This window comes from Micromonospora coxensis (assembly GCF_900090295.1).
Lineage (GTDB): Bacteria > Actinomycetota > Actinomycetes > Mycobacteriales > Micromonosporaceae > Micromonospora > Micromonospora coxensis.
In genome coordinates, this window is the sequence record NZ_LT607753.1 from 854181 (window position 1) to 969523 (window position 115343).

Annotated in this window: 100 protein-coding genes, 6 tRNA genes, 3 rRNA genes and 1 riboswitch (2 of these 110 cut by a window edge); of the genes, 39 read left to right on the forward strand and 70 right to left on the reverse strand. The window is 73.5% G+C overall.

The genetic code is table 11. The features are described from left to right. The 8 genes in view from GA0070614_RS03770 to GA0070614_RS03805 are tightly spaced (at most 20 nt apart) and all read right to left on the reverse strand, a layout consistent with a single transcriptional unit that may run on beyond the window. Nucleotides 1-234, reverse strand: the 5' portion of a protein-coding gene (locus GA0070614_RS03770) for an MCE family protein (protein WP_088974658.1). Its footprint begins 1143 nt before the window's first position; only the first 234 of its 1377 coding nucleotides appear in the window; it begins with the start codon at nt 232-234; the stop codon falls past the left edge of the window. 20 nt (nt 235-254) lie between these two features. Next, nucleotides 255-1505: an MCE family protein gene (locus tag GA0070614_RS03775; protein ID WP_088974659.1), complete on the reverse strand. Its 1251-nt coding sequence runs from the start codon at nt 1503-1505 to the stop codon at nt 255-257. After that, the gene (locus GA0070614_RS03780; protein WP_231933515.1) at nt 1505-2488 is read right to left on the reverse strand and encodes an MCE family protein; all 984 of its coding nucleotides are present in this window, start codon (nt 2486-2488) and stop codon (nt 1505-1507) included. The genes GA0070614_RS03775 and GA0070614_RS03780 overlap by 1 nt, the downstream gene beginning before the upstream one ends. After that, nucleotides 2485-3519, reverse strand: coding sequence for an MCE family protein (locus GA0070614_RS03785; protein ID WP_088974661.1), 1035 nt, complete (start codon nt 3517-3519; stop codon nt 2485-2487). The genes GA0070614_RS03780 and GA0070614_RS03785 overlap by 4 nt, the downstream gene beginning before the upstream one ends. Then, entirely contained in the window at nt 3516-4799 is a 1284-nt protein-coding gene (locus GA0070614_RS03790; RefSeq protein WP_088974662.1) for an MCE family protein, read from the reverse strand. Before GA0070614_RS03790 ends, GA0070614_RS03785 begins: the two co-directional genes overlap by 4 nt. A 2-nt stretch (nt 4800-4801) precedes the next feature. Then, the gene (locus GA0070614_RS03795) at nt 4802-5605 is read right to left on the reverse strand and encodes an MlaE family ABC transporter permease (RefSeq protein WP_088974663.1); all 804 of its coding nucleotides are present in this window, start codon (nt 5603-5605) and stop codon (nt 4802-4804) included. A 1-nt stretch (nt 5606) separates the two neighbouring features. Then, the gene (locus GA0070614_RS03800) at nt 5607-6377 is read right to left on the reverse strand and encodes an MlaE family ABC transporter permease (RefSeq protein ID WP_088974664.1); all 771 of its coding nucleotides are present in this window, start codon (nt 6375-6377) and stop codon (nt 5607-5609) included. Then, a complete protein-coding gene (locus GA0070614_RS03805) occupies nt 6374-7372 on the reverse strand; it encodes an ABC transporter ATP-binding protein (protein WP_088974665.1) in 999 nt (332 codons plus the stop codon). Before GA0070614_RS03805 ends, GA0070614_RS03800 begins: the two co-directional genes overlap by 4 nt. Nucleotides 7373-7533: 161 nt before the next feature. Between GA0070614_RS03805 and shbA the strand changes: the two genes are divergently transcribed. Together shbA and GA0070614_RS03815 are read left to right on the forward strand one after the other, a co-directional pair. Then, entirely contained in the window at nt 7534-8112 is a 579-nt protein-coding gene (shbA, locus tag GA0070614_RS03810) for an RNA polymerase sigma factor ShbA (protein WP_088974666.1), read from the forward strand. Beyond that, nucleotides 8109-8990: an anti-sigma-D factor RsdA gene (locus GA0070614_RS03815; protein WP_088974667.1), complete on the forward strand. Its 882-nt coding sequence runs from the start codon at nt 8109-8111 to the stop codon at nt 8988-8990. Before shbA ends, GA0070614_RS03815 begins: the two co-directional genes overlap by 4 nt. 339 nt (nt 8991-9329) lie before the next feature. On the opposite strand, the gene rrf is transcribed toward GA0070614_RS03815, so the two are convergent. The 4 genes from rrf to GA0070614_RS03835 all read right to left on the reverse strand — a co-directional run bounded on the left by rrf (nt 9330) and on the right by GA0070614_RS03835 (nt 16231). Next, a 5S ribosomal RNA gene (rrf, locus tag GA0070614_RS03820) occupies nt 9330-9446 on the reverse strand. A gap of 74 nt (nt 9447-9520) precedes the next feature. After that, nucleotides 9521-12632, reverse strand: a 23S ribosomal RNA gene (locus tag GA0070614_RS03825). A 370-nt stretch (nt 12633-13002) separates the two neighbouring features. Continuing rightward, a 16S ribosomal RNA gene (locus tag GA0070614_RS03830) occupies nt 13003-14519 on the reverse strand. Together the 16S, 23S and 5S rRNA genes form the textbook arrangement of a ribosomal RNA operon. Before the next feature lie 701 nt (nt 14520-15220). Further along, the gene (locus GA0070614_RS03835) at nt 15221-16231 is read right to left on the reverse strand and encodes a glycosyltransferase (RefSeq protein ID WP_088974668.1); all 1011 of its coding nucleotides are present in this window, start codon (nt 16229-16231) and stop codon (nt 15221-15223) included. A 304-nt stretch (nt 16232-16535) separates the two neighbouring features. On the opposite strand from GA0070614_RS03835, the gene GA0070614_RS03840 reads away from it, so the two are divergent. Further along, nucleotides 16536-17939, forward strand: a complete 1404-nt coding sequence (locus tag GA0070614_RS03840; RefSeq protein WP_157744933.1) for a coiled-coil domain-containing protein — start codon at nt 16536-16538, stop codon at nt 17937-17939. A gap of 55 nt (nt 17940-17994) precedes the next feature. Here GA0070614_RS03840 and GA0070614_RS03845 read toward each other — a convergent pair whose 3' ends face one another. From GA0070614_RS03845 to GA0070614_RS03875, 7 genes are all read right to left on the reverse strand, one after another. Next, nucleotides 17995-18966, reverse strand: coding sequence for an NAD(P)-dependent alcohol dehydrogenase (locus GA0070614_RS03845; protein ID WP_088974669.1), 972 nt, complete (start codon nt 18964-18966; stop codon nt 17995-17997). Then, nucleotides 18963-19187: a helix-turn-helix transcriptional regulator gene (locus GA0070614_RS03850; protein ID WP_088974670.1), complete on the reverse strand. Its 225-nt coding sequence runs from the start codon at nt 19185-19187 to the stop codon at nt 18963-18965. The genes GA0070614_RS03845 and GA0070614_RS03850 overlap by 4 nt, the downstream gene beginning before the upstream one ends. Next, a complete protein-coding gene (locus GA0070614_RS03855) occupies nt 19181-19609 on the reverse strand; it encodes a hypothetical protein (RefSeq protein WP_088974671.1) in 429 nt (142 codons plus the stop codon). Before GA0070614_RS03855 ends, GA0070614_RS03850 begins: the two co-directional genes overlap by 7 nt. 172 nt (nt 19610-19781) lie before the next feature. Continuing rightward, nucleotides 19782-20720, reverse strand: a complete 939-nt coding sequence (locus GA0070614_RS30970) for a nucleotidyltransferase domain-containing protein (protein WP_231933516.1) — start codon at nt 20718-20720, stop codon at nt 19782-19784. 101 nt (nt 20721-20821) lie between these two features. Further along, nucleotides 20822-21424, reverse strand: a complete 603-nt coding sequence (locus GA0070614_RS03865) for an FIMAH domain-containing protein (protein ID WP_157744934.1) — start codon at nt 21422-21424, stop codon at nt 20822-20824. 119 nt (nt 21425-21543) lie between these two features. Next, nucleotides 21544-22212, reverse strand: coding sequence for a hypothetical protein (locus GA0070614_RS03870; protein WP_231933517.1), 669 nt, complete (start codon nt 22210-22212; stop codon nt 21544-21546). A gap of 26 nt (nt 22213-22238) precedes the next feature. Continuing rightward, nucleotides 22239-23174, reverse strand: coding sequence for a diacylglycerol/lipid kinase family protein (locus tag GA0070614_RS03875; RefSeq protein WP_088974673.1), 936 nt, complete (start codon nt 23172-23174; stop codon nt 22239-22241). A 239-nt stretch (nt 23175-23413) separates the two neighbouring features. Between GA0070614_RS03875 and GA0070614_RS03880 the strand changes: the two genes are divergently transcribed. Next, on the forward strand, nt 23414-24412 hold the full coding sequence (locus GA0070614_RS03880) for a helix-turn-helix domain-containing protein (RefSeq protein WP_172892363.1): 999 nt from the start codon (nt 23414-23416) through the stop codon (nt 24410-24412). Nucleotides 24413-24648: 236 nt separating this feature from the next. Beyond that, entirely contained in the window at nt 24649-25602 is a 954-nt protein-coding gene (locus tag GA0070614_RS03885) for an alpha/beta fold hydrolase (protein ID WP_088974675.1), read from the forward strand. Here the strand turns inward: GA0070614_RS03885 and fxsT are convergent. The 4 genes from fxsT to GA0070614_RS03905 all read right to left on the reverse strand — a co-directional run bounded on the left by fxsT (nt 25596) and on the right by GA0070614_RS03905 (nt 33844). After that, nucleotides 25596-29513, reverse strand: a complete 3918-nt coding sequence (gene fxsT, locus GA0070614_RS03890; RefSeq protein WP_088974676.1) for an FxSxx-COOH system tetratricopeptide repeat protein — start codon at nt 29511-29513, stop codon at nt 25596-25598. The genes GA0070614_RS03885 and fxsT overlap by 7 nt on opposite strands. Beyond that, entirely contained in the window at nt 29510-30676 is a 1167-nt protein-coding gene (locus tag GA0070614_RS03895) for a TIR-like protein FxsC (RefSeq protein ID WP_088974677.1), read from the reverse strand. Before GA0070614_RS03895 ends, fxsT begins: the two co-directional genes overlap by 4 nt. Next, nucleotides 30663-31343, reverse strand: a complete 681-nt coding sequence (locus GA0070614_RS03900) for a TIR-like protein FxsC (RefSeq protein ID WP_088979191.1) — start codon at nt 31341-31343, stop codon at nt 30663-30665. Before GA0070614_RS03900 ends, GA0070614_RS03895 begins: the two co-directional genes overlap by 14 nt. Before the next feature lie 164 nt (nt 31344-31507). Further along, a complete protein-coding gene (locus tag GA0070614_RS03905; RefSeq protein ID WP_088974678.1) occupies nt 31508-33844 on the reverse strand; it encodes an FxsB family cyclophane-forming radical SAM/SPASM peptide maturase in 2337 nt (778 codons plus the stop codon). Between the two features lie 451 nt (nt 33845-34295). Here GA0070614_RS03905 and GA0070614_RS03910 point away from each other — a divergent pair, with 451 nt between their 5' ends. The 5 genes from GA0070614_RS03910 (at nt 34296) to GA0070614_RS03930 (ending at nt 37884) form a co-directional block, all read left to right on the forward strand. Further along, a complete protein-coding gene (locus GA0070614_RS03910) occupies nt 34296-34715 on the forward strand; it encodes a TOBE domain-containing protein (protein ID WP_088974679.1) in 420 nt (139 codons plus the stop codon). Beyond that, nucleotides 34712-35488: a molybdate ABC transporter substrate-binding protein gene (gene modA / locus GA0070614_RS03915; protein ID WP_088974680.1), complete on the forward strand. Its 777-nt coding sequence runs from the start codon at nt 34712-34714 to the stop codon at nt 35486-35488. Before GA0070614_RS03910 ends, modA begins: the two co-directional genes overlap by 4 nt. Before the next feature lie 47 nt (nt 35489-35535). Then, the gene (locus tag GA0070614_RS03920) at nt 35536-36306 is read left to right on the forward strand and encodes an ABC transporter permease (RefSeq protein WP_088974681.1); all 771 of its coding nucleotides are present in this window, start codon (nt 35536-35538) and stop codon (nt 36304-36306) included. Beyond that, entirely contained in the window at nt 36288-37361 is a 1074-nt protein-coding gene (locus tag GA0070614_RS03925) for an ABC transporter ATP-binding protein (protein ID WP_088974682.1), read from the forward strand. Before GA0070614_RS03920 ends, GA0070614_RS03925 begins: the two co-directional genes overlap by 19 nt. A 76-nt stretch (nt 37362-37437) precedes the next feature. Then, the gene (locus GA0070614_RS03930; RefSeq protein ID WP_231933519.1) at nt 37438-37884 is read left to right on the forward strand and encodes an OsmC family protein; all 447 of its coding nucleotides are present in this window, start codon (nt 37438-37440) and stop codon (nt 37882-37884) included. 9 nt (nt 37885-37893) lie between these two features. Here the strand turns inward: GA0070614_RS03930 and GA0070614_RS03935 are convergent, their stop codons facing one another. Beyond that, nucleotides 37894-38352: a GbsR/MarR family transcriptional regulator gene (locus tag GA0070614_RS03935; protein WP_088974683.1), complete on the reverse strand. Its 459-nt coding sequence runs from the start codon at nt 38350-38352 to the stop codon at nt 37894-37896. Nucleotides 38353-38429: 77 nt separating this feature from the next. On the opposite strand from GA0070614_RS03935, the gene GA0070614_RS03940 reads away from it, so the two are divergent. Next, nucleotides 38430-39341, forward strand: a complete 912-nt coding sequence (locus tag GA0070614_RS03940; RefSeq protein ID WP_088974684.1) for an ABC transporter ATP-binding protein — start codon at nt 38430-38432, stop codon at nt 39339-39341. Continuing rightward, on the forward strand, nt 39334-40122 hold the full coding sequence (locus tag GA0070614_RS03945; protein WP_088974685.1) for an ABC transporter permease subunit: 789 nt from the start codon (nt 39334-39336) through the stop codon (nt 40120-40122). The genes GA0070614_RS03940 and GA0070614_RS03945 overlap by 8 nt, the downstream gene beginning before the upstream one ends. 179 nt (nt 40123-40301) lie before the next feature. Here GA0070614_RS03945 and GA0070614_RS03950 read toward each other — a convergent pair whose 3' ends face one another. Further along, a complete protein-coding gene (locus GA0070614_RS03950; RefSeq protein ID WP_408630731.1) occupies nt 40302-41678 on the reverse strand; it encodes a cation:proton antiporter in 1377 nt (458 codons plus the stop codon). 239 nt (nt 41679-41917) lie between these two features. Here GA0070614_RS03950 and GA0070614_RS03955 point away from each other — a divergent pair, with 239 nt between their 5' ends. After that, nucleotides 41918-43285: a TrkH family potassium uptake protein gene (locus GA0070614_RS03955; RefSeq protein ID WP_231933520.1), complete on the forward strand. Its 1368-nt coding sequence runs from the start codon at nt 41918-41920 to the stop codon at nt 43283-43285. After that, entirely contained in the window at nt 43278-43958 is a 681-nt protein-coding gene (locus tag GA0070614_RS03960) for a potassium channel family protein (protein ID WP_088974686.1), read from the forward strand. Before GA0070614_RS03955 ends, GA0070614_RS03960 begins: the two co-directional genes overlap by 8 nt. A gap of 18 nt (nt 43959-43976) precedes the next feature. Here GA0070614_RS03960 and nhaA read toward each other — a convergent pair whose 3' ends face one another. From nhaA to GA0070614_RS03980, 4 genes are all read right to left on the reverse strand, one after another. Continuing rightward, nucleotides 43977-45305, reverse strand: coding sequence for a Na+/H+ antiporter NhaA (gene nhaA, locus GA0070614_RS03965; RefSeq protein ID WP_088974687.1), 1329 nt, complete (start codon nt 45303-45305; stop codon nt 43977-43979). Nucleotides 45306-45426: 121 nt separating this feature from the next. Beyond that, entirely contained in the window at nt 45427-46557 is a 1131-nt protein-coding gene (locus GA0070614_RS03970; RefSeq protein ID WP_088974688.1) for an FUSC family protein, read from the reverse strand. A gap of 27 nt (nt 46558-46584) precedes the next feature. Next, on the reverse strand, nt 46585-46959 hold the full coding sequence (locus GA0070614_RS03975) for a sensory rhodopsin transducer (protein WP_172892364.1): 375 nt from the start codon (nt 46957-46959) through the stop codon (nt 46585-46587). Beyond that, nucleotides 46959-48176 (reverse strand): D-arabinono-1,4-lactone oxidase, encoded by a 1218-nt coding sequence (locus tag GA0070614_RS03980; protein WP_088974690.1) that lies wholly within the window; start codon nt 48174-48176, stop codon nt 46959-46961. Before GA0070614_RS03980 ends, GA0070614_RS03975 begins: the two co-directional genes overlap by 1 nt. A gap of 84 nt (nt 48177-48260) precedes the next feature. Between GA0070614_RS03980 and GA0070614_RS03985 the strand changes: the two genes are divergently transcribed. Continuing rightward, complete coding sequence (locus GA0070614_RS03985) at nt 48261-48884, forward strand: universal stress protein (RefSeq protein ID WP_088974691.1); 624 nt, start codon at nt 48261-48263, stop codon at nt 48882-48884. An 89-nt stretch (nt 48885-48973) separates the two neighbouring features. On the opposite strand, the gene GA0070614_RS03990 is transcribed toward GA0070614_RS03985, so the two are convergent. The 4 genes from GA0070614_RS03990 to GA0070614_RS04005 all read right to left on the reverse strand — a co-directional run bounded on the left by GA0070614_RS03990 (nt 48974) and on the right by GA0070614_RS04005 (nt 53443). Next, nucleotides 48974-49648 (reverse strand): LysM peptidoglycan-binding domain-containing protein, encoded by a 675-nt coding sequence (locus GA0070614_RS03990; protein ID WP_088974692.1) that lies wholly within the window; start codon nt 49646-49648, stop codon nt 48974-48976. Then, nucleotides 49647-49818, reverse strand: a riboswitch (cyclic di-AMP (ydaO/yuaA leader). (Overlaps the previous gene by 2 nt.) 141 nt (nt 49819-49959) lie before the next feature. Beyond that, the gene (locus GA0070614_RS03995; protein WP_088974693.1) at nt 49960-50712 is read right to left on the reverse strand and encodes a hypothetical protein; all 753 of its coding nucleotides are present in this window, start codon (nt 50710-50712) and stop codon (nt 49960-49962) included. A 95-nt stretch (nt 50713-50807) separates the two neighbouring features. Beyond that, nucleotides 50808-52694: a molecular chaperone HtpG gene (gene htpG, locus GA0070614_RS04000; protein ID WP_088974694.1), complete on the reverse strand. Its 1887-nt coding sequence runs from the start codon at nt 52692-52694 to the stop codon at nt 50808-50810. An 89-nt stretch (nt 52695-52783) separates the two neighbouring features. Next, on the reverse strand, nt 52784-53443 hold the full coding sequence (locus tag GA0070614_RS04005; RefSeq protein WP_231933521.1) for a class I SAM-dependent DNA methyltransferase: 660 nt from the start codon (nt 53441-53443) through the stop codon (nt 52784-52786). Nucleotides 53444-53640: 197 nt separating this feature from the next. Here GA0070614_RS04005 and GA0070614_RS04010 point away from each other — a divergent pair, with 197 nt between their 5' ends. The 7 genes from GA0070614_RS04010 to GA0070614_RS04040 all read left to right on the forward strand — a co-directional run bounded on the left by GA0070614_RS04010 (nt 53641) and on the right by GA0070614_RS04040 (nt 60551). Further along, nucleotides 53641-55422, forward strand: coding sequence for a S8 family serine peptidase (locus GA0070614_RS04010; protein WP_157744935.1), 1782 nt, complete (start codon nt 53641-53643; stop codon nt 55420-55422). 131 nt (nt 55423-55553) lie between these two features. Beyond that, nucleotides 55554-56120: a hypothetical protein gene (locus tag GA0070614_RS04015; protein ID WP_088974696.1), complete on the forward strand. Its 567-nt coding sequence runs from the start codon at nt 55554-55556 to the stop codon at nt 56118-56120. A gap of 87 nt (nt 56121-56207) precedes the next feature. After that, the gene (smpB, locus tag GA0070614_RS04020; RefSeq protein ID WP_088974697.1) at nt 56208-56690 is read left to right on the forward strand and encodes an SsrA-binding protein SmpB; all 483 of its coding nucleotides are present in this window, start codon (nt 56208-56210) and stop codon (nt 56688-56690) included. A 76-nt stretch (nt 56691-56766) separates the two neighbouring features. After that, complete coding sequence (locus GA0070614_RS04025) at nt 56767-57342, forward strand: winged helix-turn-helix domain-containing protein (protein WP_088974698.1); 576 nt, start codon at nt 56767-56769, stop codon at nt 57340-57342. Then, nucleotides 57339-58658 (forward strand): MFS transporter, encoded by a 1320-nt coding sequence (locus GA0070614_RS04030; protein WP_231933522.1) that lies wholly within the window; start codon nt 57339-57341, stop codon nt 58656-58658. Before GA0070614_RS04025 ends, GA0070614_RS04030 begins: the two co-directional genes overlap by 4 nt. Before the next feature lie 115 nt (nt 58659-58773). Then, nucleotides 58774-59592, forward strand: a complete 819-nt coding sequence (locus GA0070614_RS30475; RefSeq protein WP_172892365.1) for an MEDS domain-containing protein — start codon at nt 58774-58776, stop codon at nt 59590-59592. Beyond that, complete coding sequence (locus GA0070614_RS04040) at nt 59589-60551, forward strand: anti-sigma factor RsbA family regulatory protein (protein WP_088974700.1); 963 nt, start codon at nt 59589-59591, stop codon at nt 60549-60551. Before GA0070614_RS30475 ends, GA0070614_RS04040 begins: the two co-directional genes overlap by 4 nt. A 35-nt stretch (nt 60552-60586) precedes the next feature. Here GA0070614_RS04040 and GA0070614_RS04045 read toward each other — a convergent pair whose 3' ends face one another. Continuing rightward, nucleotides 60587-61000 carry a hypothetical protein gene (locus GA0070614_RS04045; protein WP_088974701.1) on the reverse strand — a complete coding sequence of 138 codons (414 nt, stop codon included), beginning with the start codon at nt 60998-61000 and terminating at the stop codon, nt 60587-60589. A gap of 107 nt (nt 61001-61107) precedes the next feature. Continuing rightward, nucleotides 61108-62844: a M28 family peptidase gene (locus tag GA0070614_RS04050; protein WP_088974702.1), complete on the reverse strand. Its 1737-nt coding sequence runs from the start codon at nt 62842-62844 to the stop codon at nt 61108-61110. A gap of 279 nt (nt 62845-63123) precedes the next feature. Here GA0070614_RS04050 and GA0070614_RS04055 point away from each other — a divergent pair, with 279 nt between their 5' ends. The 5 genes from GA0070614_RS04055 (at nt 63124) to GA0070614_RS04075 (ending at nt 67854) form a co-directional block, all read left to right on the forward strand. Then, complete coding sequence (locus GA0070614_RS04055) at nt 63124-63705, forward strand: biliverdin-producing heme oxygenase (protein ID WP_088974703.1); 582 nt, start codon at nt 63124-63126, stop codon at nt 63703-63705. Between the two features lie 52 nt (nt 63706-63757). Next, a complete protein-coding gene (locus tag GA0070614_RS04060; RefSeq protein ID WP_088974704.1) occupies nt 63758-64642 on the forward strand; it encodes an ABC transporter substrate-binding protein in 885 nt (294 codons plus the stop codon). A 233-nt stretch (nt 64643-64875) separates the two neighbouring features. Continuing rightward, nucleotides 64876-65556: a response regulator transcription factor gene (locus GA0070614_RS04065; protein ID WP_088974705.1), complete on the forward strand. Its 681-nt coding sequence runs from the start codon at nt 64876-64878 to the stop codon at nt 65554-65556. Nucleotides 65557-65569: 13 nt separating this feature from the next. After that, entirely contained in the window at nt 65570-66952 is a 1383-nt protein-coding gene (locus GA0070614_RS04070; RefSeq protein WP_088974706.1) for a sensor histidine kinase, read from the forward strand. Next, on the forward strand, nt 66949-67854 hold the full coding sequence (locus tag GA0070614_RS04075) for a Gmad2 immunoglobulin-like domain-containing protein (RefSeq protein WP_088974707.1): 906 nt from the start codon (nt 66949-66951) through the stop codon (nt 67852-67854). Before GA0070614_RS04070 ends, GA0070614_RS04075 begins: the two co-directional genes overlap by 4 nt. 185 nt (nt 67855-68039) lie before the next feature. Here GA0070614_RS04075 and GA0070614_RS04080 read toward each other — a convergent pair. The 7 genes from GA0070614_RS04080 to GA0070614_RS04110 all read right to left on the reverse strand — a co-directional run bounded on the left by GA0070614_RS04080 (nt 68040) and on the right by GA0070614_RS04110 (nt 70114). Continuing rightward, nucleotides 68040-68113: transfer RNA gene (locus GA0070614_RS04080), tRNA-Cys, on the reverse strand. A gap of 26 nt (nt 68114-68139) precedes the next feature. Beyond that, nucleotides 68140-68211 (reverse strand) — tRNA-Gln (locus GA0070614_RS04085). 37 nt (nt 68212-68248) lie between these two features. Next, nucleotides 68249-68321, reverse strand: a tRNA-Arg gene (locus GA0070614_RS04090). 40 nt (nt 68322-68361) lie between these two features. Further along, nucleotides 68362-69561, reverse strand: coding sequence for an RtcB family protein (locus tag GA0070614_RS04095; RefSeq protein ID WP_088974708.1), 1200 nt, complete (start codon nt 69559-69561; stop codon nt 68362-68364). 192 nt (nt 69562-69753) lie between these two features. Then, a tRNA-Gly gene (locus GA0070614_RS04100) sits at nt 69754-69826 on the reverse strand. 10 nt (nt 69827-69836) lie between these two features. After that, nucleotides 69837-69910: transfer RNA gene (locus GA0070614_RS04105), tRNA-Glu, on the reverse strand. Between the two features lie 131 nt (nt 69911-70041). Further along, nucleotides 70042-70114: transfer RNA gene (locus GA0070614_RS04110), tRNA-Trp, on the reverse strand. 395 nt (nt 70115-70509) lie between these two features. Between GA0070614_RS04110 and GA0070614_RS04115 the strand changes: the two genes are divergently transcribed. After that, on the forward strand, nt 70510-71694 hold the full coding sequence (locus tag GA0070614_RS04115; protein WP_197701422.1) for a spore photoproduct lyase family protein: 1185 nt from the start codon (nt 70510-70512) through the stop codon (nt 71692-71694). Nucleotide 71695: 1 nt separating this feature from the next. Here the strand turns inward: GA0070614_RS04115 and GA0070614_RS04120 are convergent, their stop codons facing one another. Beyond that, on the reverse strand, nt 71696-72376 hold the full coding sequence (locus tag GA0070614_RS04120; protein ID WP_088974709.1) for an NADPH-dependent F420 reductase: 681 nt from the start codon (nt 72374-72376) through the stop codon (nt 71696-71698). 169 nt (nt 72377-72545) lie between these two features. Between GA0070614_RS04120 and GA0070614_RS04125 the strand changes: the two genes are divergently transcribed. Together GA0070614_RS04125 and GA0070614_RS04130 are read left to right on the forward strand one after the other, a co-directional pair. Further along, nucleotides 72546-73145, forward strand: a complete 600-nt coding sequence (locus GA0070614_RS04125) for a TetR/AcrR family transcriptional regulator (protein ID WP_088974710.1) — start codon at nt 72546-72548, stop codon at nt 73143-73145. Between the two features lie 20 nt (nt 73146-73165). Beyond that, a complete protein-coding gene (locus GA0070614_RS04130; protein WP_088979197.1) occupies nt 73166-73951 on the forward strand; it encodes an alpha/beta hydrolase in 786 nt (261 codons plus the stop codon). A gap of 39 nt (nt 73952-73990) precedes the next feature. On the opposite strand, the gene GA0070614_RS04135 is transcribed toward GA0070614_RS04130, so the two are convergent. The 5 genes from GA0070614_RS04135 to GA0070614_RS04155 all read right to left on the reverse strand — a co-directional run bounded on the left by GA0070614_RS04135 (nt 73991) and on the right by GA0070614_RS04155 (nt 78966). Continuing rightward, nucleotides 73991-74497: a DinB family protein gene (locus GA0070614_RS04135; RefSeq protein WP_088974711.1), complete on the reverse strand. Its 507-nt coding sequence runs from the start codon at nt 74495-74497 to the stop codon at nt 73991-73993. A gap of 105 nt (nt 74498-74602) precedes the next feature. Next, complete coding sequence (locus GA0070614_RS04140; RefSeq protein ID WP_231933523.1) at nt 74603-75448, reverse strand: M15 family metallopeptidase; 846 nt, start codon at nt 75446-75448, stop codon at nt 74603-74605. After that, on the reverse strand, nt 75445-76659 hold the full coding sequence (locus GA0070614_RS04145) for a D-alanyl-D-alanine carboxypeptidase family protein (RefSeq protein WP_088979199.1): 1215 nt from the start codon (nt 76657-76659) through the stop codon (nt 75445-75447). Before GA0070614_RS04145 ends, GA0070614_RS04140 begins: the two co-directional genes overlap by 4 nt. Before the next feature lie 222 nt (nt 76660-76881). Further along, complete coding sequence (locus tag GA0070614_RS04150; RefSeq protein WP_231933524.1) at nt 76882-77664, reverse strand: peptidylprolyl isomerase; 783 nt, start codon at nt 77662-77664, stop codon at nt 76882-76884. Between the two features lie 78 nt (nt 77665-77742). Further along, nucleotides 77743-78966: a D-alanyl-D-alanine carboxypeptidase family protein gene (locus tag GA0070614_RS04155; protein WP_088974713.1), complete on the reverse strand. Its 1224-nt coding sequence runs from the start codon at nt 78964-78966 to the stop codon at nt 77743-77745. Nucleotides 78967-79292: 326 nt separating this feature from the next. Here GA0070614_RS04155 and GA0070614_RS04160 point away from each other — a divergent pair, with 326 nt between their 5' ends. Beyond that, a complete protein-coding gene (locus GA0070614_RS04160; protein ID WP_088974714.1) occupies nt 79293-80153 on the forward strand; it encodes a hypothetical protein in 861 nt (286 codons plus the stop codon). A gap of 220 nt (nt 80154-80373) precedes the next feature. Beyond that, a complete protein-coding gene (locus tag GA0070614_RS04165) occupies nt 80374-82647 on the forward strand; it encodes an ATP-binding cassette domain-containing protein (RefSeq protein ID WP_088974715.1) in 2274 nt (757 codons plus the stop codon). A 108-nt stretch (nt 82648-82755) separates the two neighbouring features. Here the strand turns inward: GA0070614_RS04165 and GA0070614_RS04170 are convergent, their stop codons facing one another. The 3 genes from GA0070614_RS04170 to GA0070614_RS04180 form a co-directional block, all read right to left on the reverse strand. After that, nucleotides 82756-83163, reverse strand: a complete 408-nt coding sequence (locus GA0070614_RS04170; RefSeq protein WP_088974716.1) for a protein-tyrosine phosphatase family protein — start codon at nt 83161-83163, stop codon at nt 82756-82758. Between the two features lie 666 nt (nt 83164-83829). After that, nucleotides 83830-84426, reverse strand: a complete 597-nt coding sequence (locus GA0070614_RS04175) for a hypothetical protein (RefSeq protein ID WP_088974717.1) — start codon at nt 84424-84426, stop codon at nt 83830-83832. 808 nt (nt 84427-85234) lie between these two features. After that, on the reverse strand, nt 85235-85543 hold the full coding sequence (locus tag GA0070614_RS04180) for a MazG-like family protein (RefSeq protein ID WP_088974718.1): 309 nt from the start codon (nt 85541-85543) through the stop codon (nt 85235-85237). A 114-nt stretch (nt 85544-85657) separates the two neighbouring features. Here GA0070614_RS04180 and gdhA point away from each other — a divergent pair, with 114 nt between their 5' ends. Continuing rightward, entirely contained in the window at nt 85658-86995 is a 1338-nt protein-coding gene (gene gdhA, locus GA0070614_RS04185) for an NADP-specific glutamate dehydrogenase (RefSeq protein WP_088979200.1), read from the forward strand. A 148-nt stretch (nt 86996-87143) separates the two neighbouring features. Then, nucleotides 87144-88508 carry a hypothetical protein gene (locus GA0070614_RS04190; protein WP_088974719.1) on the forward strand — a complete coding sequence of 455 codons (1365 nt, stop codon included), beginning with the start codon at nt 87144-87146 and terminating at the stop codon, nt 88506-88508. A 72-nt stretch (nt 88509-88580) separates the two neighbouring features. Here GA0070614_RS04190 and GA0070614_RS04195 read toward each other — a convergent pair whose 3' ends face one another. Beyond that, nucleotides 88581-89174 carry a hypothetical protein gene (locus tag GA0070614_RS04195; protein ID WP_088974720.1) on the reverse strand — a complete coding sequence of 198 codons (594 nt, stop codon included), beginning with the start codon at nt 89172-89174 and terminating at the stop codon, nt 88581-88583. 468 nt (nt 89175-89642) lie between these two features. Here GA0070614_RS04195 and GA0070614_RS04200 point away from each other — a divergent pair, with 468 nt between their 5' ends. After that, entirely contained in the window at nt 89643-90449 is an 807-nt protein-coding gene (locus GA0070614_RS04200) for a GNAT family N-acetyltransferase (protein ID WP_088974721.1), read from the forward strand. Between the two features lie 80 nt (nt 90450-90529). Here the strand turns inward: GA0070614_RS04200 and GA0070614_RS04205 are convergent, their stop codons facing one another. The 3 genes from GA0070614_RS04205 to GA0070614_RS04215 form a co-directional block, all read right to left on the reverse strand. Next, nucleotides 90530-91165: a hypothetical protein gene (locus GA0070614_RS04205; RefSeq protein ID WP_088974722.1), complete on the reverse strand. Its 636-nt coding sequence runs from the start codon at nt 91163-91165 to the stop codon at nt 90530-90532. Nucleotides 91166-91177: 12 nt separating this feature from the next. After that, nucleotides 91178-92872 (reverse strand): DUF4012 domain-containing protein, encoded by a 1695-nt coding sequence (locus GA0070614_RS04210; RefSeq protein ID WP_231933525.1) that lies wholly within the window; start codon nt 92870-92872, stop codon nt 91178-91180. 222 nt (nt 92873-93094) lie between these two features. After that, nucleotides 93095-94309, reverse strand: coding sequence for a glycosyltransferase family 4 protein (locus GA0070614_RS04215; protein ID WP_088974724.1), 1215 nt, complete (start codon nt 94307-94309; stop codon nt 93095-93097). A 156-nt stretch (nt 94310-94465) separates the two neighbouring features. Here GA0070614_RS04215 and GA0070614_RS04220 point away from each other — a divergent pair, with 156 nt between their 5' ends. After that, nucleotides 94466-95020, forward strand: coding sequence for an arsenate reductase/protein-tyrosine-phosphatase family protein (locus GA0070614_RS04220; protein ID WP_088974725.1), 555 nt, complete (start codon nt 94466-94468; stop codon nt 95018-95020). Here the strand turns inward: GA0070614_RS04220 and GA0070614_RS04225 are convergent. Further along, the gene (locus GA0070614_RS04225) at nt 95001-96455 is read right to left on the reverse strand and encodes a polysaccharide biosynthesis tyrosine autokinase (RefSeq protein WP_088974726.1); all 1455 of its coding nucleotides are present in this window, start codon (nt 96453-96455) and stop codon (nt 95001-95003) included. The genes GA0070614_RS04220 and GA0070614_RS04225 overlap by 20 nt on opposite strands. A gap of 178 nt (nt 96456-96633) precedes the next feature. Between GA0070614_RS04225 and GA0070614_RS04230 the strand changes: the two genes are divergently transcribed. Then, the gene (locus GA0070614_RS04230; protein ID WP_088974727.1) at nt 96634-98487 is read left to right on the forward strand and encodes a polysaccharide biosynthesis protein; all 1854 of its coding nucleotides are present in this window, start codon (nt 96634-96636) and stop codon (nt 98485-98487) included. 68 nt (nt 98488-98555) lie between these two features. Here the strand turns inward: GA0070614_RS04230 and GA0070614_RS04235 are convergent, their stop codons facing one another. The 10 genes from GA0070614_RS04235 to GA0070614_RS04280 form a co-directional block, all read right to left on the reverse strand. Further along, entirely contained in the window at nt 98556-98759 is a 204-nt protein-coding gene (locus GA0070614_RS04235; protein ID WP_088974728.1) for a hypothetical protein, read from the reverse strand. Next, nucleotides 98756-99067 carry a hypothetical protein gene (locus GA0070614_RS04240; RefSeq protein ID WP_088974729.1) on the reverse strand — a complete coding sequence of 104 codons (312 nt, stop codon included), beginning with the start codon at nt 99065-99067 and terminating at the stop codon, nt 98756-98758. The genes GA0070614_RS04235 and GA0070614_RS04240 overlap by 4 nt, the downstream gene beginning before the upstream one ends. Then, on the reverse strand, nt 99064-99426 hold the full coding sequence (locus tag GA0070614_RS04245) for a DUF1622 domain-containing protein (protein ID WP_088974730.1): 363 nt from the start codon (nt 99424-99426) through the stop codon (nt 99064-99066). Before GA0070614_RS04245 ends, GA0070614_RS04240 begins: the two co-directional genes overlap by 4 nt. Nucleotides 99427-99620: 194 nt before the next feature. Further along, nucleotides 99621-100205: a TMEM165/GDT1 family protein gene (locus GA0070614_RS04250; RefSeq protein ID WP_088974731.1), complete on the reverse strand. Its 585-nt coding sequence runs from the start codon at nt 100203-100205 to the stop codon at nt 99621-99623. Nucleotides 100206-100626: 421 nt separating this feature from the next. Continuing rightward, entirely contained in the window at nt 100627-101592 is a 966-nt protein-coding gene (egtD, locus tag GA0070614_RS04255; protein WP_088974732.1) for an L-histidine N(alpha)-methyltransferase, read from the reverse strand. Nucleotides 101593-101650: 58 nt separating this feature from the next. Continuing rightward, on the reverse strand, nt 101651-102397 hold the full coding sequence (gene egtC, locus GA0070614_RS04260) for an ergothioneine biosynthesis protein EgtC (protein ID WP_088974733.1): 747 nt from the start codon (nt 102395-102397) through the stop codon (nt 101651-101653). Between the two features lie 16 nt (nt 102398-102413). Continuing rightward, nucleotides 102414-103751: an ergothioneine biosynthesis protein EgtB gene (gene egtB / locus GA0070614_RS04265; protein WP_088974734.1), complete on the reverse strand. Its 1338-nt coding sequence runs from the start codon at nt 103749-103751 to the stop codon at nt 102414-102416. After that, on the reverse strand, nt 103748-104983 hold the full coding sequence (gene egtA / locus GA0070614_RS04270; RefSeq protein WP_088974735.1) for an ergothioneine biosynthesis glutamate--cysteine ligase EgtA: 1236 nt from the start codon (nt 104981-104983) through the stop codon (nt 103748-103750). The genes egtB and egtA overlap by 4 nt, the downstream gene beginning before the upstream one ends. Before the next feature lie 298 nt (nt 104984-105281). Continuing rightward, a complete protein-coding gene (locus tag GA0070614_RS04275; RefSeq protein WP_088974736.1) occupies nt 105282-106058 on the reverse strand; it encodes a hypothetical protein in 777 nt (258 codons plus the stop codon). A gap of 1 nt (nt 106059) precedes the next feature. Beyond that, nucleotides 106060-106695, reverse strand: a complete 636-nt coding sequence (locus GA0070614_RS04280) for an RNA polymerase sigma factor (RefSeq protein WP_088979201.1) — start codon at nt 106693-106695, stop codon at nt 106060-106062. 552 nt (nt 106696-107247) lie between these two features. On the opposite strand from GA0070614_RS04280, the gene GA0070614_RS04285 reads away from it, so the two are divergent. Continuing rightward, nucleotides 107248-108627, forward strand: a complete 1380-nt coding sequence (locus GA0070614_RS04285) for a serine/threonine-protein kinase (protein WP_088974737.1) — start codon at nt 107248-107250, stop codon at nt 108625-108627. Between the two features lie 101 nt (nt 108628-108728). Beyond that, entirely contained in the window at nt 108729-109991 is a 1263-nt protein-coding gene (locus GA0070614_RS04290) for a nucleotide sugar dehydrogenase (RefSeq protein WP_088974738.1), read from the forward strand. A 79-nt stretch (nt 109992-110070) separates the two neighbouring features. On the opposite strand, the gene GA0070614_RS04295 is transcribed toward GA0070614_RS04290, so the two are convergent. From GA0070614_RS04295 to GA0070614_RS04310, 4 genes are all read right to left on the reverse strand, one after another. Beyond that, complete coding sequence (locus GA0070614_RS04295; RefSeq protein ID WP_088974739.1) at nt 110071-112551, reverse strand: ABC transporter permease; 2481 nt, start codon at nt 112549-112551, stop codon at nt 110071-110073. Continuing rightward, a complete protein-coding gene (locus tag GA0070614_RS04300; RefSeq protein WP_088974740.1) occupies nt 112548-113342 on the reverse strand; it encodes an ABC transporter ATP-binding protein in 795 nt (264 codons plus the stop codon). Before GA0070614_RS04300 ends, GA0070614_RS04295 begins: the two co-directional genes overlap by 4 nt. 147 nt (nt 113343-113489) lie before the next feature. Beyond that, complete coding sequence (locus tag GA0070614_RS04305) at nt 113490-114152, reverse strand: response regulator (RefSeq protein WP_088974741.1); 663 nt, start codon at nt 114150-114152, stop codon at nt 113490-113492. Next, a protein-coding gene (locus GA0070614_RS04310; RefSeq protein WP_088974742.1) for a sensor histidine kinase crosses the window boundary here: on the reverse strand, nt 114149-115343 show its 3' portion. Its footprint extends 44 nt past the window's final position; 1195 of the gene's 1239 nt are visible here — the last part of the coding sequence; its start codon lies beyond the right edge, outside the window; its stop codon occupies nt 114149-114151. The genes GA0070614_RS04305 and GA0070614_RS04310 overlap by 4 nt, the downstream gene beginning before the upstream one ends.

The following is a 115343-nucleotide window of genomic DNA, read 5'->3' on the forward strand; positions in this document are numbered from 1 at the left end:
GAGGCGCAGGGTGGCCCGCGCGGTCCAGCCGGCCAGCGAGATCCTCTCCACGCTGCCGACGGTCACGTCGTCGACCTTGACGGCGGCCTGCGGCACCAGGTCGAGCACGTCGCTGAACTCGGCGGTGACCGTGTAACCCGCGCCCTGCGGGGCGCCGCCCGGCAGCGGCAGGTCGGCCAGGTCCGGCAGGCCGCACCCGGCCGGGACCAGCGCCACCAGGACGGCGCAGGCCATCACCCGCGATGCCCGCCGCCTCACCGCGTGCCCCGCAGGATGCCGCCGAGAGTGGGGTCGCTGGTGATGCCGGAGCCGCCCGGCGCCGGGTCGGGGATCGACGCACCGGGGGAGCTGATCGAGGGATCATCCGGTGGGGACCCGCCGGTCGCCGGGGCGCCGGGCGGCAGCTTGAGCAGCTTGCGCAGCTGATCGGTCAGGGGCAGCCCGCGCGCGTGCAGGGTCTGCGCCAGCGCGGTGCACTTCGCCGGCACCTGGGCTGCGGGGACCTGGTCCACCAGCAGCGAGCAGGCGAAAGCGGCCGGGTCGTACGGGCCCATCAGGTTGTCACGGGTGTCCAGGGTGCCCGAGCGCGGGTTGTAGGCCAGGTTGAGGTTGCTCAGGGCCAGCGGCGCGACGTCGAGGATGTCGATGACCGCACGCTGCTGGCGGACCAGCACGCCGGTGATCTCCCTGAGCGCGGCGACGTTGGAGGTCAGCGTGGACCGGTTCTGCCGGACGAACACGGTGACCTTGTCCAGCGCGGTGGCGAGGTTGCGCAGCGCGGCGGCCAGTTCGTCGCGTTGCCCGGCCAACTGCTCCGCGACGTCGGCCAACTGCCGGTTGAAGGCGCGCACCTGGGTGTCGCTGCGGGCCAGCGCGGTGGTGAAGCGTTGCAGGTTGACCACCGTGCCGAAGACGTCCTGACGGCCCTCCGAGAGCACGGTCAGCGACCGGGACAGCCCGTCGAGGGTGTCGTGCAGGTTCTGCCCGTTGCCCTCCAGGTTGGCCCGGCCCGTGGACACCAGGTCGGACAGGGCCCCGTCACGGTTGGCGCCCTGCGGGCCGAGCAGCCGGTTGAACTCGTCGAGCGCCTGGTAGATGTCGTCGATCTCCATCGGCACGGCGGTGCGCGCCAGCGGGATCTCCGCATCGTCGTCCAGCGTGGCGCCACCGGCGTAGGCGGGGGTGAGCTGCACGTACCGGTCGCTGACCACGCTGGGCGGGACGATGAGCGCCTGCGCGTCGGCGGGGATCTCGATCCCCGGGTCGTAGCGCATCGCCACCTCGACGGTGCGGCCCCGTGGGGTCACCGCGACGACCTCGCCGACCCGGACGCCCAGCACCCGCACGTCGGAGCCGGGGTACACCCCGACCGCGCGGGTGAAGTGGGCGACCACCCGCCGTGGGGGCGGGTCGTCACCGACGACGACCACGCCGGCGGCGACGGCGACCAGCAGGGCGGTGGCGACGGCGACCGGTCGTCGCCAGCGCCGGATGGGACCGGACATCAACGGCCTCCCGTCGTGGGCTGGTACGGCTGCAGCAGCCCGGACACGTAGGAGTCGAACCAGCGGCCGTTGCCGACCACGTTGGCGAACGTGGTGACGAACGGGCCCATCCGCTGGATCGTCTTCTCCAGGTCGTCGCGGTTGCGTTGCAGCACGGCGACCACCTCGCGCAGCTTGCGCAGCGCGGGCGTGAGCGTGGCGCGGTTGTCGTCGACCAGTCCGGACAGCTCGGTGGCGAGCTTGTCGGTGCCGACGAGCAGTTTGTGGATGGCGTCACGGCGTCGCTTCACCTCGGCCAGCAGCGCCTCACCGTCGCGGACCAGCTTGCGGAACTCCTGGTCGCGGCTGGCGAGCACACCGGTGACGGTGCGGGCGCGGGCGAGCAGCGCGCGCAGCTCGGCATCGCGTCCGGACACGCTGCGCGACAGCCGGGAGAGCCCGACCAGGGAGGCGTTGACGCTGGAGGGGGTGTCGGCGAACGTCTCCGACAGGGTGGTGAACGCCTTGGCGAGCTGCTCGGTGTCGACCTTGTCGAGGGTCTCGGCGAGACCGGTGACCGCCTGCACCACGTCGAACGGCGCGGCGGTGCGCTCCAGCGGGATCAGCCCGCCCTCGCGCAGCCGTCCCGGCCCCGCCGGCGTGAGGGCCAGGTACTTCTGCCCGAGCACCGTCTTGATCCGGATCGTGGCGCCGGTGTCGGCGCCGAGGCGGACGCTGTCGTCGTCCACCCGGAACCGGACCCGGACGTGCGGCGCGCCGTCGCCGGCGAGCTGCACGGCGGTCACCTTGCCGACCCGCACTCCGGCGACCCTGACCTCGTTGCCGGTGGTGAGGCCGCTGGCGTCGCGGAAGGCGGCCTGGTAGGCGCGGCCGGTGAGGTCGGCCAGCCGGTCGAGCTGGAAGGCGCCGAGCAGCGCCGCGACGACCAGGCTCAGCCCGATCGCGCCGACGACGACGGGGTTGCGTTCCCGGAACGGTGTCACTGGCTGCCTCCGCCGGCGCATCGGGCGGCCGGGGCGCTGAAGGTGGGCAGGTCGAGCGGCGCCCGGCCGGACACCGCCACGTTGCCGTCGAAGTCGCAGAGGTAGAAGTTGAACCACGAGCCGTGCGACGCGACGCGGGTCAGCGACTCGTACCGGTCGGGCAGCCGGCCGAGGGTGCCGTCGATGACGGCCGCGTTGCGTTCGAGGGTGCCGGCGAGCTTGTCCAGGGCACGGACGTCGGCGGCCAGCGGTGGGCGTGCCTCGTCGAGCAACGCGGACGTGGCGCTGGTGAGTTCACCGAGGCTGACCAGCGACTCGCCGATGGCCTTGCGGTCGGCGGAGAGCCCGGAGACGAACTGTTGCAGTTGGCTGATGCTCTGGTCGAGGTTGCGGTCCCGTTCGGCCAGGGTGGCCAGCACGCCGTTCAGGTTCGTGATGACCCGCCCGATGACGGCGTCCCGGTCGGCGAGGGTGTTGGTCAGCGACGCGGTGCGGCGCAGCAGGCTGCCGACCGTGCCACCTTCGCCCTGCAGCACCTGGATGATCTCGTAGGCGAGCTTGTTGACGTCGTCCGGGTCCAGTGCGGTGAACAGCGGCCGGAACCCGTTGAACAGCACGGTCAGGTCCAGCGCCGGCGTGGTCTGCGCCAGCGGGATGAGGCCGTCCGGCCGCAACGGCCGCCCCTCCCCCGGCCCCTCGCTCAGCGCCACGTACCGCTGGCCGACCAGGTTCCGGTAACGGATCTTGGCGCGGACGCTGGTGGCCACCGGCACGTCGTCGGTGACGGTGAACGCCACCTCGGCGACGGTGTCGTCGACCACCCTGATGTCGCGCACCCGGCCCACCTTCACCCCGGCGATCCGTACGTCGTCACCGGCGAGCAGGCCGGTGACGTCGGTGAACCGGGCCCGGTAGGTGACGCCGCCCGGCGGGAACGCGCCGAGGGTCTGCGCCAGCATCGCGGTCAACAGCAGCGTCACCGCGGCGAAGAGCACCAGCTTCAGCAGCGGCGTCGTCGTCCTCGTGCTCATCGGGCGTTCACCACCCCACCGCGCAGCAGCGGCCCCCACAGCAGCACCGCGATGTCCGGGACCTCGGCCGGCGGGGTGCCGGTGACAGCGCCCACGAGGGGCTTGACCAGGGCCCGTTCCTCCACCGTGCCGGCCCGGCCCATGTCGACGGACCCGCCACCGGGCGCGGGCGCGCTCACACCGACGGGCAACGGGGTACGGGGACGGTCCCCGCCGTAGTCGTACCCGTCGTCGACCGGCACCTGCGGCGCGGGCCGGCCCGGGTCGGGCAGGCCCCGGCAGTGCGGGCCGTCGTCCGCGCCGTAGACCGGCTCGTCGCGTCCCTTCTCGTACTTGCCGCCGTCGCGGGTGACCTCGAGGGTGATGTGCATCCGCCCGCCGGCGAAGACCTCCTCGACGCGCGGTTGCAGGGCGACCAGCCCGCTGACCAGACACGGATACTCGGGGGCGTACGCGGCCAGCAGTTCCAGCACCGGCCGGCTCACCCGGCCCAGCGTGATGAGCTGCTCGCCGTGCCGGTCCAGGAACCCCCGGGTGACGTCGGCGGTGTCGGTGGCCCCGGCGAGGAACGCCGCCAACTGTCCACGCTGGTCGGTGACCGTGCGGGCGGTGACGGTCACGTCCCGCAGCAGGGCGAGCAGGTCGGGCAACGCGACGTCGTAGCTGTCCAGCACGACGGCGAGCTTGCGGACGTCCTCGGCGATCTCCGGCATCGCCGGGTTGAGCTTCCTCAGGTACGCCTCGAGTCGCACGATGTTCGCGCCGAGCTGCTCGCCACGTCCCTCCAACGCGGTGGCGATGGCGCCCAGCGTCGCGGCGAGCTGATCGGGTCGGATCGCCTGCAACAGCGGCAGCGCCTGGTCGAGCACCCGCTCCAGCTCCACCGCCGTACGGCTGCGGTCCTGGGTGATGACCGCCCCGTCCCGCAGCGGCGCGCCGCTACCGCCGCCCCGCGGCACCAGTTCCACGTACCGCTCCCCGAACAGCGTCTTGGGCAGCAGCCGGGCGTCCACGTCGGCGGGGATCCGCGCCGTCGTGCCGGGGTCCAGGGCCAGCCGGACGACCGCGCCGGCGCCCCGGCTGCCGACCGAGCGCACCTCGCCGACCACGACGCCGCGGACCTTGACGTCGGCGCCCGGACTGAGCTGCAACCCGGTCCGGTCGACGTGCACGGTGACCCGGGCGACCGGGGTGAACGCCTTGCGGTACTGCAACACGGAGGCGGTCAGCGCCGTGGCCAGCACGGCGATGAAGACGACGCCCAGCAGTCGATGTCTCATGCTCACCCCGCGATCCGGACCGTGGTGGTCGCGCCCCAGATGGCCAGCGACAGGAAGAAGTCGACGATGTTGACCGCGACGATGGCGAGCCGGACGGCCCGGCCCACCGCGACGCCGACAGCGGCCGGCCCACCCTTGGCGGTGTAGCCGTAGTAGCAGTGCACCAGCACCACGATCACGCTGAACACCAGCACCTTGCCGAAGGACCAGAGCACGTCGCCGGGCGGCAGGAACAGGTGGAAGTAGTAGTCGTAGGTGCCGGCGGACTGTCCGAAGTAGTGGACGGCGATGGTGCGGGTGGCCAGGTAGCTGGAGAGCAGACCGACCACGTAGAGCGGGATCACCGCGACGAAGCCGGCGATCATGCGGGTGGTCACCAGGAACGGCAGCGACGGCACGCCCATCACCTCCAGGGCGTCGACCTCCTCGGAGATCCGCATCGCGCCGAGCTGGGCGGTGAAGCCGCAGCCGACGGTCGCCGACAGCGCCAGCGCCGCCACCAGCGGGGAGATTTCCCGGGTGTTGAAGTACGCCGACACGAAACCGGTGAACGCGCTGCTGCCGATCTGGTTGAGCGCCTGGTAGCCCTGCAACCCGACCTCGGTGCCGGTGAAGAAGGTGAGGAAGCAGATGACGCCGACGGTGCCGCCGAGCACGGCCAGCGCGCCGGAGCCGAAGCTCACCTCGGCCAGCAGCCGCACCACCTCACGCTTGTAGCGGCGTACGGTGCGCGGCGTCCACGCGAACGCGCGCAGGTAGAAGGCGAGCTGCCCGCCCAGGTCGTCGAGATGCCGCAACACCGCCACGTCAGCTTCCCTTCTGCGGTACGACCTGGAAGTACACGGCCGTGACGAGGAAGTTCAGCGCGAACAGCAGCATGAAGGTGATCACGACGCTCTGGTTGACCGCGTCACCGACCCCCTTCGGGCCACCTCGCGCGGTCATCCCCTTGTACGAGGCGACCAGCGCGGCCGCGGCCCCGAACAGCAGCGCCTTCACCTCCCCCACCAGCAGGTCGGGCAACTGGCCCAGGGCCTGGAAGCTGGCCAGGTACGCACCGGGCGTGCCGCCCTGCATGACCACGTTGAACAGGTAGCCGCCACTCACCCCGACCACGCTGACCAGCCCGTTGAGCAGGACGGCGACCAGCATCGAGGCGAGCACCCGGGGCACCACGAGACGGTGGATCGGATCGATGCCCAGCACCTGCATCGCGTCGAGCTCCTCGCGGATCTTGCGGGAGCCGAGGTCCGCGCAGATCGCCGACCCGCCCGCGCCCGCGATGACCAGGGCGGTGACGATCGGTCCGGCCTCCCGCACCACCGCGAGCACCGAGGCGGCACCGGTGAACGACTGCGCGCCGAGCTGGCGGACCAGCGAGCCGAGCTGCAACGCGATGACCGCGCCGAACGGGATGGACACGAGCGCGGCGGGCAGGATCGACACCGAGCTGATGAACCACGCCTGCTGGACGAACTCCCGGACCTGCACCGGCCGACGGCCCAGGCCACGCAGGGTGTCCAGGCAGAACGCGAAGAACTCGCCGGTGCCGCGGAGGACCGCGACGGGGGCGCTCATCCGGCGTCCTCACGGTGCTCGGCGTGGCGGCCCGACCCGCCCGACCAGGCTGCGTCGGGCCGGCCGACGAAGGAGCCGGGCGGCGGGGTCACCCCGTGCTCCCGGCACCACTGCCCCGGTGGCCGCTCCGCCGCCCGGGGTCGACCGTCCGACGGCGGCAGCTGCGGCGGGATCGGCGGCAGCGGCGGCAACTGCGCGCCCGCGTCCGCCTCGGCCTGCAACTCCTCGGCGTCCTTCTCCTCGGCCATCCCGATCGGGCCGACCCGCTGGGCGTTGAGGAACTGCCGCACCACCGGCTCGGTGCTCGACAGCAACATCTCCCGGGGCCCGAACATCGCCAGGTGCCCGTGGTAGATCAGCCCGATGTTGTCCGGCACCGTACGCGCGGTGTTGATGTCGTGGGTGACGATCAGGAACGTCGCGCCGGTGCGCTGGTTCAGGTCGATGATCAGCTGGTTCAGGTACGCGGTGCGCACCGGGTCCAGCCCGGAGTCCGGCTCGTCGAACAGCACGATGCGGGGATCGAGCACCAACGCCCGGGCCAGTCCCGCCCGCTTGCGCATCCCACCCGAGATCTCCCCCGGCAGCTTCTTCTCGGCGCCGACCAGCCCGACCATGTCGAGCTTCTCGGTGACCACGTCCCGGATCTGCGACTCCGACTTGCGGGTGTGCTCGCGCAGCGGAAACGCCACGTTGTCGTAGATGTTCATCGAGCCGAACAGCGCGCCGTCCTGGAACAGCACGCCGAACAGCTTGCGCACCTCGTACAGGGCGCGCTCGGAGAGCCGGGGCAGGTCCTTGCCCTCGATCACGATGGAGCCGGAGTCGGGCCGCAGCAGCCCGACGAGCGTCTTGAGGAACACCGACTTGCCGGTGCCGGACGGGCCCAGCAGCACGGAGATCTCACCGGCCGGCAGGGTCAGGCTGATGTCGGACCAGACCGGCTGACCCCCGAAGGACTTGGTCAGCCCTCGTACGTCCACCTCGACGCCCATGCACCCTCCCCTCGCCGCTACCTGAGACATCGCGGGAGCCCGCCGGAACGCAACACACTTCTTTCCGACGCCGGGTGACCACCCAGGGTGACCTATGCAAATGGCCGGCCTATCGATAACGTGCCGTTGACCTGCCGGTAACGAAGGTGCCTCGGATCCCCATGACCACAGCGATCGAGCCAGAGCTCGTCCGTCGCGCCGCCGACGGCGACCGCGCGGCGATGGCTGCCCTGCTCACCGACGTACGGCCACGGTTGGTGCGCTACTGCCGGGCCCGGCTGGGTCGGGTGGGCGGCGCGTACACCACCGCCGACGACGTCGCCCAGGAGGTCTGCCTGGCGGTGCTGAAGGCGCTGCCCCGCTACCGCGAACAGGGCAAGCCGTTCACCGCGTTCGTCTTCGCCGTCGCGGCGAACAAGGTCGCCGACGCGCAGCGGGCCGCCGTACGCGACGCCGCCGTCGACGTCACCGACACCCCGCTGGACCGCCCGGACGGCGCTCCCGGACCCGAGCAGCAGGCCGTCGCGACGGACCTCGCCCGACGGCTCTCGGCGCTGCTGCACCGTCTCCCCGACGTGCAGCGGGAGATCATCACGCTGCGGGTGGCGGTCGGCCTCACCGCCGAGGAGGTGGGCACGATCCTCGGCATGTCGGCCGCGGCCGTACGGGTGGCCCAGTCCCGCGCCCTGGCCCGGCTCCGTACCCTTGCCGGCAGCGGACTGGATGAGGTGGCGGCATGAGCGAGCGCTGGCGCGGCGACGGCGAGGAGTTGGACCTCGCCACCGTCACCCACGACGATCTGCTGCTCGACGCGCTCGGGCAGGGCACGGACCAGCCCGACGGCGACGACCTCGGCGTGATGCTGGCCGCCTGGCGTGACGACCTCGGCGCGGGTGTCGACGAGGACGCTGCCCGCACGCCGGACGGCGACCCTCTCCTGGACCGGCTCGGCGCCGGCGTCCTTCCGCCGGCGGCCCCGGGCGTCCCCCCGGCGCCCGCACCGGTCCGGCAGCGAGCGGTACGGCGGCGTGTCCTGCGGCTGGCCGCCGCCGCGGTCGCCGCCGTGGTGCTGACGACGGGGCTGGGGATCGGCAGCCGCGAGGCGGGACCGTCCCACCCGCTCTGGTCGCTGACGAAGGTCCTCCACCCCGAGCGGGCGCAGGTACGCGTCGTCGAGGACACCATCGACCGCGCGCGGGAGGCGATCGCGGCGGGACGGTTCGACGATGCCGCGCAGTTGCTCGACCGGGCCCGCCGGGACCTGGTCCGGGTCGGGGATCCCGCCGAGGCCGACCGGCTGCGGGCCGAGATCGACGCCGTGCAGCGGGAACTGTCCGCCCCGGGGTGCCCGGGGTGGCCGCAGTGCGCGCCCTCGGTGCCGTCGTCCCCACCGCAGGCCCCGTCCGCCGGCGTCCCCGGCGGTGGCGCGTCCCCGGCGCCCCGTGCCACTGCCGGGAAGCCACCGGCAGCGTCCTCACCCTCGCCGGCGCCGTCGCCGTCCTCCGGGGGTGGCATCGTCCCGCCGTTGCCCGGGCTTCCCCTGCCGACGGCATCCGGCCCGTCGGCGCTGCCGTCGCTGCCCGGTCTGCCACTGCCCACCGTGGACCTGCCCGGCTGACCGGCGCCCGCCGCCATGGCGTACGCCTCCGCCGCGCCGGCCTGCTCCGCACGCCGTCCGGTCCCCGGCTCCGCACGCCGCCGTACCGCACCGCAGTCGCACACCCGCCGGTCGGGCTGCCGACCGCAGCACCCGGTCTCGGGCTGCCAAGGGATGCGCTGAGCCCCCGTTCGCCCGCGATACCTCGGCCAGGGTCGGAGCCGCCATCACCTCGGATCGACCTCGGCTCACCGCCGAGCCTTCGATCCGAACGAGACCTGACCCGCCGATTCCGGCTGCCGAAAGATCTGGGAATGCAGTTAGGGCCACCCCGTGTGGGGTGGCCCTAACTGAATGGATGTCCGGCGGTGTCCTACTCTCCCACACCCTCCCGAGTGCAGTACCATCGGCGCTGGAGGGCTTAGCTTCCGGGTTCGGAATGTTACCGGGCGTTTCCCCTCCGCCATGACCGCCGTAACTCTATGAACATGTCAAAACAACCCGTGGGTGTTTGCGTGTTCAGAGTTGCACAGTGGACGCGTAGCAGCTTCGTAGTCAAGTCCTCGGCCTATTAGTACCGGTCAACTGAACCCGTTACCGGGCTTACATTTCCGGCCTATCAACCCAGTCGTCTAGCTGGGGGCCTTACCCACTCAAAGAGTGGTGGGATACCTCATCTTGAAGCGAGCTTCCCGCTTAGATGCTTTCAGCGGTTATCCCTTCCGAACGTAGCTAACCAGCCGTGCCCCTGGCGGGACAACTGGCACACCAGAGGTTCGTCCGTCCCGGTCCTCTCGTACTAGGGACAGCCCTTCTCAAGTATCCTACGCGCACGGCGGATAGGGACCGAACTGTCTCACGACGTTCTAAACCCAGCTCGCGTACCGCTTTAATGGGCGAACAGCCCAACCCTTGGGACCTGCTACAGCCCCAGGATGCGACGAGCCGACATCGAGGTGCCAAACCATCCCGTCGATATGGACTCTTGGGGAAGATCAGCCTGTTATCCCCGGGGTACCTTTTATCCGTTGAGCGACACCGCTTCCACTCGCAAGTGCCGGATCACTAGTCCCGACTTTCGTCCCTGCTCGACCTGTCAGTCTCACAGTCAAGCTCCCTTGTGTACTTGCACTCAACACCTGATTGCCAACCAGGCTGAGGGAACCTTTGGGCGCCTCCGTTACCCTTTAGGAGGCAACCGCCCCAGTTAAACTACCCACCAGACACTGTCCCTGAACCGGATAACGGTCCGAAGTTAGATACCCAAATCAACCAGAGTGGTATTTCAAGATTGCCTCCACCCATACTGGCGTATGGACTTCACCGGCTCCCACCTATCCTACACAAGCTAATTCGGATACCAATGTCAAGCTATAGTAAAGGTCCCGGGGTCTTTCCGTCCTGCCGCGCGTAACGAGCATCTTTACTCGTACTGCAATTTCGCCGGGCCTGTGGTTGAGACAGTGGGGAAGTCGTTACGCCATTCGTGCAGGTCGGAACTTACCCGACAAGGAATTTCGCTACCTTAGGATGGTTATAGTTACCACCGCCGTTTACTGGCGCTTAAGTTCTCCGCTTCGCCCCGAAGAGCTAACAGGTCCCCTTAACGTTCCAGCACCGGGCAGGCGTCAGTCCATATACATCGAATTACTTCTTCGCATGGACCTGTGTTTTTAGTAAACAGTCGCTTCCCCCTGCTCTCTGCGGCCATACAACGCTCCACCCGCGCGGGGCTTCACGTCTCCGGCCCCCCTTCTCCCTAAGTTACGGGGGCAATTTGCCGAGTTCCTTAACCACAGTTCGCCCGATCGCCTCGGTATTCTCTACCTGACCACCTGTGTCGGTTTGGGGTACGGGCCGCTCAGAACTCGCTAGAGGCTTTTCTCGGCAGCATAGGATCACTGACTTCACCTGAATCGGCTCGGCATCACGTCTCAGCCTCCATGCACCACGGATTTGCCTATGGTGCGGCCTACACGCTTACCCCGGCACAACCACCGGCCGGGATCAGCTACCTTCCTGCGTCACCCCATCGCTTGACTACTACCCGCCAGGTTCCCACGCTCCCCAACCTCGACCCGAAGGTCTCGGCTGGTTCGGGTGGTTAGCACAACGAGGTTCATCAGGGTCGCTCTTTCGCGGGTACGGGAATATCAACCCGTTGTCCATCGACTACGCCTCTCGGCCTCGCCTTAGGTCCCGACTCACCCAGGGCGGATTAGCCTGGCCCTGGAACCCTTGGTCATCCGGCGGAAGGGTTTCTCACCCTTCTTTCGCTACTCATGCCTGCATTCTCACTCGTGCCGCGTCCACAACTAGGTCACCCCGTTGCTTCACCCCCGGCACGACGCTCCCCTACCCATCCACACACCTGCACAAGGAATCAAGTCCAAGCGAGGTTGAAATGTGAATGCCACAGCTTCGGCGGTGTGCTTGAGCCCCGCTACATTGTCGGCGCGGAACCACTTGACCAGTGAGCTATTACGCACTCTTTAAAGGGTGGCTGCTTCTAAGCCAACCTCCTGGTTGTCTATGCGACCCCACATCCTTTTCCACTTAGCACACGCTTAGGGGCCTTAGCTGGTGATCTGGGCTGTTTCCCTCTCGACTACGAAGCTTATCCCCCGCAGTCTCACTGCCGCGCTCTCACTTACCGGCATTCGGAGTTTGGCTGATTTCGGTAAGCTTGTGGGCCCCCTAGACCATCCAGTGCTCTACCTCCGGCAAGAAACACGCGACGCTGCACCTAAATGCATTTCGGGGAGAACCAGCTATCACGGAGTTTGATTGGCCTTTCACCCCTAACCACAGGTCATCCCCCAACTTTTCAACGTTGGTGGGTTCGGCCCTCCACGCGGTCTTACCCGCGCTTCAGCCTGCCCATGGCTAGATCACTCCGCTTCGGGTCTAGGACATGCGACTCGATCGCCCTATTCAGACTCGCTTTCGCTACGGCTCCCCCACACGGGTTAACCTCGCCACATGCCACTAACTCGCAGGCTCATTCTTCAAAAGGCACGCCGTCACCCCGCAAGGCTCCGACGGATTGTAGGCGAACGGTTTCAGGTACTATTTCACTCCCCTCCCGGGGTACTTTTCACCATTCCCTCACGGTACTCGTCCGCTATCGGTCACCAGGAAGTATTTAGGCTTACCAGGTGGTCCTGGCAGATTCACGGCAGATTTCAGGGGTCCGCCGCTACTCGGGAACACCCACAGAAGGTCAGCAACTTTCACCTACCGGACTCTCACCGCCTACGGTCAGCCATTCCAGACTGTTCGGCTAGCCACTGACTTTATAACTCCTCGAACAAGTGTCAGCTTGTTCAGCGGGGTCCCACAACCCCGACCACGCAACCCCTGACAGGTATCACACGCAGCCGGTTTAGCCTCAATCCGCTTTCGCTCGCCACTACTCACGGAATCACTAAATTTGTTTTCTCTTCCTACGGGTACTGAGATGTTTCACTTCCCCGCGTTCCCCCCACACACCCTATGTGTTCAGGTGCGGGTGACACCACATGACTGGTGCCGGGTTTCCCCATTCGGACACCCTGGGATCACAGCTTGGTTGACAGCTCCCCCAGGCCTATCGCGGCCTCCCACGTCCTTCATCGGCTCCTGGTGCCAAGGCATCCACCGTTCGCCCTTGACAACTTGACCACAAAGATGCTCGCGTCCACTGTGCAATTCTCAACAAACAACCAACCCACAACCCACAGCGCGACACCAAACCCGACCACCGCCGGCGGTATGCCACACCAGGTCATGCCTGGCAACCGTCCCCCACCACAGTGGGGTCATGGTTCTGAAAGACAACCCTCGGGTTGTTCCTTCAGGACCCAACAGGGTGCTTAGCGCCTCTTCCCAGCCGCATCAGGAGCCAACCGTTCCCACCACCGAAGTGGCTGTACTAGGCGCCCCCGACCGTTGCCGAGGAAAAACTGGCCAGTGTCTCCGCCATTGAGCACCCCACCATCACGTTCGGATGGCGTGGGCTCCATACCGTCTTTCGACGGATGGTGCTCCTTAGAAAGGAGGTGATCCAGCCGCACCTTCCGGTACGGCTACCTTGTTACGACTTCGTCCCAATCGCCAGCCCCACCTTCGACGGCTCCCTCCCACAAGGGGTTGGGCCACCGGCTTCGGGTGTTGCCGACTTTCGTGACGTGACGGGCGGTGTGTACAAGGCCCGGGAACGTATTCACCGCAGCGTTGCTGATCTGCGATTACTAGCGACTCCGACTTCACGGGGTCGAGTTGCAGACCCCGATCCGAACTGAGACCGGCTTTTTGGGATTCGCTCCACCTCACGGTATCGCAGCCCATTGTACCGGCCATTGTAGCATGCGTGAAGCCCTGGACATAAGGGGCATGATGACTTGACGTCATCCCCACCTTCCTCCGAGTTGACCCCGGCAGTCTTCGATGAGTCCCCGCCATAACGCGCTGGCAACATCGAACGAGGGTTGCGCTCGTTGCGGGACTTAACCCAACATCTCACGACACGAGCTGACGACAGCCATGCACCACCTGTGACCGCCCCCGAAGGACCTCACATCTCTGCGAGTTTTGCGGCCATGTCAAACCCAGGTAAGGTTCTTCGCGTTGCATCGAATTAATCCGCATGCTCCGCCGCTTGTGCGGGCCCCCGTCAATTCCTTTGAGTTTTAGCCTTGCGGCCGTACTCCCCAGGCGGGGCGCTTAATGCGTTAGCTGCGGCACAGGGAACCGGAGAGGCCCCCCACACCTAGCGCCCAACGTTTACAGCGTGGACTACCAGGGTATCTAATCCTGTTCGCTCCCCACGCTTTCGCTCCTCAGCGTCAGTATCGGCCCAGAGACCCGCCTTCGCCACCGGTGTTCCTCCTGATATCTGCGCATTTCACCGCTACACCAGGAATTCCAGTCTCCCCTACCGAACTCTAGCCTGCCCGTATCGACCGCAGGCTTGGGGTTGAGCCCCAAGTTTTCACGGTCGACGCGACAAGCCGCCTACGAGCTCTTTACGCCCAATAAATCCGGACAACGCTCGCGCCCTACGTCTTACCGCGGCTGCTGGCACGTAGTTGGCCGGCGCTTCTTCTGCAGGTACCGTCACTTACGCTTCGTCCCTGCTGAAAGAGGTTTACAACCCGAAGGCCGTCATCCCTCACGCGGCGTCGCTGCATCAGGCTTCCGCCCATTGTGCAATATTCCCCACTGCTGCCTCCCGTAGGAGTCTGGGCCGTGTCTCAGTCCCAGTGTGGCCGGTCGCCCTCTCAGGCCGGCTACCCGTCGTCGCCTTGGTAGGCCATCACCCCACCAACAAGCTGATAGGCCGCGAGCCCATCCCAGGCCGAAAAACTTTCCACCACCAACCATGCGATCGGAGGTCATATTCGGTATTAGCCCCGGTTTCCCGGGGTTATCCCAAAGCCTAGGGCAGGTTGCTCACGTGTTACTCACCCGTTCGCCGCTCGAGTACCCCGAAGGGCCTTTCCGCTCGACTTGCATGTGTTAAGCACGCCGCCAGCGTTCGTCCTGAGCCAGGATCAAACTCTCCAACAAAAACTTGTCGAACAGCAAACCCTGACAACAAAAGTGTTGCCAAAGGAATCCCCACCAGCCAGACCACAGCCTGACCAGCACGGGGTATAAATCAAATTGGCACTGGCTTATCAAGCACCCTGTTGAGTTCTCAAAGAACAACCACACACCGCCCAGAACCCCACAACCGTGGAGCCCCGACCCGGGGCATTCCGTTCACCATGCCCGCCGCTCTCGCGCCGGGCACTTTTACTACGTTACCCGGTGATATCCGCCGTGTCAAACCGCTCTGTCGCGATCCACACCACTTCCACCACAATTCCGGGCACCACAAAACAACCGGCTCTCACCGCTCGTCTCGTGGATTCTCGGCAGGCCGGCCGCTCGCGGTCACCCACGAACCCGTCCGTTTCCCTGCCGACGTGGAACCTTACCCGGTCGGCTCCGCCTCACCAAATCGACCCCCTGGCCGATCCGGGGCACCGCCCGAATGTCAGCTCCGCGCTCCGGCCTTCCCAGGTCTTACGCCCTGTTTCGTCCGTTCCGCGCTGGCAGAGAGAAAGTTACGCGGCAGGCGAGTTGATCGTCAAATCCACCGGACGCGGCGCCGGTCACATCCCTCGCGGCGACCTGCCGACGTCGCTTCGCCCCCCCGTGGCAGGGCTGGAGCTCGTGACAGGGCGAGCGGACGGTGCCGTGGTGGCGGACGACGGCGGGCCGGCTCACGGCCGGTCGAGGTGGTCCGGAAGCCGGCGGGCCACCTCCTCCGGGGAGGGCATCCGGGCGATCTCCTCGGCGAGCGCGCGGGCGGCGTCCCGATGGCCCCCGTCCGGGTGCCGCGGCAGCAGCCGCGCGACGTGGTCGGCGACGAGGTCCGCGCTCACCTGTTCGGGCAGGAGCCGCAGTCCGGCCCCGGCGGCGCTGACCGCCTCGGCGTTGGCGAACTGGTCGGCGCCCTGGGGCAGGACCAACTGCGGCGCCCCGACGACGAGCGCGCCGAGGGTGGTGCCGCTGCCACCGTGGTGCACGACCACGTCGACGGACGGCAACAGCTCCGCCTGTGGCACCCAGTCGTGGACGGAGACGTCGTCCGGCACGTCGCCGAGCTGCTCGGGGGGTACCCGGCCGGCGGCGACCACCACGTCCGCGTCCAGCCTCGCCAGGCCCTCGACGATCGTGCGGAGCAACTCCGGGGTCCCGAAGACCGTACCGAGGGTCAGGTAGACCAACGGCCTGCCGCCTCGCGCCCTGGTCGGGCGGGCGCCCGGCGCGGAGTACGGGACCGGACGCAGCCCGATGCGGTCCTCGGTGGCGAGGAAGTGCCGGTCCTGCAGGGAGGGCGGGCAGATGTCGAGGTGCGGGAGTCGTGGCACCTCGCCGGCGGCCACGGGTGGTTCCAGACCGATGCCCGCCGGGAACATCCGCCCGAATCCGTGCCAGATGCTCGGGATCCCGGCCCGGTGCGCGGCGACGGCCGCCCCCGGCAGTCCCCACTCGTGCACCACGAGGTCGGGCCGTAACCGGGCCAGTTCCGGCTCCAGGTCCTCGGCGTAGATGTCGTAGAACGCGTCCGCCGGCCGGAAGGGCCGCAGCCCGTTCGCGGCCAGCGGGGCGTGCACCGCCTCACCGGCGGCGAAGTGCACCTCGTGCCCGGCATCGCGCGCCGCGGTCGCGAGGGGGATCAGCGGGTACGTGTGCCCGACCGACGCGAGGCTGGCGAACAGCAGACGCATGCCGGGGAATCTACGCCCCGCCCCGCCCCCGCGAGGCCCGCACGTATCCGACCGGGGCAGGCCGGCGCCGCCGCGTCGCACCGGTCGCGCGTCGTACCCCTGGGGTCGGCCCGGGGCCGTGACCGACGTGGACGGTCGGCGGAGCCGATGTCCTCCGACGGGGGGTGCGACGACGCACCCGCCGGGCGTCCCGATCAGCGGGGCGGCCCTATGACCGGGGCCCGGACGACGGTAGCGTTGCGCCACATCACTGGCCCGTGGGCGAACATCCGCGTGGCGCTCGGGAAGGTACGGAGGGTGCTGCATGTCCAACGGCGACGAGCCGTTCGCGCTGCGTGACGACGTGGCCGGGCGGCCGCATTTCGAGACGGCCCTGCGCGGCTACGACAAGCGGCAGGTGGACCGGTACGTCGAGCAGACGGACGGCCAGCTGGCGGCGGTGACGGCGGAGCGCGACCAGGCCGCCGGTCAGCTGCACGGCCTGACCACGCACATCCAGCGTCTGCAGGCGGAGGTGACCGAGCTGCGCCAGCGGCCGGCGCAGGTCGACCGGGCCTCCTTCCGGGATTTGGGGCCGATGGTCGACCAGATCCTGGCGCTGGCCGAGAAGCAGGCCGGGGTGATCACCGAGTCGGCGACGCAGCGGGCGAACACCCTGCAGGCGGAGGCGGAGAAGGTGCTGGCCGAGGCGCGCGAGCGGACCGCCCAGGCGCTGCGTGACCTGGACGAGGAACTGGCCGCGCGCCGGGCCGAGCAGGACAAGGCGTACGAGGAGCGCCGGTCGGTGGCCGAGTCGGAGCTGGCCGAGATCCACGAACGCGCGGAGCGGCTGCGGGCCGAGGGCGAGGCCGCGCACGAGCGCGCCCAGCAGGAGGCGAAGCGGATCAGCGAGCAGACCGCGAAGCAGATCACCCAGACCCGGGCCGCCGCGGAGGCGCTGACCAAGGCGGCGCGTACCCAGATCCAGCAGGAGATCCAGGCGGCGCGTACGCAGAGCCAGCAGGAGCTGGCCCAGTTGCACGCCAACGCGGAGAAGGAGATCGCCGAGCTGCGGGCGGCGGCCGAGCAGGAGCTGGCCGAGCACCGGGCGGCGGCCGAGCAGGAGCTGACCAACCAGCACAGCGCCGCCGAGCAGCAGATCCAGTCGCTGATCGCGGAGGCGCAGCAGTACGCGACGGAGGTGCGTCAGCGCGCCGACGAGCAGGTGGCCGGACACCAGGAGCAGCTGACCGCGGTGCAGCAGGAGATCGCGGAACGGCAGCAGACGCTCGGCCAGGTCCGGGAGGAGCTGGAGACCGCCCGGCAGCAGCTCGCCGAGATCCAGCAGGAGGGCGACACCGCCGAGCGGGACCTGATGCAGGCCCAGCGACGCCTGGAGGAGGTCCGCCGGAACCTGGCGACGGAGACCAAGCGGCTGGAGGAGGCGCGGCAGGCGGCCGACTCGGTGGAGCGGCACGCCAAGGACGTGCGGGCGCGGGTGCAGCGCGAGGCGAAGCGGGTGGCCGACCTGGCCGCCGCCGCGGTGATGGCCGCCGCCGCGGGCGGCTCGGAGACCGCGGAGTTCCCGGTCGTCACGGCCCGCCCGCCCGTGGAGCCGCCGGTGGAGGAGAACCGGGAGGAGCGTCGCGGGCAGCTCACCGCCGACCGGCCGGCGCCCGAGCCGTACGTGCCGGCGGCGGCGCACCGGCCGGAGGTGGTGGGTAGCTGACCGCCGTCGTGGGCGGGCTCGACCGTCGGTGGGCCGGCCCGCCCGCCGGACGGGGTCAGGGCAGGACGACGTTCTTGCCCCGGGCGTGCCCGCCCTCGACGTGCCGGATGGCCTCGGCCGTCTCGATGAGCGGCCAGGTCCGGTCGACGACCGGGCGGAGCTGACCGTTGTCGATCAGCGCGGTCAGCGCGTCGAGGTTGTCGGTGCTCTCCTTGGCGACCAGCGGGACGAGGCGCTGACGTACCAGTGGGGACAGCAGCAGGGCGCGCAGCTGCCGGTCGAAGCCGCGGAACAGGCGTCCGCCGACCGACTCGCCGCCGACGAGGACCAGCGTGCCGGTGGGGGTGAGGGCCCGGCGCAGCCGGGCCAGCGGGCGGTTGCCGGCGGTGTCGACGACGACGTCGTAACGCAGGCCCCGGTCGGTGATCTCCTCCCAGGTGTGGTCGACGACCTCGACCGCGCCGAGGGAGCGTACGAGGTCGGTCTTGGCGGGGCCGCAGACGCCGGTCACGTGCGCCCCGGCGGCCACGGCGAGTTGGACGGCGAAGTGGCCCACGCCGCCGGCCGCGCCGATGACGAGCACGCGCTGGCCGGAGCCGACCCGGGCGGCGTCGCGGACGGCGGTGAGCGCGGTCTGGCCGGAGGCCGGCACGGCGGCGGCCTCGGCGAAGCTGAGGCCGGCCGGTTTGCGGGCGAGCCGGTGCGCGGGTGCGAGGGCGTACTCGGCGAAGCTGCCGGTGCCGGTGCCGTAGACCTCGTCGCCGGGGGCGAGCCGGGTGACCCGGGCGCCGACGGCCTCGACGACGCCGGCCAGGTCCATGCCGGGGACGCGGTGGCGGGGGCGGCGCAGCCCGGAGGCGAGGCGCACCGGGTACGGCAGACCGGTCATCAGGTGCCACACGCCGGGGTCGACGCCGGCGGCGTGCACCCGGACCAGCACCTGGTCCTCGGCGGGCCGGGGCCGCTCGACGTCGCGGAGCCGGAGCACGTCGGCGCTGCCGTAGCGGTCCTGGACCAGGGCCTTCACGATTCCTCCTGCGGGTAGTGGAACACGTCGGTGAGCGGTACGCCGAAGACGCCGGCGATCTGGAAGGCCATCTCCAGCGAGGGCGAGTAGCGGCCCTGCTCGATGGCGATGACGGTCTGTCGGGTGACGCCGATGCGGCGGGCCAGCTCGGCCTGGGTCAGGTCGCCGTGCGCGGCGCGCAGGGCGCGGATGGAGTTGGTGATCCGGGTCGGCTTCACCACGTCTGGAAGCCCCGTCGGTAGGCGACGATCCGGGCGGCGGAGCCGACCACGGCGGAGAGCACGAAGCCGAGGTAGACGACGTTGGCGATCCAGAAGTGGTCCCAGCGGGCCAGGGCCATGCCGAGGGCGGCGACAGCGCCGACGACGACGAAGGACTGGCCGATGTGCTCGCCGACGCGGTGGATCTCACGGTCCCGCTGGTCGGCCTGGTTGGCGCCCTCGGGGGAGACGATCGAGACGACGATGTGCAGCACGATCGCCGCGACGATCGCGCCGCCGACGGTCCAGAGCAGGGCGGCGGCGTACGGGACGTCGGCGAGCGGGATCCCGTCGGCGCGGCCGAGGACGACGGCGACGTAGCTGGCGTACGCGACGACGGCGACGGCCGCCATGATCCAGGCGCGTTTCTCCTCGAAGGCCACGGGGCCCCTCCCGATGTGTAAAGAATTCTTGACACGTCGACGGTAGGGCCGCCCGCGCCGCCATGTCAAGAATTCTTTACACGCCCCGCTCCGGCGGACCCGGTCCTCCACCGGCGGCGCCGAGCACGCGGAGGTCCGCTCCCGGGCCCGGTGCTCCACCGCCCGCGCCCGCTCAGCTCAGGTCGAGCACCTGACGCAGCACCCACCGCTGGAAGTCGCGGGCCTGCGCGCCACCCGGTGGGGTGCCGCCGCTGCGGGCCGCCACGCAGCGGGCGATCAGCTCCGGGTACGCCCCGGTCGCCGCGATCCGCCGCCCGGCGGCGACCTTCGACAGCCAGACGCCGTCGCGCAGCCGGACCAGGGACCGGCAGGCGCCGAGCACCGCGTCCTCCGCCCCCGGCAGCGGTGGGTCCCCGGCCGGCCGGTCCGCCTCGGACCCGTTCCCGGCCGGCCCGGGCGCGGCCGGTCCCGGCTCGGCCGGTCCGGACGCGACGGATCGGGGCAGGGACCGCCCGGGCGCGGAAGGTTCTGGCGCGGCCGGACCGGGCACGGCCTGCACGGACGCGGTGGGTTCTGGCGCGCCGGGTGCGGGTAGGGCGAGCCACCAGCGCAACGCCTCGACGAGCAGCCGGCGCAGGTCGTCCGGGCCCAGGTCGGCGAAGACCTCGACGGCGGGTGGGCCGAGCAGGGCGTACCCGGTCTGGTGCAGGATGCTGCGGTCCAGGCCGTACCAGAAACGGCCGTCGGCGGCGGGCCGGTCGGCGGGGTCGAGGGTGGCGCGGAACGGCATCCGCGCCCCGGAGTTCAGCTCGACCTCGAACCCCGGCTCCGCGGTGCCCGACCGGGCCACCGCACGGGTGTAGACGACCAGCTCCAGACCGCGCGCCGGGCACGGCAGGGCCTCGTGCCGCAGCCGGGCCACCAACTCCCGCCGACGGGCGACGTCGAGCCGGTCGGCGACCACGAGCGCCACGTCGACGTCGCTGCGGCCCGGCTGGTACGCGTCGAGCGCGACCGACCCGGCCGCGTACGCGCCGACCAGGTCGTCGCCGAGGACGTCACGGGCGGCGTCCACCAGGTCGTCGAGGTACCGCCGGACGGTCGGGTGCACGTCCCCCATCCTGCCCGGTGCGGCGGACGGGTGAGCGACCACCGGGCGCGTCACGGGGATCGGCCCGGGTGGCGGATCGGCCGCCCTGTGGGGGCGGCAGGTCAGCGGGGCAGCGCCTGGGCCAGTTGCGCCGTCCCGACGGCGAGGAGGTCGTACCCACCCGCGCTGATCCTGCCCGCCGCGCGGAGGTCGACCAGCTTCTCGGCGAACTCGCGCAGCTTCTCCCGCGCCTTGGCCGGCTGGCCCAGCCTCCGGCGGATGTCGCGCAGCCGCTTGTCCAGCTCGTCGGCGGCGCCGTCGCGCAGTTCGCCCTGCCGGCGCAGCCGATCGAGCGCCGCCTGGAGTCCGGCCACCAGGTCGGCGGGGCGGGCCGACGGCGGGGACGGGCGCGGTGTCGGGGACGCGGTGGGCGACGGGGTCACCTCCTCGATCGGCGACGGCTCGTCGCCGACGACGAGGGGGTCGGCGCCGACGACGGCGGTGGGCGCCGGCCGGGCCTGGCCGGGGGCCGGATCGTCACCGCTGAAGGCCACCGTCAGCGCGGCGACCAGCACCACGACGAGCGCCCCCGCCACGGCCAGCCACATGAGCCGCTGTCCGTCCCCGGCGACCCGGTGCCGTCGCGGGCCGTCGCCGGGCACGACCGGCAGGACGGAGGTGGGCGCCTCGGCATCGAGGCGGCGAGGACCGGGGGCGGCGGACACGGCGGCCATCATGCCAGCCGGCGCCGCCGCGCTCCAGGCCGAGTTCGCAGGCGGTGGACCGCGGTGACCGGGGGTCGTGCACGGCCGGGGCGACGGGCCACGGTGTCGGGCGGCACGCGTCAGGCGGGGGCTGCCGACCTGCCGGGATCCCCCGCCCCGCCCGCCCCGTCCCGGATGATCGCCTCGCCCTTGACCAGCCACGCCGCACCGAACGCCAGCACCGCCACGGTCTCGCACCAGAAGACCGGCTTGACCGCGTCCCGGACGGCGTCGGGCAGGAACGTGCTGGCCACGGCGACCACGATCGCGGCGACGATGAGCCAGCCGCAGACCCGGTACACCCGGTTGCGGATCAGCTTCTCGGGGGTCGGCGCGCCCGTCGGGTCGGTGCGGGTGAACAGCAGCAGGCAGAAGCCGGCCAGGATCAGGAACAGGGCGGCGGCGCAGACCTGGTGCAGCCGCCCCACCAGCGTCTGCGCGTCGGTCGGCGAGCCGGGCGCGGTGGGCAGCAGGGCCACCGCGATCGACAGCGCCCCGGCGACGCTGCTGAGCAGGTCGTCGAGACGGCGGTAGCGATAGCAGATCAGGAAGACGCCGATCGCGCACATGCTGCCGACGAAGACGTCGCGCATCGCCGTGTGGTACGCCCCGCTGACCGAGTCCAGCAGGATCGGCCGGCCGACGACGAGCGCGTGGCCGCCGGTCAGCACGAACGGCAGGGCGATACCGACCACGCCGACGCCCAGGCGCAGCCGGCGGACCGTCAGCATGTCCTGCGACACCACCATCGCCCCTCCCCCGGGACGCACCTGGCTCAACTGTCCGCCTCGGGGCAGCAGACCGTCAACGCCGCCGGCACCACCTTCACCTTCAGACGTTTCGTGCGCGCCCGCGCGCCGCCGTCCAACTCGTACGTCTTCGGCGCGGCGAAGCGGACCTTCACCTTGCGCCCCCGGGTGATCCGGACGAACGGCGAGTCCGCCGAGTGGCCGGTCGCCATCCGGCCCAGGGTGCGGGCCCAGTCGATCGCGCCGTCGGCGGTGGAGACGCCGATCTCCAGGGCGCCGTCGTCGGGCCGGGCGTCGTCGAAGGCCGGCACGCCCCCGGTGATGGTGCCGACGTTGCCGAAGAGCACGCAGCTCGCCTCGCCGTCGAACCAGTCGGCGCCGTCGACCCGGATCCGGGTCCGGACCAGCTCACCGCGCACGTGGCGCAGGCCGGTCCAGACGTACGCGACCCGGCCGAGCCTGCCCTTGAGCTTGCGGTCGGCCTCCCGGATCAGGTCGCCGTCGAAACCGGCGCCGGCCATCACCGCGAAGTGCTCGCCGTTGAGCCGACCCAGGTCGAGCCGGCGTCGGCGGCCGTGCAGCCCGATCCGGACCGCCTCGGTCAGATCACCGGGGATGCCCAGGTTGGCGGCGAACAGGTTGGCGGTGCCGGCGGGCAGGATCGCCATCACGGCGTCCGAGCCGGCGAGGGTGTCCGCGCAGCGCTGGACCATGCCGTCACCGCCCCACACGAAGATCAGCTCGGCGCCCTTCTCCAGCGCCCGGCGAACCTTCTTCGGGGCCTTGCGGCTCTTCGGCACCTCGTACCAGAGCAGGCGGGCGACGCCGGCGGACACCAGCGTGGCGCGCAGTTCGTCGAGGCCGCCGCCGAGGGTCTTCCTGCGGTGGGCGACGACCGCGACGGTGCCGGTGGTCGCGGCGGTCCCGGCGCGGGTGCCCGGGCGCGTGGTGGTGCTGCTCATGACCGGAAGTGATACCCCGTCGCCGCCGCTCCCACGCGTCCCACGGGATCGACGCCGACCGCGCCGGCACAGGGTCCGGGGACGGGCGCGCCGGCGGTGGGTCGCTGTTGGCCGGGCCGTAACAGGCCGTTCACACCCTGGTCGCCTGCCGGCCGGCCACGCTGCACCGCGGAGAGATCATGGCTGGCGCGACCGCAACACCTGGGACACACTTGAGGCCCGACGACGAGGACGGGGGCATGGGTAGCTCCACAGAGGACGACACGGCTGCGGCTTTCGTACGGGAGCTCACGCACTGGCGCCACCAACGCCGGCTGTCCAAGAAGGAACTGGCGGAGCGGACCGGCTTCGACCCGTCGTACGTCAGCCACATCGAGAACGGACGGCACCAGCCCACCGAGGAGTTCGCCCGCCGGGTCGAACTGGCCCTGGACAGCGGCAACCGGATCTGGCAGCGCTACGTCGCGTTCGCCGGCACCCGAGGGCCGGCCGGCCGGGCCTCCGGGCTCGGCCCCACCGCCGTACCCCCGCCGGCCGGGCCACACCTGGTCATCGACGACGAGCGGGCCGACCTGTCCCTGGTCGACGGCGGGTACGAGTGCCGCTTCCGACGGGTGCTGCACAGCGTCGGCACCGAGCCGATCACCCGGCACACCGTGCAGATCGACATCGACCGGTTCCCCGACGACCCGGCCCGCTCAACCGCCTTCCACAGCCGGCACCCGCTCACCCTGGACGAGGTGGCCTTCCAGGCGTCCCTCGGCGCCGAGCGGCCCGAGCCGATGCGCTGGCGGGTGACCCGCAGCCGGGACGCCTTCATGAAGATCGCCCTGCTGTTCGAGAGCGGCGGCGCCCCGGCGCCCCTCTACCCCGGGCAACGCACCGTGATCCACTACGCCTACCGGGTGCCGGTGTGGAAGTTCGGCGACTGGCTGCAACGCGACATCCGGCTGCCCACCCGCCGGCTCACCGTACGGCTGGACTTCCCCGCCGTCACCCGACCGACGGTCTGGGCCAGCGAGACCTCCTTCACCTCGGAGAGCACCACGGACGTCACCCCCTTCCGGCAGGAACGCGAGGGCGTGGTGGCGTACGAGTGGGAGGTCCCCCGCCCCCGGCTGCGCGCCCAGTACCGGGTGCACTGGCGCTACGGCGACCCGGCGGCGGCCCTGGCCGGGGCCGACGTGCCGGCGGAGCTGCGCGGCCCGGACCCGGAGGCCCGGGCGAGGGCCTGCTGACACCGCCCGCCCCGACGCCGGACGGTCCGGCAGCCGGCGCCGGCCGGCCGTGGAAGTTCCCGCCGGACGCGGCGGAAGCTGTCCTTTCCGACAGATCGGGCCGCTTGTCGACGCAGTCCATAGCGTCGCGACCGGCCCGACCGTTAGGCTCGATTGCCGGGTGGAGCCGGAGCGGCTCACCACTCGGCACCGGGTTACGGACGTGAGCTGAACGCAGCACCGGAAGGCAGGCTGGAGTGACCCGAGATGGCGAGCCTGGGGCCGAATTCGCCCACCGCGCCGACAACCGGCGGGTGGCGTACGAGGTCACCGGCGCGCCCGACGGGCACCCTGTCATCCTCATGCACGGCACCCCCGGCAGCCGGCGCGGACCCAAGCCCCGGCACATCGTGCTCTACCGCCTCGGTGTGCGCCTCATCGCCTACGACCGCCCCGGCTACGGCGACTCGGAGCGGCGCGAGGGGCGTGACGTGGCGGACGCCGCACGCGACGTGGAGGCGATCGCCGACCATCTCGGACTGGAGCGCTTCGCCATCGCCGGGCGCTCCGGCGGCGGTCCGCACGCCCTCGCCTGCGCGGCCGACGGCGCGCTGCGCGACCGGGTGACCCGGGTCGCGGTGCTGGTCAGCTTCGCCCCCGCCGACGCGCCTCAGCTCGACTGGTTCGCCGGGATGAACAGCGACAACGTGCGCGGGTTCGGCGGCCGGGAACACCTCGACACGGCGGCGATGATCGCACAGATCCGGCGCCGCGCCGAGCGGGCCGCCGAGGACCCGAGGTTCCTGCTGGAGGAGCTGATGGTGCAGATGAGCGCGGCGGACCGGCGGGCGGTCAACGACGCCGCGCTGCGGCGGCTCATCGCCGACAACTACGAGGAGGCGCTGCGCGCCGGCCCGTACGGGTGGATCGACGACGTGCTGGCGTTGCGCCGCAGCTGGAAGTTCGACCTCGCCGCGATCGACACCACCGCCACCCCGGTACGGCTGTGGCACGGCGCGGAGGACACCTTCGCCCCGGTCGGGCACGCCCGCTGGCTCGCCGGGCAGATCCCGGGCGCGCAGATCGAGGTGCAGCCCGGCGCGGCGCACTTCAACGCCGTGGAGGAGCTGCCCCGCGTGCTGCGCTGGCTCACCGACGTGGACTCCCCGACCTGCCACGAGCTGCTGATCGGCACCCGGCGCGCTCAGTAGTGGTGCGGGTCGAGGACCCGACGGACCAGCCGCCCGTCGCGCAGCACGATCACACTCGGGTGGTGCTGGCCGATCCGGTCGGCGAGGCGGTCGGCGATCCGGGTCCGCCCGATGCTGACCCGGCCGCCCGAGGCCATCTGGTGCACCGTCTCCAGGTTACCCATGCTGCGCAGGGTGTCGGGGTGCTCGGGCCCGAGCACCTGGGTCATCCGGGCGACCACGTCCCGCAGCTGCGCGCGTCCGCCCTCCAGGTCGCCGGAGTTGACGGCGAAGACCGCGACGTTGTTCTCCGCCGCCATCACGAACGGGTGCTCGCCGCCGAGCGCCGCGCGCAGCGCCTCGGCCGCCGAACCGGCCAGCGGCGTGGCGTTCTCCGGGTCCCCCGAGTCCCAGGTCGCCACGGCGAGGTTGTTGCGGCAGACCAGCACGTACGGGTGCTCGGCGCCGAAGATCTGGGCGAAGACCTGCCCTGCCTCGACCAGTTCCGCGCGGGCCCGCTCGGCCTCGCCCTGCAACATCAGGTTGGCCGTCCAGCTCAGCCAGGCGAAGAGGGTGTCCGGGCTGGTCGGACCGAAACCGGCGCGCAGCCGCTCGTAGGCGATTTCCAGCAGTTCCGCCGCCGCGGCGATCTCACCGGTGCTGCGCAGTGAGGCGGCGAGGCTGGCCTGGGTGACCAGCACGTCGCGGGACTGCTCGCCGAAGAGGCCCCGGTAGCCCTCCACGACGCCGCGCAGCAGCGCCACGGAGCGCTCGTACTCGCCGACCTCGCGCAGGTCACGGGCGAGGTTGCTGGCCGAGAGCAGGGTACGCGGATGGTCGGCGCCGAGGACCAGGCGCAGTCGCCGGTGGGTGCTCTCGTTGAGTTCCAGGGACTTCGCGAAGTGCCCCATCATCTGGTACGACGCGGCCAGGTTGTTCGCCGAGATCAGGGTACGGCGGTGGTCCTCGCCGAACACGTCCACCGACGCCGCGTACGTGCGCAGGTCCCGCTCCAGCGCCTCCCGGTAGCGGCCGAGCGCCCGCAGGTCACCGGCGTAGCCGCCGGCCGTCATCAGGGTGTACGGGTGGCCGGGGCCGATCAGCTCCTCCTGCTGGCGCAGGGTGTCCTCGTCCAGCCGGCAGGACTCCTCGAAGCGGCCCAGGCTGCGCAGCAGGTTCGCCCAGTTGAACCGCAGGTGCAGCAGCTGCACCCGCAGCGCCCGGTGCGCGGCGGAGTCCGGGGACAGCTCACCCAGCCGGGTGGACCAGATCTTGTCGGCCTGCCGGGCGTACTGCTCGCCCTGCTCGAAGCCGCCGTTGAGGTAGATGTAGCGGATCCGGTCGATGACCAGCTGCCGGACGTCGTCGTCGTGGCAGGAGACCGCGTCGGAGCCGTCCAGGTGGGGCCAGAGGATGCGGAAGCGCTCCTGCAGGGCCGGGTCCTCCACCTCACCGGACGGGCGGGACCCGGCCAGGATGCGGTGCACGTCGTGCTTGACCTCGTCCAGCTCGCGGTCGGACATCCGGACCCGCAGCGCCGCCTGGAGCAGCCGGTGCACCTGCACCCGCTGGGCGTGCAGGTCCACCTTGATCAACGCGAGCCGGTTGATCCGCTGCACCAGCGCCGCCGCGATGTCCCGCTCGGAGACCCGGTCGGCGACGCGCGCCGCGACGACCGGGTCGTGCGGGGCGATCACCCGCGCCACCTGATCGCCGTAGAGCAGGTCGAGGGAGATCTCCGGGGCGAGCACCGAGGCGAGCTGGAGCAACCGGTACGCCCCGGCGGACTGCTCCTTCAGCCGCTGCAGCGACCGGCCCCACACGTCGGTCTCCGGGCCGGTGCGCTCCAGCCCGGCCAGGTACTCCCCGACCGGCGTGCCGGTGTCGGCGAGCCAGGCGCCGGCCATCGCGACGAGGATCGGGATGTTCTCCACCGCGTCGGCGACCCGCTCGGCCTCGGTCACGCTCATCGACTCCGCGCCGATGCGCGAGCGCAGGTGCGTCACGCTCTCGGCGCGCTGGAACGCCTCGACGTCGACCGCCCGGGCCAGGTCGCCCCAGTCCGGGTTGCGGGTGGTGACCAGCACGTGCCCGTTGCCCTGCGGCAGGTACTCCTTGACGTGCTCGTACTGGTCGGCGTTGTCGAACACGAGCAGCCAGCGCAGCGGCTGGCCGGCGCCGTCGCGCCGCTCACCCCGGCTGAGCCACTGCCGTACGGCCCGGGTCTTCTCCGGGATGGTCGGCAGCTCCGGCAGGCCGAGTTCCCGACCGAGGTCCGCGACCTGGACGTCGACGAACTGCGGCGGGTCCGCGTCGACCCACCAGACGATGTCGTACGCGCCACGGAAGCGGTGGGCGTACTCGATGGCGAGCTGGGTCTTGCCGATGCCCGCGCCACCGCGCAACGCCACCGGGACGGCGTCGGCGCCGCCGGCCTTGAGCTCCTCGCGCAACCGGCGCAGCAGCAGCTCGCGGCCGGTGAAGCGGACGTTGCGGCCCGGCGGGTTGAACACCTCCGCCCCGACGGCCGGGAACCGGGCGCCCACGACGGCGTGCCCGCGCTCGCCCGGGGCCCGGCCGACGAGCTTGAGCAGCTGCTCGGCGGCGGCCTCGGCGCTGCGGTCGTGCACCGAGGCCCAACTGCCCACCGGCACGTCGGCGGCGGGTGCGGTGTCGTCCAGGTGCAGGGCCAGGACGGGCACGCCGGGCGGCACCAGCTCCGCCGCGGCGCGGCCCCGGCCGGCGCGGTACGCGCGCGACACCAGCCGCAGCTCGCGATGGGTGACCCCGGCGCGGGCCGGCGCCGGCTCGTGGGGCGCGACGGGCTGCACCCGCAGGTCCGCCGCGGTGAGCACGGCCTGCACCCACTCCGCCCAGGCCTGGTCCTCGGCGACGTGCCGGAGCACGATCAGCTCGTCGGCGGCGGCCGGCTTGCGCTCGAAACGCTGCACGGTCTGCCGGCGCAGCGCCTCGTCGATGCGGGGCAGCGCGGTGATCCGGCCGTTGGTGATGTGACTGGTCAACGTCTCGTACGCCGACAGCAGGGTGGTCCGGCCGCCCGGCTCGTCGCCGAAGGTCGCCAGGGTCTCCTCGTAGGCGTAGTACGCCCGGTAGGGCACCTCGACGGTCAGCCAGTACTCCTGCCGCTCGGCGTCGGTCATGCCGCTGGGCAGGCCGGCGAAGCGCTGCATGGCCAGCGCCCGGCCGGCGTCGCGCTTGCCCTTCTCGCCGTCGTCGACCCGCATCGGCACCGGCAGCACCCGTCGGGCGCGCCGGCCCTCGTAGCCCCGGACCCGGGCGGCGACCTCAGCCGCGCCGTCGATGCCCTGGCCGCTGAGGGTGAAGCAGTCCACCAGCACGTCCGGCAGGTGGATGGTGCAGATCTCGGCGACGTCGCTGATGCCGGTGCGGCTGTCGATCAGCGTCCAGTCGTAGTGCCGTTTCATGTCCTCGCGCAGCGCGTCGAAGAACTGCGCGCCGCCGAGCCGGTTGTAGAAGTTGTCCCAGTTCAGCCCGGTGACGCTGGTGGCGTAGTCGGGGTTGTGCCGGCCCGCGAGCAACAGGTCGAGGCTGCCGCCGCCGGGGAAGTCCCAGCTCACCGAGAAGGCGTAGTTGTGCACCCGGGCGTACTGGCGGTGCCAGTCGCCGGGGCGGGCGGCGGCGTCGCCGGGCGCCCTGCGCCGCCGGGCGTTCTCCCACTCGTACTCCAGGATCAGGTCCATCACCCCGCCGGTGGAGGCGACCTGCTCCGGGTCGAGGAACGGGGCGAAGAACCGGTGCAGGCCCGGCGACTCCAGGTCCCAGTCGGCGACCAGCACACGCTGGCCGTTGGCGGCCAGGATCCAGGCGGTGTTGGCCAACGCCATGGTGCGGCCGGTGCCGCCCTTGTAGGAGTAGAAGGTGACGACCTGGCCCTCACGTGGTGGCGTCATCGCTCTTCCTTCCCTCGCGGTACGTCTGATGGGCCCTCCGGTCGCAGCCGGGGCCGGGGCACGGCCGGGCCGTCGGGCGGGTCGACCGGGCCGTGCCGCAGGAACAGCTTGCGGGCCTCGATCACGAGCTGCGGGGCGCTGCGCTCGAACTCGACGATCTCCCGCACCGGCAGCACCTGCGGGAACCGCGCGTCCTGCAAGCTACCGGCGATCGTCTCGGGCGTGTCGTCGCCACGCGCGCCGTCGGCGGCGATGACCAGCGGGACGGCCCAGCGCGGCAGCCCGTCCACCGCCGCGCGCGCGTCGCCGGGGTCGACGGAGGCGTCGACCAGCACGACGGTGGGGCTCTCCGGCGCCCGGGTGCGGGCCTCGGCGATCTCGACCACCCGGGTGGGCAGGCCCAGCCGCTCGGCGGTGGCCGCCACGTAGTCGGCGACGGCGAGGGCGTGCTGGTCGCCGTACGGTCGCCAGCGGGACCCGTGCGGGGTCACCGTGGTGATCACCAGTGGCGTGTCCCCGCTGTCGACCACCGTGCTGCTGGCCGGCGTGGCCGCCCGGGACGGGGCGAGCGGGTCGGACTCGGTGACCGTGACGACCCGCTCGGCGAGCGCGGTGAGCAGGCTCTCGTACTGCCGGCGGTAGGCGCTGAGCTTGCACAGCGCCCGCAGCCCGTTCTCGGCGTAGTCGGCGCGGTCGACCGGGTCCCGGGCCAGCTCCAGCGCCTGCGCCGTCTCGGGTCGTTCCTCCCACGGCGACAGCGGCAGCCAGAGCACCGGCAGGACGTGCCGGGCGGCCCGCCCGGCTGGCAGCCCGCGCAGTCGGCTGTGGAAGGAGTCGCGCTCGCCGAGGGCCCACGGGTTGCTGAAGTACTTCGGCGAGTAGAGCGGGACGAAGACGTGGGTGACGCTGAGCGCGTCGGTGAGCGCCCGCTTCAGGTCGGCGCCGGGGTCGACCAGGCCGTCGAAGAAGCCCACGTCCAGCTCGCCGGTACGCCGCGCGGTGCGCCGTACGGCGGCGCCGAGGTCCTGGAAGAACCGGTTGACCCAGAAGTCGGTGTCGGGCCGGGCCGCGGCCGACAACGGCACCGAGTGGGCGTAGCTGAGGAAGAAGTACGTCTGCCGGCCGGCGGGCGTCACGGTGGAGGACGTGTCAGACCAGGTCATGCCCGACCTCCTCGAACGTGGCGCGGAGCCGGCCCATGTCGGCCGGGACCTCGGCCCGTACCCAGTGCGTGTGGTACGCCCGGGCGACGCGCTGGGCCAGCCGCCAGACCACCGCGTCGTAGGCGTCCTTGCCGTTCTTGCCCAGGCTGAGCAGGCCGTAGATGCCCTCTTCCTGGTACTGCGGGGCGATGTCCGAGGGTAGCCGGGTCGGGCTGAACATCTGCCGCTGCGACACGACCGGCGGCATCGACCGGCGCTCCACCACCGACCAGTTGACCGGGATGATCGGGGTCTCCCCCGGGGTCGTCACCGCGCCGGGGCGCAGGGTGACCCGGCGGCGGGCGAAGGCGTCCCACTCCCGGGCGCACCAGGCGCTGTTGAGGTACTGCGGTGAGATCAGCGGGATGAAGACCTGGCAGTGCCCGGCGGCGAAGGCCAGGTCGTCGGTCCACACCTGCCCGCCGTCGAGCATCCGGTCCATGAACCCGGCCGGCCGCCCGGCCGGCAGCCCGAGCAGCTCGACCACGTGGTCGGAGAGGTCGACGAAGAGCTGGAAGACCTTCTGGTTGGTGTCCCTCGGCGGCGCGGCGACCCGGTTGCGGGTGCGGGCGTAGCTGAGGAAGAAGACGGGCGCTCCCGGGTCGACCCGGAAGTCTTCCTCCGTCACGCGCCGCTCCCGCCCGGTGTGGACATCCTCGACCGCCCACAGTATCGACAGCCGCACAATCCGCGCTGTCCCGCAGGGCGACCGGCACCGCCTCGCCCGCCGGAACCCGAGCCGGTCCCGGGCCCGCGAGCGGTGCGCGGGCCGTCCGGACCGGACCGTGGCGGTCACGGCCAACTGTCCAGAGTGTCGCGCATCCGACGGACGAACCGGTCCCCGGCGGTGGTCAGCGCGCCGAGGCCGAGCAGCGCGTCCAGGGCCCCGTCGGTCCAGTCGCGGTAGCGGCGGAACTCGGCGGCCGCGACCGGGCCGGAGCGGTGCCGCCACACGTCGGCGACCGCCAGGTGGGCGTAGGTGCCGTGCAGGACCCCCTCGACCGGACGCGGGTCGGCGCGCCAGGGCACCGTCAGCCGGCGCTCGTCGTGGGGGTCGAACAGGTCGCAGACGTCGAGCACCGCGTTCAGCTTGAGGTGCTGCACCTCGTGGACCAGCAGCACCGCCAGCGCCGCGTCGTCGGGCGCGGGCGCCAGCGCCACCGCGCCGAAGGCCGCCCCGGCGGCAGCGCTGCGCTGCGCCCCGCCGGCGTCGGGCCGCAGCGGCACGACCGCGCGCAGCAGGGTCCGCACGCCGGGGGCGTAGCCGGCGGTCTCGGTGTCGACGCGGCGCAGCGCCCGGTCGAGCTGCCCGGTCCACCGCGCCGCGTCGGCGGCGCCGAGGCGGGCGGCGACCGGCAGCTGGTAGCAGTCGCGGTACGGGTCGGTGTCCTCGATCAGCAGGTCGCGCCCGCCGACCCGGACGTGTCGGGTCGGCAGCCAGTGCGCCGGCCCGTCGGCGCCGATCCGCACCCGGTGGCGCCGCCCGGCGACGTGCACGTCGAAACCGTCGTCGCGGACGGCGAGGCGGGCCGCGCGCGCGTCGGCGGCGACGGTGAGCGCGCCGAGCGTGGGCAGGGGCAGCACTCCGTCGGCCAGCGGCACGTCGAGGTCGGCGGGGACCGCGGCGCGGATCGCGGCGGCGGCCGCCACGCAGGCCAGGTACGACACGTCCCCGGTCGCCGTGTCCCGGCAGCGTTGCGCCCAGCGCCGGACGAAGGGGTGCTCCAGCACGGCCTGCACGGCGTCGGGGGCGGCGACGTCGAGGTCGACCAGGAGCTGCCAGCCGGCCGCCGCCACCGGGTCGTCGGCCGCGCGGGGGCTGAGCGCGACGAGCAGCGCGCGGACCATGGCGAGGTGCACCGAGGCGAGCTGGTGGGCGCTCTCCTCGCCGCCCGGGCCGGCGGCGAGGTCGTCGAGCACGTCGCGGCCGAGCGAGTCGGCGTCCGGCCGGGCGACCGGCACGTACGCGGGGGTGCCCGCCATCGCGCTGATCAACTCCTTGAGGTCGGCACAGTAGACGGACGGGTTGTCGAAGCCGGCGCCGGCCCGGTAGCGGTGGGCGAAGAGCCCGCCGCCGCACTGGCGGACCACCGGGCAGTCGCGGCAGGTGGCGCAGAGCCCGGCCAGGCCGCTCTGTCGGATGGCGATCATCGGGTGGGCGGCGGCGACGTCGACGTCGTGCCGGAAGACGTCCAGCCCGGTGGCCGCCGCCCCGTCGTAGGCCGACTTGAGGGAGTCGACCTGCTCGAAGGTGCCGTCGGTCTCGATCACCACCAGGTCGGCGAAGCCGAGCCCCACCGCCTCGGTACGGCTGGTGCCGCCGGTGGCGGTGGACAGCAGCGACTCCAGCAGCCGGATCGGCACCGGCCGCCCGTCGGCCAGCCAGCGCCGGTGGATCGCCAGCAGCCAGTCCGCGTACGGGGTGGCGACGCCGTCGGGGCGCGGCGGTGGGCGTTCCCAGTTGGCGTGCGGGAGCAGGAAGTCGATGTGCGGCGGCTGCTCGGCCAGCAGCGCCTCGTAGACGCGCACCGGATCGTTGTCCAGGTCGATCGTGCACAGGATGCCGGCATAGCTGGCCCGGTACTCGGGGCGGCGCAGCAGCGCCAGCGCGCGCCGCACGGCGGCGTGACTGCTCGCGCCGTTGGCGTGGCGCCGGTGCCGGTCGTTGGCGGCCAGGTCGCCGTCGAGGGAGACGCCGACCTTGACGTCGTGGGCCACCAGCACGTCGCAGACCTGCGGGGTGAGCAGCACCCCGTTGGTCTGCATCCGCAGGTCGAGCCGGGTCACCGGGTCGATCTGCCGGCGCAGTTCGGCGGCGGCGGCGTCGAGGCCGGCCGCGCCGGCCAGCAGCGGCTCGCCGCCGTGCAGGACGACCCGCACGGTGTCGAGCCGGTGCGCGGCGGCGTGCTCGGCGATCCGCCGGGCGGCGGCCCGCAGGGTGGACGCCGTCATCACCTTGGGCTGGCGCCGCCACGACTGGTCCGGGTGCTGGTAGACGTAGCAGTGGTCGCAGGCGAGGTCGCAGCGGCTGGTCAGCTTCAGCACGTACTGGCTCAGCGGGCTGACCCCGGCGGTGGGCTCCCTGCGCGGCTCGGCAGGGTCAGATCGCAGAACCGAAGCCCTGGACATCGACGCCGGTCGGGCGGTTGACCCTGCGGTCGTGGGCGTGGGCGACGTCTGACGCGCGGGGGACCGGGATCTGCCCGAGCGGGGTGCGCAGGAGGTCGGCCAGCGGCGGTGGGGTCGGGGCCTGGTCGGGACGGACAGCGGTGCGCTCCACGGCGTTCCCCCATGTGAGTCGGAGGTCGGCGGGCCTCGGCCCGGGACGACGGTCGACGCCGACCATCGACGATAATATATGGCACACGCGGTGATGTCACGGCCGCTCTGCGTTCAACTCGCCCACCGTCACGCCTTCGGCCCGCCGCGCCCGCCCGGCCGCGCCCGCGCACCCCGCCCACCGGCCCGGACGACGACCGGACCGGGAGCGCATCTGCGGCCCGATCCGCGCCATGACCCTCCGGTACGCGAGGGCAACACCGCCTGTCGCCACGCGTTCGCGGCCGACTAGGGTGACCGGGTGACCGTGTTCCGGATCAGCGAGGCCGCCGAACTGCTCGGCGTCAGCACCGACACGGTGCGGCGCTGGATCGACGCCGGGCGGCTGGCCGCCAGCCGCGACGAGCACGGCCACCGGCTGGTCGACGGCGTCGACCTGGCCGGTTTCGTCCGCGCCCAGGGCGCCGGACCCGACGGCGGGGCCGAGTTCTCCTCGGCGCGCAACCGACTGCGCGGGATCGTCACCGCCGTCGTCAAGGACACCGTGATGGCGCAGGTCGACATCCAGGCCGGGCCGTTCCGGGTGGTGTCGCTGATGAGCCGGGAGGCGGTCGACGAGCTGGGCCTGACCGTCGGGTCGGTCGCCGTCGCCGTGATCAAGTCGACCACCGTGGTGGTGGAGCGGGCCGGCACCGGCGCCCGGGCGAGGGGCGGCGCGTGAGGATCCGTCCGGCCCTCGCCGCCCTCGTCACGGCGAGCCTGCTCGCCACCACCGCCGGCTGCGGCGCCGACGACCGGCCGGCCGACGGCACCGGCACGCTCACCGTCTTCGCCGCGGCCTCGCTCACCGAGTCGTTCACCACGCTGGGTCGGGAGTTCGAGGCCGCCCACCCCGGTGTGCGGGTCACCTTCAACTTCGCCGGCAGCTCTGCGCTGGCCACCCAGATCGTCCAGGGCGCGCCGGCGGACGTGTTCGCCTCGGCCGCCCCGAAGAACATGGCCACGGTCACGGAGGCCGGAGCCGCCGACGGCGCTCCCACCGTCTTCGCCCGCAACCAGCTGGTCATCGCCGTGCCGAAGGGCAATCCCGACCGGATCACCGGCCTGGCCGACCTCGTCCGGCCCGGCGTCACGGTGGCGCTCTGCGCCGCGCAGGTGCCGTGCGGGGCCGCCGCCCGCAGCGCGCTCGACACCGCGACCGTGCGACTCACCCCGGTCACCCTGGAGCAGGACGTCCGGGGCGCGCTGGCCAAGGTGACGCTCGGCGAGGTCGACGCGGCGCTGGTCTACCGCACCGACGCACGGGCCGCTGCCGCCGAGGTCGACGGCGTCGAGTTCCCCGAGTCGGCCGTGGCGGTCAACGACTATCCGATCGTCGTGCTCACCGACGCGCCGAACCCGGTCGCCGCCCGCGCGTTCGTCGAGCTGGTCCGCGGCGCGCGGGGCCGGGCCGTGCTCGCCGCCGCCGGCTTCGCACCGCCGGGGTCCGCGTGAGCGTCCCGGTGGACGCCCCGCCCCGCCGGCGGCGGCCCGTCCGGCGGATGCCGGTGGCGCTGGTCGTCCCGGCCGCCCTCGGGTTGCTCTTCCTGGTGCTGCCGCTCGTCGGGCTGCTGGTCCGGACCCCGTGGGACAGCCTGCCGCAGCGGCTGGCCGCCCCGGGCGTGCTCACCGCGCTGCGGTTGTCGGTGCAGTCGGCCACCCTGGCCACCCTGCTCTGCCTGGCGCTCGGCGTACCCCTGGCCTGGCTGCTGGCCCGGGCCCGGTTTCCCGGCCGGCGGGTCGTACGGGCGCTGGTGACCGTGCCGCTGGTGCTGCCGCCGGTGGTCGGCGGGGTGGCGCTGCTGCTGGTCTTCGGCCGTCGGGGCCTGCTCGGGCAGTGGCTGGACAGCACCTTCGGGGTGACCCTGCCCTTCACCACCACCGGCGTGGTGCTCGCCGAGGCGTTCGTCGCGATGCCGTTCCTCGTCATCGCCGTGGAAGGGGCGCTGCGCGGCGCCGACAGCCGCTACGAGGAGGCCGCCGCCACCCTCGGCGCCGGCCGCTGGACCACCTTCACCCAGGTGACGCTGCCGCTGATCGCCCCCGGCGTGGCCGCCGGCACGGTGCTCTGCTGGGCCCGCGCGCTCGGTGAGTTCGGCGCCACCATCACCTTCGCCGGCAACTATCCCGGCCGCACCCAGACCATGCCGCTCGCGGTCTACCTGGCGTTGGAGACCGATCTGGAGGCGGCGATCGTGCTCAGCCTCGTCCTGCTCACCGTCTCGGTGGCGATCCTCGCCGGGCTGCGCGACCGCTGGATCGGCAGCCCGTGACCGCGCCACTCGACGCCCACCTGGTCGTGGAGCGTGGCGACTTCCGCCTCGACGTGCCGCTGCGGGTCGCCGCCGGCGAGGTGGTGGCGCTGCTCGGCCCGAACGGGGCCGGCAAGACCACCGCGCTGCGCGCCCTCGCCGGGCTGCAACCGCTCACCGCCGGGCACGTCACCGTCGACGGCGTCGACCTGGACCGGCCCGCACGCGACCGGTGGGTGCCGCCGGAGCGCCGCCGCCTCGGCGTGGTGTTCCAGGACTACCTGCTCTTCCCGCACCTCAGCGCGCTGGACAACGTCGCGTTCGGGCCCCGCCGGCAAGGGCTGGACCGACGCGCGGCACGGGAGCGGGCCGCCGGCTGGCTGGAGCGCGTCGGCCTCGGCGGGTACGCCCGACGCCGGCCCCGGGAACTCTCCGGCGGCCAGGCGCAGCGGGTCGCCCTGGCCCGCGCGCTCGCCGTACGGCCTCGGGTGCTGCTGCTCGACGAGCCGCTCGCGGCGCTGGACGCCCGCACCCGGCTGGAGACCCGGGCCGAGTTGCACCGGCACCTGGCCGACCACGACGGCGCGGCGCTGCTGGTCACCCACGATCCGCTGGACGCGCTCGCCCTGGCCGACCGGCTGGTGATCATCGAGGAGGGCCGAGTGGTGCAGGAGGGGGACGCGGCGGCGGTGACCGCCCGGCCGCGCACCGACTACGTCGCCCGGCTGGTCGGGCTCAACCTCTACCGTGGCCGGGCCGACGGCGACCGGGTGCGCCTCGCCGACGGCTTCACCCTGGCCAGCACCGACCGGGTCGACGGAGACACGTTCGTGGTGTTCCCGCCGGCCGCCGTGGCGCTGCACCCGCGCCGCCCCGAGGGCAGTCCCCGCAACACCTGGCCGGCCACCGTCGCCGGGGTGCAGCGGCACGGCGACAACCTGCGGGTGCAGTTGACCGGGGCGCTCGACGCGGCCGCCGACGTGACCCCGGCCGCCGTCGCCCAGTTGCGACTGGTCCCGGGGCAGCAGGTGTGGGCGGCGGTCAAGGCCAGCGAGACCCGCGCCTACCCGGCCTGACCGGCGGCCGGGCCGAAGGTCCCGCCGGGACGGGTCGACCGACGCCTGCCGCTGATACCCCCAGGGGTGTTGACTGGTGGCGACGGACGAGCAGGAGGACGACATGCGACAGCAGGCCGAGGTGGGCACCCGCCGGATCGACGCCCGGTTCCTCGACGGCGAGGCGTACGAGTTCACGGCGCGCGGGCACCGCGTCCGGGTGGACCAGCCGGTGACCGACGGCGGCGACGACACCGCCCCCACCCCGGTGGAGCTGTTCGTCGGGTCGCTCGCCACCTGCGTGGCCTTCTACGCCGGGCGCTACCTGACCCGGCACGGGCTCGACCGCGACGGCCTGCGGGTCGGCGCCGACTACGAGATGGCCGCCGACCGGCCGGCCCGGGTGGCCGCGATCCGGTTGACCGTGCACGTCCCGCCGGGACTGCCCGCCGACCGGCGGGCCGCGCTGCTGGCCGTGGCCTCGCACTGCACGGTGGGCAACACCCTGGCCGCCGCCCCGGACGTCAGCGTCGACCTGGCCTGAGCCGCGACGTCACCGGGCGCCGGCCCGGTCGGCGCGCCACCGGTCGATGAGGGCCGGCATTTCCCGCCAGAGGTAGTCGTAGAAGTCCCGCATCTCGGCGAGACGACGACCGGCGGGCGAGTCCGGCCCGGTCGCCGCGATGCCCTGCTCGGCGGCGTCGCGCATGACGGTGACGACGGCGTTCTGGTTGGACATCAGCGTGGCCCAGGCGCCCTCGCGGATGCGGAAGTGCTCGCGGCGGCTGCCCGGCGCGGGGACCCGTTCGATCAGCCCGATGCCGGTCAGGGACCTCAGCGCCGTGGAGACGCTGCCCGAGCTGATGGTGAGCGCGTCGGCGATCTCGCCGGCCGTCATCGTCTCCTGCTCGGTGAAGAGCAGGGCCGCGAGCACCCGCGCGGTCATCCGTTGCAGGCCCCCCTCGGTGAGGACCAGGGCGAGCCGTTCCGCCGGATCGCTCGTCGCCGTCATGCCGTCACCCTTCTCTCGGCTCCGGCTCGGACCTTAACATCTTCAGAAATCTCTGAAGATTCGATAATGTCGAAGGCATGAGTGAGGTCATCCGACTCGAGAAACTGACCAAGACGTACGGCCGCCGCCGCGGCCTGGCCGGCCTGGACCTGACGGTGGCCGAGGGCGAGGTCTTCGGGTACCTGGGGCCCAACGGCGCGGGCAAGTCGACCACCATCCGCCTGCTGCTGGACCTGATCCGTCCCACCGACGGGCGCGCCCTGCTGTTCGGCACGGACAGCCGGCGGGCCGAGGCCCGGCTGCGCCGACGGATCGGCTACCTGCCCGGTGACTTCACCGTCGCGCCCCGGCAGCGGGTCGAGCAGTGCCTCGCCCACCTCGCCGCGCTGCGCGGCGGGGTGCCCCGGGCCCGCATCGACGCGCTGGCCGCCCGGCTGGACCTCGACCTGGGCGCCCGCGTCGGCGCGCTGTCCAAGGGCAACCGGCAGAAGGTCGGCCTGGTGCAGGCCCTCATGCACCGACCGGACCTGCTGATCCTCGACGAACCCACCTCCGGCCTGGACCCGCTGGTGCAGCAGACCTTCCTCGACCTGATCCGCGAGGCGAAGCTCGCCGGCCAGACGGTCTTCATGTCGTCGCACGTGCTGACCGAGGTGGAGGCGGTGGCCGACCGGGTCGGCATGATCCGCGAGGGCAGGCTGGTCGCCCTGGACACCGTCGCCCGACTGCGCGGCCGGGCCGCCCACGACGTCGAGATCACCTTCGTCGGCCCCGCCGACCAGGCCGGGCTCGCCGCCCTGCCGGAGGTCTCGGACCTGGTGGTCGACGGCCGGACCGCCCGCCTGCGCCTGTCCGGCAGCCCGGACACGCTGATCCGCCTGCTCGCCGGGCACCGCCTGGCCCGGCTGCGGGTGACCGAACCCGACCTGGAACACCTCTTCCTCGCCCACTACCGCACCGACGACACCGTGGAGGCCAGCCGTGCCTGAGGTCATGACCCGTACCCTCTGGGAGGGCCGCCGGGCGCTCGCCGGATTCGCCGCCGGGACGGCGCTGGTCGGCGCCATGTACGCCGGCTTCTACCCCCAGGTCGCCGACGGTGCGATGGGCCAGGCGGTGCAGGGCTTCTCCCCCGCCATGCGCGAGGCGCTGCGGATGGAGGACCTCGGCTCCGCCGCCGGCTACCTGGGCTCCAGCGTGTTCGGCATCATCGTCCCACTGGTCGCCGTGATCTGGGGCGTCGGCACCGGCGCCCGGGCGATCGCCGGCGAGGAGGAGAGCGGGCACCTCGACCTGCTGCTGGCCCACCCGGTGTCCCGGACCAGGGTGGTGCTCGACCGATTCGCGGCGCTGGTCACCGGCGCCGCGCTGATCGCCGCCGCCGTCTGGGTGGCCATGCTGGCCGTACGCCCCGGCGCCGGCCTCGACGACGTCGGCGTCGCCGAGTTCGCCGCCCAGTGCCTGGCCCTCGCGCTGCTCGTCGTCGTCTTCGGCACCCTCACCCTGGCCGTCGGCGCGGCCACCGGCAGCCGTGGCGCGGCGCTCGGCGGCGGCGCGGCCGCGGTGGTCCTCGCCTACGTCACCCAGGCGCTGGCCGGGCAGCTCGGCGCGGGCGCGCTGCGTCACCTCTCACCCTTCCACCACTACATCGGCGGGGAGCCGCTGCGGAACGGCTTCCAGTGGGACGGCCTCGCCACAATGACGGCAACCGCGCTGGTCCTGCTGGCCGTGGCGGTGGTGACCTTCGACCGCCGCGACCTGGCCACCTGAGCCTCCCCGGCAGCCGGCGGGCGGGACGTGGGTCTGCTCGGTGCACCGCACCGTGCGCCTGCTGCGACCCGCCTCCGGGCGGGCCGGAGCCGGGCGGCGCCGGCCCGCCCGGTCAGCGGGTGCGGTGGCACTCGCGCACGTCGGGCCGGAGCGCGCCGGCCCGCCCGGCAGCAGGGACGCTACGTCGTGCCGGGCCGCCCGTGCGGTGCGGCGTCACCGGCCGGCGCACCGTCGGCGGGAGCGGCGTCACCGGCCGACGCGGGACCGGCAGGCGTGGCGTCACCGGCCGGCGCACCGCCGGTGGGGGCGACGCCCGCCGTCCGGTCGGCACGCCCCGCCGGCCCGTTCGCCGCACGCCGCGAGCGGAGCCGGTGCAGCACCCCGTGCCAGTGCGGGGTGTCGCGGGTGTCGTCGAACGCCCGGGCCACCACCACGTCGGTCGACGAGTGCGCCAGGATCGAGATCACGATGGTCAACGCCACCAGGTGGAACACCTCGTCCGCGGCCGCGATGCCGGACTCCAGCACCAGCAGGCCGTACACGACCGAGGCGAATCCCTTCGGTCCGAACCACATGGCGGCGGCCTGCTCCCGCAGGCTCAGCCCGGAGCGGAGGAAGGAGATCCACAGCGCGACCGGGCGGGCCACCACGATCGCCAGGACGGCGAAGATCCATCCCGCCCAGGAGATCTCCCCGAGGAACTCCACCGAGATCAACGCCCCGAAGACCAGCAGCGCGGCCAGCTTCAGCAGCTCGGCCACGTTCTCGCCGAAGTGCTCGAACGCGGTTCGCTCCCGCGGTCCGAAGGTGGCCACGGTGATGCCGGCGGCGAACGCGGCCAGGAACAGGTTGCCGTGCGTCGCCTTGCCCAGGGCCAGCACCAACAGCCCGATGGCCACCCCGTTGAGCGGGGCGTACGCCGCCGACGCGGCGAACCAGCGGGTCCGTTCCAGCGCGATCGCCAGCAGCGGCACCAGCACGCCGATGAGCAGTCCGACGACCAGCTCGGTCGCCAACTCCCCCAGGTGCAGGTCGTCCGAGCCGGCGGCCACGGCCAGGAGCACGACCACGAACGGCAGGGCCAACCCGTCGTTGACGCCCGACTCGACGTTCAGCAGGTGCCGCAGCCTGGCCGGCACCTTGTCGTTGCCGACCAGGGCGGCGGCGAAGACCGGGTCGGTCGGGGCGAGGATCGCCCCGACCAGCAGCGCCTCCGGCCAGTCCAGTCCGGCGACGTAGCGCGCCAGCACGGCGGTGACCAGCAGGGTCAGCGGCAGGCCCCAGCCCAGCGCGCGTCCGGGCAACCGCCACGCGGAGCGCAGGTCGGCCCAGCCGACGCGCATCCCGTCGGTGAACAGCACGGCGAAGAGCGCCAGCTCGGCGAGCTGCGCCACGATCGGCGAGTCCGCCCGCAGGTGCAGCACCCCACCGGTGTCCTCACCGAGCACGAAGCCGGCCACCAGGAACAACGCCGCGGTGGAGAGGATCGTCCGGTGGGCCAGGGCGGAGACGAGCACCGCCGCCAGCAGGACGACGGCGAAGGACAGCAGCAGCACGACAACCTCCGGGAGGCACGACGGGTCACGGTGCCGACCAGGCTTCCCGGCGCTCCACGGATCCCGGTGATCATAAGCCCCGGCCGCAACGGAGAGGGCGTCGGCCTCACCACGAGCCCGGCGTCCCGGCCTGACGACCCCCGCCGGCACGGACGTGCGATGATCCGCCGTGTGGCGATGACGGCCCGGCGCGGTACGCCGGAGGGACAGCCGGCCCAGGGTCGGCCGGCAGGGGCGGCGTGCCGAAACTGAAGCGCCTGCCCGCGTGGAAGCGCGACGGCAACCGGTTCCGGCACCCGGCCCAGGTGATCAGCACCGGGTTCGGCACCGCCGTCGCGACCGGCACGGCCCTGCTGTCACTGCCGGCGGCCACCCAGTCCGGACAGCGGGCGCCCCTGGTCGACGCGCTGTTCACCGCCACCTCCGCCGTCTGCGTCACCGGGCTGGTGACCGTCGACACCGGCAGCTACTGGTCGGACTTCGGGCAGGTGGTCATCCTGCTGCTCATCCAGGTCGGCGGCCTGGGCATCATGACGTTGGCGACGCTGTTCACCGTGCTGCTCTCCCGTCGGCTCGGCCTGCGCGCGCGGTTCCTCGCCCAGGCCGAGACCAAGAGCCTCGACCTGACCGACGTGCGGGGCGTGGTCCGGCGGATCGTCCTGTTCAGCCTGATCAGCGAGACGGTCGTGGCGCTGGTGCTCACCCTGCGGTTCGCCACCGCCTACGACGAGCCGCTCGGCGCGGCGGTCTACGACGGCGTGTTCCACGCGATCTCCGCGTTCAACAACGCCGGCTTCTCCACCAACGCCGACAGCCTGGTCCGCTACGTCACCGACCCGTGGATCAACCTGACCGTCACCAGCGCGGTGATCCTGGGCGGGCTCGGGTTCCCGGTGGTCTTCGAACTCCTGCGCACCTGGCGCCGACCGGCGCTGTGGTCGGTGATGACCCGCCTCACCGTCACACTCACCGCCACCCTGCTGGTCCTCGGCACCCTGGTGTTCACGCTGGCCGAGTACACCAATCCCCGGACATTCGGCCCGCTGAGCGCGCCGGAGAAGTTCCTCGCCGGATTCTTCGCCTCGACGATGACCCGTACCGCCGGGTTCAACAGCGTCGACATCGGGGCGATGCGACCGGAGAGCCTGCTCGCCAGCGACGTGCTGATGTTCATCGGCGGGGGCAGCGCCGGCACCGCCGGGGGCATCAAGGTGACCACCTTCGGGCTGCTGGCGTTCGTGCTCTGGTCGGAGATGCGCGGGGAGACCCACGTCAACGTGGGCCGGCGGCGGATCCCGCCCAGCAACCAGCGGCAGGCGCTGGCGGTGGCGCTGCTCAGCGCCGGGGCCGTGGCGACGGCCACCTTCGCGCTGGTCGCGATGACCTCGTACGGCCTGGAGCCGATCCTGTTCGAGGTCGTCTCCGCGTTCGCCACGGTCGGCCTGTCGACCGGGATCACCGCCAGCCTGCCACCGCAGGCGGACCTGCTGCTGGCCGTGCTGATGTTCGCCGGCCGGATCGGTCCGCTCACCCTCGCGTCGGCGCTGGCGCTGCGCGACCGGACCCGCCGCTACGAACTACCCGAGGAGAGGACGATCGTTGGCTGACACACCGAACGATCCCGTGGTCGTCATCGGCCTGGGCCGCTTCGGCAGCGCCCTGGCCCTGGAGCTGACCAACCGGGGCACCGAGGTGCTCGGCATCGACAGCCGGCCCAAGGTGGTCCAGGCGCTGTCCGGGAGCCTGCCGCACGTGATCACCGCCGACTCCACCGACATCGAGGCGCTGCGGCAGCTGGGCGTCGCCGAGTTCCACCGGGCTGTCGTGGCCATCGGCACCGACATCCAGGCCAGCATCCTCACCACCAGCCTGCTGTCGGAGCTGGGCATCCCCGACATCTGGGCCAAGGCGATCAGTGACCAGCACCGCCACATCCTGACCCGGGTCGGCGCCACCAGGGTCGTCGCGCCGGAGCACGACATGGGCGAGCGGGTCGCCCACCTGCTCTCCGGACGGATCCTCGACTACGTCGAGGTCGACGCCGACTTCGCGGTGATCAAGACGACCCCGCCCCGGGAGGTGGTCGGCAAGCCGCTGCGGGAGTCACGGGTACGCAGCCGCTGGGGCGTGACCGTCGTCGCGGTGAAGCCGCAGGCGACCCTTGCCGGACGGAAGCCGGAGTTCACCCACGCCACCCCGGACACCGTCCTCGCCCACGGCGACCTCATCCTCGTCGTCGGCCCGATCGACAGCGTGGAGCGGTTCGCCACCAGCGACTGAGCCGGCTGCGCCGGCCGCTCACCGCCCGGCGGTCCCGTCCGTGGGCGTCTCGAAGACGTCCGGGACGCCGTCGCGGTCGCGGTCGATCTGCTCGATCTCGTGCACCCGGCGGTAGAACCGGCTGCGGGAGCGCAGGATCACCGTGGCGAGCAGCGCGGAGAGCAGCGAGCCGGTGAGCACCGCGACCTTCACCTGGTCGTCCCGCTCGCTGCCCAGCCCGAAGGCCAGCTCGCCGATGAGCAGGGACACGGTGAAGCCGATCCCGCCGAGCAGCGACAGGCCGAGCACGTCGAGCCAGTTCAGGCCCTCGTCCAGGTCGGCCCGGGAGAACCGGGAGACCAGCCAGGTGGCGGCCAGGATGCCGATCGGCTTGCCGAGCACCAGGCCGACGACGATGCCCAGGGCGACCCGGTCGGTCAGTGCGGTGACCAGGCCGGCCAGGCCACCGACGGTCACCCCGGCGGAGAGGAACGCGAAGATCGGCACCGCGATGCCGGCGGAGACCGGCCGGAACCGGTGCTCGAAGTGCTCGGCCAGTCCCGGGCCCGCGTCCGGGCCACCGGCGCCCTCGCTGCGGATCACCGGCACGGTGAAGGCCAGCAGGACGCCCGCCACGGTGGCGTGCACGCCGGACTCGTGCACCAGCACCCAGGTCGCCGCCGCCAGCGGGAGCAGCAGCCACCAGGACCGGACCCGTCGCTGCACCAGCAGGCCGAAGATCACCAGCGGGACCAGCGCGCCCAGCAGCGGCAGGACCGACAGGTCGGTGGTGTAGAAGACCGCGATGATCACGATGGCCAGCAGGTCGTCGACCACGGCCAGGGTGAGCAGGAACGTACGCAGCGCCGACGGCAGGAACCGGCCGACGACGGCGAGCACGGCCAGGGCGAAGGCGATGTCGGTGGCGGTGGGGATCGCCCATCCCTTCGCCGCGCCGCCCCCGGCGCCCGCGGCGATCGCGGTGTAGATGAGCGCGGGCACGACCACCCCACCGGCGGCGGCGGCCACCGGCACCGCCGCGCGACGGGGATCACGCAGGTCACCGGCGACGAACTCGCGCTTGAGCTCCAGTCCGGCGACGAAGAAGAAGATCGCCAGCAGGCCGTCGGCGGCCCAGGTGGCCAGGCTCAGGTCGAGGTGCAGGGACGCCGGACCGATGGTGAAGTCCCGCAGCGACTGGTACCCCTCCGACCAGGGCGAGTTCGACCAGACGAGGGCCAGCAGCGCCCCGACGAGCAGGAGCGCGCCGCCCACCGTCTCCCTGCGCAGGATGGCGGAGATGCGGCTGGTCTCCCCCCAGGACCGGCGAGCGAACAGGCTGGGGCGGCGCCGAGTGGCGTCGGTCACGAAAACTCCTCGTCGGCAGGGAACGCGTCATCCATCGCCGACCAGACTTCCCGGCACACCTGGGCCAACCCTATCCACCCCGGCGGGAAACGGCCCGTCGGAGGCACGCCCGCCCACCGCCTCACTGCCCCGCGGCGGCGCGACGGACCATCCGCCGGGCCTCGTCGCGCGGCACGCCGGTGGCCCGCAGCAGGTCGTTGGCGGCCGTACGCAGCTGCGACACGACGATCGTGCCGGAGAAGCCCATGTCCTGCCGGCACGCCGCACCGGCTTCCCGCACGGCGGCGAGCACCCGGTCCCGGGCCCGTACCGGCTCCCGGGCGGCGAGGAACTCGCGGTGCAGCAGGCGGACCGCCTCCCCGAAGTGCTCGACCGCGGCGGGCAGCCCGGCGGGCACCGGCTCGCCGTCGCGCAGGGTGGTGCCGATCCGCCGTACCAGCGCCCGGCTGTTGCGGAACGCCCGGTCCATGTGTTCGACCCCCCGGCGGTACGCGGCCAGCGCCCTGCGGCGGCGCCAGCGCACCGGGGAGAAGCGCACCACCTCGTCCGCCGCGCCGACCACCTCGCCGAGCCGGCTCAGCTCCGGCTCGGCGGCCCGCATCCGGTCCAGCACCCGCTCGGCGTCGCGGGCGTCGCCGGTGGCGAGGGCCCGTGCCGAGGCGCTCATCTCCCGGGCGAAGAGGTCCAGCGCGGGGTCGGCGACCCGGCGTACGGTGCGCAGCGGGTTGAGCGGTGCGAGGACCAGCACCACGAACAGTCCGACCGCTCCCCCGACCAGCGCGTTGACCGTCCGGGGCAGCTCCAGGTCGGGGGCGGTGGGGGTGAGCGTGGCGATCAGCACGGCCGTACCGCCGGCCTGGGTCATCAGCGCTCCGCCGCCGCGTACCAGCACCGCGCCGGTGATGGCGAGGAAGACGATCACACCGGTCTGCCACGGACCGGTCCCGAACACGGCGATGAGCAGGTCCCCGACCGCGATGCCGAGGACCACGCCGACGATCAGCTCCACGGTGCGCCGGGTCCGGTTGCCCAGGGCGGCGGCGATCACGCCGACCGCGGCGGCCGGGGCGAAGGTCGGCTCGGGGTTGCCGAGCACCCGCCCGGCCAGCACCCACGCCAGGGCGGCGGCCAGACCGGCCTGGACGGCGACGATCAGGTACGTCTGCAACCGCCGGTAGCTGTCCCGGCCGATGCCCGAGAGCCGGTCACGCAGCGGTCCCGTAGCGTCCGCCGTCCTCTCCGTGAACCGCATGGGCGCGGGTACCCGGCCCGACGGACCTCACACCGGGTACGCCATGGTGCCGGTCAACGCGACCACCCCCGGCAGGCGGGTGTCCTGGCGCAGGAACTGCACCACCACCGGCACCGGAGAGCGCAGCACCAGCCCGTACGGCCGGTCGAGGCGGATCGCCTCCGGATCGATCAGGTCGTTGACGCGGACGTGCCGGATCCGCCGGCCCCCGACGAGGATCCGGTACGGCCCGACCGGGTCGACGTCCTCGTAGTACACGTCCAGTTCCAGTTCGGCCTCGCTGTCGGTGCCGTTGAGGACGCAGAGCTCGTCGAATCCGGTGAACTGCGGCTCCGGGCCGTGCCCGGGGAAGGGGATGTGTCCGCCGGGGACGACCCAGACCAGCGCGCCGACGTCCGCCATCACGCCTCCTCCAGCAGCCGTGCCAGGTCGGGGGTGAGCAGGACCCCGTCCGGGTCGAGCCGCCGCCGTACCTGCTGGAAGTCGTCCCAGCGCGGGTAGAGCGGGCGCAGCTCGCGCGCGGTCAGCCAGTGCTTCTTGCCCCAGTGCGGCCGTCCGCCGTACTGCCGGAAGACCGCCTCCATGTCCCGGAAGTACTCCTCGTACGGCAGGGTGGTGTTCTGCAGGCAGGCGATGGTGGTGGTCGGCCGACCGTAGGCGTTGCTGAGCCAGATGTCGTCCGGCGCGATGCTGCGCACCAGCACCCGCCACGCCGCGACCCGGCGGTGGCGGTCCTTCACCCGGCGGCGGACCTCGGCGAAGCAGGCCGGGAACGCTTCCGACGGCAGCATGTACTCGATCTCCTCGAAGCGCAGCTCCCGGTGCCGGGGGATGGTGCGGTGGGTGGGTCCCACCCGTACCTCCCGGGGCGCGGCCCACGGCGCGGACTCCGGGACCCGGGGCGCGGCCCACGGTCGCCCCCGCCCCGGCCCGTCCTCCCGGTTCATCGTGCGGATCTGGGTCAGGTCGCTGCGCGGGTACCAGTAGAAGTCCATGTTGCGGTTGGTGTGCTGCAACTCGGCCAGGTGGTCCAGCGTCCAGTCGACGGGCGCGCACCAGGCCCGACGGCGCAGGTCGAAGCAGGGCTGCACGTCGAGGGTGAGCTGGGTGACCACGCCCAGGGCGCCCAGGGACAACCGCACCGCCGGCAGCAGGTCCGGGTTGCTCGTCGCCGACACCTCCAGCACGTCGCCGGCGCCGGTGACCAGTCGTACGCCGGCGACCTGGGTGCACAGGTTGCCGAAGCCCAGGCCGGTGCCGTGGGTGCCGGTGGCGGTCGCCCCGGCGATCGACTGGTAGTCCACGTCGCCGAGGTTGTCCATGGCCAGGCCGGCCTCGTAGAGCCCTTCCCCCAGCTCCTTGAGCTTCGTGCCGGCGCCGACCGTGGCGAGGTCACCGTCGTCGTGCAGGACGCCGGCGAGGCGGTCCAGGCTGACCAGGATCCCGTCGGTACGCACCAGCGGGCTCGACGAATGACCGGAGCCGACCGGGCGGATCTTCGTCCCGGACTCCCGGGCGCGCGCCACCAGACGGCGGACCGCGTCCTCGTCGGCGGGCTCGGCGTACTCGGCCGGGGTGAAGGCGAGGCTGCCGGACCAGTTGACGAATTCCCCTGCCACGCGACCTCCTCCCCGCCGGACGGGCGGCTTACCCGTCGCCGGGCCGGGTAGTCGCCCGTGACGGCGGACCGAGCGGGGGTGGCGATGGATCAGGCGTGGTGGGTCGTCCTCGCGGTGCTGGCCTGGTTGGCGATCGGCCTGGTCACCGCGGCGGTGTTCGTCACCCGGGGCGGGCACCGCAACCTGCTGTGGTACCTGGTCGGTGGACTGCTCGGCCCGATCTTCGTGCCCATCGCCCTGGAGCGCGGCCGGGCCGGCACCCGGCGGGTGGACGTGCGCTCCCGCCCGCCCTCGGCCCGGGGCGACGGGCTGCGGGTGCTGGTGGGGCTGGACGGCTCGGCGGACTCCGACCGGGCCCTGCGCACCGCCGTGCGGGCGCTCGGCGGCACGGCCGGCGATCTGGTCCTCGTCGCCGTGACCAGCCCGGACCTGATCGACGTCGAGGCCGCCGAGGAGGACCGACGGGCCCGGCGCATGCTCGACGAGCGGGTCGCGGCGCTGCCGGCCGGGCTGCCCGCGCCGAGCACGGAGATCGTCGCCGGTCATCCGGTGGACGCGCTGCTGGCGGTCGCCGACGCCCGCGACGTCGACCTGCTCGTCGTCGGCCGGGCCGGGCACGGGCTCGGTGAGCGGCTGCTCGGCAGCGTCGCCGAGGAGTTGGCCCATCGTTCCCCTCGTCCGGTCCTGCTCGGCGGCCTGCCCGGGTGAGGCGTGCCCGTCGACGCGGCACGCGCCGGCGGACGGCGACGCCCGGCCGGTGCGGGACCGGCCGGGCGTCGGTGGTGCGGGGTGGTGCGTCAGAGGCTGAGCTTCTGGCCCGGGAAGATCAGACCCGGGTCGGCGCCGACGACGCGCCGGTTGCGCTCGTACAGCGCCTGCCAGCCGCCGGCCAGGTTCTTCGCCTCGGCGATCTGCGACAGGGTGTCGCCGGTGCGCACCACGTAGGTGTCGCCGCCGGCCGCCGGGGCGCTGCGCTGCTGGCCGCGCTGCTCGGTACGCGTCGACCGCTCGGTGGTGGCCTTGGCCGTCCGGCGCGGCTCGGAGCGCCGCTCCGACTTCTGCGACTTCTGCGACTTCTCCGACTTGGTGGCGTAGCTCTTCGTCGAGCCGCCCTTCTTGCCACAGGTCGGCCAGGCGCCGATGCCCTGGCCGTCGAGCACCTTCTCGGCGATCGCGATCTGCTCGCCGCGACTGGCCAGGTCCGCCCGGGAGGCGTACTTCTTGCCGCCGTAGCCGGCCCAGGTGCTCTGGGAGAACTGGAGGCCACCGTAGTAGCCGTTGCCGGTGTTGATGCTCCAGTTGCCACCGGACTCGCACTGGGCGATCGCGTCCCAGTTGACGCTGGCGGCGCTGGCCGGGGAGGCCGGCGCCAGCACGGCGGCGACCCCGGTGACCGCGCCGACGGCGAGCGTGCCGACGGCGACGCGGCGCGAGCTGACCCGTCGGTGACGGGCGACGTATGCAGTTGCCATGTGTGATCCTCCACGCCGACGAGGTGAGCTGTCGGGTTCGGGCCGAGGAGCCCGGCCGCCGTGGCGGCTTCACCCCGAGGTGACGTGCACCGAGGAACGTGTGGGTCCCCCGCTCCATGCCCAGGTGACAAGGTCCGTGGCCGGCGGCATGGATTAGGCGTTACCGACCCCGGTTGCCCGCGATCGCGGACGAGAACGACGTTAGGAACCGTTTCGGGGATTTGCCCACTTCTTGAGAGGTTCTTCACCCGGTCAGGCGAGGGCTCGCGGCCCCCGGTTGCGGACCTCGTGCAGCCGTGCACAATGCCCGGTCAACTCGGATCCCGCTGCCCCAGCCCGAGGGCCGCGGTCCGCCCGTCGCAGGTGAGTTCTCCCGGCTGCATGAGGACAGTGGGCGGTCGCCACACCTCGACCCGGTCACCGACCACTCTGGCCAGCAGGCACGAGCCGCGTCGGCCCTCGCGCAGCGCCAGGCCCACGGCGCCGTCGACGGTCGCCACGTCCCGCCGTACCCGGGGATCGAGGCGCAGCCGGTCGACGGCCGCCCCGACGGACCGCTCGGTGGCCGCCGGGCCGGTCGGCAGCGAGCGGCGCAGCCGCTCGTCGGTGCCCGACGGCAGGCTCGGCGCGGGACGCGGGGTGATCGGCGCGGTGGGCGGGCAGTCCACCTCGGTCACCGGATCGACCCGGTCGTCCGGCCGGTACCCGAGCCGGTGACAGAGCGTCACCTCGGCGCGCGCGGACTCGGACCCGTTCCAGTCCAGGACGAGCGCCTCGCCACGGACCCGGACCACCAGCGACACCCCGTCGCCGTCCTGCCGGGTGGTGCCGTCGAGGCTCATCAGGTCGACACCCTCACGCCCGGTGACCAGCCGGCCGAACTCGTCGGCCTCCCAGGGACGGTCCCGTGCGATCGCAGCGGTCACCTCGGTCAGCCGGGCCCGGGCCTGCTCCTGCGCCTGGCGCCGGGCGTCCGCCTCGTGGTCGCCGGCCACGCAGCCCGTGAGCAGCGCCGCCAGCACCACCGCGCCGACGATCCCGACGTTGCCCCGTACCGTCCGCATGAGCGCATTGTGCCCGCCCGGCGCCAGACGCGGCATCGGCCGGACGCGGACGGCCCGGGGGCGGACGCGAGGTCCGGCCCCGGGCCACGTCCGGTTCAGAGGGTACGGGCCAGCCGGTCGGCCAGCACCCGCGCGAACCGGGCCGGATCGGCGAGGTCGCCGCCCTCGGCGAGCAGCGCCATGCCGTGGAGCAGTTCGGCGGTCTCGGTCAGCGCCGGGTCGGCGGCGTCGCGCTCGTACGCGGCGCGCAGCCCGGTGACCAGCGGGTGGGTCGGGTTGAGTTCCAGGATGCGCTTGACCGCCGGCACCTCCTGCCCCATCGCCCGGTACATCTTCTCCAGCGTCGGGGTGATGTCGTGCGCGTCGCCGACGATGCAGGCCGGCGAGGTGGTCAGCCGGGAGGAGAGGCGGACCTCCTTCACCGTGTCGGCGAGCGCGCCGCCGAGGAAGGTGAGCAGGTCGGCGTACTCCTTGGCCTGGCGTTCCCGTTCGGTGCCGGCCTCCTCGCGCTCCTGCTCGGAGTCGAGGTCGACCTGACCCTTGGCGATCGAGCGCAGCGGCTTGCCGTCGAACTCGCCGACCCGCTCGACCCAGACCTCGTCGACCGGGTCGGTGAGCAGCAGCACCTCGTAGCCCTTGGCCCGGAACGCCTCCATGTGCGGCGAGTTCTCCAGCGTCGCCCGGCTCTCGCCGGTGGCGTAGTAGATCTCGCCCTGGCCCTCCTTCATCCGCGCGACGTAGTCGTGCAGGCTGGTGAGCTCGGCGGCGTCGTGGGTGGACTCGACGGAGACGACGTCGAGGATCGCCGCGGTGTTGTCCGGGTCCTCCAGCAGACCCTCCTTGACCACCCGGCCGAACTCGGACCAGAAGCTGCGGTAGCCCTCGGCGTGCGCGGTGCGCATCTCCTTGACCGTGGCGAGCACCTTGCGCACCAGCCGGCGACGGACCACCTGGATCTGCCGGTCCTGCTGCAGGATCTCCCGGGAGATGTTGAGCGACAGGTCGTGCGCGTCCACCACGCCCTTGACGAAGCGCAGGTAGCTGGGCATCAGCGCGGCGCAGTCGTCCATCACGAAGACCCGCTTGACGTAGAGCTGGACGCCCCGGCGGCCGTCGGCCATGTAGAGGTCGAACGGCGCGTGCGAGGGGATGAAGAGCAGCGCCTCGTACTCGAAGACGCCCTCGCCGCGCATGTGGATGGTCTCCAGCGGGTCGGCCCAGTCGTGGCTGACGTGCCGGTAGAAGTCGCGGTACTCCTCCTCGGCGACCTCGTCGCGCGGGCGGGCCCAGAGCGCCTTCATCGAGTTGAGCGTGGCCGGCTCGGCCTCGGGAGTGACCAGCCGGATGGGCCAGGCGATGAAGTCGGAGTACTTCTTGACGATCTCGCGGATCCTGGCGTGGTCGGTGTAGTCGTGCAGGTTGTCCTCACTGTCGACCGGCTTGAGGTGCACGGTGACGGTGGTGCCCTGCGGCGCGTCGTCGACGGTCTCCACCACGTACGTGCCCTCGCCGGTGGACTCCCAGCGGGTGCCCTCGGTCTGCCCGGCGCGACGGGTGACCAGGCTGACCCGGTCGGCGACCATGAAGGTGGAGTAGAAGCCGACGCCGAACTGGCCGATCAGCTCCTGGCTGGCGGCCTCCTTGGACTCCTTGAGCTTGCGCAGCAGCTCGGCGGTGCCGGAGCGGGCGATGGTGCCGATCAGCGAGACGACGTCCTCGCGGGACATCCCGATGCCGTTGTCGCGCACGGTCAGCGTCCGCGCCTCGGGGTCCGTGGAGATCTCGACGTGCAGGTCCGAGGTGTCGACGTCGAGGTCCTTGTCGACCAGCGACTCCAGCCGCAGCTTGTCCAGCGCGTCGGAGGCGTTGGAGACGAGTTCGCGCAGGAAGACGTCCTTGTGCGAGTAGATGGAGTGCACCATCAACTGCAGCAACTGACGCGTCTCGGCCTGGAACTCCAACGTCTCGGTCCGGCTGCTCACACCAACCTCCTCATCCCGGTGGTTCCGGTCCCCTCTGGGATCCGCGCAAAGGATACGAGCCGCCGTGGCGGTCCGGTCACGCCCGGTCGTCACCCGGGCCGGCGGGCCATCAGGAACGCCTGCGGGGTCGGCTCCGGGCGTCCCTGCCACTGCTCGGGCTCCCGGCACGCCCGGACCCGCACCTGCAGCCCGGCGGCCTCCAGCAGGGCGGCGACCCGCTCGGGGCGGCGGCGGTGGAAGACGAGGTCGACCTCGTGGCCCCAGGCGTCGGTGCGGTGCACCGGCTCGTCGCCGACCTGGAAGGCGAGCAGCGCCTGCCCGCCGGGGGCGAGGACCCGGTGGAACCCGGCGAGCGCCTCGGGCAGCCGGTCGTCGGGCAGGTGGATGACCGAGTACCAGGCGACCAGCCCGGCGAGGCTGCCGTCGGGCTGGTCGAGGTCCAGCATCGAGCCCACGGTGAAGCGCAGGTCGGGGTGGAGCCGGCGGGCCTCGGCGATCATGCCGGGCGACAGGTCGACCCCGCCGATGTCGAGGCCGAGGTCGCCCAGGTGCCGGGTGATCCGGCCGTTGCCGCAGCCCACCTCCAGCACCGGTCCGCCGCCGCCGGCGCGCACGGTCTCGGCGAAGGCGGCGAGCAGGGCGCGCTCCAGCGGCCGGACCGCCAGTTCGCCGGCGACGAAGTCGGTGTAGTCGGTCGCCATCGTGTCGTACGAGGCGCGGGTGGTGGTGAGGAAGTCCGTTGCGGTCACGGTCGCCGACCCTACCGCCGGGAGGTCGGGACACAGTGGATCCCACCGTGTGGACGGTCGTTCACTTTCGCAAGATTATGGAAACTCTTTCTTCTCGTGACTGATATTTCATTGGTCTTCCAACATCTTGCAGAGCCTCCTAGCGTGGTGCCGGGCCCGCGGTGCGTGGGCCCGCGCCCGAGCGCAAAGGAAGAGACGTGTCCCTCCGTACCCCGATGCACCTGGCGGTGGCGCTCGCGACCGCCACCGTCCTGCTGCCCACGGCGCCCGCCGCGGCGCGGCCCGCCGCGCCGCCGCCGGCCGGCGGCGCCGTCACCTCGTTCCTGGTCGGCGCCCACGCCCCGTCCGACGCCCGGACCGCCCGCGCGGCCGACCCCGCCCGGCTCACCGACGACCTCGCCGCGGTCGGCCGCGACACCGGGGCCCGCCTGACCGTCACCCGCATCCTGGCCACCGGCGACCTGCTGGTACGCGCCGACCGGCCGCTGCCGGCCGGCACCACCCGCGCCGTGCTCGACCGGCTGCGCCAGCGCGCCGACGTGGCCTGGGCCCGCCCCGAGGCCCGGGTACGTCCCGCCGTCACCGAGGCCCCAAACGACACCCGCTGGAGCGACCAGTGGGACCTGCACGACCCCCTCGGCGGCGTCTATGCCGAACCGGCCTGGGCCACCGGCGCCGACGGCTCCGGGATCACCGTCGCGGTCCTGGACACCGGCGTCACCGCGCACCAGGACCTGGCCGCCAACCTGGTGCCCGGCTACGACTTCGTCAGCGACCCGGCCGACGCCCGCGACGGTGACGGCCGTGACCCGGACGCCACCGACCAGGGCGACTGGGAGGAGCCCGGCGACTGCGGCGACACCTTCCAGCCGAGCAGCTGGCACGGCACCCACGTGGCCGGCACGATCGCCGCGCGCCGTGGCGACGGCGCCGGGGTGGCCGGACTCGCCCCGGGGGCCCGGATCCAGCCGGTGCGGGTGCTCGGCCGCTGCGGCGGCACCACCGCCGACATGGTCGACGCGATCGTCTGGGCCTCCGGCGGCGCGGTGCCCGGGGTGCCGGCCAACCCCACCCCGGCCCGGGTGCTCAACCTCAGCCTCGGCGCGTCGGTGAGCTGCGACCCGGCCACCCAGGCCGCCGTCGACCAGGCGGTCGCCCGGGGCGTGACCGTGGTGGTCTCGGCCGGCAACTCCGGGGCCGACGCGGCGCACTACTCCCCGGCCGGCTGCGCCGGCGTGGTCACCGTCGCGGCCAGCACGATCACCGGCGAACCGGCCCCCTACTCCAACCACGGCGCCGCCGTGGAGATCACCGCGCCCGGCGGCGACCGGAGCCGTGGGGTGCTCTCCACGGTGAACACCGGGCGCACCGTCGCCGAGGGCGACGGCTGGGCCGAGTACACCGGCACCAGCATGGCCGCGCCGCACGTCGCCGCCGCGGCGGCGCTGCTGCTCGACCGTCGCCCCGACCTGACCCCCGCCGAGCTCACCGCGCTGCTGCGCGGCACCGCCCGGCCGACCGCGTACCCGCAGGAGTGCGGCTGCGGCAGCGGCGTGCTCGACGTCGACCTCGCGCTGCGCGCCGCCACCGGCCACCCCGGCGACACCACCCGGCTGGTCCTCTCGGCCGGGGCGCGACCGGGCGAGCCGCTGATCGACGAGCGCGGCGTGCACCTCGCCGGCACGCTCAGCCGGCTCGGCGCCGGCCTGCCCGACTGGGATCCCGCCGGGCTGCGGATGCGGCGGGTCGACCCGCCCACCGGGCCGTACCGGCTGGTGCTGACCGTGCCCGCCGGCACCGAGCTGGAGTACAAGTACACGCTCGGCGACTGGGAGCACGTCGAGCAGGCGTACACCGACAGCGACGCCGGCTGCTTCGACATCGACAACCGTCGCCTCACCGTGGCCGGCGCCGGCACCGTGCAGACCGTGCGCGACCGGACCGTCGGCTTCCGGGGCGTGTGGCCGTGCGACCGCTGACCCGCCTCCGCCGTCCCGCCCCCGTCCGTCCCCGCCGCCGCACCACCGGCCCGGCGGGTCCCGGACGCCGGCCCGGCCCGCCCGCCGGCCGGCACCCCGATCCGTACGACCCGGCAACCGGAAGGAGCACCATGCGCCCGATCCACCGTGTCCTGCGCGTCCTCGCCACCGTCGTCCTCGCCCTGCTCACCGCGTCGACCGTCGCCACCCCGGCGGGAGCGTCACCCCTGCCGCCGACGGAGCTGGGCGGGCTCGACCTGTCCGCGTACTGCCGCTCCCAGGGGGCGTCCGACGCGGTGCTGACCGGCGGCACCGCGTACGACTGGCACTGCCGCACCGCCGACGGACGCCGTACCGACCTGGCGTTCGACGCCGCCTGCCGGTGGACGTACGCCACCGACGGCGCGGTGGACCGGATCGGCAACTTCTACGACCCGACGTCGGTGCGCTGCTGGCGGGTGCGGGCCGACGTCGTCACCCCCGACTTCCGTCGCTGGTGCCAGGCCACCGGCCGCTCCGACGCGGCGCTGCTCGGCAGCACCGTCTACGACTGGCGGTGCGTGACCTACAGCCGCGGGGGCCCGTCGTACTCCGACGTCGACGTGCTGGCCGCGTGCCGCGAGACCACCTTCGGGTACGCCACCGTGGAGCGCTTCGCAAGCTTCCGCGACGCGTACTCCTGGCAGTGCCGGGTCTGACCCGTCCGGCGCCCGCCGGCGTCGCCTTCCCGGGCGGCGCCGGCGGGTATCCTGCTCCCGGTCCGCAGCTCACCGGGGGAGGTCGTCGTGGCCAGGGAGACCGGGCGCACACTCATCGCCTCCAACAAGAAGGCCCGGCACGACTACACCGTGCTGAAGACCTACGAGGCCGGGATCGTGCTGGCCGGCACCGAGGTGAAGTCGCTGCGCGAGGGGCGGGTGTCGCTGGTCGACGCGTTCGCCCAGGAGCGCGACGGCGAGATCATGCTCTACGGCCTGCACATCGCCGAGTACGGCTTCGGCACCTGGACCAACCACCAGCCCCGGCGCACCCGCAAGCTGCTGCTGCACCGGGTGGAGATCGCCCGGATCCTGGAGAAGTTGCGTGACGGCGGCGTGACGCTGGTGCCGCTGTCGATGTACTTCAGCAACGGCTGGGCCAAGGTCGAGCTGGCCCTGGCCCGGGGCAGGAAGTCGTACGACAAGCGGCAGGCGCTCGCCGAGCGCGACGCCAACCGGGAGATCGCCCGTGAGCTGGGCCGCCGGCTCAAGGGCCGCCGCCCCGCCTGATCCCGCGAGTCCCCGACCCGGGAAGGCTTTGACAAGACTTCTTGTACATCGTGTCTTGTACCTCTAGTCTCGTTCCATGACCGAGGACGAGTCGACCCTGCACCTCAGCGACCCCCGGGCGATGCGCGCCCTCGCCCACCCCACCCGGCTGCGGCTCCTCGGCGAGCTGCGCGTACGCGGGCCGCAGAGCGTCGGCATGCTCAGCGAGATCGTCGACGAGGCGGTCGGCTCGGTCAGCTACCACCTGGGCAAGCTCGCCGAGCACGGCTTCGTCCGGGAGGCCCCCGAACACGCGCGCAACCGCCGCGAACGCTGGTGGCGGGCCGCGCACACGCGCACCAACTGGGAACCGGTCGAGATGCTGGCCGACCCGGAGCGCAAGCTCGCCTCCGACCTGCTGCGCCGCGCCACCCTCCAGCGCTACGTGGACCGCTACCAGGCGTACCTGGAGGCCGAGGCGACCTTCGAACCGGAATGGGTGCGCGGCACCACCAGCAGCGACCAGTTCATGCACCTCACCCCCGACGAGCTGCGTGAACTGCGTGCCGAACTGATGGAGCTGGGCGCCCGCTGGCGCGCCCGCAGCAACCCCGACCGGCCCGACGCGCGCACCGTCACGCTGATCTGGCAGGCGTACCGGGGGCCGCAGTGAGCGCCGCGCCACGCCGGTGGACGCCACTGGCCGGCCTGCTGGCCGGACACACCGTCTCGCTCACCGGCAACATGCTCACCTACATCGCGCTGCCGCTGTACGTGCTGGCCGAGACCGGCTCGGCGACCGCCACCGGCCTGACCGCCGCGTTCGCCATCGCCCCCGTGGTGCTCGGCGGAGCCCTCGGCGGGGTGCTCGTCGACCGGATCGGCTACCGACGGGCCAGCGTCCTGGCCGACCTGGTCTCCTGCCTGACCATCGCCGCCGTTCCCCTGCTCGACGCCACGGTCGGCCTGCCGTTCTGGGCGCTGCTCGGCCTGGTCTTCCTCAGCGGCCTGCTCGACACCCCCGGCCAGACCGCGCGCAACGCGCTGCTGCCGGAGGCCGCCGCGGCGGCGGGGGTGCCGATCGAGCGGGCGGTCGGCTGGTACGAGGCGACCGAGCGGGGCTCCCGACTGCTCGGCGCGCCCCTGGCCGGCCTGCTCGTCGCCACCCTCGGGGCGCTGCCGGTGCTGGCGCTGGACGCGGTGACCTTCGCAATCTCCGCCGTGCTGGTCGCCACGCTGGTGCCCCGCGACATGCGGCCCGCCGGCACCGCCACGGAGCCCTCCGCCGGCTACTGGCGCGACTTCGACGTCGGGCTGCGGTTCCTGCTCCATGAGCCGCTGCTGCGCGCCGTGGTGCTGCTGGTGCTGGTCACCAACTTCTTCGACGCCACCAAGAGCAACGTGCTGCTGCCGCTGGTCGCCGAGCGGGACCTCGGCGGGGCGACCGCGTTCGGCCTGCTCGTCGGCGCGATGGGCGGCGGCGCCCTGGCCGGCTCGCTGCTGTTCAGCGCCGTCGGGCACCGGCTGCCTCGCCGGGCCACCTTCGTCACCGCGTTCGCGATCGCCGGCCCCGCACCCTTCTGGGCCCTCGCCGCCGCTCCCCCGCTGCCGGTGGTGGTCGCCGTCTTCGCCGTCGCCGGATTCGCCGCCGGCGCGATCAACCCGCTGATCGGCGCGGTGAAGCTGGAGCGGATCCCGGGGCACATGCGCGCCCGGGTGTACGGCGTCGTCGGCGCCGGGGCCTGGGCGGCCATGCCGGTGGGCGCGCTCCTCGCCGGCCTGGCCGCCGACCGGTTCGGCACCACCACCACCCTGCTCTGCGTCAGCGCCGGCTACCTCCTGGTGTCACTGGTCCCGCTGCTGGGCGGGCCGTGGCGCACCATGCGCCGGCCCGCCACCCCACCCGCACAGCCCGCCACCCCACCCGCACAGCCCGCCGGCCCACCGGCCGTCGCCCGCGCCAACGACGGAACGCCCGGCCGCCGATAGCGGACGCCCACGACCCGGCGACGGGTCGTCCCGGGGCGCACGGTCGATCGACCGACCGGCCGGGTCGCTGGTGACCTGCGGGGCGGGCATACACTGCGGGCATGAGGCTGTCGGCGTGACCAGCGGAGCGACGGCTTCCGGGCGTCCCGGTCACGCCTGCTGGAGCTACGACGATCCGGCCATCTTCGAGGCGCGGGCCCGCGAGTTCCTGCTCGCCGGCCTGGCCGCCGGTGACCGCGTCTGCTACGTCAGCCCCGAACCGGTGCCGCTGGTCGTGGAGCGGTGGAGCAGCACACCCCGGCTGCGCGAGGCGCTGCACAGCGGTGCGGCGGAGATCGCCTCCGCGGAGCACATGTACGGCGACGGCATCCTAGCCCACGACGCCCAACTGGCCTCCTACACCACGACGATCGAGGCGGCGCTCGCCGACGGGTACGCCGGCTGGCGGATCGCTGCCGACGCCACCTCCCTGGTGAGCGACCCGCAGCGGCGGGAGGCGTTCGCCCGCTACGAGCACCTCGTGGACCGGTTCATGCGCACCCGGCAGATGTCGGCCGTCTGCGGCTACGACCGCAGCCGCCTCGGCGGGCCGGTCATCGAGGAACTGGCCTGCCTGCACCCGACGTCCGACCCGGGGGCCAGCCTGTTCCACCTGTACGCCGGTGACGGCGGCCTGGTCCTCGACGGCGAGTTGGACTCCTCGAACCAGGACGTGTTCGCCACCGCCCTGCGGCGCACCGACTCCGGCACCCCCGGCGACCTGCTGATCGACGCCGCCGACCTGCGCTTCGTCGACTACCGCAGCCTGGTGCACCTGCACCGGCACGCCGCGCGCCGACACGGCGAGGTGGTGCTGCGCACCGACCTGGGGCCCGCGTCCCGACTTGTCGCGCTGCTCGGGCTGACCCGGGTGCGGGTGGAGGCGGCCGGATGAGGACGGGCGCCGCCGCCGGACACCGCGGCTACTACCACGAGGCCCTGCTCTACGACTGTGACGAGGCGCTGCTCGCCGCCGTCCTGCCCTTCCTGCGCGACGGGGTCGCGGCCGGTGAGCCGTCCCTGGTGTCGTTGGGCGATCGCAACACCGCCCTGGTCCGCTCGGCGCTGCCCGCCGGATTTGGGGTGACGTTCCTCGACGGCGGGGGCGTCTACGCGCGCCCCGCCGTCGCGCTGCGGGCGTACCGCCGGCTGCTGGCCGACGAGGTCGCCGCGGGGGCGGCGCAGATCCGGATCGTCGGCGAGCTGCCACCGGTGGCGTTCGGCCGCTCCTGGGACTGGTGGGCGCGCTACGAGTCGGCCATAAACCACGCGTTCGACGAGTTCCCGCTGTGGAGCATGTGCCCGTACGACACCCGGACCACGCCGCCGGAGATCCTCGCCGACGTCGCCCGCACCCACCCGCGTACCGCCACGGCCGACGGTCGGCACCTGCCCAACGAGACCTACACCGAGCCGGCGACCTACCTGCGCCAACGCCGGGAGGTGCCGCCCGATCCGTTGCAGCGCGGCGCGCCGCTGATCGAGCTGGACGATCCGACGCCGGCCGTCGCCCGGGCGGCGGTGTACGCCGTCGCCACCGCGCACCTGTCCGCTGACGAGGTGGACGACCTGTCGGTGGCGGTCAGCGAGGCGGTGACCAACGCGCTGCGGCACGGCCTGCCGCCGGTGCGGTTCCGGCTCTGGGCCGGCGACGGACGTGCGGTGGTGACCGTCAGCGACGCCGGCACGGGGCCGTCGGACCCGTACGCCGGCCTGCTGCCGACGCCGGGCGCCACCTCCGGTGGGCTGGGGCTGTGGATCACCCACCAGTCCTGTGACCACGTGGCGATGCAGCCCGGGCCGGACGGCTTCACGCTGCGGCTGACCACCGGCGACCCGAACGTCGCCGGCTGAGCGGACCGGGCCACCCGGGCGGCAGGTCCGCCGGGTCAGCCGCGCAGCAGGTCCGCCTGGGCGGCGCGCAGCCGGTCCACGGCGGCGTCGACCCCGGGCGGGACGCGCCGGTCCAGCTCCGCCCAGACCTCGGCGAGCGCGTCGGTGACCGCCTTCAGCTCGGCCGCGTGCCGGCGCGCGCCGTGGCGGTGCGTCTCCTCCAGGCGGCGGGCCCAGCCGGCGGTGACCGCGGCGAGCCGCTCGTCGTCGGCACGGGCCTGGGCGGCGGTGCGGGCCGCCGCGACGGGCACGACGGCGGCGAGCGGGCGGGGATCGCCGTCCCGGGTGACCAGGGTGACCGTGTCGGTCAGCTCGGCCATGGCGATCACCTGGGTCAGCCGGGTGCGCAGCTCGCGCAGCGGCATGGATCGGGGTGGACCACTGTGGTGGGTCAGCGCGGGGGCAGCCATGTCCTCATGGTCCGACCGGGGTACGACATTTACCGCCGTCGGGGTCTGCCCGGCCGACGGCGCAGGTCGGGGCGGGGCGGGCCGGTGCCCGTCCCGCCCCGACACGGTCAGCTCGCCTGCAGGGTCACGTCGTCGACGACGAAGCTGGTCTGCAGGGACGCGTCCTCGGTCCCGGTGAACTTCAGGGTGACGGTCTGCCCGGCGTACCCGGCCACGTTGAACGAGCGCAGCTGGTAGCCGCTGGCCGCGTTGAGGTTGGAGTACGTGGCCAGGGTGGTGCTGCCGAACTGCACGGTCAGCTTGTCGTACGCGGTGCCGGTGGTGGTCTCGGCGGTGTCGATGTGCAGGTAGAAGCCGAGCGTGTACGTCGAGCACCCGGCCGGCACGCTCACCGACTGCGACAGCGTGTCGGTGTGGGTGCTGCCGTACCCGTCGAGCCACGCCTTGTACGAGCCGGTGCGGGCCGGCTGGCTGGCCGAGTTGGTGATCACGCCCGAGGAGGCGGTCCACGGGGTGGTGCCGGACTCGAAGCTGCTGTTGCCGATGACCTGACCGCCGGTGCAACCACCGGCGCCGGTCACGGTGAGGGTGTAGGTGGCGGTGCGCGTCACCGAGCCGGTGCCGGTGACCGTGATGGCGAAGGTGCCGGTGGTGGCGGTCGACGAGGCGCTGACCGTCATGGTCGCCGAGCCGCCGGAGGTGACCGACGACGGGCTGAACGACACCGTGACCCCGGCCGGCGCCCCGGAGGCCGACAGCGCCACCGTCTGCGCGCTGCCACTGGTGGTGGCGGTGCTGACCGTGGCCGTGGTGGACCCGCCCCGGGCCAGGCTGCCGGAGGTCGGGCCGACCGCGACGGAGAAGTCGTTGGTCGGGGTGCCGGTGCCGACCGCGAGCTGCCAGATCGCGTACGCCACGCCGTCGGCGCTGCGGTTGAGGTGGGTGGCGCTGATGTTGCTGGTCGTGTCGCAGGCCCGGTGGTAGCACGGGTCGTACGCGGAGCCGGAGGTGCCGCCCCACTTGGCGGCCTGGGTGCTCGTCTTGCGGGCGCTGGCCCCGGTGGCGTACCCGGAGGTGGGGATGCCGGCCTGCTGGAAGGGGTAGTCGTCCGAGCGCCCCTGGCCCTCGACGTTCTCCTCGGGCTGCAGACCCAGCGAGTCCCAGTACGCCTTCAGCGGCGCGGCGGTGGTGGAGGTGAGCCGGTTGATGAAGTAGCCACCGTTGGTCGAGGAGACCATGTCGAAGTTGTAGTAGCCCTTGATGTGACCGCGCTGGGTCGCGGTCAGCGAGTTGACGTAGAACTCCGAGCCGTTGAGGCCCTGCTCCTCGTCGGTCCACCAGGCGAACCGGACCCGCTTGGTCATCGTCGGGTTCTGGCTGGCCAGGACGAGGGCGTTCTCCAGCAGGCTGGCCGAGCCGGAGCCGTTGTCGTTGACGCCCGGGCCGGCGGAGACGCTGTCGAGGTGCGCGCCGAACATGACGACCTGGTCGGCGGGGCCCTGCGGCCACTCGGCGATGAGGTTGTTCGACCGGTACACGCAGCTCGTGCAGACCTGCTCGGTGACCGTGTACCCGGCGGCCTGGAGCTTGGACTTGACGTAGCTGACCGAGGCCGTGTAGCCGGCCGAGCCGGCCCGGCGGTTGCCGCCGTTGTTGGTGGCGATGCTCTGGAACTGGGACAGGTGGGCCTGGACGTTGGTCACCGAGATGTCCGGCGCCGCGAGCGCGGCCACGGGGGCGGCGGCGGTCGGCCGGATCGCCGTGGCCGGTGGCGCGGCCAGGGTCAACGTCGCCGCGGCGAGGACGGCGAGCGCGAGGCCCGTGGTCGGCGTTCTCAGTCTCATGCGGGCTCCTCATGGGGGCACGGGTGTGACCGGGTCCCGAGCGGGGGGTGTGGTTCGGGGCGGACGGGACGTCCGCGACCCGGGGGTGAGGTCGCGGCGGTCACACCGGGGAAGCAAACACTGACATGTATCAATCTCGCGGTCAACCGGCCGGATGGTGTCACAATTTGCCGATCGGAAGGAGGACGCGGCAGCGTCCGCCACCACCACCGGGCGACCGGCCTCACCACGACGACGGCCGGACGATCGAGGCCCCGCTCCGCTGGGCATACTGCCCGGATGCCAGCCCCGCCCGACCTCCTCGCCGACCTGCGCGCCGGGACCCGCCAGCAGCACCACCGGGTGGAGCGCGTCCTGCGGCTGCCCGGCCGGATCAGGTCCCGCGACGACCTGAGGGCCACCCTCACGGCGATGCTCGCCGGCTGGCAGCCGGTGGAGCAGGCGCTGGCCGCCACCGACTGGACCCCGCTGGGGCTCCCCGCCGACCTGGGCACGGCGGTCGACCTGATCCACGACGACCTGCGTACCCTCGCGGCGGCCGACCCGCCGCCGGCGACCGTCGGAGCGCCGGAGATCCGCTACGACACCCTGGCCCGCGCCGTCGGCGGCCGGTACGTGCTGCTCGGCAGCGCGGCGGGAGGCCGGATCATCGCCCCCGTCGTGCAGCGTCGGGTCGGGCCCGAGGGCACCCGGTTCCTGCGCCGCGACGGCCGGGAGCCCGACCGGGACTGGGCGTCGTTCGGCGCCGCGGTGCGGGCGCACCCGTGGCACGCCCGGCAGCACTCCGAGGCGGTCGACGCGGCCCGGCAGACCTTCGACCTGATCGCCACCGCCGCCGCCCGGCTGCTCGACCCCCGCTGAGCACCGGGGGCCCGCCCCGCCCCGCGCCGGCGGCCCCGGGCAGGATGGGGTGATGCGCCTGGTGTCCCTGCTGCCCTCCGCGACGGAGATCGTCTACGCCCTCGGCCTCGGCGACGATCTGGTCGGGGTCACCTTCGAGTGCGAGCTGCCGCCGGCCGACCGGGCCGACCGGACGGTGGTGGTCGGCGGCGCCGACACCCGGGGCATGACGCCCGGGGAGATCGACGCGTACGTGCGGGGCCGGCTCGCGGCCGGCGAGGACCTCTACACCCTGCACGCCGACGCGCTCGCCGGGCTGGACCCCGACCTGATCCTCACCCAGGACCTGTGCCGGGTCTGCGCGCTGCCGTCCGGGCACGTCTCCGACGCCCTGGACCATCTCGGCTGCCGCGCCGACGTGCTCTCCCTCGACCCGTACACCCTCGACGAGGTGTGGCAGAGCATCCTCGCCGTGGGCGCCGCGGCGGGCGTACCCGATCGGGCGAAGGCCCTGGTCGGCGGCCTGCGGGACCGGCTCGCGGCGGTCGCGGCGGCGGTCGCCGGCCGCCCCCGGCCCCGGGTCGCCGTGGTGGAGTGGACCGACCCACCGTTCACCGCCGGGCACTGGATCCCCGATTTGGTCCACGCCGCCGGCGGCGAGCCGGTGGCCACCCGCCCCGGCGCCCGGTCGGTGCAGGTCGACTGGTCCGAGCTGCGCGACGCGGCCCCGGACGTCGTGCTGGTCACCCCGTGCGGCTTCCACCTCGACGGCGCCGTGGCGCAGGCCCGGGCCGTGGCCCCGCACTTCCCGGGCACGCCGGTCTGGGCCGTCGATGCCGACGCGCTGGTGGTGCGCCCCGGCCCCCGCCTGGCCGACGGCGTCGAGGCGATCGCGGCCGTGCTGCACCCGCGGGCCGTGCCCGCGCCGCCGGCCGACGCGGTCGCCCGGGTCGCCTGAGCGCCGGCGTCCGCACCCACCGGCCGGCTCGGCGACGGCCGGACCACCCGCCCAGGGCCGCCGCCGCCCTGGTCCGCTGAGGACCGTCGCCCCCGCCGGTGAGGCCGTCGCCCCCGCCCGGTGAGGGCCGTCGCACCGGCCGTCGGGACCGGGCCGGTCGTCGACCGTACCCCCGGTCACCAGCCGTTGCGCCAGGGTCTTCGGCGCCGTCGCGGGACTACCCTGAGGAGGTCATGGAGGGCCGGGTGCTGCTCGTGGAGGACGATGCCTCCATCCGGGAGGTCACCGCCCTCGGTCTGCGGCGGGCCGGCTTCCGGGTCGCCACCGCCGTGGACGGCCGGGCCGCGCTGGCCGCCTGGCGGTCCCAGCCGGTCGACCTCGTCGTCCTGGACGTGATGCTGCCCGGCCTCGACGGCCTGGAGGTCTGCCGGGAGATCCGGCGCACCAGCGCCGTGCCGATCCTGATGCTCACCGCCCGCACCGACACTCTCGACGTGGTCGTCGGCCTGGAGTGCGGCGCGGACGACTACCTGCGCAAACCGTTCGACATGCCGGAACTCGTGGCACGGGTCCGCGCCGGGCTGCGCCGCGCCGCCGCCGTGGTGGAGGAGGGCACCCTCACCGTCGGCGGGCTGGAGATCGACCCGGCCCGCTTCGTCGCCCGCAAGGCCGGCCGGGAACTGTCGCTCACCGCCACCGAGTTCCGGCTGCTGCTCGAGCTGGCCCGCCGGCCCGGGCAGGTGTTCACCCGGGACCTGCTGCTCGACCGGGTGTGGAACCACTCCCACCTCGGCGACTCCCGACTGGTCGACGTGGCGGTGCAGCGGCTGCGCGCCAAGGTCGAGGACGATCCCGCCGCGCCCCGGCTGATCCGCACCGTACGCGGAGTCGGCTACAAACTCGCCACCAGCTGACGGGAGGACGGCGATGAGCGCGGGCGTACCGCCGGCCCGGCTGCGACGCCGGTTGACGGTGGCGTTCGTGCTGGTCGCCGGAGTGTCCGCCGGGGTGCTGGCGAGCGGGTCGTACCTGATGGTGCGCCAGGCCCGGCTGGACGGCGCGGTGCAACACGCGGCGGCCGACGCCCGCTACCAGCTCGTCCTCGCCGGACAGTTCGTGCCGCTGACCGACGCCCGCCGCGCCGAGTTGCTGGGCAGCTTCGAGGGCAGCGGCCGGCACGTGCTGCTGATCACCGACCGCGCCGAGGCGTCCCACCCCGGGTACGCCCCCATCCCCGGCCACCCGCTGCGCGACGCCGTCGCCGACGGGCAGCTGGGCTACGAGCGCGTCGCCGACGACGGCCGGCACCTGCTCGTGGTCGGCGGCCGGATCCCCGGCGCCACCGCCGAGCTGTACGCGGTCACCGACGAGAGCGACCTGATGAGCGGGCTGGACCAGCTGCGCACCGCGCTGACCGTCGGCTGGCTGACGGTGGTGGCGCTGGCGGCCGGGGTCGGGCACCGGCTGGCCCGGCGCACCCTCGACCCCGTCGGCCGGGCCAGCCGGGCGGCCCGGGCGGTGGCCGAGGGACTGCTGGCCACCCGACTGCCGGTACGCGGCCGTGACGAGTTCAGCGACTGGGCCACCGCGTTCAACGAGATGGCCCAGGCGCTCCAGACGAAGATCGACGACCTGACCCGGGCGGAGGCACGGGAGCGACGGTTCACCGCCGACGTCGCGCACGAGCTGCGTACCCCGGTCACCGCCCTGGTGGCGGCGGCCTCGCTCCTGGGCGACCGGCTCGACACGCTGCCCGACGACAGCCGGCGCACCGCCGAACTGCTGGTCGCCGACGTGGTACGGCTGCGGACCCTGGTCGAGGACCTGATGGAGATCTCCCGGCTCGACGCCGGACGCGACCCGGTGACGGTCCGCGCGGTCGACGCCCGCGCCCTGCTCGACACCCTGATCACCGCACACGGCTGGGCCGACCGGGTCGTCGTGGACGGCGACGCGGTCACCGTCCGCACCGACCCGCGCCGGCTGGAGCGGATCCTGGCCAACCTGGTCGGCAACGCCGTCACCCACGGCCGGGGCGAGCTGCGCGCCACCGCCGCGCGGGTCGGCCCACTGCTGGTGTACGAGGTGAGCGACCAGGGCCCGGGCATCGCCTCCGAGCACCTGCCGCACCTGTTCGACCGCTTCTACAAGGCCGACCCGGCACGCTCCGGCCCGGGCAGCGGCCTCGGCCTGGCCATCGCCCGGGAGAACGCCCGGCTGCTCCGGGGCGACCTGACCGTCCGCAGCGCCCCGGGCGTCGGGAGCACGTTCCGCCTGACGCTGCCCGTCACTCGGGACGACGACCCGTGAGCCGAGCGGCCGCCCTGCTCACCGCGCTGGTGCTGCTGCTCACCGGCTGCGCCGACGCGCGCTCGGGCACCCTCGGCCCGGCCCCCACCGCCGCCCCGCCCGGCAGCCCGCCGACCGGCGCCCCGGTGGCCGTGCCGTCCCCGCCCACCGGCACGCCGGCCGGGCCGACCCGCACCGCCCGGCCGGCCCCGCCCCCCGCCTCCACCCGCAGCGCCACACCGGCGCCCACCGGCAGCGTCACCGTGCAGCTCTGGTTCACCCGGGACCGGACCCTGACGCCGACCCGACGCACCCGACCCGCCACCGTCGCCACCTCCCGGCTGGCGCTGGACGAACTGGCCACCGGCCCCACCGCCGCCGAGGCCGCGGCGGGCCTGGCCACCCTCGTCCCGCCCGGGATCGAGGTGGTCCGCGTCGCCGACGGCACGGCGACGATCGCGGCGCACCCCTCGCTGGCGGACACCGACACCCCGACCGTGCGGCTGCGGCGCGCCCAGATCGTCTGGACGCTCACCCAGTTCCCCACCGTGCGCCGGGTGGCCTTCACCGACCCGGACGTGGTGCTCGGACGGGCCGACCTGGCCGACGTGCTGGCGCCGATCCTGGTCACCGAGCCCACCGTCGGGCAGCGGGTCGGCACGCCGGTCACCGTCGCCGGCACCGCCGACGTGTACGAGGCCACCGTGTCGATCCGGATCCTCGACGCCACCGGCCGGGTGGTCGGCGCCGGGTTCACCACCGCCACCTGCGGCAGCGGCTGCCGGGGCGACTACCGGGCCGGGATCGCCTACCGGCTGCCCAGGGCGGGACCGGGCACCGTCGAGGTGTACGAGGTGTCGCCCGAGGACGGCAGCCGTACCCATCTGGTGAGCGTCGCGGTCACGCTCGCCGCCACCGGCTGAGCCCGATCCCGCTCGCGGGGTCCGCGGGCCGGCGCACGCGCGGGCGCGGCCGTCGGTCGCCCCGGACAGGGGGACCGACGGCCGCGCCGTCACCGGTCGCCGGCCCCGGGGTCGAACCGGGCGGGCCGCCGTCATGAGCAGCAGCTGGACCCACGTCCTCCGGCGTCACCACAGTGGACGGCAGATGGAGACCGAGACCGGATTCGAACCGGTGTAGGCGGTTTTGCAGACCGCTCCCTGGCCACTCGGGCACTCGGTCGGGTCGTCGAGCGACGAGGGTTCGTGCTGCGAGCGGAGGACTCGAACCTCCATCGCCCGTTCCAGAGACGGGTGTGCTGCCGATTGCACCAGCTCGCAAGGGGTTCCGCTCCGACGTCACGCCGGATGCGGACCGTGCCCCGACCAGGATTCGAACCTGGGCTTTCCGGTTCCGTAGACCGGCGCTCTCTCCGCTGAGCCACCGGGGCGTACGACCGGCGCCCACCCCCCTCGGGGCGCCGGTCGGGCCTAACCCTTCACGCAGACCACCTGCTTGAGGTGTGCCACCACCTCGACCAGGTCGTCCTGCTGCGCCATCACCTCGGTGATGTCCTTGTACGCGCCGGGGATCTCGTCGACCACCCCGGCGTCCTTGCGGCACTCGACGCCGGCCGTCTGGGCGGCCAGGTCGTCGAGGGAGAACGTCCGCTTCGCCTGCCCCCGCGACATCCGCCGCCCCGCGCCGTGCGACGCCGAGCAGTACGCGTCCGGGTTGCCCTTGCCGCGCACGATGTACGAGCCGGTGCCCATCGACCCGGGGATGATGCCCAGGTCCCCCCGACCGGCCCGGATCGCGCCCTTGCGGGTGACCAGCACCTCGACGCCGTCGTACGTCTCCTCGGCGACGTAGTTGTGGTGGCAGGAGATCGGCTCGCCGTAGCCGACCTGCGGGAAGTGGTCGCGGACCACACCGCAGAGCAGGGCGAGCATGACCGCCCGGTTGCGCCGGGCGTACTCCTGCGCCCACCACAGGTCGCGGCGGTAGGCGTCCATCTCCGGGGTGCCGGCCAGGAAGACCGCCAGGTCCCGGTCGGGCAGGTCGGTGTTGTGCGGCAGCCGCCGCGCCACCCCGATGTGCCGCTCGGCGAGTTCCTTGCCGATGTTGCGGGAGCCGGAGTGCAGCATCAGCCAGACCTGCCCGGCGTCCGGGCCGTCCTGCTCGACGCAGACCTCGATGAAGTGGTTGCCGCCACCGAGCGTGCCCATCTGGTGCTGGGCGCGGCTCTCCAGCTGCGCCACCCTGCGGTCGAGTTCGCCGAACCGCCGCCAGAAGGCGTCCCAGCCGGCCTGCTCCAGGCCGCGGACGCGGCGCGGGTCGACCGGGTCGGCCCGCTTGGCGAAGCCGACCGGGATGGCCGCCTCGATCGCCGCGCGCAGCGGTGCGAGGTCGTCGGGCAGGTCGGCCGCGGTGAGCGAGGTGCGCACCGCGCTCATCCCACAGCCGATGTCGACGCCGACCGCGGCCGGGGAGACGGCCTGCCGCATGGCGATGACGGAGCCGACCGTCGCGCCCTTGCCGAAGTGCACGTCCGGCATGACGGCGACGCCCTGCACCCAGGGCAGCGCGCCGATGTTGCGCAGCTGCTGCGCGGCCTGCGGCTCGATGCCGTACGGGTCGGTCCAGACCCGTACCGGGGCCCTGGTGCCCGGCAGCGGGGTGAATGCCATCGTCGTCTCCTGTGTCGTCGTGGTGCCGTACCCGGTCGGGGCGGCGGAAGGATCGTGGACCGCCCGGGAGTCGAACCCGGCGGGAGTGGCGTGCAAGGCCTCTCTGCGCCCGGCGCGCAGCCCGTGACGCCCCGGCGGCGGGGCCGGGGCGGGCGCGGGCGTCCTCGGCCGAGGACGCCGGCACGCCCGGAGAGCGGTTGGCCGGGTTCGAACCGGCGACCTTCGCCATGGCGAGGCGACGCGCTGCCTGCTGCGCTACAACCGCGGGTGGTACGTGGGCCGTACGGGGTTCGAACCCGTGAACCTCCCGGTCGAGAGCCGGGTGAGCTGCCAGTTGCTCCAACGGCCCGGGCGGGGTGGTGCGTCCACCCCGTGTCGTGTCCCGGCCGGCGCGCTGCGGCGCCGGCCGGGGTCGTGCTCATGCCGTCCACTGTGGAGTTGAGAAGATGCGACGTCGCCGGCGTGGGCCGGGACGGGAGGCAGGGGTGACAGGATTCGAACCTGCGACCGTCGGGTTTGGAGTCCGGTGCTCTGCCAGTTGAGCTACACCCCTGGGTGGGTGCCGGAAGACGAAAGAGCCGCCCGGTCCCCGGTGGGGTGGGCGGCTGCGCGTGTCGCGCGTGGCGCTATCCGCGCCGCCACCCTGGTCGCCAGCCGCATCGGCCCTGGAGCAGGCCCCGGGCTCGTTCGCCCGTGGGCAGCAGGGCACCGCCGCGCGGCATGGGCCGCGTGGTCTCGGTGCGGTTTCGCTGCTGCACGGTGGGCTCCCCGGATCGATCGGCGTGACGTTGCCCGTTGACGGTAGGCGAGCCGCCGGGACAGCCGCAACGGATATTCGCGATCATGTCCCGGCGGACGCCGGATGACGCGGGGACCGGCGGCCCGCCGAGCGGCACGGGGATTCGCGGGCGCTCGCGTGGACCGGCCGGACCTGGGTAACCGAGCGGGATGCAACCGGACAGCGTCGATGTCGACCGGCCACTCGCGGTGGGCGTGCCGGCCGCGCCGCACGATGCCAGCGGGGAGGGCGTGCCGACGCGTGACCTGGCCGGGCTGGCGCCGCCGCCACGTCCGGCGCGGCGGTGGACGCCGCGGCGGGTGGTCGTCACCCCGGCCGCCTGGGAGCACCCGCACGCGCGGCGGATCGCCGCCCGGGTCGAGGCGCTGGGCATCGAGGTGGAGCGGCTGCGCGCCAACCGGCTGACCGGCCTGCGCGGGGAGACCGAGCGGGAGACGTACGCCCGGGCCAAGGCGACCATGGCGATCGTGGTGAGCCCGCCGTCGCGACGCCGGTTGCAGCCGATCGCGCCGAGCGCGGACTGGCGGGTCGACCTGGCGGAGGGGTGCCCGGCGCACTGCCAGTACTGCTACCTCGCCGGTTCGCTCTCCGGCCCGCCGGTGACCAGGGTGTACGCCGACCTGGACGAGATCCTCGACGGGCTGGCCGACTACGTCGGTCGGGGCACGGTGACCAGCCGCAGCGCCGGGCGGGCCGGGGAGGGCACCACGTTCGAGGCGTCCTGTTACACCGATCCGCTGGCCCTGGAGCACCTGACCGGCAGTTGGCGGCGGGCGGTGGCGCACTTCGCCGCCTGGGAGGCCCCGGTGCAGCTGCGCTGGACCACCAAGTACGACGACGTCGGCACGTTCGTGGGGCTGCCGCACGCCGGGCGTACCCGGGTCCGGTTCAGCGTGAACTGCCTGCCGGTGAGCACCCGGTTCGAGGGCGGCACGAGCCCGGTGCCGGCGCGGTTGGCGGCGCTGCGCCGGCTGGCGCTCGACGGCTATCCGGTGGGGCTGACCGTCGCCCCGATCATGCCGCTGCCGGACTGGCGGACCCACTACGGGCAGTTGCTCTCGCTGGTGGCCGACGCGGTGCGCGGCGTGCCGGGGCTGGACCTGACCGCCGAGCTGATCACCCACCGGTTCACCCCCGGCAGCCGGGAGGTGCTGCTCGGCTGGTACCCGGGCACGAAGCTGGAGATGGACGAGGCGCGCCGCAGCCGTAAGCACGGCCGGTTCGGCGCGGTCAAGTACGTCTATCCCCGGGAGGTGATGGCGGAGCTGCGCTCCTGGTTCACCGCCGAGCTGGCCGCCCGGGTGCCCGACTGCCGGGTCCTCTACTGGACCTGACTCACCGCACGATCCTGAACTGGAACATCGGGGTGTCCAGGGTGCCCATCAGCCGCAGCCAGATCGGCAGCAGCATCTCGGTGCCCCGGGCTCCGCTGATGTCGCCGAGGTCGATGACGTCGGTGTGCCCGAAGCTCTCCAGCAGCGCGGTCACCGTCGCCTTGGCCTCGCCGTCGTTGCCCGCCACGAAGACGCTGTGCTCGCCGGCGCCGACCGCCTTCGGGTCGACCATCAGCTCGGCGGTGAGCGTGTTGAGCGCCTTGACCACCCTCAGCTCGGGGAAGGCCGCCTGGATCTGCTCGCCGAGCGAGTCGGTGTCGGCGACGAAGAGGCGGGGCGGGAAGCCCTGGGAGAAGTCGAGCGGGTTGGCGGTGTCGAGCAGCACCTTGCCGGCGAGGTGCTGCGCGCCGGCGGCGGTCAGCGCGGCGATGGACGCCTGGCCGTGGGTGGCGTTGACGACGAGTTCGGCGTCGGCGGTGGCCTCGGCGAAGGTGCCCAGCGCGACGTCGGGGTGCTGGCGTGCCCACTGGGCGTAGGGCGGGTTGCCCATGCCGTCGGGTGCGGTGCGGGCGAGGGTGGCGGCGACGTCCCGGGTGCCGATCCGCACCTCGTGGCCGAGTCGGGCCAGCCGCTCCGCCAAGGTCCGACCGACCACCCCGGTGCCCAGTACAGCGATCTTCATGGTCCTGCTCCTGTCGTCGTGGAAGGGGGCGTCCTGCCCGCCGCACCGAAACTAACAGACAGGTCTGTCTACCAACAAGTCCCGCGCCCTGCGTGCCTTCGTCGCCACGTCCGGGCCGGTGGACAGACCGGTCGGTATCATGGCGGGGACCAGCACGAGAGGTGGCGACATGGCGGCGACGACCCCGGCCGGCGGCGGCCGGCAGTCCGCGCGCGAGCGCATCCTGGAGACCGCCTTCCGGCTCTTCTACGCCCACGGCCCACGGGGTGTCGGGGTCGACACGGTGATCGCCGAGTCCGGGGTCGCCAAGGCGACCCTGTACAAGCACTTCCCCCGCAAGGACGACCTCGTCCTGGCGTACCTCGACACGGTGGACCAGGCCTGGTTCGGCGCGCTGCGCGCCGCCGCCCGGGCCGCCGGGGACGACCCGCGCGACCAGCTCGTCGGGATGTTCGACGCCCTCGGCACGGCGTGCCGGCGGGAGGGCTACCACGGTTGCGCCTTCATCAACACCGCCGCCGAGAGCGCCCCGGGCAGTGCGGTGCACGCCCGCACCGTCGAACACAAGACGGTGGTCCGGGCCTGGGTCACCGACCTGGCCCGCCGCGCCGGGGCGCGGGACCCCGACCGGCTGGCCCGCCGGCTCACCCTCCTGCTCGACGGAGGGCTCGCCGCCGGCGTCCTGGAGGCCGACCCCGCCGCCCCCGCCGAGGCGCGCGCCGCCGCCGAGGTGCTGGTGGCCGCCGCGTGCCCACCGCCGACGGGCTGAGCCCGGTACGGTCACTGACCATGGCTCTGGTCCGCTGCGACTTCTACTCCGAGGCGCTCGGCCTCAACACGTCGATGCAGGTGATCCTGCCGCAGCCCGCGGCGTCCCAGATCGGGCTGGCCGGCGCGGGCGCCGAGGGCGACCCGCCCGTGCTCTACCTGCTGCACGGCCTCACCGACGACGAGACGATCTGGCTGCGGCGCACCGCCATCGAGCGGTACGCCGCCCCGCTGGGCCTGGCCGTGGTCATGCCGCGCGCCGAGCGCAGCTTCTACGCCGACGAGGTCCACGGCAACCGGTACTGGACGTTCCTCAGCGAGGAGCTGCCGCAGGTGTGCCGGTCGCTGTTCCGCCTCTCCACCCGGCGCGAGGACACCTTCGTCGCCGGGCTGTCGATGGGCGGCTACGGCGCGGTGAAGTGGGCGCTGCGCCGGCCGGACCGGTTCGCCGCCGCCGCCAGCCTCTCCGGCGCGCTGAACGTCGCCCACCGGCGCGACCATCCGACCCGGCCGGTGGACGCCGCCGTCTGGCACACCGTCTGGGGCGACCGGCAGGTCCCCGACACCGACGACGACACGGTGGCGCTGCTGGGCACCGCCGGGCCGGACACGCCGCCGCTCTACGTCGCCTGCGGCACCGAGGACTTCCTGTACGAGGACAATCTGACGTTCGTCGAGGCGGCCCGGGCGCGCGGCCTGCCGCTCACCGTGGACTTCTCCCCCGGCGACCACGACTGGGCGTACTGGGACGCGAAGATCTCCGACGTGCTCGCCTGGCTGCCGCTGGGCGGCCGGGCCGGCGGCTGAGCGGGCACCCGGGCACGTCGTCGCCCAGGCCGGGGTCCGTCAGGCCCCGACGCTGCCGTCGATGGCCTCCCGCAGGAAGTCGGCGTGGCCGTTGTGCCGGGCGTACTCGTGCGCCATGTGGTGCATCACCAGCCGCAGCGACACGTCCTCGCCCCACCGCGCCTGGTGGCCGGTGACGTCGAGCGACTCGGCGTCGCGCTCGATGCGGCGGGAGTGCGCCACCTCGCGCTGCCACACCTCGAACGCCTCCGCGCCGGTGCAGCCGGACGGGTCGTACGCCGCCTGGAAGTCGCCGGTCTCCGACCAGATCAGCGGGACGTCCTCCGCGTTGATCACCCGGCGGAACCAGGTCCGCTCCACTTCGGCCATGTGCCGCAGCAGTCCGAGCAGGGTGAGGGTGGACGGGGGCGACGACCGGCGGCGCAGTTCCTCGTCGGTCAGCCCCCGGCACTTCATGGCCAGGGTGGCGCGGTGGAAATCGAGGAAGGCGCGCAGCGTCTCCCGCTCCCCCGCGCGCAGTGGCGGACCGATCCGTTCCAGCTCCACGCCGGCTCCTCGCAGTCGGCGACGGGAGCCTGCGGCGACCGGCCCGTCGCGGGGTTGGCCAGGGTCGGTGGCGAGTCTAAACCGCACCGCCGGCCGCCGCCGGGGTCAGCGTGGCGGCAGCGAGGCGACCGCGACCGGGAAGTCGAAGTACGTCCGCGGGTACGGTTCGTCGGCGTACCGGTAGTGCCACCACTCCCGGTCGTAGTTGACGAACCCGCCCTGTGCCATCAGCCGCTTCAACAGCTGCCGGTGCTGCCGCGCCGGCCCGGTGACGCGCGGGTCGTCGGTGTGCGCCAGCGGGTCGAAGCAGTCGAAGCCGGTGCCCATGTCGACGCTGCCGTCGGCGAAGCGCCGGTCGGCGGGCGCGGTGCAGGGGGTCGGCGGTCGGCCCGGGTCGTAGCGGGCGCGCGGTGGCGCGGCCAGCGGTTCCAGGGTGAGGTCGACGGTGCTGCCCCGGCTGTGCGCCGTGGGCGCGCCGAGGTAGCCCTCGGCGAAGAGCCGGTCCTTGGGCACCCGGGGATAGAACTCGGCCTTCGTCCGCTGGTCGGCGGTGTCTGCGCCCCAGCGGACGAAGTGCGCGACGGCGCGCTGCGGCCGGTAGCAGTCGTACACCCGCAGGCGGTGGCCCTGGGCGCGGGCGGCGGTCTGCACCCGGCGCAGCGCCTCGGCGGCCGGGCGGGTGAGCAGGCACAACGGCTCCGGGTAGCCGTCGACGGGCCGGCCGACGAAGTTGTAGGCGGTGGCGTACCGGATGTCGGTGGCGATGGTGGGGTCGACCTCGGACAGCAGCACGAAGTCGGCCGGGGCGGGCGAGGCGCCGGGCGACGGCGGGGCCGGGCGGGGCGTCGGCGCGGGTCCGGGCGGACGCTGGCAGGCGGCGGACGCGAGGACGACCGCGACGGCCAGCGCCGTGCCGGCGCGCCACCGGCCGGGCCGTGCCGGCACGCTCACCCGCGACGGCGTACGGCGGCGTGCCGGCGACGCCAGCCGACCAGCACCACGGTGGCGACCACCGCGAGCAGCGTCGCGCCGAGCAGCGGGCCGGGCCGGGTCCACCGCTGCCCGGGCCGCTCCAGCGGTCCACCGGCGGCGGCCAGCGCCGGCGGGGTGCCCGACGGTGGCGACGGCGAGGCGAGTTCCCCGGGGCGGACCAGCCGGCCGACCGAGGCGTCGCGGGGCAGCGAGAAGCCCCAGTCCAGCAGGTCGGCCCCCTGCTGCCAGGCCCGCTGGCGGGTCACCTCCGCGCCGAGCAGGGTGACCACCAGCCGCCGGCCGTCGCGTTCGGCCGCGCCGACGTAGGTGTGCCGGGCCAGGTCGGTGAAGCCGGTCTTGCCGCCGATGGCGCCCGGGTAGTGGTACAGCAACTGGTTGTCGTTCTGGATCTCGAACGCCTTCTCGCGCAGCGCCGGTTGGGCCGGGACGACGGCGCGCAGCGTGGTGTCGTACCGGCGGAAGGCCGGGTCGGCGAAACAGGCCCGGGCGATCAGCGCCAGGTCGTACGCGCTGGTGAACTGGCCGGGCGCGTCCAGCCCGGACGGGGTCACCGCGTGTGTCTGGAAGGCGCCCAGGCGGCGGGCCTCGGCGTTCATCGCGCGCATCCCACCCGGCTGACCGGCCGGCCCGCCGCCGAGGCGGGCCAGCGCGTTGGCCGCCTCGTTGCCGGACTTGAGCAGCAGCCCGAGCCAGATCGTCTCGATCCGGTAGCGGCCGCCCTCGGCCAGTCCCACCGCCGAACTGCCCGGTTCGATGTCCAGGTCACCGGCGGTGATCGTGACGACCTCGCGCGGGTCGAGCTTCGGCAGCATGGTGGCGGCCAGCAGCAGCTTCTGCACGCTCGCCGGGGTGGCGTACTCGTGCGGGCCGCAGCCACCGAGCACCGCGCCGCTGTCCAGGTCCGCGACCAGCCACGAGGTGGCCGGCACCGGCGGCGGCGCTGCCACCCCGGCGGGCGTCACCAGCCCGGGCGTGGCCAGCTCCGGTCCGCCGACGACGCGGTGGGCGGGCTCGGCGCGCGGGGGCGCGGGGCGGGGCGGCCGGGACACCGACGGCACGGGCGGGCACGGGCGGGTGGCCACCGGGGACGCCACGGCCACGGCGGGCACACCGGCGGCGGACGCCACGACGGCGACGAGCACGGCGACGGTACGAACCCATACGCTCATCACCACGAAGCGTAGTCAGGATGGCGCGTCCGGGTGACGATTTCCGGTCCTGCCGACGGCGCCGCCCCGAGCCGGTAGGACCCGAGCCGACCGGGTGGGGCGGCGACGGCGCGCCGTCCCACCCGACGCCTCAGGACGCGTGCGTCGACACGCCGGCCCGGCCTGGGCGGTGCCCCGGGGCGGCGACCGGCGGCGGACGCCGCCCCGGGGACCCGGCGGGTCCTAGCGGCCCCGGCTGGCCTTGCAGATCTCCACCGGCTCAGCGGGCGCGCCGTCGACCGGGGCCGGATCCTCCGGGGTGGGGGCGATGCCGGCGGCGGCGATCCGGTCCAACGTCGCCAGCCCGGCCTCGTCGACCGAGCCGAAGACGGTGTAGTTGGGACGCAGCGCCGAGTCGGCCTGCACCAGGAAGAACTGGCTGCCGTTGGTGTCCGGGCCGGCGTTGGCCATGGCCAGCGTGCCCCGGGCGTAGAGGCGGCGGACCCCGGTCGGATCGGTCGGCGCGGGCGGTAGGTCGGTGGGCAGTTCGTCGGCGTACCGGTACCCGGGCCCGCCCGAGCCGGTGCCGGACGGGTCACCGCACTGGAGCACCTTCAACGTCGCGTACGCGGTCAGCCGGTGGCAGGTGGTCCGGTCGTAGAAGCGGTGGCGGGCCAGGTGCAGGAAGCTCTGCACGGTGCAGGGGGCCTGCTCGCGGTCCAGGGTCAACCCGATCGGCCCCTGGTTGGTGTGCAGGGTGACCCGGACCGTGCCACGGTCGGGCGTACGCCGGGGGTCCGGCGGCAGCGGCACCGGGCGGGCCGCCGGGTCGTCCGGGGTCGCCGTGTACGCGCAGGGCCCCTTCGTGGTCGGCGGCGTGGACGGCGCGGCACCGGGGGCGGCGACCGCGGCGGTGCCGGCGGCGGCGACCAGCGCGGCCGACGTGGCCGTCACGCCGGCCAGGCGGCGCAGCGTCCGCAGCGGTCGGTGGCGCGGCACGGCGGTCGGTCGGGGTTCACTCGACACGGGTGTCCTCCCTGGACTCGTGGTACCAGAAAGATCGGAGTCTATGTACCCCGCGACGGCTTGTCGACGCCGGTCGATTCAGGCGCGACGCCGGCCGCGCGGGCGACGGCGGCGCCGCAACGCCAGCACGGCGGCGACGAGCCCGACCAGGACCGCCCCACCGCCGACCACCGCGCCGCCGAGCCACTCCGGTCCCCCGGCCCCGGATCCCCCGGCGGCCGGCGCACGGACCGCCCGGGGCGGGGCGGACGCGGGCAGCCCCTCGGCGGTCACCTCGCCCGGCTCGACCAGCCGGCCCACCGAGGCGTCGCGGGGCAGGGCGAAGCCCCAGTCGAGCAGCCGGGCCCCCTGCTCCCAGGCGCGCACCGGCCGGCGCTCGGCACCCAACAGGGTCACCACCAACCGCCGGCCGTCGCGCTCGGCGGCGCCCACGTAGGTGTGCCGGGCCAGGTCGGTGAAGCCGGTCTTGCCACCCAACGCGCCCGGATAGTTGTGGATCAGCGGGTTCTCGTTCTGGATCTGGAAGCCGGGCTTCTTCAGCGCCGGCTGGGCCGGGATCTGGGTGCGCTCGGTCAGCGCGTACCGGCGGAAGGTGGGGTCGGCGAAGCAGACCCGGGCGATCAGCGCCAGGTCGTACGCGCTGGTGAACTGGCCCGGGCCGTCCAGGCCGGACGGGGTCACCGCGTGGGTCTGCCAGGCGCCGAGCCGGCGGGCCTCGGCGTTCATCTGCCGTACCCCGGCCTGCGCGCTGCCGGCGCCGAGCCGGGCCAGCATGTTCGCCGCGTCGTTGCCGGACTGCAGCAGCAGCCCCAGCCAGAGGGTCTCCACCGAGTACCGGCCGCCGACCAGCAGGCCGACCGCCGAGCTGCCGGGTTCGATGTCCAGGTCGGCCCGGGTGACCGTGGCGACCTGCTTCGGGTCGAGCTTCGGCAGCATGGTGGCGGCCAGCAGCAGCTTCTGCACGCTCGCCGGGGTGGCGTACTCGTGCGGGCCGCAGCCACCGAGCACCGCGCCGCTGTCCAGGTCCGCGACCAGCCACGAGCCGGCGGTGACCGGAGGCGGCGCGGGCGCGCCCGGCGGGACGACCAGACCGGCGGTGGCCAGCGCCTCGCCGCCCACCGCCCGCTGCGCGGGCACCGCCGCCGGGGGCACGGGGCGCGGCGGGCGGGTCACCGTCGGGGTCGGCAACCTCGGGCAGGGCACGACCGCCGGGAGCGCCGACGGCACGGCGTCCGCCGGGACGGGCGTGGCGGTGATGAGGAGTACGGCGACGGTGGCGGCGGCCAGGACCCGGGCTCTCATGGTGAGGCACCATACCGAGACAAGATCGGCGTACCGGAGCGACGCACCCGCCGACGGCGAGGGTGGCGAGCGCGGCACCGAGGGTGAACCCGGCCGGACGGCCGTCGCCCACCTCGCGCGACGCGGCGGCCGGCGGTCGCCGGAAACCGCTTGCCGCCGGTTGAACGATCTTCGGGCGGACTCCGTATCCATGGCCGCAGGGACGCAACGGGACGCCGCCGATGCCGGGGCGGTCGACACCGGGCTCCCGCATCCCCACCGCACCGCCGGAACGCCCCCGGACGCCGACCGCGTCGACGGCCCGGCGGAGACCAGAGGAGAGGTACATGGCCAGGCCCACGCGGAAGAACGCGGTCCTCAAGCTCGCCGGAGTGGGCGCCCTCGCGGCGCTGCTGCTGGCCGGCGGACTGCAACTCGCCTCCGCCGGCGAGAACACCGGCAACGCCAGCGGCGCCCAGACCGTGAACTGCCCGACCGTACGCGACAAGCTGCCGGCGGTTCCCGCCTCGGCCGCCGCCGGCGTCGAGCGCGAACTGGCCAACCTGGACGAGGAGATCGCCCGGCAGAACGAGCGCCTGGCCAAGCAGGCGGCCAACCCCCAGGGCGGCCCGAACTTCATCAACAACGCCATCCTCGGCCCGCTGAAGAACAAGCGGGTGGCGGTGCTGGACCGCATCGAGATCAACTTCAACCGGGCCGGCGCGCAGCGACCCGACCTGGACAGCCTCGCCACCTGCACCCTCAACGCCCCGGGCGTCGCCAGCGCGGTCAACGGATCCGCCCCGGCCGGCGGCGGCAACGCGGGCGCAGGCAACGGCAACGCGGGCGCAGGCAACGGCAACGCGGGCGCGGGCAACGGCGCCACCGGCAACGCGGGCAACGGCAACGTGGCCGGCGCCCGGACGGTGAACTGCCCGACCCCGCAGATCCCGGCCGTGCCGGCCCAGGCCGCCGCCAACGTCCGGGCCGAACTGGCCCAGCTCGACAAGCAGATCAGCGAGGCCAACGCCCGCCTGGCCCAGCAGGCGGCCAACCCTCAGGGCGGCCCGAACTTCATCAACAACGCCATCCTCGGCCCGCTCAAGAGCAAGCGGCAGGCGGCGCTCGACCGCATCGAGATCGCCTTCAACCGCGTCGGCGCCCAGCGGCCCGACCTGGACGGCTTCGCCACCTGCGGCCTCAACTGACCGCACCGAGCCGACAGCGGCCCGGCGGGGTGACCGCCGGGCCGCTGCGCATCCGGCCACTGGGGACGGTCGACATCGGTCACCGGCCTCCGGCCGTGCCACGCCCGGACCGCCTGTAGCCTGCACCCACGTTTGAGACTTCGCGTCCCGGCCAGCGCGGATCACCTGCGCACCGTCCGGTCGAGGTTTACACGATAGGTTCAATGAGACGCTAGACGGCATGCAGCAGCCAGCGCGATCCGCAGCCGACAACCACGACGTCATCGAGGTACGGGGTGCCCGGGAGAACAACCTCACCGGAGTCTCTCTCGACATTCCGAAACGGCGACTCACCGTGTTCACCGGAGTCTCCGGGTCGGGTAAGTCGTCCCTGGTGTTCGGCACCATCGCCGCCGAGTCCCGCCGCCTGATCAACGAGACCTACAGCACGTTCCTCCAGTCGTTCATGCCCAGCCTGTCCCGGCCGGAGGTCGACTCGCTGCGCAACCTCACCCCGGCGATCGTGGTCGACCAGGAGCGGATGGGGGCGAACTCCCGCTCGACCGTCGGCACGGCGACCGACGCGTACGCGATGCTGCGCATCGTGTTCAGCCGGCTCGGCACCCCGTACGTGGGCGGGGCCGGGGCGTTCAGCTTCAACCTCGCCGAGGGGATGTGCCCGACCTGCGAAGGGCTGGGCCGGGTGTCCGACCTGGACGTGCACGCCATGGTCGACGTGGAACGCTCCCTCAACGACGGGGCGATCCTGGTGCCGAACTTCGCGGTCGACTCCTGGTACTGGCAGACGATCGTCGGCTCCGGCCTGTTCGACCCGGACCTCAAGCTGCAGGACTACACCCCGCAGCAGTGGCAGGACTTCCTGCACAAGCCGGCCACGAAGTTCAAGATGGGCAGCAACAACTGGACGTACGAGGGGCTGGCGGTCAAGGTGCGCCGGCTCTACCTGGCCAAGGACCGCGAGTCGATGCAGCCGCACATCCGGGCCTTCGTCGACCGGGCGGTCACCTTCACCACCTGCGCCGACTGCGGCGGGGCGCGGCTCAACGCCGCCGCCCTGTCGTCGCGGATCGCCGGACGCACCATCGCCGACTGCTCGGCCATGCAGATCAGCGACCTGGCGGAGTTCGTCCGTGGCATCGACGACCCGTCGGTCGCACCGCTGGTCGGCGCCCTCCGGGAGACGCTGGACTCGCTGGTGGAGATCGGGCTCGGCTACCTCAGCCTGGATCGGGAGTCGGCGACCCTCTCCGGCGGCGAGGCGCAGCGGGTCAAGATGGTCCGTCACCTCGGCTCCAGCCTTTCCGACGTGACGTACGTCTTCGACGAGCCCACGGTGGGGCTGCACCCGCACGACATCGCCCGGATGAACGACCTGCTGCTGCGGCTGCGCGACAAGGGCAACACCGTGCTGGTGGTCGAGCACAAACCGGAGACCATCGCGATCGCCGACCACGTCGTCGACCTCGGCCCGGGCGCCGGCTCGGCGGGCGGGCGGATCTGCTACACCGGGGACGTGGCCGGCCTGCGCCGCTCGGACACCCTGACCGGCCGCCACCTCGACCACCGGGTGACCCTGCGCGACCCGCTGCGCCGGCCGTCGGGCTGGCTGCCGATCCGCCACGCCGACCTGCACAACCTGCGCGACGTCGACGTCGACCTGCCGTTGGGGGTGCTCACCGTGGTGACCGGGGTGGCCGGCTCCGGCAAGAGCTCCCTGATCCACGGCTCGCTGCCCGGGCGGGACGGGGTGGTCGTGGTCGACCAGTCCCCCATCCGCGGCTCCCGACGCAGCAACCCGGCCACCTACACCGGCCTGCTCGACCCGATCCGCACCGCGTTCGCCAAGGCCAACGGGGTCAAGGCGGCACTGTTCAGCGCCAACTCCGAGGGCGCCTGCCCCACCTGTAAGGGCATCGGCCTGGTCTACACCGACCTGGCGATGATGGCCGGCGTCGCCAGCGTCTGCGAACGGTGCGAGGGCCGGCGCTACACCGACGAGGTGCTGACGTACACGCTGCGGGGGAAGAACATCAGCGAGGTCCTGGCGATGTCGGTCGCCGAGGCCCGGGAGTTCTTCGCCGGCGGCGCGGCACGCGCCGTGCTGGACCGGCTGGCCGACGTCGGACTGGGCTACCTGAGCCTGGGGCAGCCGCTGACCACCCTCTCCGGCGGCGAGCGGCAGCGGCTCAAGCTCGCCATCCACATGGCCGAGAAGTCCAGCACCTACGTGCTGGACGAGCCGACCACCGGTCTGCACCTGGCCGACGTGGACCAACTGCTCGCGCTGCTGGACCGGCTGGTCGACGCCGGCAACACGGTGATCGTCATCGAGCACCACCAGGCGGTGATGGCGCACGCCGACTGGATCGTCGACCTCGGGCCCGGAGCCGGGCACGACGGTGGACGGGTGGTCTTCACCGGCACTCCGGCCGACCTCATCGCGCAGGCCGACACCCTCACCGCCCGACACCTGCGCGAGTACGTCTCCCGCTGACCGTGGGGCAGCCGGGTGGTGGGCGCGCGGCGGCCACCACCCGGCTCGCGGTGCTAGCCTCCGCGACGGGCCCGCGGGTGTCGGTGACGTGCTCGCCGGGCTGCCGTTCTAGGGCAGGCGGCGCAGCCAGGCGCGCTGCCACGGGGTCTCCACGGCGCGCGGGTGGTACCGCTCGCGGACCCAGGAAACCGCCTGGGCAGCCGGCAGACCGTCGAGGACCGCCAGGGCGGCGAGCGCCGTGCCGGTCCGGCCGACCCCGCCACGACAGGCCACCTCCACCCGGGCCCCGTCGTGTGCCCGACGCAGCGCCTCGCCGAGCGCGTCCAGGGCGTCGGCCCGGTCCAGCGGGAGCCAGAAGTCCGGCCAGCGGATACGTCGGTGCGGCCAGGCCGGCTCCGGGCCCGGCGCCAACAGCAGGGCGAAGTCGGCGGGCGAGGCGGGATCGCCGACCCGGCGTCCGCGTACCGTCGCGCCACTCGGCAGTACGACCACTCCAGCGCTCTCGGACCAGTCCACGCCCTGATTGTGCCGCCACCGGCGCAGAAGCGCCGCCCCCGACCGGGTGGGTCGGGGGCGGCGCTGAAGGGTGCCGGTGTGCAGGTCGCCTCTCGGCGCGTGGCGCGACGCGGCTCCAGCCGAACGGTATTCCGCGACGGCATTTCAGGTGAGGCCCGGGGACACTGGACACACCGACACCCGACTCAACACGCTACCCGCCTTCACCCTTCCCCCACCCCCAGTGACCCCCACCACCGCCCCGCACCGCGATCAGAGGCTCGTCTCCCGACCACCGCACGGCGACCCGGACCGGGACCCGCCCCCTGGGGCAGCCACACCGGCCTGCGCGAGGGGCGAGGATTGAAGGAGATCTTGGCGAGTTGTCGTTCGCGGTGAACGACAACTCGCCAAGATCTCAGCCCGCCTCGCGGGCACCCCCCGGCCGGACCGACGAACGATGCCTCAACCGCCAGGGGGCTGTGGACGTGTGGACGTGCCGCCGCTACTGACCACGCCACCCGCCCCCATCCCTCCTCGGGGTTGACAGTCGCGGAGATCCACACCGCCACCACCCTCATGATCGATGCGGCGGGCGGCCTGACCGCCGGGCGGCTCGGCTGGATACGCCGCTGGCCGGCACCCCGTGTTCGGGGTGCCGGCCAGCATGCGCAGTGCGTGGGTGGGTCAGCTGTTCCAGTGCTCGGCGACGAGGTCGGCGGCCTGCTGCTCCCACTGGGCGTAGTGGTCGGGGTAGGCCGAGACCTGCACGGTCTGGGCGGCCTTGGTCAGCGGCATGTCCTGCCAGCCGTCGACCTGCTTCAGACCCTTGAGGAACGCCAGGGTGGAGTACTCGGGGTCGGTGATCTGCTCGACCGTGCCCCAACCGCTGGAGGGGCGCTGCTGGAACAGGCCCTGCGAGTCGTGATCGTTACGCTCACCGAGGTGGCCGAGGTTCTCCAGCTTCGACTCCTGCAGCGCCGTGGCGATCGACACCACCGCAGCCCGCTCGTCCATGCCCGCCTTCTTGGTGGCGGCGATGATCGCCTTGACGTTGCCGACCTGCTCGTCCGACAGGTCGATACGCGACTGCGCACCCTGCACACCGTGCGGAATCAGCTTGCCCTTGTCCACAGCCGACTTCTCAGCGGCCATGACGGCGACGGTCTTCACATCGGCAGCCGGGGCGGCGTGCGCCTCGGTCACCGGACCGGCGAACACACCACCGGCGAAAGCCAGACCAGCAATACCCAGAACGCTCTTACGAATGATCATGGTGTTCATAGCAAAGCTCCATTCGGGGGTCGACACACACGCGTCGCCGGGGGACGACACCGCATGCGGGGCACCTCGACAGGCGCTCACACAACAAAGGGGGGAAAGTCGATAAACCGGCTCCAGCGCAAACCCTGACCCGCTCACGGATCAGGTCACACGAGCGGGGGGGCTCGGCGATCACGGTGCGGACCATCAAGCTCGCGGTCACACCGACGGGGGTCACGTCAAGCACGGAGGCTTGCGGCGCCGGGACCATGTGTAACGACCGGCGGGCCACCAACATTCCGGCCCCACACCCCCGGACCAGGCCCCGGGATCAGGGCCGGTACAGCCGGGTGTGCTGCTGCGATCGTCCAGAGAATGTAACGACCCCCAGCCCGCCACCATTCCGCCACCCGAGTGCCCCCGACCACAGGACCCCGCACACCAACCAGACACCAACCAGACACGCGGGCCACCACAACAGCCACCCGAACCGGACACCCACCCCAGACTGACCCACCCGCACACCACCCTCAGGTGCAATCGATGTCGCCAGAGCAGCAACAACCGCACCCGAAACCGGCCAACCAACCCCGTGACCCGAAGCGAACACCCCGGCCCGCGTACCCGAAACGGACACCACGGACGCCGCACGCCCGGACGGCCGCCGACCACCGACACGCGGCCGAGGTCGGCCGCCGACCGCCGACGCGCGGCAGAGGCCAGCCGCCTGAACCCGACGCGAACGCCCCCGGACGCGTACCGAGGCGGACACGGCGGACGCCGCGGGCACGGACGGCGGACGCGCACGGCGGGGTGGGGCCGGCCGGACTCAGGTGATGCGGGAGCGGACCTTGTCGGCGCAGGCGGTGACGACGGTCCGGGCGTCCAGGCCGAGGCTCTCGATGGCCACCAGGGCGGTGAACACGACGTCGGCGAGTTCGGCGGCGACCTCCTCGCGGGTGTGCGTCACCCCCTTGCGTGGGTTCTGGCCGACCAGGCCGATCCACGCGCCGGCGACCTCCCCCGCCTCCTCGGTGAGCTTGAGGATCCGGCAGGTCAGCTCGGCCTGCCCGGTGCCGTTGGCGGCGTCCAGCCAGCCGCACGAGGCACGGACCGTGTCCCAGATCAACTCGTCCATCGGATCAGTGAACCGGACAGGGGTGACGATCCGTATCCGGGGGCGGTCGGCGGCACGCCGTCGGCCCGGTGGGGGCGACGCGGCCACCACCTGGACCGGAAAGGACGTGTGGTGATGCCGGAGGCCCCGGAGTCGGTGTACGCCAGTGTGGTCGCTCGGAACCCGGGCGAGCCGGAGTTCCACCAGGCGGTACGGGAGGTGCTGGAGAGCATCGGCCCGGCGCTGGCCCGTCACCCCGAGTACGCGAAGGCGCGGATCATCGAGCGGATCTGCGAGCCGGAGCGGCAGATCATCTTCCGGGTGCCGTGGGAGGACGACCACGGTCGGGTCCGGGTCAACCGGGGCTTCCGGGTGGAGTTCAACAGCGCGCTCGGTCCGTTCAAGGGTGGCCTGCGCTTCCACCCGTCGGTGTACCTGGGGATCGTGAAGTTCCTCGGCTTCGAGCAGATCTTCAAGAACGCCCTCACCGGTCTGCCGATCGGCGGCGGCAAGGGCGGCGCGGACTTCGACCCGAAGGGCCGCTCGGACCGCGAGGTGATGCGCTTCTGCCAGAGCTTCATGACCGAGCTGTACCGGCACATCGGCGAGCAGACCGACGTCCCGGCCGGGGACATCGGGGTGGGCAGCCGGGAGATCGGCTACCTGTTCGGGCAGTACAAGCGGATCACCAACCGGTACGAGTCGGGGGTGCTGACCGGCAAGGGCCTGTCGTACGGGGGCGCGCAGGTGCGCACCGAGGCGACCGGGTACGGCGCGGTGTTCTTCGCCGAGGAGATGCTCAAGCAGACCGGGGACAGCCTCGACGGCAAGCGGGTGGTGGTCTCCGGGTCGGGCAACGTCGCCACGTACGCCATCGAGAAGGTGCACCAGCTCGGCGGGACGGTGGTGGCCTGCTCGGACTCCGACGGGTACGTGCTGGACGAGAAGGGCATCGACCTGGAGCTGCTGCGGGAGCTGAAGGAGCTGCGGCGCGCCCGCCTCGACGACTACGTGCGGCACGTGCCGCACGCGGTGGCGGTCTCCGGTCGTACCGTCTGGGAGGTCCCCTGCGACCTGGCCATCCCCTGCGCGACGCAGAACGAGATCGGCGGGGCGGAGGCCGCGTCGCTGGTGGCCGGCGGCTGCGTCGCGGTGGTGGAGGGGGCGAACATGCCGACCACGCCGGAGGCGGTGCGCATCCTCGGCCGGGCCGGGGTGCGGTTCGCCCCGGGCAAGGCGGCCAACGCCGGCGGGGTGGCGGTGAGCGCGCTGGAGATGCAGCAGAACGCCAGCCGCGACTCGTGGACCTTCGTCCAGTCGGAACAGCGGCTGCGGGAGACGATGCGCGACATCCACGCCCGCTGCTGGGCCACCGCCGAGGAGTACGGCCTGCCGGGCGACTACGTGGCCGGCGCGAACATCAACGGCTTCCGCCGGGTGGCCGAGGCGATGCTCGCGCACGGGCTGGTCTGACGCCCGCCGGACGGTCGGTGCTGACCGGTCGGTCAGGTGGAGCATTGACAGCCCTCACGGAACGGGCCTAGCTTCAGTGCGCTACCGGCCGGTAGGCACCGTCCCGCCTGGCCGCCCTCGGGCGGCACCCGTCCCCGGGGGAGCATCGATGCTGTCCTCAACCACCCGCCTCACCCGCCGGCTGCTCGCCGTCGGCGCGTCCCTGGCCCTGACCGTCGGGCTCGCCGGCGCGGCGCCGGCCACCGCCGCCGGCGACGACGGCTCGCAGCCGCTGCCCGGCTACACCATCACCAACCCGCCGCTGGCCCCGCTCGTCGTGGGCGGCGCGCCGACCACCGTACGGCAGGGCGTGCACCGGCACGCCGGCTACATCGTCGAGGTGCCGGCGGCCTGGAACGGCGAACTCGTCATGTGGGCGCACGGCTACCGCGGCCAGACCACCGTGCTCTCCCCCGAGGCCCCGGGGTTCGGCCTGCGGCAGCGGCTGCTGGGCCAGGGGTACGCCTGGGCGTCGTCGTCGTACACCACCAACGGCTTCGACATCCGCTCCGGCGTGGTCAGCACCCGGGAACTGGCCGACCTGTTCGCCTCGACCGTCGAGCGTCCGAAGCGGACGTACGTGGCCGGGGTGTCGATGGGCGGCTACGTCATCGGCCGATCGCTGGAGCAGTACCCGGGCTACTACGACGGGGCGCTGCCGATGTGCGGGGTGCTGGGCGATCACGAGCTGCTCGACTTCTTCCTCGACTACAACCTGGTCGCCCAGGCGCTCGGCGGGGTGCGGGCGTACCCGACGCCGACCGACTACCTCAGCAACGCGGTGCCCCGCATCCAGGTGGCGCTCGGCCTGGCCGGGCTCACCCCCACCGGGCCGGACACCACGAACGAGCGCGGCAAGCAGCTGCGGGAGATCACGGTCAACCGCTCCGGCGGGCCGCGCCCCGGCGCGGAGGCGGCCTTCGCGGTCTGGAAGGACTTCCTCTTCGCCATCAGCACCACCGACGGCGGGGACTCACCGGCGCAGCGGCCCGGGCAGCTCGCCACGAACCTGCTGACCCGCTACAGCCCGAACGGCCCGGTCGACGTCAACGCCACCGTGCAGCGGGTGCCGCCGGAGAACTTCCGGCAGCGATTCTCTCCGGTGCTGACGGAGGTGCCGCGCATCGCGGGCCGCCCGACCGCGCCGGTGCTCGGCCTGCACGGCCTGGGTGACCTGTTCGTGCCTTTCTCCATGGAGCAGGCGTACGCCCGGGACGCGGCACGGCACGGCCGCAGCCGGCTGGTCGTCCAGCGGGCCGTGCGGGCCACCCAGCACTGCGAGTTCACCCCGGCCGAGGCCGGCGCCGCCTGGGACGACCTGGTCTCCTGGGTACGCACCGGAGTGCGTCCCGCCGGTGACGCGGTCACCGATCCGAAGGCGGTCGCCGCGCCGGACTTCGGCTGCCGGTTCAGCGACCGTGCCGCGTACGACGCCGGCGTCGGCACCCGCCGGCTGTACGCGAAGTGCCCCTGACGGACGCCGGATACGCCGCTGGCCGGCACCCCCTGTTCGGGGTGCCGGCCGGCGTGCTCAGTGCGTGGTGGGTCAGCTGTTCCAGTGTTCGGCGACGAGGTCGGCGGCCTGCTGCTCCCACTGGGCGTAGTGGAAGGGGTAGGCCGAGACCTGCACGGTCTGGGCGGCCTTGGTCAGCGGCATGTCCTGCCAGCCGTCGACCTGCTTGAGGCCCTTGAGGAAGGCGAGGGTGGAGTACTCGGGGTCGGTGATCTGCTCGACCGTGCCCCAACCCGAGCTCGGGCGCTGCTGGAACAGGCCCTGCGAGTCGTGGTCGTTGCGGTCACCCAGGTGGCCGAGGTTCTCCAGCTTGGACTCCTGCAGGGCGGTGGCGATGGCGACCACGGCGGCGCGTTCGTCCATGCCGGCCTTCTTCGTGGCGGCGATGATGGCCTTGGTGTTGGCGATCTGCTCGTCGGACAGCTCGATGCGCGACTGCTGGCCCTGCACGCCGTGCGGGATCAGCGTGCTCTTGTCCACGGCCGGCTTGTCGGCCTGCACGGCCACCGCGGCCGGCGTCGTCTCGACCGGAGTACCGGTGTCGTGGTTCAGCGGGCCGGCGGCGAGGCCACCGGCGACGGCGAGACCAGCGATACCCAGAACGCTCTTCCGCATGATGGTGTTCATCAGACAAGCTCCATTCGGGGGGTCGACACACACGCGCGTCGTGGGGGACGACATCGCGCGCGGGCACCTCGACAGGCGCTCGAAGGCTTTGGGGCCCGGCAGCACAGGCGACACAGGTTCGCGGCGCCGGGACCATGTGTAACGACCGCCCACCGGCCGGCATTCCGACCCACGCGATCCGCCTCGGGCCTGGCAGCGGGGGGTGCTGCTGCGGTCGTACAGAGGGTGTAACGACCCCGCCCCGGCCACCATTCCGCCGCCGCCGTGGCGCCGGCCACGGGACGCCGACCCCGATCCCCGCAACCCGCCCACCAGCCGGCACACCGACCCGGCCGATCCACGCGGACCGGACATCCGCCGCAGACTGCGCAGCCGGCCCCGGGCACCCGAATCGTGCCGGGCCGGTGGGACCGGGACGGCGGGGAAACGGATTGGCCGAGGTCCGGGCGGGGGCACTACGGTGCCGGGATGCCATTGGAGATCGACCTGGACGTGCCGACCCGGCACCTGCTCCGTGCCGACGACGGCACCGCCCTCGCCCGCCTGCGCCTGCACGACGACGACGGGGAACGGGTCGCCGCCGAGGTGAGCCCGCTGCCCGGGGTCGACGTCGGCACGGTGGCCGCACAGGCGCGCCGGGACCTGGCCGGCGCACGGCTGGAGACGCCGCACGACGAGCTCGCGCACGCCCTGGTCGCCGGCGGGCTCACCCTGCGTCGGGCCGCCACCGACATGCGGCACGACCTGGCCGTCGTACCGGAGCCGGTCGCCCTGCCCACCGGGTGGTCGCTGGCCCCGGCGGGCTGGGACGACGACCTGGCCGAAGGGCTGCCGGCGGCGTACGGGCCCACGCATCCGGACGGTCCCTGGCAGCCGGACGACACCGCGCAGATCCAGGCCATGTTCGACCGGGGCGACCCGGTGCCGCCGCTGCTGGCCGCCTCGGCCCGGGTGGTCGGACCCGACGGGCGCAGCGCCGGTCACGTGCTCTGCGCCGGACCGGTGCCGTGGACCGAGGACACCTGCGCCTGGATCCTCAACCTCGCGGTGGCCCCGGCGGCACAGGGCCGGGGACTGGGACGGGCGCTGCTCGGCCACGCCCTGCGCGGCAGCCGGGCGGCCGGTCTGCCCCGGCTGGGCCTCTCCGTCGGCTGTGGCAACCCGGCCCGCCGGATGTACGACGACGCCGGATTCCGGCCGGTGAGCCGGGTGCTCACGGTGCCGCTGCCACCCGCGGGCCACGCCGACGAGGTGACGCGGTCACCGGTGGACTGACCCGGACCGCACGTGCGGGCGCCCGCCGGATGGACCGGCGGGCGCCCGCGCACCACTGTCCGGGCACTGCCCGGTCGGGGTCAGCTCGCCGACCCCGCGCCGAAGCGGTTGCGCCGGCGCCACAGGACGCTGCCGACCATGAGGACCATGCCGGCGCCGACCAGGCCGCCACCGACCTTCAGCGGCGTGCCGAGGCTGTCACCGGTGACGGGCAGGTGGTGCGGCGGACGCTTCTTGGGCAGCACGGTCAGGGTCGCGCTGGCGGTCCGGTCGGACTCGCGGCCGACGGCGGTGAAGGTCAGCCGACCCACGTCCGACGGCCGGTAACGCTTGGTGAAGCGGCCCAGCGCGTCGGTCCGCGCGGTGAAGCTGCGCGGAGCGGGGTGCGGGTACGCCACCGCCGTCATCGCCACGGCGCTGCCGTCGCTGCGACGGGCGGGAGCCTGGCCCGGGATCGGGGCGGCGAGGGGCGCCACCGACACGGTGATGTCCACGATCTCGTTGGGACCGAAGTTGCTCCCCCGGAGCACCACGGACTCGCCGATGACGATCGTGGTCGGGCTGACGGTCAGCGACGCCGGCGCCGGCACGTAGTCCGGTGGCGGCTGCCCACCTGCCGGGGGCTGCGGCTGGGGCTGGGCTGCCCCCGCCGCGGTCGGCACTGCCACGACGGCGAGGCCGACCGTGAGCGCCATGATGATGCGGGATAGCCGCATGATGCTCTCCTCCTACTGGTTGCAGCTTGGTGCGGGAACTACTTGGGTGGTCCACGGGGTGGCGGTCGGGGTGAGCCAGAGCTCCGGCGTGCCGTCGGTGTCCCTGCCGGTGAGCAGGTCGACGTCGAGGGTCCGGGTGGCGCCGGGGCGCACCTCGACGTTGGCGATGGCGACCTGGCGGCGCCGGTCGGTGCCGCTGCCCATGTGGGCCTCGACCCCGTCGAGGCGGGCGCCGATCACCGCGCCACCGGCCGGGCTGTACACCGTCACCAAGGTGCGGGCGGTGTACGGGTCGCCCGACTTGCCCATGCCGAGCACCGCCTTGGTCAGGCCGGAGTCGGGCAGGGACGAGTGCAGGGTGAAGCGGAGCCGCAGCTGCCGCCGGCCCTCGTCCTGACAGTCGCCGACCGTGACGGTCGCCGACGGGCGCAGGTAGTAGCCGAGCTTCGCGCCGCTGCCGTCGTTGAGGAAGACACCGACGGTCGGCGCCTTCTCCTGCTCCGGCAGGATGCCGCCGATCCGGTTCGCAGCGAACATCCGCTGTTCCTCCGGCCGGGCACTCCAGAACAATATCCGGCGTTCGGTAATCGAACGGTCAAATGCGGACAGAATCCCTCGCGGGTTGACATCCCGGCCGAGCAGCGAGTTGAACACCGCCGCCGCCGAGGCCGCGTAGAAATCGTCCTGGGTGTCCAGGTCCATCGTCAGGTAGCTGTCCGCCAGCAGGGTCCGCACGACGGTCTTCGCCGACAGGGCCGGATAGCCGGGCACGGTGACCGATCCCACCGCCGACAGCAGGTACGACAGGGCCACCGGGTCCACCGCGAGGACCCCGTCGGCCGTGACCCCGGCACGCCGCCGGACCATCTCCCGGTAGAGCTTCGCCGCGGTCGGGAAGTGCGGGGTCAGGTTGACGTCGGCCGGATACATGCCGGGCAGGTCGGTGTAGAGCGCACGGGTCTCCGCGTCGATCGCGAGGGGCGGGACGAACCGTTGCAGGTCGACGGCGGTCCCCTGTTTCACCAGGTCCACCCGGCCGTCACGGGCGCGCACGACCGCGTAAGCGCCGAACATGCCGCCGGTGGCCCGCAGCTCCGACAGGTTCTGCGAGACGAGCAGGTAGGTGCGGGCCCCGTCGGCGCCGAGCAGCGCGGGCAGCAGCTGGGCGCCCTTGGTGATCCCGGAGAGCAGCCCGGCCAGCTTGTCGACCTCGACCCGGAGCCCGTCCAACGCGTCCCGGACCTCCGGCAGCAGCCCACCGGTCGGCACCGAGCGCAGGCCGGCGCCGCTGTCGTGCACCACGGCGTCGACCCGGGTCAGCCGCTGCGCGACGGACCGCAGCGCGCCCAGGTCGAGTCGACCGTCCCGGGGCACCAGCGCGGACACGTCGGTCTGCACCAGCGGCGGGAACGCCTCCCGGGCCAGGTCGTCGACGGTGACCGCGATCCGCCGGACCGCGGTCAGGTCGTCACCGGTGTACGGCGTGTTCCCCGCCAGCCACCAGGCCGGCCCGCCGGTCGCCGAGCGGGCGGCGCCGCTCTGCTCCTGCAACGCGGCCAGGGTGCGCTGGGCCCGCGCGGTGTCCCCGGCGACGATCTGCGCGCTGAGTTCGCGGGCCAGGCCGGCGGCGTTGAGCAGGTTGGCCCGGGCCTGCCACCCGCGGAAGCCGACCCACCCGGCGCCGGCCAGCAGCAGTGAGCCGACCACGAGGCCGACGAGCAGGACGCGGCGAACCCGCGCCCGCGTCCGCCGCCGCAGCCACCTCCGGCCACGACGAGACCTACCGCTTCCCGTCACACCACTCTCCTGCTCCGAAACGGACAGAAATGACGATTCATCGATTTTCTAGCACGAAGATAGACACCGAAGGACGAATATCGGCTTTTCCAGGGCGTCCGATCAGGATCAGGAGGACCTTTCGGGTGACGGTCAGCGTCGACGGCCGACCGCCACCTCGCGCAGCAACTCCTCGATCCGGTCCACCCCGGCCCGCAGCGACATCTCCCGCAGGTACGCCTCCCGCCCCCGCCGACCCATCTCCATCCGGGCCGCGGCCGGGATGGTGGAGGCCAGCCAGAACCGGTCCGCCAGCGTCGCCCAGTCCTCGGGCGGACAGGACAACCCGGCCCGGGCCCGCTCGACGAGTTCGACGGTGTCCCCACCGGCGGAGGCCACCACCGGCCGGGCGCAGGCCAGCGCGGCCTGGAGCTTGGCCGGCACGCTGCCCCGCAACTCCGGCAGGTCACGCAGCATGATCAACTGATAGTCGGCAGCGGCGTACAGCTCCGGCATGTCCAGCGGTGAACGGCGCTCCACGAACCGGACGTTGCGCGCCCGCAACTCGGCGGCGAGCCCCCGCACCCGCCGCTCCTGAGCGCCCGATCCCACCAGCACCAGGTCCATCCGGTCGTCGAGCGCCACGGCCGCGCGTACCGCGGTCTCCAGGCCCTGCCGGGCGCCGATCGTGCCGGCGTGCATGACCACGCACCGGCCGTCGCGGCGGACCAGCCCCTGCGCCGCCCGTCCCGGCCGGACCGGTTGGAAGATCCGCTCGTCGGTCCAGTTGAGCACCACCCGGACCCGCTCGGGCGGTACCCCGTCGGCCAGCACGAGGTCGCGCATGGACGGCGCGGCGACCGCCACCACGTCGGCCTCCCGGTGCACCCGGCGCATCGCGGTGAGCAGCCGCCCCGGGCGGTGCGGCAGGTCCGGGCCGTGCTCCTCCTCGGCCCACAGGTCCTGCACGTGCAGCACGGTCGGTACCTGGCCGAGCATCCGCAGCAGCGCCGCGGTGGCGAAGGCGGTGGCGGGCAACTGGAAGACGTAGAGCACGTCCACGTCGGCCAGGTAGCGCCGCCCGACCAGGGCGACACTGCCGGCGAACGACAGGTAGCCGGCCATCCGGGCCCGGGCCGAGGCGTCCCCGCCGGCGTAGCGCGGCACCCGCCGCACGGTGAGCCGCTCACTGCGGGTCACGTGCCGCCAGCGCTGCCGCCAGCCGGGATAGACGTGCCCGCCCGGGTAGTCCGGGAAGCCCGTCAGCACGCGCACCTCATGACCCCGGGCGGCCAACTCCTCGGCCAGGCTGCCGGGGATGAACGCCGGCTCCGGCGGGAAGTGGTACGACAGGATGCCGATCCTCACCGGCTCCCCCTCGACGACCCGGGGACCGGCGCGGCGACCGGCCGCCGCCGTGCCGGCGCATAGGATGCCGGCAACCCCTCCACGTCCGGCCGCCACGGCCGGCGGACCGCCGTCGCGGCGCCCCCTCCCGCGACCCCACCCAGGAGAGGGACCGCAGTGGTCGACGGGTTGCTCATCGTGTGCCACGCCAACATGTGCCGCTCGCCGATGGCCGAGTACATCGCCCGACAGCTGTTCGGGGACGGGTCGGTCCCGGTCACCAGCGCCGGCACCCACGCCCTCGACGGCCGGCCGATGCACCCGTACGCCGCAGAGGTCGTCGCGGGGACGGGCGCCGATCCGGCCGGGTTCGTCTCGCGGGAGCTGCGTGCCGAGCACCTGGCCGGAGCCGCCCTGGTCCTCACCGCCACCCGCAGCCAGCGGTCGCGGTGCACGGCGCTGGCGCCCGCCGCCCTGCACCGGACCTTCACGCTGCGCCAGTTCGGACGGCTGGCCGCGGCGGCCGAGTCCTCACCGGAGGCCGCCGAGGACCCGCTGCGGGCGGCGGTGGCGGCCGCCGCCCGCGCCCGGGGGCGGCTGCAACCCGCCGCCCCCGACGCGGACGATCTGCGGGACCCGCTCGGCGGCACCCCGGAGGACTTCCGGCGCTGCGCCGAGGAGATCGAGCGGTCGATGAGACCGGTCGTGGCACTCATCGGGACAGCCGGGTGAGTTCCTGTGTCCGGTCCGTCACCCGAGCGGCCCCGGCCGGTCCGGCGCGGTGCGCCGCCGAGGCGCGGTCCGCGGGGACCGAGGGCTTGGTGGCGATCCGGTAGGCCTCGTACTGGTACGCGTCCGCCTTGGCGACCTTGGTCATGTTCAGCACGCAGCCGAGCAGGCGGACCGAGACCGAGTGCAGCGACCGGGCCGCAGCCGCGACCTGGGTCCGCGAGGTCCGCCCCTGCTGGGTGACGAGCAGCGCGCCGTCGGCCTGCACGGCCACCACCACGCCGTCGGTCACGGCCAGCAGCGGCGCGGTGTCGATGACCACGATGTCGGCCGACTCGCGCAGGGCCAGCAGCAGGTCGGCCATCGCCTTCGACCCGAGCAGCTCGCTCGGGTTCGGCGGGGTCGAGCCGCTCGGCAGCACCAGCAGCGACTTGTCGCCCCACCGCTGCACCACGTCCCCGACCTGCACGTCGCCGACCAGCACGTCGGTGAGGCCGACGCCGCCGTCGAGGCCGAGGTAGTCGGCGACCTTCGGCCGGCGCAGGTCGGCGTCGACCAGCAGCACCCGCCAGCCCGCCTCGGCCAGCGCGATGGCCATGTTGCAGGAGAGCGTCGTCTTCCCCTCGCCCTGCAGCGCGCTGGTCACCGCGATCACCCGGGCCGGCTCGTTGACGTCGACGAAGCGCAGGTTGGTCCGCAACTTGCGGACCGCCTCGGCGCGGGCCGAGGTCGCCGCCTCGCCCACGATGAGCGGGGCGGCCTTGGCGCCGGGCTCGAAGGGGATCTCCCCCAGCAGCGGACTGCCGGTGACCCGTTGCAGGCCCGCGGCGTCACGCAGCCGGACGTCCACCAGGCCGCGCAGGACGGCCAGGCCGGCGCCGAGGAGCAGCCCGATCAGCGCGCCCAGGAGCAGGTTGCGGGTGGGCTGCGGCGAGACGGGACTGGAGCTGACCCGGGGACCGCTGACCACCTCGATCTTGATGGGCGCCGACCGACCCTCCGGGGGAGTCTCGACCTTCTGCACCAGCTCGACGAACTTGCTCGCGAGCGTCTCGGTGAGCTTCATCGCCCGCGCCTGGTCGGTGTCGGTGACGGTGGCCCTCAGCAGCACGGTGCCCGACTCGGTCGAGGTGGCGACCCGCCGTTGCAGGTCGTCGGCGGTCAGCCCGAGCGGCGTCTCCGCCACCACGCTCTGGGCCAGCCGGTCACTGCGCAGCAGGTCGGCGTACGACTTCACCCGCTGCTGCAGGAAGAGGCTGCCCTGGTAGGCGTCCGTCACGCCCTGACTCGGAGTGGTGACGAAGAAGGTCACCGACGCCACGTACCGGGGTGGCGTGCGGACCGTGATCAACGCAGCCGATCCGATCGCGACCATCAGCGTGACCAGGACGATCCACCAGTGCCGGCGGATCAGGCGCAGATAGGTGCGGACCTCCATCACGCCTCCCCTTCCGCCAGGACATTTGGCCCGTGAAACTGCACGAAATCCCCCTTGATGGCACTAACGACGTGTCAGGATCTAAACGGTTCACGACGGTGATGAAGTGAATGTAGAGGATGCAACTCCTCAAATGCCCTCAATCGCCGCAACACTGGAACAAACGCAGAGGACACCGATGGATCCTGCAGCTTCCCGAGCCGACAGCCCTCCGCACCGCGACTGGGTCACCCGGCGCACCAAGGCCCTCTCTCTGCTAACGCTCGACACGGCGGCGTGGTGCGGGGGATTCCTGGTCGCCGCCTGGGCGCGCTACGAGTTCGAGCTCACCCCGCGCCAGTGCGTGCTGGCCCTCGGGGCCGCGCTGGTGTGCGCGATCGTCCACGCGAGCATCGAACAGGTGCGCTCCACGGCCCGGGGCCGGCACCCGGTGGGCAGCGCGGGCGAGGCTCGCGACCTGGCCGGCACCGCGATCCTCGCCGCGGCCGTCGTGCTCACCGCCCTGGCCACCATGCCGGACCGGCCGGTGCCGGCCAGCGTCCCGGTCACCGGCGGCGCGGTCGCGCTGCTGCTGATGGCGGCCGGCCGGGCCGGCTACCGGTGGCGGCGCGACCGGGACGACCGCCCGGCCCGCTCGTCGGACCGGGCGCTGATCTACGGCGTCGACGCCGCCAGCGAGCGCCTGGTGCGGGTGCTCACCGGTGACCCGCAGAGCCGCTACCTCCCGGTCGGCCTGCTCGACGACGACCCCGACAAGCAGGGCCTGCGCCTGGAGGGGCTGCGGGTGCTGGGCGGTCGCGAGCAGATCGAGCAGGCGGTGCGCCGTACCCGGGCCACCACCGTGATCTTCTCGATCAACGGCTCGGACGCCGAACTGATGCGCGACGTACGCGGGCGCACCCTGCAGGCGGGCGCCGCCTTCAAGGTGCTGCCCCCGGTACGCGAGCTGCTGGACCGTCCGGTCGCCGTGACCGACGTACGCGACCTGCAGATCACCGACCTGCTCGGCCGGGCCCAGCGGGTGGCGGAACTGGCCTTCGAGCGCAACGGGCTGGCCGGGCGACGGGTCCTGGTCACCGGGGCGGGCGGCTCCATCGGCTCGGAGCTGTGCCGCCAGATCGCCCGCTGCGAGCCGGGCGAGCTGATGATGCTCGACCGGGACGAGTCGGCCCTGCACGCCCTGCAGATGTCACTGCACGGCCGGGCGCTGCTGGACGGGCCGGAGCTGGTCCTCGCCGACATCCGCGACGCCGACGGCATCGCCCGGATCATCGCCGAGCGCCGGCCCGACGTGGTGTTCCACGCCGCCGCCCTGAAGCACCTGACGCTGCTGCAACGCCACCCGGGCGAGGCGATCAAGACCAACGTCCGCGGCACGCTCAACGTGCTGGAGGCGTGCCGGGGCGTCAGCGAGTTCGTCAACATCTCGACCGACAAGGCGGCCAACCCGGCCAGCGTGCTCGGCTACTCGAAGCGGATCACCGAGCGGCTGACCGCCCACTACGCCACCCAGGTCGACGGCCGCTTCCTCAGCGTCCGCTTCGGCAACGTGCTCAGCAGCCGGGGCTCCGTGCTGACCGCGTTCCAGGCGCAGGTCGAGGCGGGCCTGCCGATCACCGTCACGCACCCGGACGTCACCCGCTACTTCATGACCGTGCAGGAGGCCGTGCACCTGGTGCTCCAGGCGGCCGTCATCGGGCGCGGCGGGGAGGCGCTGGTGCTCGACATGGGCGAGCCGGTGCGGATCGCCGACGTGGCGCGGCGGCTCGCCGCCGAGGCGCCCACCCCGACCGAGATCGTCTTCACCGGTCTGCGCCCCGGTGAGAAGCTGCACGAGGACCTCTTCGGCACCGACGAGATCGACAGCCGGCCGCTGCACCCGCTCATCTCACACGTGCGGGTGCCCGCGCTCGCCCCCGAGGAGCTGCACACGCTCGACCCGTACGCCGACGCCGACGAGCTGATCAAGCGGATGGCGGCGTACTGCGAGGACCTGCCGACCCGGGTGTCGATCCTGCCCTCGCCCCGCTGAACCCGTACGACGACCACCGGTGGCGGCGGCTCCTCCCGGAGCCGCCGCCACCGGCGTCGAGGACCTGCTCAGCGACGCCGACCGGGCGTCCGCTCCCCCTCGTGCTCCTCGGTCTCCTGCAGGGCGTCGGCGAACGGCTCGGTCAGGTCGTCGCCCGGCACCGCCACCTCCTCGGCGCGGTCCTGCTCGTCCACCCGGCCGCCCGGCGGGGGCTCGGGAGCAGTGGCGCCACCGGCGAAGCCGTACTCGTTGGGCTCGTCATGCCTGCTCATGGGGTCATCCTCCCGCTATGGTCGCTTTCGCTCCGGCCGGACACTGATCGTCTTACCCGCGCGACGGTCCCGGTAGTCGGCGACGGGCCGGCCAGCCCCGCCCAGAGCAGCTGGCGCAGCAGGATCACGGCCGCGGCGGCGGCCAGCGCGGACCAGCCCTGCCCGGCGGTGAGCCGGAGCAGGCCCGCGGCGACGAGCAGGTCCAGCAGCACCCGCAGCGCGGCACGCCAGGACCGGGCGGTGACCAGCAGCAGCGCGCCGCAGCACAGCGCCAGCGCGGTCACCGTGTCGGCGAGCTGCTGCCTCACCTGCCCGCACCGGCTTCCCCGACCTGCTGCTGCTCCTGGGCGATCTCCCGGCGCAGGAAGTAGTTCAGCGCGGTCCGGATGGTGGCGATGGCCGCCAGCTGGCCGATCTGGTCGAAGGTCGGCGACACGGCTGTCCGCAGGATGTCCGCGGCGAGTTGGAACTCCAGCCCGAGAGTGAGGAAGCGGCCCAGCGACAACCGGATCGGAGTGAAGACGGCGGCGCTGCGGTGTCGCAGCCCCTCGACCACGAACCGCAGCGCCGCCCAGACCGCGCCCACGAAGATCACCGACGCCCCGGCGATCTCGATCACGACGACCGCGACCTGGTCGCCGACGCGGAGGATCTCCTGGAGACTCACCCGGGGGCGTTACCCGCCCCCGGCACGGCTAGTCGGCGCCCCGGGCGGGTGTCGATGTCCTCGGTCGGGCCGAGGCGGAGCCGGGCGGTGGTAGGCAGGGCGGAGGCCGGTGCGGATATCGGTGTCGTACCCGGACCGGCCTCCGCCGCCGGGCGTCGTCCGGGCCCGCCGCAGGCGGGCCCGGGACCTCGACCCTAGAGCTGGCCGACCGCCTCGAGGATCAGCCAGAGCCCGCAGATGGCGAAGAGCACCGCCGCGCCGTACCGGATGGTCCGCTCCGGCAGGTGCCGGCCCAGCATCCGGCCGACCAGGATCGCCAGGGCGTCCGCCGCCACCATGCCGAGCGTGGAGCCCAGCCAGGTGCCGAACCAGCCGTACTTGGTGGCCAGCGTGATGGTGGCCAGCATGGTCTTGTCGCCCAGCTCGGCGAGGAAGAACGCCACACCGACCGCGAGGACGGCCGACTTGCCGCCCTTCTCCGCCTTGCGCTTCTCCTCCTCGGTCAGCCGGTCGCCCCGCAGCGTCCAGACGCCGAAGCCGAGGAACGCCAGGCCGGCGATCAGCGTGATCCATCCGGTGGGCAGGGCCGCGTTGAGGCCCGCGCCGATCGCCACCGAGGCCAGGTGCACGATCGCGGTGGCGACGGTGATGCCGATCAGCACCGGGACCGGCTTGAAGCGGGTGGCGAAGGTGAGGGCCATCAGCTGGGACTTGTCCCCCAGCTCGGCGACGAAGATGACGCCGAAGCTGATCACCAGCGCGGCCAGAAATCCGTCCATGAGAACCTTCCCGATCATGCCGGGAGGAGGTACAGGGGCGCCCTCGACCCGGCTGTGACAGCCTGAGTCGAAGGTCTCGCCCGCCCCGCCTGGACGGGGCCGCGTGGCCGGATGCGGAACGCACCAGTGTGTCGACCACGACATTGGGGGCTACTCCCCTTCGCGCCCTCACCCTAGCCCACCTCACCGCCCCCCACCTGCGCGGGTAACCAGGGTCACCCACCCGCCCCGCCGGACACCGGGCCGATCGGCCCGTCCCCGCCGATCCTCCGCCCGGGATCCCGCCGCCGGGCCCGATCGACGGATTCGCCGCGGTCGGCACCCGGCGCCGCAGCCCGGGGCCGAAGGGCACGCAGGTGACGCGCTCCGGGCACCCGGATCCGACCACCGGTGGTCGGCGGGACGGGTGGGTGGGGCCGGGTCAGTCGGCGCGGGCCAGGGTGACGCCGAAGAGGCCGTCCGGGTCGGTCCAGAACCGCTCCCGGGTGAAGCCGGCCGCCGACAGCTCCGCCGCGAAGCCCTCCGGGCGGAACTTCGCCGAGATCTCCGTCCGCAGCTCCTCGCCGGCGGTGAAGTCGACGTCCAGGTCGAGCACCCGGACCCGCATCGGGCGCTGCGCGCGCAGCCGCATCTCGATCCACTCCCGCTCGGCGTCCCAGAGCGCCACGTGGGTGAACGCCTCGGGCACGAAGTCCGCGCCCAACTCCCGGTTGACCACCCGCAGCACGTTGCGGTTGAACTCGGCGGTCACCCCGGCGGCGTCGTCGTACGCGGGCACCACCACAGCCGGGTCCTTGACCAGGTCGGTGCCGATGAGCAGCCAGTCCCCCGCCTCCAGGGCGTCGCGCATGGCGCGCAGGAAGCCGGCCCGCTCGGCCGGCATCAGGTTGCCGATGGTGCCGCCGAGGAAGACCACCAGCCGCCGTCCACCGGTCGGGAGCCGGTCGAGCTGGCGGGTGAAGTCGCCGACGATGCCGCGTACCCGCAGGCCCGGGTAGTCCTGCGCGATCTGCTCGGTGGACTGGCGCAGCGCGCTCACCGACACGTCCAGCGGCACGAAGGTGCCCAGCCCGCCACGGCGGGTGAACGCGTCCAGCAGCAGCCGGGTCTTCTCCGACGACCCCGAGCCCAACTCGATGAGCGTCTTCGCGCCGGTCAGCTCGGCGATGTCGGCGGCCCGCTCGGCCAGCACCGCGCGCTCGGCGCGGGTCGGGTAGTACTCCGGCAGCCGGGTGATCTCCTCGAACAGCTCGCTGCCCCGGGCGTCGTAGAACCACTTCGGTGGCAGCCACTTGGGGTCGGCGGTCAGCCCGACACGTACGTCCTCGCGCAGGCTGCGGCCGAGGTCCTGCTCCTCGAGGTAGATCTCCAGTGGCTCCGCGCTCATGGGGTGTCCCTTTCGTCGGGCGAGATGTCCCTGTCTCCACCTGTGGAAATCGGTGCGGTCAGGCGCCTGCCAGGGCGCGCGTACGCACCGAGGTCGAGGTCGCCACCACCAACTGCCCGGCCGGCACCGGCCGCCAGCCCGGGTCGTCGTCGTGCGGCTCGGAGGCCAGCAGCACCGCCTCGGCCGTGGCGCGTACCGACAGGGCGTGACCGGCGGCGCTGGCCACCACCGTCCGCCCGTCGGTGAGCAGCAGGTTCAACCGCGACCCGGGGGCGGCCTTCTCGACCTCGCCGACCGTGGCGGCGACCGCCTCGGCCGGGTCCACGCCGCAGCGCAGCCGGTGCCGCAGCAACGCCCAGAGCAGGGCGGAGTCGGTCGGGGCGTCCAGGGTCAGCAGGTCACGCACCGGCAGGGCGGCGGCGAGCGACACCACCGAGTCCGGCCAGCCCCGGACCACCCCGTTGTGGCTGAACAGCCAGCGCCCCTCGGCGAACGGCGCCGCCGCGGACTCCTGCACCGGCATGCCGACGGTGCCGGAGCGGACGGCGGCCAGCACCGCCCCGGCCAGGGTGACCTCCGCCAACCCGGGCAACGTGACGTCGCTCCAGATCGGCTGGGCCCGCCGGTACCGCACCGGCTCGCCGTCGCCCGGGTACCAGCCGACACCGAATCCGTCCACGTTGATCGTCCCGCCGCCGCGCATGTCCCGTGGCGCCCACGACTGCCGCGCCAGCGAGTACGGCGGGTCGAACAGCAGCGACCGCAGGCTGACCGGCGGCCCCAGGTAGGCCAGATGTCGACACATCAGCGGGTCCGTCCCGTCATCCGTGCGCCTCGTCGGCCCGCGCGTCGCGGGCGCAGCGGAAGCCGCTGAAGATCTGCCGCCGGATCGGGTAGTCCCAGTTGCGGAAGGTGCCCCGGCACGCCGCCCGGTCGGTGCCGAACGAGCCGCCGCGCAGCACCCGGTAGTCGTCGCCGAAGAAGACCTCGGAGTACTCCCGGTAGGGGAAGGCGGCGAAGCCCGGGTGGCCACGGAAGGTGGTGGAGGTCCACTCCCACACGTCGCCGATCAACTGGTGCACCCCGAGCGGGGAGGCGCCGGCCGGGTACGCCCCCACCGGGGCCGGCCGGAGGTGGCGCTGCCCCAGGTTTGCGTGCTCGCCGGTGGGGTCCTCGTCGCCCCACGGGTACCGCCGGGAGCGTCCGGTTGTTGGGTCCCAGCGGGCCGCCTTCTCCCATTCCGCCTCGGTGGGCAGGCGCCGGCCCGCCCAGGCCGCGAAGGCCTCCGCCTCGTACCAGCAGACGTGCACCACCGGCTCGTCGTCGCGCACCGGCGACCACCGGCCGAAACGCCGGTACGCCCAGCCGTCGCCGTCGCGCCGCCAGTGCAGCGGCGCGGTCAACCCGGCCTCCCGGCGGTGCCGCCAGCCGGCCTCGCTCCACCAGCGGGGGTCGTCGTACCCGCCGTCGGCGATGAACTCGCGGTAGCGGCCGTTGGTGACCGGGGCGGCGTCGATGACGTACGCGGGCAGCTCGACGGTGTGCGCGGGGCGCTCGTTGTCCAGCGCCCACGGGTCGGTCGAGGTGCCCATGGTGAACGGGCCGGCCGGCACCAGCACCTCACCGCCGACGCGGGCCCGTGGCTCGGGCGGCGCGGGCGCGTCCAGCACCGCCGGCCCGGAGCGCAGCTGGTGGGTGGCGAGCATCGTCTCGTCGTGCTGCTGCTCGTGCTGCACGATCATGCCGAAGGCGAACCCGTCGGTGACCAGCGACCGGTCGGTGAAGCGGATCCCGTCCAGCAGGTCGAGCACCTTGTCCCGGACCGTCGTCAGGTACGCGCGCGCCTCGGCCGGTGGCAGCAGCGGCAGGGTCGGGCGGTCCTTGCGGGGCTGCTTGAACGCGTCGTACAGGTCGTCGATGTCCTGCCGGACGGGTTCGCGTCCGCCGACGTCGCGCACCAGCCACAGCTCCTCCTGGTTGCCGACGTGGGCCAGGTCCCAGACCAGCGGCGACATCAGCGGTGAGTGCTGGCGCATCAGGTCGTCGTCGTCGACCGCCTCGGTGAGCAGGGCGGTGCGGGCGCGGGTGCGCTCCAGCTCCGCCGCGATGCGGCCGCGCAGCCGTTCCGTCTCCGTGCCCGGCTCCTCGGTCGTGGTCACCGGTGCCCCCTCTCCACGGCGGCGCGTCGCCGCCGGATCCCTCGAGTCGTCTCCGCGTGGATCTCCGCCGGCAGGTCCAGCCCGGGCAGCGCCTCCACCGCCAGGTCGAGCAGGGCGGCGGCGGCCCGCGCCAGCGACGGGTCGGCCAGGCCGAGCCGGGCGGCGTCGTGCCAACGGTCGGCCACCGGCTCGGCGATCTCCCGGGCCGCGCGGGCGGTGTCGTCGTCGGCCAGCAGGGCGGTCAGCACGGCCAGCGGGACCGTCCATCCCGCGCCGGGCTGGGCGTCCAGGTAGCGCACCTCCAGGTAGCCGCGCGGCCGGACCGGCGGGAAGAGGGTGCTGACGTGGTAATCCAGGTCGTCGGTGGTGGGCGGTCGGGGCAGCGCTCCGTCGAGCCAGTCGGCGAAGGTCACCCCGGCCGGTGGCGTCCAGTCCGGGCCGTCGTGCCGCAGGCAGAGCAGCGGGGCGGCCAGGACGTACCGGGTCCAGGCCGCGACCGGGTCCTCGTCGGGTCGGTACGGCGACCAGACCGGACGGGTGCGGGCCGGGTCGATCGCCAGCCAGGCGGCCATCCGGGCGGAGGCCCAGCCGGTGGGCCGACCGGCGTGCCGGTCGGCGGTGGCGAAGGCGGCCACCAGCGGCGGCCCGACCGCGTGCACGGTGGCCCAGCGCTGGGGCAGGATGGCCGGCTCCCCCGCGTCGAGGCAGATCTGAAGGCCGGCGGTGCTGTACATCATGGTCCGCCCGGCCGGACCGCGGCGGTCGAAGACGCGGCGCATGGCGCGGTAGCGGGGGGTCTCGATGACCGGCCGGGGCGGCCGGTGCGGGTCGATGCCGGTGCGGCCGAGGACCAGGCCGACCGGTGCCAGCAGCGCTTCCAGCTCGGCGATGTCGGCCTCGGTGGCCAGGATCAGCGCGGCGACCGACGGTCGGGGCGCGGTGGAGACCTCCACCTGCCCGCCGGGCTCCACCGTCACGCTGCTGCCGTGCCGCAGCGGCAGAGCGGGGCTGGTGCTGTCCAGGGTCACGGGGCTGTGCCGCCCCAGCGCCGCCCGCAGCCGCTCCGGATCCACCGGTCGAGCGGGGTCGGCGACGTCGTGCACGGTCCATTCCAGTTCGACGCCGGTATGGACCGGGGGGCCGGTCTTGAAGCAGATCCGGGCCAGGTGGGCCGCGGCGCACCCCGCCTCCCGCAGCACGGTCGTCCGGTCCAGCTCCGGCGACGTCACCACGAGATGGTCCCCCTCCCGACGCTGGGCTCCGGCCTGCCGCCACCGCACCGACCGTGACGTGCCCCGGTGCCGGTGGCTCACCCCATCTTCTGTCTACCGCACGGATCGCGCTGACCGGACCGGAAGAAATTTCTGTGAAGTCTTTTCGACCGGGTCCACCACCCGCCCGGACCGCGCCGCCCGGACGTGCCCCCGGCCTGCCGTCCCGGATCGGCTCTGGCGCAATCCGCCGGACCGCCGAGCTGTCGACCGCGGCCGAGGGCCCGGAGGCGGCGGGGCCGCTCCGGATCGGGTCGGGCTAACCGTTGCGGCTGGGCCGCGCGTCGGGTGTCGGGCGGGCCCGGGACGGCTCCGGCTCCGGGGAGGCGGCGGCGGGCGCCTGCTCGGGCACGAGGTCACGGCAGTACGCCTCGACCCGCTCGGCGCCACCGGCGATCTCCACGAGGTCGGCGTACGCCGGGGTGCGCAGTGCCTTCTCCCGCTGCGCGGCCGGCTTGGCCAGGTAGGCGCGGCACAGCCCGGTGAGTTGCGCGGTGCCGGCGGGCCCGCCGGGGTTGCCGGGACCACCGGGCCGCTCGGAGCCGGCGGTGGTGGAGGGCACCGGTCCCGGCGTGGCCGACGGGCCGCCGGACGGGCCGCCGCCGGTGGGCGTGCCGCTGCGGTCCGGGGCGCCGTCGGCGGAACTCGGCGCCGGGGCGGGTGGCCGGGGCGCTCGCTCCGGCTCGCTGGGACGGTCGAGGGTCACGGCGGCGAAGGCGACGCCGGCGGTGGCGGTGGCCGCGACGCCGGCGATCCAGGCGACGACACCCGTGGTCAGGCCCCGGCGCCGACGGGGCGGCGCGACGGTGGCGGGCCCGGCGGCGCGGGCGGCCCGGAACGCGGCCAGCGCCGCCTCCTCCCCGGCCAGCTCGCCGGGGCGGGACGGCGCGGCGGCGGCGGAGAGCAGCCGGGCCAGCGGGTCGGCGTCCCCGGGCGTGCCGGCGCGGGCCGCGTCGAGCAGCCGCTCGGACTCGGCCCGGTCGGCGGGGTGTTCCGCGCCGTCGGAGCGGCGGAAGTCCATCCAGTTTCCCCTCACGTCATCCGTCCGCCGGCTCGGTGCGGGAGGCGTCGGGAGACCGTCGGCCGCGTCGGGGCCGGGGCGCGACGGCGCGGTCCTCGGCACCGACCGACTTGGGCGAGTCCTGACGTTCCAGCATCGCCGCCAGGCGGCGCAGTCCGCGGTGCGCAGCGGTGCGGACCGCACCCGGCCGCTTGCCGAGGACCCGGCCGGCGGTCTCGGCGTCCAGGCCGATCACCGCCCGCAGCAGCACCGCCTCCGCCTCCCGTGGCGGCAGGGTGGCGATGAGGGCGAGCGCCGACTCGGTGCCGATCGTCTCACCGGCCCGCTCCGCGGTGTCGGCGTCCCCGGCCAGCTCGCTCAACGCCTGCACGGGCACCGGCAGGGAGGGCCGACGGCGTTGCCGGCGCAGGTGGTCCATCGCCCGGTTGCGGGCGATGGTGACCGTCCAGGCGCGGAACTCGCCGCCGGTGAAGCTGGGCAGGTCCCGGGAGATCTGCAGCCAGGTCTCCGACGCGACGTCCTCGGCGTCGGCGCCGACCAGGGCGGTCAGGTACCGCAACAGGCCGGGCTGGAGGCTGCGGTAGAGGAAGCGGAAGGCGTCCTCGTCGCCGGCCTGCGCCGCGGCCACGGCCTCGGTCAGCTCACCGGTCATGCGTCCGCCGTCCCCGCCGTCCGGCCCGCGCCACGGCCGGCGGACGTGCGCCGGGCGCACCTCCGGCCCGGCAGCCGGACCTCATCGCGCACCATCAGCCCCCCGCCGACCCGAATCGCGCCCGTACCGATCGGCCCGGGCGGCATGTCTGGACACACGCCGCGACAATACGGCCCGTCGGCGGAGATGCCGTAGCGTGCCGGCACCGTGGGCTGGCCCGAGTCGCGCTAACGCTAGGAGTGGACGACCGGACGGACAAGCCGACGCCGCATCCGGGGAGAGTGAGAAATCTCTACGAGCCGACCCGGCGCGTCGGCGTAACGCGAATCGGGGCCGGGACGCCCGCGCGGCGGATCCCCGTGCCCGGCGCGTCCCGCGTCGGCCGGTTCGCCCCGCGCCGGTCCGGCGCGCCGCCGCCATTGTGACACCCCGTCCGAGCCTCGTCACGCACCGTCCGTGACCTGCGTCCGCGGCGGCCTGGGCGGACGGCCGGACGCGACGACGGGGAGATCGCCATGAGTCCTTCTCGCGACCTCTGGGTACGGTATTGAGGTGTTGTCATCGGAGGTCGTGCTCAGCGGTCGCTACCGCCTGGACGAACGTGTCGCCACCGGCGGCATGGGCGACGTCTGGCGTGCCACGGACCTCGTCCTGGGCCGCCAGGTCGCGGTGAAGGTGCTGCTGCCCGCCCTGGTCTCCGACCCCGACTTCATCGCCCGCTTCCGCGCCGAGGCGCGCATCATGGCAGCCCTGCGCCACCCGGGCATCGTGCAGGTCTTCGACTGCGGCGAGGACCGGCTCGACGACGGCAGCCGGGCCGACTACCTGGTCATGGAGTTCGTCGAGGGTGAGCCGCTGTCCCGGCGGATCGAGGCCGCCGGGCACCTGGACGTCGACGAGACGATGTCGATCGTGGCGCAGGCCGCCCAGGCGCTGCACGCCGCGCACGCCGGCGGGATCGTGCACCGCGACGTCAAGCCGAGCAACCTGCTGGTGCAGGAGGACGGCACGGTGGTGCTGGTCGACTTCGGCGTCGCCCGATCGACAAATGTGACGAGCATCACCAGCGCCAACGCGGTACCCGGGACGGCCCTCTACATGGCGCCGGAGCAGGCCTCGGGCCGCCCCGTCTCGGCCGCCACCGACATCTACGCGCTGGGCGCGGTGGCGTACTGCTGTCTCACCGGCGGTCCGCCGTTCACCGGCGACAACCCCCTCCAGGTGGCGGTACGGCACCTCGACGACGAGCCGCCGGCGCTGCCGGAGGACGTCCCGGCGCCGGTTCGCGCGCTGGTGACGCGCGCGTTGGCGAAGGACCCGGCGGACCGCTTCGCCACCGGCGCGGAGATGGCCGCCGCCGCCCGGGCCGCCCTCGGCGACCACGGTGGCGCGGCGACCGCGCTGGTGGCTCCGGTGCTGCGGGGCGCGGCCGGCCCGAGCACCACCCGCGACGACCTGCCGGTGCTGACCCCGGCGACCGTCGCGCGGACCTCCCGCGGGCGGGGCCGGCGGGGCTCGCTGGTCGGCGCGCTGGCCGCGGTGCTGGTGGCGCTCACCGCGTTGGGCGCGGCGCTGGGCGCGGCCAAGGAGACCGGCGACGGAGCCACCAACATCAAGAGCACCCCGCCGAGCGCCGTGCCGAGCGACCCGGTGGAGCTGCCGGCGAGCCCGGTGGAGGACGACACCTACCGCCCGGAGCGCCCGGACCGGTCGTGGGGCCCGAGCAGCAGCCCGTCGGCCACGGTGACCGTGACGCCGTCGGCGGTGCCGAGCGGCTCGACCGAGCCGACGCCGACGGCCACCGCGCCGACCACCCCGGCGGACCCGCCGCCCACCACCCCGGCCGACCCGCCGCCGACCACCACCAAGCCGGCCGACCCGCCGCCCACCACCACGACGCCGCCGGTGGACCCGCCGCCCGACGGCGCCTGAGGGCAACACGAACAGTCCACGCGTCTGCGCCAATTCGGACTTTCGACCCCATAACGCGTCTAGGCTGCGGCAGAAGGAAGTCATCTGCCGCAGGAGCCAGCGTGCGCACTGAGAAACTCGTCGTCATCGGTCAGGGGTACGTCGGACTGCCGCTCGCCATGCGTGCCGTCGAGACGGGCATGGACGTGGTCGGTCTCGACGTCGACGCCGACCGGGTCAAGCGGCTCGCCGCCGGTGAGTCGTTCGTCGAGGACATCCCGGACGAGCGGCTCGGGCGGGCGTTGGCCGGCGGTCGGTACCGGCCGAGCACCGACTACGCCGACGCCCGGGACTTCGACGTCTGCGTCATCACCGTCCCCACGCCGCTGCGCGACGGCGCCCCGGACCTGAGCTACGTCGAGCACGCCGGACGCAGCATCGGCCCGTACGTGCGGCCCGGCTGCACCGTGGTGCTGGAGTCCACCACGTACCCGGGGACCACCGAGGAGCTGCTGCGCCCGCTGCTGGAGTCGGCGAGCGGCCTGCGCAGCCCCGGCGACTTCCACCTCGGCTACAGCCCCGAGCGGATCGACCCCGGCAACCCCACCTGGCGGCTGGAGAACACCCCGAAGGTGGTCTCCGGCGTCGACGAGCAGGCGCTGCACCGGGTGGACGACTTCTACCGCCGCCTGGTGCAGCGCACCGTCCCGGTCGACTCGACCCGGGTGGCCGAGCTGACCAAGCTGATCGAGAACACCTTCCGCCAGGTCAACATCGCGTTGATCAACGAACTCGCGGTGGTCTCGCACCACCTCGGCATCGACGTGTGGCAGGCGATCGACGCCGCCGACTCGAAGCCGTTCGGGTTCATGTCGTTCCGCCCCGGCCCCGGCGTCGGCGGGCACTGCCTGCCGATCGACCCCTGCTACCTGTCCTGGCAGGTCAAGCGCACCCTGGGCCGGCGGTTCCGGTTCATCGAGCTGGCCGACGACGTCAACCACCAGATGCCCGAGCACGTCGCCCACCGGGTGATGACCGGGCTGAACCGGCTGGGCCGCCCGATCAACGGGGCCCGGCTGCTGCTGCTCGGCCTGGCGTACAAGCGGAACACCGGGGACATGCGCGACTCCCCCGCCGTCGACGTCGTACGGCACCTGCGGGCGCTCGGCGCCGAGGTCCGCGCGGTCGAGCCGTACGCCCAGCCGGAGCAGCTCCCGGCCGGGGTGGTGGTGGTCGACCTGACCGAGCGGGAGGTCACCGAGGCGGACGCGGTGGTGGTGGTCACCGACCACGACTGCTTCGACTACGACCTGGTCACCCGGCACGCCCGGTACGTCTTCGACAGTCGCGACCGGTGCCGCGGGCCGGTGGTGGAGCGGCTCTGACCCGGCCGCGCCCGCGCGACCGACCGGGCCCGCCGCCGCGCGCCGGGTCGGCGCGACGACACCGACCCGGCGTACCCGCTCACTCCGCGCCGAGCGCCGCCACGACCGGCCGGGCCAGCGCGCGGCGGGCCGGCAGCACCGAGGCGGCCAGCGCGGCGAGCACCGCCACGGCGAGGATCGCCGCGAGCCGCCCCCAGGGCAGCACCAGGGTGAAGTCGCCGCCGATCTTCGCCACGAAGGCCATCGCCCCGGCGCTGACCCCGATGCCCAACGCCACCCCGAGCACCGCCCCGACCAGCGCCGTCAGCACCGCCTCCACCGCCAGCATCGCCCGCATCCGGGCCCGGGTGAGCCCGACGGCGCGCAGCACCGCGTGCTCCCGGGTCCGTTCGACGACCGAGAGGCTGAGCGTGTTCGCGACACCGACCAGCGCGATCACCACGGCCAGGCCGAGCAGGGCGGTGACGAAGGCCAGCAGCATGTCCACCGTGCCGGTGAGCATCTTCTTGTAGGCGGCCTGGTCCAACAGGTTGACCGTCGGGTAGCGGGCGACGACCGTCTCGACGGCCGCCCGGGCCCGCTCGGCGCTCACCCCGTCCGCCGGGTCGACCTCGGCCAGGTGCCCGCGTACGGCCGGGAAGAGGGCGGCGAAGTCGGCGCCGACGACGTCCACCAGGTGACCCGCCGGCACCCGCGCCGCGGCCGGGGCCGGCTCGTCGGCGGTGACCACCGCGGCCACCCGGAACGTCCGCCCGCCCAGGACGACCGGTGAGCCGACCGACCAGCCCCGGGCCTCGGCCAGCTCGCGGTGCGCCAGCACCGTGCCGGCCCGCAGGTCGTCGACGTCCCCGGCGACCACACCGGACAGGCCGCGACCGACCAGCTCCGGGTGGACGGAGCGGATCTCCATGCCGTCGACGACCCGGCTGCGGTGCTCGTGCACCACGCCCAGCTCGGGGCGGTCGGCCAACTCGTCGGCGAGGGTGGCCGGCAGGTCCCCGCCGACGCCGGTGACCAGGAAGTCCACCCCGATCTGCGCGTCCACGCTGCGCTCGATGCCCACCTTGACGCTGCCCGCCCCGACCACGAACGCCGAGACCAGCCCGATGCCGATGACCAGGGCGGTGGCGGTGGCGGAGACCCGGCGGGGACTGCGCACGGCGTTCGCCACCGCCAGGGCCGCGGTGGCGCCGAGCACCCGCCGCGCCGGCACACCGAAGAACCGGACCAGGGCGGGCACCAGCACCGGCCCGAAGAGCACGATGCCGAAGAAGCTCAGCACCCCACCGACGGCGACCAGCACGATCTGGCCGACCGTGGCGGCGAACGCAAGCGCCGCGATCCCGGCGGCGAGGACCACCGCGCCGATCGCGAGGCGGGTCCGGCCCGCCCCCCGGGTCACCTGCACCGACGAGTCGGTCAGCGCGGCCACCGGCGCCACCCGGGTGCCCTGCCACGCCGGCAGGAACGCGGCCGCCACCGTGATGCCGGTGCCCAGCAGCAGGCAGAGCAACACGGTCGACCCGGACAGGGCCGGCGCGGCCGGCACCGGCACGCCCAGCGCGGGCAGCGTGGCCGCCAGGCCGGCGGCCAGTCCCGCGCCGGCCAGCACGCCGAGCACGGAGGCGACCAGCCCCAGCAGCGCCGCCTCCAGCAGCGCCGCCCGGAAGACCTGCCCCCGCGTCGCCCCGACCAGCCGCAGCAGGGCGGTACGGCGGGTCCGCTGGGCGAGCACGATGGCGAAGGTGTTGGCGATGACGAAGCCGGCCACCACCACGGCGACCCCGGCGAAGGTCAGCAGGACCAGACCGAACTGCTCCAGGTCGCGCACCGCGTCGTCGACCGCCGCGTCGAGGATCTGCTGCCGGGTCCGCACCGTCTGGCCCGGCCCGGCCACCTCGGTCAGCCGGGCGGCCAGTGCCTCCCGGGAGATGCCGGGGGCGGCGGCCACCATGATCCGGCCGTAGCCCGGCTCACCGGTCACCGCGAGGGCGTCGGCGCCGACCAGTCCGATGAAGGGTCCGCCCACGTCGCGGGAGGTGCCCGCCACGTCCACCGTGCCGACCAGGGTGTACGGCCGGGCCGCCCCGCTCACCCCGCCGACGCGCACCGGGGCGCCGAGGGCGAAGCCCTCCTCCTCGGCGGTCGGGGCGTCGAGGACGACCTCGCCGGGACGCTCCGGCAGCCGGCCGGCGGTCACGTCGTACGAGCGCAGGGCCGGGTCGGTGGGGATCGCGGCGAGCACGGCGTAGCCGAGCACCGGCCGCCCGTCGGCGCCGACCAGACCGGCCGAGCCGGTCAGCTCGCCCTCGGCGGCGGCCACTCCCTCGACCGCGCGCACCCGCTCGACCAGGGCCTGCGGGAGGGGCCGCTCGCCGGCGTAGACACCGGCGTCGGTGTGCCGGTCGAAGGCGCCGGCGCGGGCGTACGCTCCGGATTCCATGCCGTCGGTGACCATCAGGGTGCCGGCGACGAAGGCCACGCCGAGCACGATGGCCAGCGAGGACAGCAGCAGCCGCAGGGCGTCGGCGCGCAGCGACCGCAGGGTGGTCCGGATCATGCCGTCACCGCCCCCGTCCCGGCGTCGCGCGAGGCGGTCGTGGAGGCCAGGCCGGCGAGGGTGTCCCGGACCCGCTCGGCGGTGGGCGCGGCGAGTTCCCGTACCGGCCGGCCGTCGACCAGGAAGACCACCCGGTCGGCGTACGCGGCGGCGACCGGATCGTGGGTCACCATGACCACGGTCCGGCCGAGGGTGTCGACGGCCTCACGGAGCAGCCGCAGCACCTCCGCGCCGGAGCGGGAGTCGAGGTTGCCGGTCGGCTCGTCGGCGAAGATCACCTCCGGGCGGGTGACCAGGGCGCGGGCCAGCGCGACCCGCTGCTGCTGGCCGCCGGAGAGTTCACCGGGCCGGTGCCGCAGCCGGTCGGCGAGCCCGACGGCGGCGACCACCCGCCGCAGCCAGGCCGGCTCGGGCCGGCGGCCGGCGATGGCCAGCGGGAGCACGATGTTCTCCTCGGCGGTCAGCGCCGGCAGCAGGTTGAACCGCTGGAACACGAAGCCGATCCGGTCGCGCCGCAGCAGGGTGAGCCGCCGGTCGTCGAGGCGGGCGGTGTCGGTGTCACCGATGCGCACCGTGCCCCGGGTGGGGCTGTCCAGACCGGCCAGGCAGTGCATCAGGGTCGACTTGCCGGAGCCGGACGGGCCCATGACGGCGTGGAACGCGCCGGCGGCGAAGTCGACGTCGACGTCGTCGAGCGCGACGACGCGGGCGGCGGCGTGGCCGTACTCCTTGCGCAGGCCGCGGGCGGCGACCGCGACGCCGGCACGGACCGGTGGTGGGGCGAGGGACATGCGGGTTGCTCCTGCGTGCAGTCGGTGACCGGGTACGTCTCCGACGCTAGGCAGCCCGGCCGGCGGTGGCGTCCACCCGCGCGGTCGAGGCCGGTACGCCCCGGGTCGCCCCTGTCCGGGCGGTCCCGTACGACCCAGGTCGTACGCTCAGCCGCCCGGGGTGACCAGTCCGCTCTCGTACGCCAGCACCACCGCCTGCACCCGGTCGCGCAGCCGCAGCTTGGCCAGGATCCGCCCGACGTGGGTCTTCACGGTCGCCTCGGCCACGTGCACCCGGGCGGCGATCTCGGCGTTGGACAGCCCCTGCGCGACGAGCAGCAGCACCTCCCGCTCCCGCTCGGTGAGCTGGGCCAGCCGCGGGTCCTCGGCGGGCCCCGGCCCGAGCCGGTCGGCGAACCGGTCGAGCAGCCGGCGGGTGATCGACGGCGCGACCACCGAGTCCCCGGCGGCGACCACCCGGATCGCGGCGAGCAGTTCCTCCGGGGGCACGTTCTTGAGCAGGAAGCCGCTCGCCCCGGCCCGCAGCGCGGCGAAGGCGTCGGCCTCGGTGTCGAAGGTGGTGAGCACCAGCACCCGGGGCCCGCCGGGGTTGTCCCGGCAGATCCGCCGGGTCGCCTCGACGCCGTCCATGGTCGGCATCCGGACGTCCATCACCACCACGTCGGCCTCGGTACGGGCGAGCACCCGCAGCGCGTCCGCGCCGTCGATCGCCTCGCCGACGACCGTCAGGTCGGGCTGGGAGTCCAGCACCATCCGGAACCCGGCGCGGACCAGCGCCTGGTCGTCCACGATCACCACCCGGACCGTCATGCCGCGATCACCTCCGTCCCGGGCGTCGACGGTAGCGGCAGCCGCGCCTCGATCTGCCAGCCCCCGGCCGGTCGGGGGCCGGCGGTGAGGCTGCCGTCGTACACGCCGACCCGCTCGCGCATGCCGACCAGGCCGTGTCCGCCGGACGGCGCGGGAGCGACCGGCGGGCGGCCGCGCCCGTCGTCGACGACCCGGACCACGACGGCGTCCGGGTCGTGGTCGAGGGTGACCGTGACGTCCGCGCCCACCCCGGCGTGCTTGAGGGCGTTGGTCAGCGCCTCCTGCACCACCCGGTAGACGGTGAGGTCCAGCCCCGGGGGCAGGGCCGGCGGTTCGCCCCGCACGGTGTGCCGGACCCGCAGGCCGGCGTCGCGGAAGCGGTCCAGCAGCGCGGGCAGCTCGGCGACGGCGGGGCGTCGGCGCTCCGGCTCGGCGACCCCGCCGCCGGCCGGGTCGCTGACGGCGCCGGGCGCGGGCGCCGGCTGCGGCGGGCTCGGCTCCCGCAGGACGTCCACCAGCCGGCGCATCTCCTCCAGCGCCTGCCGGCCGGTGTCGGCGACCACCTTGACCGCCGTCTTCGCGGTCTGCGGGTCGCGGTCGAGCAGGTACCGGGCCCCGTCGGCCTGGACGATCATCACCGCCATGCTGTGCGCCACCACGTCGTGCAGCTCGCGGGCGATCCGGGCCCGCTCCCCGGCGACCGCGGCGCGGGCCTCGGCCTCCCGCTCCCGTTCCAGGGTGGCGGCCCGCTCCTCCAGGGTGAGCACGTAGAGCCGGCGGGTGCGCACGTTCAGCGCGGCCAGCCACACCCCGCCGGTGACCAGCCCGAAGTACGTCACGGTGACCCACCAGGCCAGGTTGCTGACCGTCTGCGAGGCGGCCAGCAGCACGCCGACGCCCGCGACGACCCCGGCGAGCACGCCGTCGCGGAGCCGGTCGGCGTACTTGACCACGCTGTAGAGGGCGATCAGCACGCCGATGTCGAAGGCGAGCGGCCCCCAGCCGGCCACCACCTGGACCAGGGCGAGCACGGCCACCACCGCGGCCACCGCGGACGGGTACGTCCGGCGCGCCAGCAGGACGACGGCCATGGCGCAGCCGACCAGGGTGGCCCACGCGCCCCCCGGCTGCGCCACCACGCCGGCCACGGCGAAGAGCGCCACGACGCCGGAGACGAGCACGTCGAAGGCG

Excerpts from the sequence above, each read along its gene's own strand:
- GA0070614_RS03775 (WP_088974659.1), bottom strand. The coding sequence starts at position 1,505 with ATGTCCGGTCCCATCCGGCGCTGGCGACGACCGGTCGCCGTCGCCACC.
- GA0070614_RS03785 (WP_088974661.1), bottom strand. The coding sequence starts at position 3,519 with ATGAGCACGAGGACGACGACGCCGCTGCTGAAGCTGGTGCTCTTCGCC.
- GA0070614_RS03790 (WP_088974662.1), bottom strand. The coding sequence starts at position 4,799 with ATGAGACATCGACTGCTGGGCGTCGTCTTCATCGCCGTGCTGGCCACG.
- GA0070614_RS03800 (WP_088974664.1), bottom strand. The coding sequence starts at position 6,377 with ATGAGCGCCCCCGTCGCGGTCCTCCGCGGCACCGGCGAGTTCTTCGCG.
- GA0070614_RS03805 (WP_088974665.1), bottom strand. The coding sequence starts at position 7,372 with ATGGGCGTCGAGGTGGACGTACGAGGGCTGACCAAGTCCTTCGGGGGT.
- shbA (WP_088974666.1), top strand. The coding sequence starts at position 7,534 with ATGACCACAGCGATCGAGCCAGAGCTCGTCCGTCGCGCCGCCGACGGC.
- GA0070614_RS03815 (WP_088974667.1), top strand. The coding sequence starts at position 8,109 with ATGAGCGAGCGCTGGCGCGGCGACGGCGAGGAGTTGGACCTCGCCACC.
- GA0070614_RS03835 (WP_088974668.1), bottom strand. The coding sequence starts at position 16,231 with ATGCGTCTGCTGTTCGCCAGCCTCGCGTCGGTCGGGCACACGTACCCG.
- GA0070614_RS03840 (WP_157744933.1), top strand. The coding sequence starts at position 16,536 with ATGTCCAACGGCGACGAGCCGTTCGCGCTGCGTGACGACGTGGCCGGG.
- GA0070614_RS03870 (WP_231933517.1), bottom strand. The coding sequence starts at position 22,212 with ATGGTGGTGTCGCAGGACATGCTGACGGTCCGCCGGCTGCGCCTGGGC.
- GA0070614_RS03875 (WP_088974673.1), bottom strand. The coding sequence starts at position 23,174 with ATGAGCAGCACCACCACGCGCCCGGGCACCCGCGCCGGGACCGCCGCG.
- GA0070614_RS03880 (WP_172892363.1), top strand. The coding sequence starts at position 23,414 with ATGGGTAGCTCCACAGAGGACGACACGGCTGCGGCTTTCGTACGGGAG.
- fxsT (WP_088974676.1), bottom strand. The coding sequence starts at position 29,513 with ATGACGCCACCACGTGAGGGCCAGGTCGTCACCTTCTACTCCTACAAG.
- GA0070614_RS03895 (WP_088974677.1), bottom strand. The coding sequence starts at position 30,676 with ATGACCTGGTCTGACACGTCCTCCACCGTGACGCCCGCCGGCCGGCAG.
- GA0070614_RS03905 (WP_088974678.1), bottom strand. The coding sequence starts at position 33,844 with ATGTCCAGGGCTTCGGTTCTGCGATCTGACCCTGCCGAGCCGCGCAGG.
- GA0070614_RS03920 (WP_088974681.1), top strand. The coding sequence starts at position 35,536 with ATGCCGGTGGCGCTGGTCGTCCCGGCCGCCCTCGGGTTGCTCTTCCTG.
- GA0070614_RS03935 (WP_088974683.1), bottom strand. The coding sequence starts at position 38,352 with ATGACGGCGACGAGCGATCCGGCGGAACGGCTCGCCCTGGTCCTCACC.
- GA0070614_RS03940 (WP_088974684.1), top strand. The coding sequence starts at position 38,430 with ATGAGTGAGGTCATCCGACTCGAGAAACTGACCAAGACGTACGGCCGC.
- GA0070614_RS03970 (WP_088974688.1), bottom strand. The coding sequence starts at position 46,557 with ATGCGGTTCACGGAGAGGACGGCGGACGCTACGGGACCGCTGCGTGAC.
- GA0070614_RS03975 (WP_172892364.1), bottom strand. The coding sequence starts at position 46,959 with ATGGCGGACGTCGGCGCGCTGGTCTGGGTCGTCCCCGGCGGACACATC.
- GA0070614_RS03985 (WP_088974691.1), top strand. The coding sequence starts at position 48,261 with ATGGATCAGGCGTGGTGGGTCGTCCTCGCGGTGCTGGCCTGGTTGGCG.
- GA0070614_RS03990 (WP_088974692.1), bottom strand. The coding sequence starts at position 49,648 with ATGGCAACTGCATACGTCGCCCGTCACCGACGGGTCAGCTCGCGCCGC.
- GA0070614_RS03995 (WP_088974693.1), bottom strand. The coding sequence starts at position 50,712 with ATGCGGACGGTACGGGGCAACGTCGGGATCGTCGGCGCGGTGGTGCTG.
- GA0070614_RS04015 (WP_088974696.1), top strand. The coding sequence starts at position 55,554 with ATGCGCCCGATCCACCGTGTCCTGCGCGTCCTCGCCACCGTCGTCCTC.
- GA0070614_RS04025 (WP_088974698.1), top strand. The coding sequence starts at position 56,767 with ATGACCGAGGACGAGTCGACCCTGCACCTCAGCGACCCCCGGGCGATG.
- GA0070614_RS04040 (WP_088974700.1), top strand. The coding sequence starts at position 59,589 with ATGAGGACGGGCGCCGCCGCCGGACACCGCGGCTACTACCACGAGGCC.
- GA0070614_RS04045 (WP_088974701.1), bottom strand. The coding sequence starts at position 61,000 with ATGGCTGCCCCCGCGCTGACCCACCACAGTGGTCCACCCCGATCCATG.
- GA0070614_RS04050 (WP_088974702.1), bottom strand. The coding sequence starts at position 62,844 with ATGAGACTGAGAACGCCGACCACGGGCCTCGCGCTCGCCGTCCTCGCC.
- GA0070614_RS04055 (WP_088974703.1), top strand. The coding sequence starts at position 63,124 with ATGCCAGCCCCGCCCGACCTCCTCGCCGACCTGCGCGCCGGGACCCGC.
- GA0070614_RS04060 (WP_088974704.1), top strand. The coding sequence starts at position 63,758 with ATGCGCCTGGTGTCCCTGCTGCCCTCCGCGACGGAGATCGTCTACGCC.
- GA0070614_RS04065 (WP_088974705.1), top strand. The coding sequence starts at position 64,876 with ATGGAGGGCCGGGTGCTGCTCGTGGAGGACGATGCCTCCATCCGGGAG.
- GA0070614_RS04070 (WP_088974706.1), top strand. The coding sequence starts at position 65,570 with ATGAGCGCGGGCGTACCGCCGGCCCGGCTGCGACGCCGGTTGACGGTG.
- GA0070614_RS04095 (WP_088974708.1), bottom strand. The coding sequence starts at position 69,561 with ATGGCATTCACCCCGCTGCCGGGCACCAGGGCCCCGGTACGGGTCTGG.
- GA0070614_RS04115 (WP_197701422.1), top strand. The coding sequence starts at position 70,510 with ATGCAACCGGACAGCGTCGATGTCGACCGGCCACTCGCGGTGGGCGTG.
- GA0070614_RS04120 (WP_088974709.1), bottom strand. The coding sequence starts at position 72,376 with ATGAAGATCGCTGTACTGGGCACCGGGGTGGTCGGTCGGACCTTGGCG.
- GA0070614_RS04125 (WP_088974710.1), top strand. The coding sequence starts at position 72,546 with ATGGCGGCGACGACCCCGGCCGGCGGCGGCCGGCAGTCCGCGCGCGAG.
- GA0070614_RS04130 (WP_088979197.1), top strand. The coding sequence starts at position 73,166 with ATGGCTCTGGTCCGCTGCGACTTCTACTCCGAGGCGCTCGGCCTCAAC.
- GA0070614_RS04145 (WP_088979199.1), bottom strand. The coding sequence starts at position 76,659 with ATGAGCGTATGGGTTCGTACCGTCGCCGTGCTCGTCGCCGTCGTGGCG.
- GA0070614_RS04155 (WP_088974713.1), bottom strand. The coding sequence starts at position 78,966 with ATGAGAGCCCGGGTCCTGGCCGCCGCCACCGTCGCCGTACTCCTCATC.
- GA0070614_RS04160 (WP_088974714.1), top strand. The coding sequence starts at position 79,293 with ATGGCCAGGCCCACGCGGAAGAACGCGGTCCTCAAGCTCGCCGGAGTG.
- GA0070614_RS04165 (WP_088974715.1), top strand. The coding sequence starts at position 80,374 with ATGCAGCAGCCAGCGCGATCCGCAGCCGACAACCACGACGTCATCGAG.
- GA0070614_RS04175 (WP_088974717.1), bottom strand. The coding sequence starts at position 84,426 with ATGAACACCATGATCATTCGTAAGAGCGTTCTGGGTATTGCTGGTCTG.
- GA0070614_RS04180 (WP_088974718.1), bottom strand. The coding sequence starts at position 85,543 with ATGGACGAGTTGATCTGGGACACGGTCCGTGCCTCGTGCGGCTGGCTG.
- gdhA (WP_088979200.1), top strand. The coding sequence starts at position 85,658 with ATGCCGGAGGCCCCGGAGTCGGTGTACGCCAGTGTGGTCGCTCGGAAC.
- GA0070614_RS04190 (WP_088974719.1), top strand. The coding sequence starts at position 87,144 with ATGCTGTCCTCAACCACCCGCCTCACCCGCCGGCTGCTCGCCGTCGGC.
- GA0070614_RS04195 (WP_088974720.1), bottom strand. The coding sequence starts at position 89,174 with ATGAACACCATCATGCGGAAGAGCGTTCTGGGTATCGCTGGTCTCGCC.
- GA0070614_RS04200 (WP_088974721.1), top strand. The coding sequence starts at position 89,643 with ATGCCATTGGAGATCGACCTGGACGTGCCGACCCGGCACCTGCTCCGT.
- GA0070614_RS04205 (WP_088974722.1), bottom strand. The coding sequence starts at position 91,165 with ATGCGGCTATCCCGCATCATCATGGCGCTCACGGTCGGCCTCGCCGTC.
- GA0070614_RS04225 (WP_088974726.1), bottom strand. The coding sequence starts at position 96,455 with ATGGAGGTCCGCACCTATCTGCGCCTGATCCGCCGGCACTGGTGGATC.
- GA0070614_RS04230 (WP_088974727.1), top strand. The coding sequence starts at position 96,634 with ATGGATCCTGCAGCTTCCCGAGCCGACAGCCCTCCGCACCGCGACTGG.
- GA0070614_RS04235 (WP_088974728.1), bottom strand. The coding sequence starts at position 98,759 with ATGAGCAGGCATGACGAGCCCAACGAGTACGGCTTCGCCGGTGGCGCC.
- GA0070614_RS04250 (WP_088974731.1), bottom strand. The coding sequence starts at position 100,205 with ATGGACGGATTTCTGGCCGCGCTGGTGATCAGCTTCGGCGTCATCTTC.
- egtD (WP_088974732.1), bottom strand. The coding sequence starts at position 101,592 with ATGAGCGCGGAGCCACTGGAGATCTACCTCGAGGAGCAGGACCTCGGC.
- egtC (WP_088974733.1), bottom strand. The coding sequence starts at position 102,397 with ATGTGTCGACATCTGGCCTACCTGGGGCCGCCGGTCAGCCTGCGGTCG.
- GA0070614_RS04280 (WP_088979201.1), bottom strand. The coding sequence starts at position 106,695 with ATGACCGGTGAGCTGACCGAGGCCGTGGCCGCGGCGCAGGCCGGCGAC.
- GA0070614_RS04295 (WP_088974739.1), bottom strand. The coding sequence starts at position 112,551 with ATGATCCGGACCACCCTGCGGTCGCTGCGCGCCGACGCCCTGCGGCTG.
- GA0070614_RS04300 (WP_088974740.1), bottom strand. The coding sequence starts at position 113,342 with ATGTCCCTCGCCCCACCACCGGTCCGTGCCGGCGTCGCGGTCGCCGCC.
- GA0070614_RS04305 (WP_088974741.1), bottom strand. The coding sequence starts at position 114,152 with ATGACGGTCCGGGTGGTGATCGTGGACGACCAGGCGCTGGTCCGCGCC.